The organism is Methylohalomonas lacus (assembly GCF_024808875.1).
GTDB classification, from domain to species: domain Bacteria; phylum Pseudomonadota; class Gammaproteobacteria; order Methylohalomonadales; family Methylohalomonadaceae; genus Methylohalomonas; species Methylohalomonas lacus.
The window spans coordinates 1-83355 of the sequence record NZ_JANUCT010000014.1 but is presented as its reverse complement, the minus strand read 5'-3'; the positions used below and the strand labels follow the sequence as shown (position 1 = coordinate 83355).

General features: G+C 60.7%; 82 protein-coding genes and 1 other RNA gene. 37 read left to right on the top strand and 46 right to left on the bottom strand.

Going from position 1 to position 83355, the window contains the following annotated elements; all coding sequences use genetic code 11:
• Positions 1–255 precede the first annotated feature (255 nt).
• Positions 256–891: a carbonic anhydrase gene (locus J2T55_RS10205; RefSeq protein ID WP_259056057.1), complete on the bottom strand. Its 636-nt coding sequence runs from the start codon at positions 889–891 to the stop codon at positions 256–258.
• A gap of 56 nt (positions 892–947) precedes the next feature.
• Positions 948–1850: a phosphoribosylaminoimidazolesuccinocarboxamide synthase gene (locus J2T55_RS10200; RefSeq protein ID WP_259056048.1), complete on the bottom strand. Its 903-nt coding sequence runs from the start codon at positions 1848–1850 to the stop codon at positions 948–950.
• Positions 1851–2002: 152 nt separating this feature from the next.
• Here J2T55_RS10200 and J2T55_RS10195 point away from each other — a divergent pair, with 152 nt between their 5' ends.
• Both J2T55_RS10195 and speD read left to right on the top strand, forming a co-directional pair.
• Positions 2003–2428 carry a VOC family protein gene (locus tag J2T55_RS10195; RefSeq protein ID WP_259056043.1) on the top strand — a complete coding sequence of 142 codons (426 nt, stop codon included), beginning with the start codon at positions 2003–2005 and terminating at the stop codon, positions 2426–2428.
• A gap of 30 nt (positions 2429–2458) precedes the next feature.
• On the top strand, positions 2459–3292 hold the full coding sequence (gene speD, locus J2T55_RS10190; protein ID WP_407660077.1) for an adenosylmethionine decarboxylase: 834 nt from the start codon (positions 2459–2461) through the stop codon (positions 3290–3292).
• A 1-nt stretch (position 3293) separates the two neighbouring features.
• On the opposite strand, the gene J2T55_RS10185 is transcribed toward speD, so the two are convergent.
• Together J2T55_RS10185 and J2T55_RS10180 are read right to left on the bottom strand one after the other, a co-directional pair.
• Positions 3294–4172, bottom strand: coding sequence for an alpha/beta fold hydrolase (locus J2T55_RS10185; protein WP_259056040.1), 879 nt, complete (start codon positions 4170–4172; stop codon positions 3294–3296).
• Between the two features lie 2 nt (positions 4173–4174).
• Positions 4175–5083 (bottom strand): autotransporter outer membrane beta-barrel domain-containing protein, encoded by a 909-nt coding sequence (locus J2T55_RS10180; protein WP_259056038.1) that lies wholly within the window; start codon positions 5081–5083, stop codon positions 4175–4177.
• 460 nt (positions 5084–5543) lie between these two features.
• Here J2T55_RS10180 and J2T55_RS10175 point away from each other — a divergent pair, with 460 nt between their 5' ends.
• Positions 5544–6218 carry a FecR family protein gene (locus J2T55_RS10175; RefSeq protein ID WP_259056037.1) on the top strand — a complete coding sequence of 225 codons (675 nt, stop codon included), beginning with the start codon at positions 5544–5546 and terminating at the stop codon, positions 6216–6218.
• Between the two features lie 153 nt (positions 6219–6371).
• Positions 6372–7568, top strand: coding sequence for a glycosyltransferase (locus J2T55_RS10170; protein WP_259056036.1), 1197 nt, complete (start codon positions 6372–6374; stop codon positions 7566–7568).
• A gap of 63 nt (positions 7569–7631) precedes the next feature.
• Here the strand turns inward: J2T55_RS10170 and J2T55_RS10165 are convergent, their stop codons facing one another.
• Complete coding sequence (locus tag J2T55_RS10165; RefSeq protein WP_259056034.1) at positions 7632–8555, bottom strand: autotransporter outer membrane beta-barrel domain-containing protein; 924 nt, start codon at positions 8553–8555, stop codon at positions 7632–7634.
• A 581-nt stretch (positions 8556–9136) separates the two neighbouring features.
• On the opposite strand from J2T55_RS10165, the gene J2T55_RS10160 reads away from it, so the two are divergent.
• The 3 genes from J2T55_RS10160 to J2T55_RS10150 all read left to right on the top strand — a co-directional run bounded on the left by J2T55_RS10160 (position 9137) and on the right by J2T55_RS10150 (position 13047).
• On the top strand, positions 9137–9628 hold the full coding sequence (locus J2T55_RS10160; RefSeq protein WP_259056033.1) for a gluconate 2-dehydrogenase subunit 3 family protein: 492 nt from the start codon (positions 9137–9139) through the stop codon (positions 9626–9628).
• The gene (locus J2T55_RS10155; protein ID WP_259056032.1) at positions 9621–11294 is read left to right on the top strand and encodes a GMC family oxidoreductase; all 1674 of its coding nucleotides are present in this window, start codon (positions 9621–9623) and stop codon (positions 11292–11294) included. Before J2T55_RS10160 ends, J2T55_RS10155 begins: the two co-directional genes overlap by 8 nt.
• 736 nt (positions 11295–12030) lie before the next feature.
• Positions 12031–13047 carry an IS110 family transposase gene (locus J2T55_RS10150; protein ID WP_259056030.1) on the top strand — a complete coding sequence of 339 codons (1017 nt, stop codon included), beginning with the start codon at positions 12031–12033 and terminating at the stop codon, positions 13045–13047.
• A 280-nt stretch (positions 13048–13327) separates the two neighbouring features.
• On the opposite strand, the gene J2T55_RS10145 is transcribed toward J2T55_RS10150, so the two are convergent.
• From J2T55_RS10145 to J2T55_RS10125, 5 genes are all read right to left on the bottom strand, one after another.
• Entirely contained in the window at positions 13328–15016 is a 1689-nt protein-coding gene (locus tag J2T55_RS10145) for a glutamine--tRNA ligase/YqeY domain fusion protein (RefSeq protein WP_259056029.1), read from the bottom strand.
• A gap of 181 nt (positions 15017–15197) precedes the next feature.
• A complete protein-coding gene (locus J2T55_RS10140) occupies positions 15198–16424 on the bottom strand; it encodes an FAD-dependent monooxygenase (protein WP_259056028.1) in 1227 nt (408 codons plus the stop codon).
• A 2-nt stretch (positions 16425–16426) separates the two neighbouring features.
• Entirely contained in the window at positions 16427–17629 is a 1203-nt protein-coding gene (gene ubiH / locus J2T55_RS10135; RefSeq protein WP_259056027.1) for a 2-octaprenyl-6-methoxyphenyl hydroxylase, read from the bottom strand.
• A gap of 13 nt (positions 17630–17642) precedes the next feature.
• The gene (pepP, locus tag J2T55_RS10130; RefSeq protein ID WP_259056026.1) at positions 17643–18968 is read right to left on the bottom strand and encodes a Xaa-Pro aminopeptidase; all 1326 of its coding nucleotides are present in this window, start codon (positions 18966–18968) and stop codon (positions 17643–17645) included.
• Positions 18969–19508, bottom strand: a complete 540-nt coding sequence (locus J2T55_RS10125) for a UPF0149 family protein (protein ID WP_259056024.1) — start codon at positions 19506–19508, stop codon at positions 18969–18971. It lies immediately after the preceding gene.
• Between the two features lie 256 nt (positions 19509–19764).
• On the opposite strand from J2T55_RS10125, the gene J2T55_RS10120 reads away from it, so the two are divergent.
• From J2T55_RS10120 to J2T55_RS10105, 4 genes are all read left to right on the top strand, one after another.
• The gene (locus J2T55_RS10120) at positions 19765–19989 is read left to right on the top strand and encodes a TIGR02449 family protein (protein WP_259056023.1); all 225 of its coding nucleotides are present in this window, start codon (positions 19765–19767) and stop codon (positions 19987–19989) included.
• Entirely contained in the window at positions 19986–20288 is a 303-nt protein-coding gene (locus J2T55_RS10115; RefSeq protein WP_259056022.1) for a cell division protein ZapA, read from the top strand. The genes J2T55_RS10120 and J2T55_RS10115 overlap by 4 nt, the downstream gene beginning before the upstream one ends.
• Before the next feature lie 55 nt (positions 20289–20343).
• Positions 20344–20527: non-coding RNA, 6S RNA (ssrS, locus tag J2T55_RS10110), on the top strand.
• A 146-nt stretch (positions 20528–20673) separates the two neighbouring features.
• Entirely contained in the window at positions 20674–21132 is a 459-nt protein-coding gene (locus J2T55_RS10105) for an EVE domain-containing protein (protein WP_259056021.1), read from the top strand.
• A gap of 46 nt (positions 21133–21178) precedes the next feature.
• Here the strand turns inward: J2T55_RS10105 and J2T55_RS10100 are convergent, their stop codons facing one another.
• The 3 genes from J2T55_RS10100 to J2T55_RS10090 are packed head-to-tail and all read right to left on the bottom strand — an operon-like array spanning position 21179 to position 23951.
• The gene (locus J2T55_RS10100) at positions 21179–21886 is read right to left on the bottom strand and encodes an MBL fold metallo-hydrolase (RefSeq protein WP_259056020.1); all 708 of its coding nucleotides are present in this window, start codon (positions 21884–21886) and stop codon (positions 21179–21181) included.
• A complete protein-coding gene (locus J2T55_RS10095; protein WP_259056017.1) occupies positions 21883–22731 on the bottom strand; it encodes a sulfite exporter TauE/SafE family protein in 849 nt (282 codons plus the stop codon). Before J2T55_RS10095 ends, J2T55_RS10100 begins: the two co-directional genes overlap by 4 nt.
• Positions 22728–23951 (bottom strand): NAD(P)/FAD-dependent oxidoreductase, encoded by a 1224-nt coding sequence (locus J2T55_RS10090; protein ID WP_259056016.1) that lies wholly within the window; start codon positions 23949–23951, stop codon positions 22728–22730. Before J2T55_RS10090 ends, J2T55_RS10095 begins: the two co-directional genes overlap by 4 nt.
• 83 nt (positions 23952–24034) lie before the next feature.
• Here J2T55_RS10090 and J2T55_RS10085 point away from each other — a divergent pair, with 83 nt between their 5' ends.
• Both J2T55_RS10085 and J2T55_RS10080 read left to right on the top strand, forming a co-directional pair.
• Complete coding sequence (locus J2T55_RS10085) at positions 24035–24457, top strand: YeeE/YedE family protein (protein ID WP_259056015.1); 423 nt, start codon at positions 24035–24037, stop codon at positions 24455–24457.
• Positions 24457–24873: a DUF6691 family protein gene (locus tag J2T55_RS10080; RefSeq protein WP_259056013.1), complete on the top strand. Its 417-nt coding sequence runs from the start codon at positions 24457–24459 to the stop codon at positions 24871–24873. The genes J2T55_RS10085 and J2T55_RS10080 overlap by 1 nt, the downstream gene beginning before the upstream one ends.
• Positions 24874–24877: 4 nt before the next feature.
• On the opposite strand, the gene J2T55_RS10075 is transcribed toward J2T55_RS10080, so the two are convergent.
• Entirely contained in the window at positions 24878–25192 is a 315-nt protein-coding gene (locus J2T55_RS10075) for a metal-sensing transcriptional repressor (protein WP_259056012.1), read from the bottom strand.
• Positions 25193–25322: 130 nt separating this feature from the next.
• On the bottom strand, positions 25323–26849 hold the full coding sequence (ilvA, locus tag J2T55_RS10070; RefSeq protein ID WP_407660075.1) for a threonine ammonia-lyase, biosynthetic: 1527 nt from the start codon (positions 26847–26849) through the stop codon (positions 25323–25325).
• A gap of 39 nt (positions 26850–26888) precedes the next feature.
• Between ilvA and rpiA the strand changes: the two genes are divergently transcribed.
• The 3 genes from rpiA to dtd all read left to right on the top strand — a co-directional run bounded on the left by rpiA (position 26889) and on the right by dtd (position 28328).
• A complete protein-coding gene (gene rpiA, locus J2T55_RS10065; RefSeq protein WP_259056011.1) occupies positions 26889–27542 on the top strand; it encodes a ribose-5-phosphate isomerase RpiA in 654 nt (217 codons plus the stop codon).
• 161 nt (positions 27543–27703) lie between these two features.
• Positions 27704–27859, top strand: a complete 156-nt coding sequence (locus J2T55_RS10060; protein ID WP_259056010.1) for a hypothetical protein — start codon at positions 27704–27706, stop codon at positions 27857–27859.
• Between the two features lie 19 nt (positions 27860–27878).
• Positions 27879–28328, top strand: a complete 450-nt coding sequence (dtd, locus tag J2T55_RS10055) for a D-aminoacyl-tRNA deacylase (RefSeq protein WP_259056008.1) — start codon at positions 27879–27881, stop codon at positions 28326–28328.
• Positions 28329–28455: 127 nt separating this feature from the next.
• Here dtd and hemF read toward each other — a convergent pair whose 3' ends face one another.
• Positions 28456–29391 (bottom strand): oxygen-dependent coproporphyrinogen oxidase, encoded by a 936-nt coding sequence (gene hemF / locus J2T55_RS10050; protein WP_259056006.1) that lies wholly within the window; start codon positions 29389–29391, stop codon positions 28456–28458.
• A 137-nt stretch (positions 29392–29528) separates the two neighbouring features.
• Here hemF and hisB point away from each other — a divergent pair, with 137 nt between their 5' ends.
• Positions 29529–30122, top strand: a complete 594-nt coding sequence (gene hisB / locus J2T55_RS10045) for an imidazoleglycerol-phosphate dehydratase HisB (protein WP_259056005.1) — start codon at positions 29529–29531, stop codon at positions 30120–30122.
• A 114-nt stretch (positions 30123–30236) separates the two neighbouring features.
• Positions 30237–30869: an imidazole glycerol phosphate synthase subunit HisH gene (hisH, locus tag J2T55_RS10040; RefSeq protein ID WP_259056004.1), complete on the top strand. Its 633-nt coding sequence runs from the start codon at positions 30237–30239 to the stop codon at positions 30867–30869.
• A gap of 18 nt (positions 30870–30887) precedes the next feature.
• Here the strand turns inward: hisH and J2T55_RS10035 are convergent, their stop codons facing one another.
• The 15 genes from J2T55_RS10035 to cutA form a co-directional block, all read right to left on the bottom strand.
• Positions 30888–31238 carry a DUF427 domain-containing protein gene (locus J2T55_RS10035; RefSeq protein ID WP_259056003.1) on the bottom strand — a complete coding sequence of 117 codons (351 nt, stop codon included), beginning with the start codon at positions 31236–31238 and terminating at the stop codon, positions 30888–30890.
• 38 nt (positions 31239–31276) lie between these two features.
• Positions 31277–32248, bottom strand: coding sequence for a hypothetical protein (locus tag J2T55_RS10030; protein ID WP_259056002.1), 972 nt, complete (start codon positions 32246–32248; stop codon positions 31277–31279).
• 47 nt (positions 32249–32295) lie between these two features.
• Positions 32296–33909, bottom strand: a complete 1614-nt coding sequence (locus J2T55_RS10025) for a bifunctional aminoglycoside phosphotransferase/ATP-binding protein (RefSeq protein WP_259056000.1) — start codon at positions 33907–33909, stop codon at positions 32296–32298.
• 43 nt (positions 33910–33952) lie between these two features.
• Entirely contained in the window at positions 33953–35239 is a 1287-nt protein-coding gene (gene purD, locus J2T55_RS10020; RefSeq protein ID WP_259055999.1) for a phosphoribosylamine--glycine ligase, read from the bottom strand.
• A 231-nt stretch (positions 35240–35470) separates the two neighbouring features.
• Entirely contained in the window at positions 35471–37039 is a 1569-nt protein-coding gene (purH, locus tag J2T55_RS10015; protein ID WP_259055998.1) for a bifunctional phosphoribosylaminoimidazolecarboxamide formyltransferase/IMP cyclohydrolase, read from the bottom strand.
• A 63-nt stretch (positions 37040–37102) separates the two neighbouring features.
• Positions 37103–37384, bottom strand: coding sequence for a DNA-binding transcriptional regulator Fis (gene fis / locus J2T55_RS10010; protein ID WP_259055997.1), 282 nt, complete (start codon positions 37382–37384; stop codon positions 37103–37105).
• Entirely contained in the window at positions 37381–38412 is a 1032-nt protein-coding gene (gene dusB, locus J2T55_RS10005) for a tRNA dihydrouridine synthase DusB (RefSeq protein ID WP_259056071.1), read from the bottom strand. The genes fis and dusB overlap by 4 nt, the downstream gene beginning before the upstream one ends.
• Before the next feature lie 346 nt (positions 38413–38758).
• Positions 38759–39553, bottom strand: a complete 795-nt coding sequence (locus J2T55_RS10000; protein WP_259055995.1) for a DUF3426 domain-containing protein — start codon at positions 39551–39553, stop codon at positions 38759–38761.
• Positions 39554–39574: 21 nt separating this feature from the next.
• The gene (locus J2T55_RS09995) at positions 39575–40432 is read right to left on the bottom strand and encodes a 50S ribosomal protein L11 methyltransferase (protein ID WP_259055994.1); all 858 of its coding nucleotides are present in this window, start codon (positions 40430–40432) and stop codon (positions 39575–39577) included.
• A 15-nt stretch (positions 40433–40447) separates the two neighbouring features.
• Positions 40448–41791, bottom strand: a complete 1344-nt coding sequence (accC, locus tag J2T55_RS09990) for an acetyl-CoA carboxylase biotin carboxylase subunit (RefSeq protein ID WP_259055993.1) — start codon at positions 41789–41791, stop codon at positions 40448–40450.
• A gap of 63 nt (positions 41792–41854) precedes the next feature.
• A complete protein-coding gene (gene accB / locus J2T55_RS09985) occupies positions 41855–42319 on the bottom strand; it encodes an acetyl-CoA carboxylase biotin carboxyl carrier protein (protein WP_259055992.1) in 465 nt (154 codons plus the stop codon).
• A gap of 57 nt (positions 42320–42376) precedes the next feature.
• On the bottom strand, positions 42377–42826 hold the full coding sequence (gene aroQ / locus J2T55_RS09980; RefSeq protein WP_259055991.1) for a type II 3-dehydroquinate dehydratase: 450 nt from the start codon (positions 42824–42826) through the stop codon (positions 42377–42379).
• A gap of 143 nt (positions 42827–42969) precedes the next feature.
• Positions 42970–43554: a TlpA family protein disulfide reductase gene (locus J2T55_RS09975; RefSeq protein WP_259055990.1), complete on the bottom strand. Its 585-nt coding sequence runs from the start codon at positions 43552–43554 to the stop codon at positions 42970–42972.
• Entirely contained in the window at positions 43551–45458 is a 1908-nt protein-coding gene (gene dsbD, locus J2T55_RS09970) for a protein-disulfide reductase DsbD (RefSeq protein ID WP_259055989.1), read from the bottom strand. The genes J2T55_RS09975 and dsbD overlap by 4 nt, the downstream gene beginning before the upstream one ends.
• A 6-nt stretch (positions 45459–45464) precedes the next feature.
• Complete coding sequence (gene cutA, locus J2T55_RS09965; RefSeq protein WP_259055988.1) at positions 45465–45815, bottom strand: divalent-cation tolerance protein CutA; 351 nt, start codon at positions 45813–45815, stop codon at positions 45465–45467.
• Positions 45816–45985: 170 nt separating this feature from the next.
• Here cutA and J2T55_RS09960 point away from each other — a divergent pair, with 170 nt between their 5' ends.
• The 3 genes from J2T55_RS09960 (at position 45986) to groL (ending at position 48550) form a co-directional block, all read left to right on the top strand.
• On the top strand, positions 45986–46477 hold the full coding sequence (locus J2T55_RS09960; RefSeq protein WP_259055987.1) for an FxsA family protein: 492 nt from the start codon (positions 45986–45988) through the stop codon (positions 46475–46477).
• A gap of 85 nt (positions 46478–46562) precedes the next feature.
• Positions 46563–46853, top strand: a complete 291-nt coding sequence (gene groES / locus J2T55_RS09955) for a co-chaperone GroES (protein WP_259055986.1) — start codon at positions 46563–46565, stop codon at positions 46851–46853.
• A gap of 44 nt (positions 46854–46897) precedes the next feature.
• Positions 46898–48550, top strand: coding sequence for a chaperonin GroEL (groL, locus tag J2T55_RS09950; protein WP_259055985.1), 1653 nt, complete (start codon positions 46898–46900; stop codon positions 48548–48550).
• A 105-nt stretch (positions 48551–48655) separates the two neighbouring features.
• Here the strand turns inward: groL and J2T55_RS09945 are convergent, their stop codons facing one another.
• On the bottom strand, positions 48656–49420 hold the full coding sequence (locus J2T55_RS09945) for a Type 1 glutamine amidotransferase-like domain-containing protein (protein ID WP_259055984.1): 765 nt from the start codon (positions 49418–49420) through the stop codon (positions 48656–48658).
• A 156-nt stretch (positions 49421–49576) separates the two neighbouring features.
• On the opposite strand from J2T55_RS09945, the gene J2T55_RS09940 reads away from it, so the two are divergent.
• Complete coding sequence (locus J2T55_RS09940; RefSeq protein WP_259055983.1) at positions 49577–50419, top strand: class I SAM-dependent methyltransferase; 843 nt, start codon at positions 49577–49579, stop codon at positions 50417–50419.
• 6 nt (positions 50420–50425) lie between these two features.
• Here J2T55_RS09940 and J2T55_RS09935 read toward each other — a convergent pair whose 3' ends face one another.
• Complete coding sequence (locus J2T55_RS09935; protein WP_259055981.1) at positions 50426–50944, bottom strand: SixA phosphatase family protein; 519 nt, start codon at positions 50942–50944, stop codon at positions 50426–50428.
• Positions 50945–51030: 86 nt separating this feature from the next.
• Here J2T55_RS09935 and ppx point away from each other — a divergent pair, with 86 nt between their 5' ends.
• A complete protein-coding gene (gene ppx / locus J2T55_RS09930) occupies positions 51031–52533 on the top strand; it encodes an exopolyphosphatase (protein ID WP_259055979.1) in 1503 nt (500 codons plus the stop codon).
• Positions 52534–52778: 245 nt separating this feature from the next.
• On the opposite strand, the gene ppk1 is transcribed toward ppx, so the two are convergent.
• From ppk1 to phoB, 4 genes are all read right to left on the bottom strand, one after another.
• Complete coding sequence (gene ppk1, locus J2T55_RS09925; RefSeq protein WP_259055978.1) at positions 52779–54848, bottom strand: polyphosphate kinase 1; 2070 nt, start codon at positions 54846–54848, stop codon at positions 52779–52781.
• 53 nt (positions 54849–54901) lie between these two features.
• Positions 54902–55627, bottom strand: a complete 726-nt coding sequence (phoU, locus tag J2T55_RS09920; protein WP_259055975.1) for a phosphate signaling complex protein PhoU — start codon at positions 55625–55627, stop codon at positions 54902–54904.
• Between the two features lie 248 nt (positions 55628–55875).
• The gene (gene phoR, locus J2T55_RS09915) at positions 55876–57192 is read right to left on the bottom strand and encodes a phosphate regulon sensor histidine kinase PhoR (protein WP_259055974.1); all 1317 of its coding nucleotides are present in this window, start codon (positions 57190–57192) and stop codon (positions 55876–55878) included.
• Between the two features lie 8 nt (positions 57193–57200).
• A complete protein-coding gene (phoB, locus tag J2T55_RS09910; RefSeq protein ID WP_259056069.1) occupies positions 57201–57887 on the bottom strand; it encodes a phosphate regulon transcriptional regulator PhoB in 687 nt (228 codons plus the stop codon).
• Positions 57888–58182: 295 nt separating this feature from the next.
• Here phoB and J2T55_RS09905 point away from each other — a divergent pair, with 295 nt between their 5' ends.
• Together J2T55_RS09905 and J2T55_RS09900 are read left to right on the top strand one after the other, a co-directional pair.
• Complete coding sequence (locus tag J2T55_RS09905) at positions 58183–59508, top strand: porin (protein ID WP_259055973.1); 1326 nt, start codon at positions 58183–58185, stop codon at positions 59506–59508.
• Positions 59509–59714: 206 nt separating this feature from the next.
• Positions 59715–59978, top strand: a complete 264-nt coding sequence (locus tag J2T55_RS09900; protein WP_259055972.1) for a ComEA family DNA-binding protein — start codon at positions 59715–59717, stop codon at positions 59976–59978.
• Between the two features lie 152 nt (positions 59979–60130).
• Here J2T55_RS09900 and pstB read toward each other — a convergent pair whose 3' ends face one another.
• From pstB to J2T55_RS09880, 4 genes are all read right to left on the bottom strand, one after another.
• On the bottom strand, positions 60131–60946 hold the full coding sequence (gene pstB, locus J2T55_RS09895; RefSeq protein ID WP_259055971.1) for a phosphate ABC transporter ATP-binding protein PstB: 816 nt from the start codon (positions 60944–60946) through the stop codon (positions 60131–60133).
• Between the two features lie 142 nt (positions 60947–61088).
• Positions 61089–62252, bottom strand: coding sequence for a phosphate ABC transporter permease PstA (pstA, locus tag J2T55_RS09890; protein ID WP_259055970.1), 1164 nt, complete (start codon positions 62250–62252; stop codon positions 61089–61091).
• 20 nt (positions 62253–62272) lie between these two features.
• Complete coding sequence (gene pstC / locus J2T55_RS09885) at positions 62273–63508, bottom strand: phosphate ABC transporter permease subunit PstC (protein WP_259055969.1); 1236 nt, start codon at positions 63506–63508, stop codon at positions 62273–62275.
• Positions 63509–63730: 222 nt separating this feature from the next.
• Positions 63731–64753 (bottom strand): PstS family phosphate ABC transporter substrate-binding protein, encoded by a 1023-nt coding sequence (locus J2T55_RS09880; RefSeq protein ID WP_259055968.1) that lies wholly within the window; start codon positions 64751–64753, stop codon positions 63731–63733.
• Positions 64754–65150: 397 nt separating this feature from the next.
• Here J2T55_RS09880 and leuS point away from each other — a divergent pair, with 397 nt between their 5' ends.
• From leuS to J2T55_RS09840, 8 genes are all read left to right on the top strand, one after another.
• Positions 65151–67736, top strand: coding sequence for a leucine--tRNA ligase (leuS, locus tag J2T55_RS09875; protein ID WP_259055967.1), 2586 nt, complete (start codon positions 65151–65153; stop codon positions 67734–67736).
• Complete coding sequence (locus J2T55_RS09870) at positions 67733–68269, top strand: LPS-assembly lipoprotein LptE (protein ID WP_259055966.1); 537 nt, start codon at positions 67733–67735, stop codon at positions 68267–68269. Before leuS ends, J2T55_RS09870 begins: the two co-directional genes overlap by 4 nt.
• 11 nt (positions 68270–68280) lie before the next feature.
• Positions 68281–69306 carry a DNA polymerase III subunit delta gene (holA, locus tag J2T55_RS09865; RefSeq protein WP_259055965.1) on the top strand — a complete coding sequence of 342 codons (1026 nt, stop codon included), beginning with the start codon at positions 68281–68283 and terminating at the stop codon, positions 69304–69306.
• 13 nt (positions 69307–69319) lie between these two features.
• Complete coding sequence (locus J2T55_RS09860; protein ID WP_259055958.1) at positions 69320–70576, top strand: glutamate-5-semialdehyde dehydrogenase; 1257 nt, start codon at positions 69320–69322, stop codon at positions 70574–70576.
• A gap of 102 nt (positions 70577–70678) precedes the next feature.
• Positions 70679–71347 carry a nicotinate-nucleotide adenylyltransferase gene (nadD, locus tag J2T55_RS09855; RefSeq protein WP_259055948.1) on the top strand — a complete coding sequence of 223 codons (669 nt, stop codon included), beginning with the start codon at positions 70679–70681 and terminating at the stop codon, positions 71345–71347.
• An 11-nt stretch (positions 71348–71358) separates the two neighbouring features.
• Positions 71359–71709 carry a ribosome silencing factor gene (rsfS, locus tag J2T55_RS09850; RefSeq protein WP_259055947.1) on the top strand — a complete coding sequence of 117 codons (351 nt, stop codon included), beginning with the start codon at positions 71359–71361 and terminating at the stop codon, positions 71707–71709.
• A 13-nt stretch (positions 71710–71722) separates the two neighbouring features.
• Complete coding sequence (gene rlmH / locus J2T55_RS09845) at positions 71723–72193, top strand: 23S rRNA (pseudouridine(1915)-N(3))-methyltransferase RlmH (protein ID WP_259055946.1); 471 nt, start codon at positions 71723–71725, stop codon at positions 72191–72193.
• A gap of 81 nt (positions 72194–72274) precedes the next feature.
• Positions 72275–72862: a Maf family protein gene (locus J2T55_RS09840; protein ID WP_259055945.1), complete on the top strand. Its 588-nt coding sequence runs from the start codon at positions 72275–72277 to the stop codon at positions 72860–72862.
• A 282-nt stretch (positions 72863–73144) separates the two neighbouring features.
• Here the strand turns inward: J2T55_RS09840 and J2T55_RS09835 are convergent, their stop codons facing one another.
• The 5 genes from J2T55_RS09835 to J2T55_RS09815 all read right to left on the bottom strand — a co-directional run bounded on the left by J2T55_RS09835 (position 73145) and on the right by J2T55_RS09815 (position 78953).
• Positions 73145–74224: a calcium/sodium antiporter gene (locus tag J2T55_RS09835; protein WP_259055944.1), complete on the bottom strand. Its 1080-nt coding sequence runs from the start codon at positions 74222–74224 to the stop codon at positions 73145–73147.
• 88 nt (positions 74225–74312) lie between these two features.
• Positions 74313–74708: a hypothetical protein gene (locus J2T55_RS09830; RefSeq protein WP_259055942.1), complete on the bottom strand. Its 396-nt coding sequence runs from the start codon at positions 74706–74708 to the stop codon at positions 74313–74315.
• Positions 74709–74751: 43 nt separating this feature from the next.
• The gene (locus J2T55_RS09825; protein WP_259055941.1) at positions 74752–75222 is read right to left on the bottom strand and encodes a hypothetical protein; all 471 of its coding nucleotides are present in this window, start codon (positions 75220–75222) and stop codon (positions 74752–74754) included.
• Positions 75223–75363: 141 nt separating this feature from the next.
• Positions 75364–77400: a sodium-translocating pyrophosphatase gene (locus J2T55_RS09820; protein WP_259055939.1), complete on the bottom strand. Its 2037-nt coding sequence runs from the start codon at positions 77398–77400 to the stop codon at positions 75364–75366.
• Positions 77401–77687: 287 nt separating this feature from the next.
• Positions 77688–78953, bottom strand: a complete 1266-nt coding sequence (locus J2T55_RS09815; protein WP_259055937.1) for a 6-phosphofructokinase — start codon at positions 78951–78953, stop codon at positions 77688–77690.
• A gap of 212 nt (positions 78954–79165) precedes the next feature.
• On the opposite strand from J2T55_RS09815, the gene J2T55_RS09810 reads away from it, so the two are divergent.
• The 4 genes from J2T55_RS09810 (at position 79166) to J2T55_RS09795 (ending at position 82930) form a co-directional block, all read left to right on the top strand.
• Entirely contained in the window at positions 79166–80623 is a 1458-nt protein-coding gene (locus J2T55_RS09810) for a beta-barrel assembly-enhancing protease (RefSeq protein WP_259055936.1), read from the top strand.
• A 139-nt stretch (positions 80624–80762) separates the two neighbouring features.
• Positions 80763–81641: a CPBP family intramembrane glutamic endopeptidase gene (locus J2T55_RS09805; protein WP_259055935.1), complete on the top strand. Its 879-nt coding sequence runs from the start codon at positions 80763–80765 to the stop codon at positions 81639–81641.
• Positions 81642–81817: 176 nt separating this feature from the next.
• Positions 81818–82207, top strand: coding sequence for a DUF3775 domain-containing protein (locus J2T55_RS09800; protein ID WP_259055933.1), 390 nt, complete (start codon positions 81818–81820; stop codon positions 82205–82207).
• 159 nt (positions 82208–82366) lie between these two features.
• The gene (locus J2T55_RS09795; RefSeq protein WP_259055931.1) at positions 82367–82930 is read left to right on the top strand and encodes a DUF2062 domain-containing protein; all 564 of its coding nucleotides are present in this window, start codon (positions 82367–82369) and stop codon (positions 82928–82930) included.
• Positions 82931–83355: the final 425 nt, after the last annotated feature.

Genomic DNA, 83355 nt, shown 5'->3' with positions numbered 1-83355 from the left:
CCAGGGCATCGGTCGCTTCTCCTGTTAAACCTATGCCGCAAAGTGTTACCCATGTCCCCGGTTCGTTCTGTAACCTATGTCTCCGGTTCGTACCCCCATCCGTACCTTCCCCCATCAAGGGGGAAGGAAAAAGGTGGCGCTGCGCGCTGTCAGCTGACGCGCTCTCGCAATGGCGAGCCTTGCCAATCACGAATCACCAATAACCACTCACCAGCTTTCCCGTATTCGCGTTCATTTGCGGTTTCAATTGACCGATTACTCACTCAATGGCTTGTAGGCGCCATCAACCTGACGCTCGAACAGTTCACCCTGTTCGAAATCGAAATACCAGCCGTTGAGTATCAGCCGCCCGGCCTCGACGGCTTCGCGCACAAACGGAAAGCCCATCAGGTTTTCCAGTGACACGCCGACGGCGGCACGCTCGCACTGCTGGCACTGGCTATCAAGATCCGCGTCCGCGCTTTCCTGTTTGACGATGTCACGCGCAGGTTTCATGGCACTCATCCATGGATCGATGAAGCCGTGCGTCCGGTTGGAATGACTGCCTTCCATCAACGCGCGAATGCCGCCGCACTTGCTGTGGCCCATGACGATGATGTGCGGTACCTGCAGGTGCTTGACGGAAAATTCGATCGCCGCCGAGGTACCGTGGGTCTTGCCGTCGTCGACAAACGGCGGCACGACGTTGGCGACGTTGCGCACCACGAAGATGTCGCCGGGCGTGGCATCGGTGATCAACGCCGGATCGACGCGCGAATCGCTGCAGGCGATAACCAGCGCCTTCGGCGACTGGCCCTGCGCCACCAGTTGCTGGTAGATCTCGGGCCTTTCGATGAAGTGCTGTTGGCGAAAACGGCGAAAACCTTGAATAAGCGTATCGAGTTCGGGCATGGGTTTGCAGATCCTCTTGTTATTTCCCGTTGTCTAAAAATCGATCGCGGCCGCGTTCAGCCTCGCTCTCCGGTCAGGCGGGTTTCCGCCTCACGGTACTTGGCCGCGGTCTTGTCGATAATCTCGGTGGGCAGTCTCGGCGCCGGCGGCTTCTTGTCCCAGTCCAGGCTTTCCAGGTAGTCGCGCACGAACTGCTTGTCGAAACTCGGCGGGCTGCTACCGACCTGGTACTCATCCGCCGGCCAGAAGCGCGACGAGTCGGGCGTCAGCACCTCGTCGATCAGAATGAGCTCACCGTCGTCGTCGAGACCGAATTCGAGCTTGGTATCGGCGATGATGATGCCGCGCTCGGCAGCGTAGGCGGCGGCCTCGCTGTAGATGGCCAGCGTCTGCTCGCGGATGCGTTCGGCGAGTTCCTTGCCGATGCGGTCGGCCATCTGCTCGAAGCTGATGTTCTCGTCATGGTCGCCGACCTCGGCCTTTGTTGCCGGCGTGAAGATCGGTTCCGGCAGCTGCTCGGCCTGGCGCAGACCCGCCGGCAGCGGAATGCCGCAGATACGGCCGCTGCCCTGATAGTCCTTCCAGCCGGAGCCGATGATGTAACCACGGGCCACCGCCTCGACCGGCAGTGCCTGGCAGCGCCGGACGACCACGCTGCGGCCTTCCAGCGGCGCGCGCTCGGCGGCGTCCGGAACGACGTCGGCCAGCGGGATGTCGGCGAGGTGGTTGCGGATGCGGCCGGCGGTGCGCGCGAACCAGAAATTCGCCACCCGGTTCAGCACCCGGCCCTTGTCAGGGATCGGATCCGGCAGGATGACGTCGAAGGCGGACAGACGGTCGCTGGTGACGATCAGCAGGTGGTCGTCACCGACGGCGTAGATGTCGCGCACCTTGCCCTGGCTGAGCAGCGGCAGGTCGCGGATTTCCGAGCGATAGAGTGGGCGATCGGGGCTGTGCATGGTCTGGCTCACGTTGACAGCGGGCTATTCTCCCACAGCTAGAAGCAAGCGGCTATGGCCGCCGGCCGCGCCGCAGCGCGGCCAAAAAGGCTTTTCATGGGGGGCGCATTAAGATAGGCTGCCGCGTTCTCAACAGCCGGGGACCGGTCAACGTGTCGGAACAGTCACCTCAATCGGAATCCAGACGGCCCGAATCGACGCTGGGGCTGCATCACGTCGCCCTGAATGTCCGCGATCTGGAAACCTGCGAGCGCTTCTATGTCGAACTGCTCGGCATGGCGGTGGAGTGGCGGCCGGACGCCGACAATGTCTACCTGTGCTCCGGCAATGACAATCTTGCCCTGCACCGGCTGCCGGACGGTCATGTGCCGGACGGCGTGCAGCGGCTCGACCATATCGGCTTCATACTAAAGACGCCGGATGCGACCGATGCGTGGTATGAATTCCTGACAAGTCACGACGTGCCGATGAAAACGGCGCCGCGCACGCATCGCGACGGTGCCCGCAGTTTCTATTGTGAAGACCCGGAAGGGAACGTAGTACAGATGATCTACCATCCTCCGCTCGCTGATGGTTAGCGGGTCGGTTCAACAGGAGGGGATGTGACCATGGCGAATGATATGAGCAAGAAAAACGTCCAGCTGCACGGCTTCAATAACCTGACGAAGTCGCTGAGTTTCAATATCTACGACGTCGCCTACGCGCAGACGGAGTCGCAGCTGAACGAGTACATGGATTACATCGACGAGGCCTACAATGCCGAGCGCCTGACCAAGATCCTCAAGGACGTAGCCAACATCATCGGCGCCAACATCCTCAACATCGCCCAGACCGACTACGATCCGCTCGGTGCCAGCGTCACCATCCTGATTTCCGAGGAAATGCCGGCGCTGGAGGGCGTGACCAACGCCGAATCGCCCGGCCCGAACCCGGAAGCGGTGGTCGCGCACATGGACAAGAGCCACCTGACCGTGCACACCTATCCGGAAAACGATCCGCGTCTGGGTATCAGCACGTTCCGCGCCGACATCGACGTCAGCACCTGCGGCAAGATCTCGCCGCTGAAGGCATTGAACTTCCTGATTCACAGCTTCGAATCGGACATTGTCATCATGGACTACCGCATCCGCGGCTTCACCCGTGACACCACCGGCAAGAAGCACTACATCGATCACGAAATCAGCTCGATCCAGAACTTCCTCGAGACCGAGACCAAGCAGCGCTTCCAGTGCGTGGACGTCAACATCTACGAGGAAAAGCTGTTCCACACCAAGATGATGCTGAAGAGCTTCGAGCTGGACGACTACCTGTTCGGCCTCGATGCCGACTCACTGAACCTGAACGAGCGCCTCAACATCGAGTCGCGGCTGAAGCACGAGATGCAGGAAATCTTCTACGGCCGCAACATCGAGGACGCGATGTTCAGTCCCGGCAATCGCTGAATCAGCCGCCTGCGGCAGCCACACAGCCGGCCGTATCCGCACGAAACGCCAGCGTACAGACGTGCCGCGCCCAGATGGCCGGCCAGTCGTCGTGATCGGCGTCGTCGAACACCAGCAATTCGACCGGCGTCGCCGGCGGCAGGCCACGCACGAACCCGGCCACCAGCGCCGGCGGCAGGGTATCGTCGTCACCTCCGGCGAGGTGCAGCTGGCGCACATCGGCCAGCCGGTCGCGCACGTCGGCCGGGTTCAGCGAGTCATCCAGCGGCGTATCGCCGTGATGCCGCGTCCAGGCGGCGTGATCGAGATTGCCCGCCACCGTCACCAGCCAGTCGACATCGTCACGCCGCGCCGCGAGCAGCGTCGCGATCGTACCGCCGCCGGAAAAGCCCACCAGTGTCAGACTGGCCGCGCCGCTATCGGCCCTGAGCTGGTCGACCGCAGTATTCATGGCCGCGACAACTGCCGGTGCGTAGCGCGCCGTGGTCCAGTAACGCGACTCGCAGCTGTCCGGCAGGGGCTGCACAAACTGGCAGGGACGGGCGAGGTAGGCGACCGTGGCAGCCGGATCGGCGACCGCCATCTGCAGCGCCACCGGGTCACGTGGTGTGGGATCGTTCGAGACGCGGCGGCGACTGACAAAGGCGCGACCGTCGCCCTCAATGTAGACGGTCAGGTTCCTCGAGCCGGCGCTGAAGCCGCGCCGGAAGCCGAACAGTTCGAATTCACCCGCTGCGATCCTTTGTTCACTGAATCCCGCGTCTGTTGCCAGCGTACGTGCCGGCGCCACCGGATCATGCAGGAAACCGGTCGACTGGCAGCTGGCCACTAGTACAGCGGTCAGCAGCAGCGCCAGTTGCCGGGGCAATATACCGGTCAATATCAGAACTGCAGCCGGGCAATGAACGTCAGCGTGTGACTGTCGAAATTGTCACGGCTGGTGCTGCCGCTGTATTCGACCACACCACTAAAGCCGTTATTGCCAAAGTAGCGGAAGCCGCCCGACAAACGCCACTCGTCGTCGTCACCGCTGGGCCGCGGCTGGCCGGCGGCAACCACCGGTGTCTCGTTCTCGAAGTCGTACTGGTAGTAAACGCTGGCGAACGGCTCGATGGCGTGAACGCTGTAAGCGACCTCGCCGCCGATCTGGACCTGGCCGAACTCGCTGCGGTTCGACGCCACCGTCTGGCCGCCGTTGCCGCGCTCGCTGAAGCCGTCGCGGTCGTCCTCGCTGTAGATGAGACCGGCGCGACCCAGCAGCATGAAGTTGCCATACTGGTGAAACTTGTTCACGTTGGCGGCGACGAACCAACGATCCGAGTCGGTATCGGAAACGATGCGGTTGCCGTCGATCGGGTTGGTGCGGCTCTGGTCGATGTTCATGTTCGAGTAGCCGAGCGCGCCGTCGACGCTGATGGTGTCGGTCAGCAGGTAGGCCACGTACGGCGCGATCGTGTAGCCCTCGGTTTGGTAGCCGCCGTTGTTGAAGCGCGTGTCGATATTGCTGTCGTCGTAGCCCAGCGACACACCGGCGACCAGCTTGTCCGAAAACGTGTAGTCGGCACCGAGGAGAAAGCTGTCGATGGTACCCTTGTAGGCCGTCGACGCCAGGTCATTGCTGGAGCGGGTGCGGGCATAGCTGAGCCACGGCGACCAGTTATCGAAGCCGTCACCGGCGGCACGGCCAGTCATATCGTCACCGGTATTGGCGGCGATGCCACCGCCACCACGACGGTTGCCGAAGAAACGATTCTGGATCACGCCCGAGAAACGGTAGAGAAAGTCGCTCATGTGAACACGCTGGAATTCGTTTTGCAGGACTTCACTTGCAGTATTTATAGCACTGCAAGACTCCTCTGGTTCCGTGGCAACAGATGCGAGGAGTTCTTCTTCCGTTGCAAACTCTATTGGTTCACCTGCAAAGTTACAAAACTGATCACCATCGCAAAAATAATCCTCCCCTTTAACAAGGTTTGGGCCCGCCAACTCACATCCTTCTGCCGACTGCCCCAAAGCGGATTGAGAAATCAATAAACTGCAAATCCCCACCACGGCGAGCTGTTGCAGCCCGCGATACCCCATAGTCTCCATTACAGCCCCCGGTTTTATTGAACCATTCTGTGACCGGCGCACCCCTGACTTGCCGGTTCTGTTCTAGACTATTAGTCTAGCGATAGTAGCAGGGGGCGGCAAACGGGGGCATTCGGCCATTCTGCGCGCCTGCCATTTCTAACCTTGAGCGGGGACGATTATGCGACACGGCAAGACATTGGCACCAATATGGATCATTTTTCTCTGGTTTTTCGGGCTCAGCGCGGCGCTGGCCAGTGTCGGCGAGGTAGCCAAACTGGACGGCTACGCCAAGGCCCAGCGTGGTGACGAGCCGGCACGCCGGCTGAGCGAAGGCGACCCGGTCTTCGAGGCCGACACCGTCAGTACCGGGCGCAAGGGCAAAATCGAGATTCGTTTTCGCGACGACACCGTCTTCAACCTGGGGCCCGACTCGAGTTTCGAGGTCGAATCCTACGACTACAGCGCCGGGGAAGAGGAAGCGGGCTTCACCGCCCGCGTCGTCAAGGGCGCCTTCCGCTTCGTTACCGGCCTGGTCGGCAAGAGCAAACCCGAGGGCTTCAAGGTCAAAACCTCGGTGGCCACCATCGGCATCCGTGGTACCCAGGTTGTCGGCGAGGCCGACGCCAGCTCGGCGACCGTGATCCTGCTGGCCGAGGAGGATGGCAGCGTCGGTGCCATCAACGTATCGAACGAATTCGGCGCCGTAGACATCGACCAGGCCGAGTACGGCACTGAAGTGCCGGACGAGTTCAGCCCGCCGTCACCGCCGCGGCGCATGCAGGTGAATACGCTGCAGAACATCACCCGTTCATTGCAGAGTCTCCAGCGTATGCCAAGGCCGCAAATGCGCTGATATTCATTCACCGCATCAATGAAAGCCCCGCTTGAGCGGGGCTTTTTATTGGTTTTAATTGATAAGCAGCATGAGAAATGCCGGCTTTTATGAAAACCGCGATGCAGACAGTGTTAACCGGGCGTTCATTTTGGCTACAAAGGCAGAAGGAATATGGCGCGAATACTGATTGCCTGGGAACTCGGTGGCGGTTTCGGTCACATCCTGCGCTACAAGACGCTGATCACGCACCTGCTGGACCAGGGTCACCGGGTCTGCTTTGCTGCCCGCGATCTGGCCAGCGTCCGGCAGGTCCTGGCGGAACAACGCCTCACTCTGGTGCAGGCACCGATATCATTGCGAAACTCCGGCCCGGTCGCCGAGCCGATCGAAAACTACGCATATATCCTGCACAACACCGGCTTCAACGATCCATGCGGTCTGTCGGCTCGCCTCCAGGCCTGGCAATTCATATACAACAGTGTGCAGCCCGATCTGGTTATCTTCGATCACTGCCCCACCGGCCTGCTGGCCGCCCGGCACTACAGCTTTGCCACCCTGCAATGTGGTAACGGCTTCACCACTCCGCCGGAGATTAGCCCTTTCCCGGCACTGCGCGAATCAGCCGCGGGACCGAAAGCGTTACTAAAGTTCGAACAGCGCGTGCTGGCGAACGCGAACGAGGCCCTGAAAGCCTGTGGTGCTGACAGGCTGGACAGGCTTCAGGACCTGCTCCGTACAGATCGTACACTGCTGCTGACGCTGGAAGCGCTCGACCGCTACGGCGATCGTGAGCGCGGCGAGTATATCGGACCCGTGTTCGCCGATCATCACGGCAAACCAGTCAACTGGTCCGTCGGCAGACAACCCAGGGTCTTCGGCTATCTGAAAAACACGAAGAGCCTGCCGACCCTCGTAGCCACCATGAAGAACCAGCCAGCAAAGACCGTGATCTACGCACCGGAAGTCGGCCAGAAAGATAAAGACCGGTTCGGCGGCGGCGGGATCCGGTTCATCGACACCCCGGCCAGCCTGCCGGCCAGCATCCGTGACTGCCGCTTTGTCATCAACAACGGCAACCTGGGCACCGTACTCATGGCGCTACTGACCGGCGTGCCGTTACTGCTACTGCCAGACACGCTGGAGCAGTATCTGAATGCCCGCTGCGTGGAAAAACTGGGGGCCGCGCTGATTGCCGGCAAACAGAGCGACCCGGGGACGATCAGCAATCATGTACAAAGACTGCTGGAGGACGATTCCTACATGAAACAGGCGCGCCGCTTCGCCAGCGAGCACCGGGATTTCGAGCCCGGTCAGCCGACGCTATGCCTGATCGAGGCCGTCGATGGCTTGCTGCAGACACGCTCATAAAATCAGACAAACAGGCCCAGCACCATACTCTGATGATGCTGGGCACCTAGTCGATTAACAGCGTCAGAACTGGTAACGACCGATCAGGTTGATGCCATGGCTATCGTAATGATCACGACCCAGGATGGTATTGTATTCAATGACACCCGATACGCCATTGTTGGCAAAGAACCGCAGTCCGGTCGCCAACCTGAATTCATCATCATCATCTGTGCGCCGTGCCTGATTGGGATTCAGCCTAGTGCTGTCACCATCCTCGAACGCATACTGGTAATGCAGGCTGGCGTACGGCTCGACGGCCTTCTCGACATAGGCAATCTCGCCGCCAAAGGTGAGTTGGCCATATTCAATATTGCGACTGGCGACAGTTTGGGAGCTGATGCCGCCAGTTTCCGTAAAGCCATCCTGATCCTCTTCACTGTAGATCACGCCGGCCGTGCCGCTGAACAGCCAGTTGCGATACTGGTGATTGGCATTGAGGTTGCTCATGACGAACCAGCGCGAGGCGTCGGTGTCGCCGCGGACGATGGCGCCGCCGGGCTCGGTGCGGAACTGGTCGATGCTGAGATCCGAATAACCGAACGCCACATCGACGCTGACATTGTCGGTAAGCAGATAAGCCGCGTACGGTGCGACGGTCAGGCCCTCGACTTCCATCTCGCCGAGGTTGAAGGCTGTGGTGACGTCGTTGTTCTCGTAGCCGCCGCTGATACCGAAGATCAACCGATCGGAGTAGGTATAATCGATACCGAACAGTACATTGTCCTGGGTGGCATCATAGCGGGTTGACGACAGTTCGTTGTCGGCACTGGTCCGGCCGTAGCTGACCCACGGGGACCAGCCGCCCCAGTCGGCCATGCCGTCACCTGCCGCGCGGCCGGCCATATCGGACTGACCGCGCGCGGCAACGCCACCGCCGCCAAAGAAGCCGCCACGGATGCGATTCTGCAGTGCCTGCCCCATGCGATGAAAATACTCGGTCATCATCAGTCGGGTGATTTCCTCGCCTATAATCGCGGACCCGGAATTGAACTGAGAGCACAACCCGTCGGCATTCAGTTCATCGGGTGACACAGGACCATCGGAAGTCATGAAGGCTGAGTCATATCCACCGTTAACCTGGAAGACTTGGAAATCTCCATTGCCGTATCCATTATCGATATAATCGCCATATCCACCATTGAAAATCGGGCCCGTCTCTCCGGTAAAATAGGCATCTCCTTCCAGGCAAGAGTCGGAGTATTGCTCTTCGGCCGGTGCTGGTGGTGCCAATCCTGCAAAAACATTAGCTGTGTACCCTGAACAAGCTAATGCTACAAAAAAACCGTACAACGGCTTCAGTTGCCTACCCTGTGACATAAATCCCCCTGAACATATTGTTTGTGGTGGCGCAAAAAGGCCTTATGCTTTTGCTTTCCCTTGCATGCATACTAGCCACAAACGTGGCAACCTGCAAAATGGGACAGGCGCCAGCCGGCCCCAAGGGCCGGCATGACATGAATGCGGCTCTTGCCTGGCCGGAACAGCCATTTGCACTGAAACCTGAATGTAACCAATCCGATAGCCCAATGCCGTTCACGCGTCGCACGCTGCTGAAACTGATACCGCTGACCCTGTTGATCCAGTGGCCCTGGCGTGGCGCGTTCGCAGCGACGGGGTTCAAGACCACACTGGCGGTATTCCTCGACACGCTCATGCCGGCCGACGAAACGCCGGCGGCGAGCGAACTCGGCATCGACCAGGCGCTGCTGGAACGTGCCGCGGCCGACGACCGTTACGAGCGCCTGATCCGCAACGGTTGCGGCCTGCTCGACCGGGTATCACAGCGCGCCTACGCTCGTGACTTCAGCGAACTGGATGAGGCGCAGCGCATTCGCATCGTCGAATTCTTCGAGCGTCAGGGACCGCGCACCCTGGCGCGTGCCTTCTTCCGCAGCGTGCGTGACGACCTGTTCGAACTCTACTACAGCCAGCCGCAGAGCTGGCCGGGGCTGGGCATGGATCGGCCGCCACAGCCGGCCGGCTACATGGACTACCAGCGGCCGCCCGGACATGGCTGACGCGGACTACGACGTCATTGTCATCGGCTCCGGTGCCGGCGGCGGCGCCTGCCTGTGGGCGCTGGCGCAACAGAACGCTCGCGTGCTGCTGCTGGAAGCCGGGCCGGCCTACGACTACCGCGAGGACTACCGGCTGGATCAGGCGGACTGGGAGACCGAGGGTTTCCCCGCCAAAGTACCGACCGAAGCGCGCCAAACCTACGCCGAATTTCAGCGCCTGGAAAGCCGCTGGGACGGCATCCGCTCGCACAGCGATCAGCGCGGCCTGTTCGTGACCAAAGAGCGCCGCCAGCCCTACGCCTACCATCACGTCGTCGGCCTGGGCGGCTCCACGCTGCACTTTACTGGTGAGGCGCACCGCCTTAACCCGCAGGCCATGCGGATGCAGACGCGCTTCAGCGTGGCCGCTGACTGGCCATTCGGCTACGACCAACTCGAGCCGTATTACATCAAAGCGGAAAAGCTGATCGGCGTGGCGGGCCCGGCGCAGGAGCGTCGTTGTCCGCGCAGCGCCCCCTATCCGTTGCCTGCGCATACACTGAACTATTCGAGCCGGAAAATTCGCCAGGGCTGCAGCGATCTGGATCTCAACCTGCTACCCAATTCTCTGGCCATACTGTCGCAGCCCCATGATGGCCGGCCGGGCTGCAATTACTGCAATAACTGCACCCGCGGCTGCCCGCGCGCCGACAAGGGCAGCGTCGATGTCACCTTCATCCGTCGGGCGCGGCAACGGGACAACTGCGAAATCCGCACCGGTGCCACCGTCATCGACATCGAGACAACGGCCGACGATCGCATTGCCGGTGTCTTATACAGGGATGCCGACGGCCGGACCCGGCGCGTCAATGGCCGTGCGGTCGTGGTTGCCTGCGGTGCGGTAGAAACACCGCGGTTGCTGATGAACTGCTCCAGTGCCGGCGGCCGGGGCCTGGCCAACGAGTCCGGCCAGCTGGGCCGCAACTTCATGGAAACGATTTCCTGGCTGGCCAGCGGCCTGCACCCGGAAAACCTCGGCAGTCATCGCGGTATTCCGGCCGATGCCATCTGCTGGGATTTCAATACGCCGGACGCCATCGACGGCGTGATCGGCGGCTGCCGTTTCAACTCGTCGGTTGGCGAGGCCGGACTGGTCGGGCCGATCAGTTATGCCAAACGCGTGGTTGGTGGCTGGGGTCACGCGCACAAGCAACGCATGCGCGAGACATTCGGTCGCATACTCTCGATCGGGGCGATCGGCGAGAGTCTGCCGAACCCGGGCTCCTACATCGATCTGGATCCGGATGCCAGGGATGCCAACGGGCTGGCCAAGGCACGCATCCACAGTTTTCTCGATGACATGGCCCTGCAGCGACTGATTTTCATGGCCAACAAGTGCCGTGACATTCTCAACGCGAGCGGCGTCGAGTCGATCGTGGAAGAGTATGGCACCTATGACTACTTCAGTTCCACGCACGTATTCGGTACCGCGCGCATGGGCCATAATCCGGATACCTCGGTGGTCAACGAATACGGCCGCAGCCATCGCTGGAAGAACCTGTTCATTGCCGATGCCAGCGTATTCCCCAGCTCCGGCGGCGGCGAGGCGCCGTCACTGACCATCCAGGCGCTGGCACTACGCACCGCCGATAACATTGTCCGGCAGCTGGCTGACAAAACCCTCTAGGACGCCCTGTTGGTGATTCGTGATTGGCTGAAGCCGACGCCTACAGGAGTAACGAAACCGCAAATGAACGCGAATGAACGCAAATTGCCTGGTATGGATGCGGGAGCGGATTAATCTCCGCGATACATTGGGTGATTGGTGATTGGCAAAACCACCTATTTTGGGAGCGCATCAACCAACAGCGCGTAGCGCACCTGTCCCTTCCCCCTTGATGGGAAAGGCAAGAGCCTGTCCCAGCATGCAGTAAGCCAGGAATGGGGGTGAGTTAAACATCCTCGATAATCCAATCACCCCGTAGCCGACCTCCTTATTCAGCCCGTGGTCGGGCCTCCCCTACGGGTTAATTGGTAACTGGTGAATCGTGATTAACAGGATCTGATATCAGTGGGGGCGGATTGAAATCAGCAAACCCTCTGGCGCCTGTTTCATCGATTGCAATCGGCGCCACAGTCAATGAATTCCGGCTCGCGCTACGCGCGGCCGGAATGACGAAAATCAGGCAACCGCAATGAACAAAACCGCGTCATATAAAAGGACATACCTTCTATTGGAAGGTAGGCTGGGGGTGGGGAGAGAGGCGACCCGTCAATCGTCGCGAACGACCCGGAATGCAACCGCCTCTCTGCCCCTGGCCGTCCCTGTTGAGCTCCGTTACAGCGGGTAAAGCCTGAAGCTTCTTTGACGCATATGACCGAGCCTGCCAGGGACCTCCCCAACCTGACCTGGAGGATAACGTATGTCGGAACAAACAGGCGAGCGGGTACTGCAATCCGTCGGCGTGGATGTTGCCAAGCACGAGGTGGTGGTGGGTGAACGCGATGACCGCGGCCGGGTGCGTACCCGCACCCTGGCCAATGGCCGGTCGGCCCTGGAGGCCTACATGGCAGCGCTGGCACAGAGCGGGTTTACCGGACCGGTCGTGGTGGAATCGACCGGCTTTTGGCACTGGCCAACGGTGTTTGCCGCGCAGGCGGCCGGAGTGGACGCCCATCTGATTAATCCACTGATGCCCGCCAAGCACCGCAAGGGTGACGTCCGGTTGTGCAAGACCGACCCGGCTGATGCCGCGCTGCTGGCGCATATGGGCGTGACCGAGCCGAACCTGCCGAAGCCGTGCCGGCTGAGCCGCACGCAGGTGCGGCTGCGGCAGTTGCTGAACCTGCAGAAACAGCTGGAGCGCCTGATTCAGAGCCAGCAGGCAGTGCTGCGGGCGCACCGGGAGGCGGCTGAACTGGCCGGGGTCGCCCCGGCGGCGGCGCTTACCGAACTGCAGGCGCAGCTGACCGGACTGCGGCAGCAACGGCACTCGGTCCAGGCGGAAATCCAGCGCTGTGCCGAAACGATGGCGGAACCGCAACGGGTGACGGCCGTGGCCGGCCTGCCGGGCGTATCAACCGCGCTGGCCCGGGTGCTGACCGGGCTGCTCGACCCGGCGGCGCCGTCGGCCAACAGCTGGGTGGCGTTCGTTGGCCTGGATGTCAGCGTGCATCGCAGTGGCCAGAAGGTCGGCCGCAGCCGGCTGACCAAGCGCGGCCACAGCTTCATGCGCAAGCGTCTGTTCCAGGCGGCTTGGGGCGCGATGATCCACAGCCCGGTGGTGCGACGCTATTACGAACGATTGCGACAGCTCGGACGCAGCTATGTCGAAGCGTTGTTGATCATCGCGCGCAAACTGGTGCGCGGTGCCTATGCACTGGTGCAAAACCCGGAGCAACCGGTCGATGAACAACGATTGTTTGCAGTGAAAACTTGACTTCGCCTTTTAGCGGGCATTCCGGAAGCCGCATGGCGGCTATCCGGAATCGTCTTGTTTGATTCCGCGCCACGAACTATAAACCGTTATTGCGAGGAGCAATGCGACAAAGCAATCGCGCCGAGGTTGCCGCGGCGCTGGCGCGCCTCGCAACGACGGGTTCGGTTAACCCTCGGCCCGAGGCCTGCGGCAGCGCGTAGCGCACTTTCCTGATTTGCGTTATTCGCGTTCATTTGCGGTTCCTGATCCGGCAGAACCGGACTACTGCAGGATAAAGAACTCAACCCTTGTTTGCCTTCGCCCAGCTGTCGCGCAGGGTGACGATGCGGTTGAATACCGGGTGCTCGCGCGCGTGATCCTTGCGATCGGCACAAAAGTAACCCAGCCGTTCGAACTGGTAGCGCTTTTCCGCCGGCGCCAGCGCCAGCGCCGGTTCCAGCAATGCCTTGTCCATCACCACGCAGGCATCCGGGTTGATGAAGCTTTTCCAGTCGCGTTCCTTATCCGCTTCCGGTTTCGGCACGGTAAACAGGCGATCGTAAAGACGCACCTCGGCCGGTACGGCATGTTCGGCCGATACCCAGTGGATGGTGCCCTTGACCTTGCGTCCGTCCGGAGCATCGCCGCCACGTGTCGCCGGATCGTAGCTGCAGCGCAGCTCGACAACCTCGCCATTGTCATCCTTGATGACGTCGGTGCAGGTGATGAAGTAGGCATAGCGCAGGCGCACCTCGCGGCCCGGACCGAGGCGGAAGAACTTCTTCGGCGGGTCTTCCATGAAGTCGTCGCGCTCGATGTAGATCTCGCGACCGAACGGCACCTGGCGCCGGCCCTGTGATTCGTCGTACGGGTGGTTGACCGCCTCGAGGGTCTCGCTTTCGTCTTCCGGATAGTTCTCGATGACCACCTTGAGCGGGTTCAGCACCGCCATGGCCCGCGGCGCGGTGCGATCGAGATCCTCGCGCGTGCAGGTTTCCAGCACCGCCATGTCGATGCGGGTGTCGTTCTTGGTCATGCCGATGCGTTCGCAGAAGTCGCGGATCGCCGCCGGCGTGAAACCGCGCCGGCGCATGCCGATGATCGTCGGCATGCGCGGATCGTCCCAACCGGCTACGTGGCCCTCGGTAACCAGTTCGTTGAGCTTGCGCTTGCTGGTGATCGTGTAGTCGAGATTCAGACGCGCGAACTCGGTCTGCTCGGGTCGACTCGGCACCGGCAGCTGTTCCAGGAACCAGTCGTACAGCGCCCGGTGATCCTCGAACTCCAGCGTGCACAGCGAATGCGTTACGCCCTCGATGGCATCCGACAGGCAGTGCGTATAGTCGTACATCGGGTAGATGCACCACTTGTCGTCGGTACGATGATGCGGCTTGTGCTTGATCCGGTAGATGGCCGGATCGCGCATGTTGATGTTCGGCGACGCCATGTCGATCTTTGCCCGCAGCACATGCTCGCCCTCGGCGAACTCGCCGGCGCGCATGCGCCGGAACAGATCGAGGTTTTCCTCGACCGGGCGATCGCGGTAAGGGCTGTCCCTGCCCGGCTCGGACAGGGTGCCGCGATATTCGCGGATCTGCTCGGCTGTCAGGCTGTCGACGTAGGCCTTGCCGTCCCTGATCAGAATCTCGGCGTACTCGTACAGCTGGTCGAAGTAGTCCGAGGCGAAAAACAGCCGGTCTTCCCAGTCAAAACCGAGCCAGTGCACGTCTTCCTGGATCGATTCGGTATACTCGACGCTTTCCTTGTCCGGGTTGGTGTCGTCGAAGCGCAGGTTGCACTTGCCACCGTAGTCCTCAGCCAGGCCGAAGTTGAGGCAGATCGACTTGGCGTGGCCGACGTGCAGGTAGCCGTTCGGCTCCGGCGGGAAACGGGTATGCACGCGGCCGTCATTCTTGCCGGCGGCGAGATCGCGGTCGACGATCTGGCGGATGAAATTGCTGGGCGCCTTGGCCCTGGATTCGTCGTTCATTCGGCTGGTGCGTCGTGATTGATGGCTTTTGGTTATGTGACTGCTAATCGGTGAAAAACGACCGGGTGTAGCGACCGGAGCGGGGGCGTATTTATAAAGAATTTTCACCGCATTGGCCAGAGCGTAGATTCTACCGCATACACTGGCTCAATCCCTGTTGCCGGTAGCCATTACTCACCGGTCACGGTTTTCCCGTTACTATCCTCGGCAGATCACCGGCCCGGCCCATGGCGTGGCGTATCAGCAGTTTCTTCAGCGGCCCGCTATGATCCGTCAGCCGCAGTCCCAGCCCGCGCAGCGCCCGCAGCGGCCATTCGTCGCGGCGGAACAGTCGATACAGCCCGTCCAGGGCCTGCTGCATGATGCGGTTCTCGCTCATGCGCCAGCGCGCGTAACGCCGCAGTCGGCGCGCGTGTCCCGGATCGCGGCTTTCGCCGGCGGCGTCTGCGGCCAGAACCTCGGCCAGGCAGGCGGCGTCCAGCCAGCCCAGGTTGGCACCCTGGCCGGCCAGCGGGTGGATGCTGTGGGCGGCATCGCCGACCAGCGCGAAGCGTTCACCGACGTAGCGATCCGCCTCGGCCTGCAGCAATGGGAAGGCGCCGCGCCGGCCAACCGCCGTTACCGTCCCCAGGCGCCGCTCGAAGGCTGTAGCCAGGGTCTCGGCAAATGCCGCCTCGTCCATGGCCAGCAGTTCGTCGGCGCGCGCCGCCGGTGTCGACCAGACAATGCCGCACTGGTGGCTGTCGGCCAGCGGCAGGAACGCCAGCACGCTGTCGCCGAGAAAACGTTGCCGCGCGATCTGTTCATGCGGCTGTTCGCAGGTCACCACCGCGGCCAGCGCCTTCTGCGGATACGGCTGTTCGTGATAGCTGATGCCGGCGAGCAGGCGTGAACGCGACTGGCGGCCGTCGGCACCGACCGCCAGGCGTGCCGTCAGCGAGTCACCGTTGTCCAGGCCGAGCCGGATGCACTGCAGCTCGGCCTGCAGGCGCTCGACGCCGGCCGGACGCTGCCAGCCGAGTCCGGCGTCGCGTCCCAGAACCGCCTCCAGCGCCGCCTGCAGTACCGGGCTTTCGATGATGTAACCCAGCGCCGGCTCGCCGACGTCGCGGTCGTCGAAGGCGATCGCGCCGTAGGCATCCCAGGCCTGCATGCCGTGAAACGTGCTGATGCGTTCCGGTGGCAGCGCCGCCCAGACGCCGACCTGTTCGAGGATGGCGCGCGATGCTGGGGTGACCGCCAGCGCACGCGGATCCGGCGCGTCGCTGACCGGTTGTGGCTCGCGCGCCTCGATCAGCGTGACCGCGAAACCGGCCTGGCGCAGCAACAGGGCCAGCACGCCGCCGGCGAGGCCGGCGCCGATGACAGCCACGTCGGTATCGAAACCCGGACTCGTCGACGCTGCCATGGTCACGACCCGAAACGCTGGTTGATGCCCGCCGTGCGGCGGGCGAAGAATCTTTTCGCCGCCGGCGACAGATCGAGCGCCAGCATGGCCAGCGAGCGCGCCGGGCCGATGACCGGGTGCGGCCGGTAGAACAGCCAGGCGAGGCTGTCGGTCAGGCGCACGACGCGTTTCTGGATCGGCCGGCGTTCGCGCAGGTAGTTCGTCAGCCGCTCGGCAGCACCGGGATCACCGCTATCATCCTGCAAGCGTGCCGCAAGCGCGGCGGCATCGTGCAGGCCGAGGTTGAACCCCTGCGCGGCGTTCGGGTGCACGGTATGGACGCTGTTGCCGAGCAGCAGCACGCGGCCGTCACGCTGGCGTTCGCTCTCGATCAACCGCAGCGGGTAGGCCTGGCGCGGCCCGGCCTCGGTGAAGCGGCCGAGCCGGCGGCCGCAGCGATCCGTCAGGAACTCGATGTAGTCGCTATCGGCCAGCGCCTGTACGCGATCGGCGTCGGCGCTGGCGACGCAGCAGACGCTGACCAGGCGGCCGTCGGCCAGCGGCAGCAGGGCGCACGGGCCGCTGTCGGTGAAACGCTCCCAGGCGGTGTCGGCGTGCGGCTGCTCGCCGCGGACGCTGCTGACGATGGCGGTCTGGCCGTAGTCTTTGGTACGGGTGCCGATGCCGCACAGCTCGCGCACCCGTGACTGGCTGCCGTCGGCGCCGACCAGCAGATGGGCGCGCAGCTGGCGCTCACCGGTGTCACCCGCGTCAATACGCACGCTCACGCCGGCGGCGTCCTGTTCCAGCGCGGTCAGCCGCGCCGGGCAGAGGAAGTCGATGTTGGCCGCTGACTGCAGGCGGTCCAGCAAGGCGCGGCCCAGCCGCGCTGCAGGCACCACCTGGCCGAGCGCATCGGTATTCAGCAGATCGGCATCGAGGCGCACACTGCCAAAGTGGCCGCGGTGGCTGACGTGGATGTGGCGAATCGGGTTGCTGTGCACGGCCAGTGCCGGCCATACGCCGATGCGTTCCAGCACCTGCTGCGAGGCCAGTGACAGCGCCAGGCCGCGGCCATCGGCGCGGTCATCTGCCGGCGGCGGCGACGCCTCGATCACCGCCACGCGCTGGGCCGAGCCGGCCAGCGCGCAGGCGAGGCTGGCGCCGACCGCGCCGGCGCCGGCGATCAGGACATCGTAGTCAACGGCGGTCCGTGGGGCGGTCATCGCAGGGCACGGCTCAGGCCGCTTGCGCCGCGGCCATCAGCGACTCGATGGCATCGGGATCCTTGGGCGCGGCGGCAGTGATGACCTCGTGGCCATCCTTCGTCACCAGCACATCGTCCTCGATGCGGATACCGATGTTGTGCCAGCGCCGTGGCAGGCCCGGGATATCGGCCTTAAGGTACAGGCCAGGCTCGACGGTCATGACCATGCCCGGCTCCAGCAGGCGCCACTGGCTGTCGACCTTGTAATCGCCGACGTCGTGCACATCCATGCCCAGCCAGTGACCGGTACGGTGCATGTAATACGGGCTATAGGCCTGTTGCTTGACCAGCTCAGTCACCTTGCCCTCAAGAATGCCGAGTTCGACCAGTCCTTTGGTGAGCACCTTCACCGCCGCCTCGTGCGGGTCGTTCCAGTGATTGCCCGGCTTGACCTTTTTGATAGCGGCGGCCTGCGCCTCGAGCACAATGTTGTAGACCTCGCGCTGGGCGTCGCTGTAGTGGCCGTTGATCGGGAAGGTGCGGGTGATGTCGCTGGCGTAGCAGCCGTATTCACAGCCAGCATCGATCAACACCAGGTCGCCGTCGGCCAGGGTGGCACTGTTTTCGATGTAGTGCAGGATACAGCCATTGGCGCCGCCGCCGACGATCGACGGGTACGCCGGCGCGCGCGCGCCGTGGCGCATGAACTCGTGGGTGAGTTCGGCTTCCAGCTGGTACTCGGTCATGCCCGGCTGGCAGGCACGCATGGCCCGCTCGTGGGCGCCGGCGGAAATGCTCGCGGCCTGGCGCATCAGTTTGATCTCGGCAGCGCTCTTGTACAGGCGCATCTCGTGCAGGTAATGCTGCAGGCTGACGAACTCGGCCGGTGCGGTAACGCCGGTGCGCACGCGTTCGCGCACCAGGTTCAGCCACTTGACCACGCGCTGGTCGAACGCCGCGTCCATGCCCATGGTGTAAAAGATGCGTTCGCGGTTTTCCAGCAGGCCCGGCAGAATGTCGTCGAGATCATCGAACGGAAAGGCGTCGTCGGCGCCGTAAATCTCGCAGGCACCCTCGAGTCCCGCGCGGTAGCCGTCCCATTGCTCGCGTTGCGGGTCGCGCTCGCGGCAGAACAGCACGTATTCTCCCTGCGGCCGGTCCGGTATGAGTACCGCCACGGCTTCCGGTTCCGGGAAGCCGGTCAGGTAATAGAAGTCACTGTCGGGACGGTAGGGATACTCGACATCGCGATTGCGCACGCGCACCGGTGCCGACGGCAGAATGGCGATCGCACCGGTATTCATGAGATCCATGAGCCGCTTGCGGCGGCGCTGGTATTCTTTCTGATCGCTGTTCATCTAATGCAGACTCGGTTGTCCCTGGCTCGGGGTGCGCATCGGTTTGAGTTCCTGGAACACGGTCATGGCGCCCACGCGTACGAATTCGACAAGCTCCAGCAAGGCAAACTCCTCGCCCTGCTCCAGTTCAACGCGCGCCCGGCTGATGCGTTCTATGTCTTCGACCAGCTCGCGGCAGTCGCCACTGAGCCCCGCCTCGGTCAGGCCGCCGTTACCGAGACCGAACAGAAAACCGCGACACCAGGCCGCCAGAGCATCGGCGCGCACCGCCAGGGTCGCTTCCTCCGACGGCAGCATGGGCTCAAAGGTGAACTCCGTTGACGCCAGGTCCTCGCCACTGGCGTCGCTGATACGCCGCAGTGTTGCCTCGGCTTCCTCGCCCTCGGCACCCAGACACTCGCGCCAACTGCGACTGTCCGGTTCGGCGCTGGTGCACAGCTGGGCGCAGATGAAGCCATGGCACTCGGACGGGCCAATCGGCGCACCCAGCCGGTTCAGCAGGTCCTCGAGCTCAGCGTAATTCTTGCTGGTTGATGTCATGGTTTATATTAATTAAAGGCTCTGATGGCGGCCAAGTCAGGCGCGCGCGGGTATTGTCGGGACAGGTCATGCTGATGCAATGCTAGCGCATTATGCTTGTCGGTAACACCGCTGCCGGCGTAGCCTGGATCGGCCTGCTGTTGACCGCATATTGCCACCATTCTATATTGACGAAACCGTGCTTGCTGGCGGTCATGATTGATGGTGGCAAACAACCGCCCAATGCAACGATTGATGAGCCGCGCGAACCTGTACCATGGATAATAACAACGGCAATCAAATGGACCTGGCCAGCCTTGAGGCGCAGGTCGACAAGCTGATCAGCACAGTCAATGAACTGCAGACTGAAAATTCGGCGTTGCGTAACCAGCAGGAATCGCTGATGTCGGAACGGGCCGCACTGATAGAAAAAACCGAACAGGCCCGCACCCGGATTGAATCGATGATCGCCCGCTTGCGTGCCATGGAGTCCCGCTCATGAGTGAAGCCAAGCCCGTCAGTGTCACCATCATGGACAAGGAATACCTGATTGCCTGCGAGGAAGGCGAGAAGGAACAGTTGCATGCGGCCGTCAAGATGCTGAACCAGAAATGCACCGAGGTGCGTAACAGCGGCAGCGTTATCGGTACGGAACGAATCGCGGTCATGGCTGCCTTACACATGGCGCACGAATTAATCGACCACGAGAATCGGAATAAGGACTATACTTCAAAGGTGGATGACGATGTGCGGCGCCTGCGCCAGAAAATTGAAGAAGCGCTGAACCGCGCGCCGGCCTGAAGCAGACAGCCATTCGCAGCGAAATGACAAGGCGGCAAAACGATTTAATTATGGGTATCTTCTGCGGTGTACGTTATCTGGGCTAGAGAAGCTTGAGCCTATGCTGTACTATGCCGGGAACTAACCGTGGGGTTGTTGAGCATGTCCACCTTCGAGTGGAAAGCCTGATACCCCACCCGCTGTTCCCACTTGAACCTTCGGTTCAAGGCACCGGCCCGCAGCGGCATTGCGGTTGATACCCTCCCTAATTTTTCCTGTAACGCATCAATCGTCCCTGAACAGAACACCACCGGCTGATCAAAGCGCCAAGTTCAGCCGTGCCAGCAACTTTAATTTTGTTTTTCTTTTACCAGTCACTAATCACCAATTAACCAGTTAACTCACCATGAACTACTGGCTGATGAAATCCGAACCGTCGACTTTCAGTATCGATGATCTGAAATCGCGGCCGAACAAGACCGAACCGTGGGATGGCGTGCGTAACTACCAGGCGCGCAATTTCATGCGCGATGACATGCGCAAGGGCGACCTGGTGTTTTTCTATCATTCCAACTGTGCCGAGCCCGGCATCGTCGGAATAGCGACCGTCGCTTCCGAAGCCTATCCCGATCCGACCGCGTTCGATCCGGAAGACAGCCACTACGATCCGAAAAGCGACCCGGACAAGCCGCGCTGGTTTTTGGTCGACGTCAAGTTCAAGCGCACGTTCAAGCGTACGATTACCCTGCAGGAGCTCAAGGAACATCAGGCACTCGCCGACATGAAACTGGTGCAAAAGGGCAACCGCCTGTCGATCATGCCGGTTACCAAACAGCAGTGGGATTACATCCTCGCCCTCGAATAAACAGGCCGTTACCCGCCAGACAAGGTATACAGTCAGCCTTAGGCCGTTATGATGCCTGCCTGATGTTGCCGCACGCGAGATTGGCCGGGATGGCCTCATCCATGAGTTTAGGATCCGGCAGATTCAGCTTGTTCATGATGTCCACATACTCGGCTTCACTCTTGCCCGCCAGGCGCGTATTGAAGCGTTTCTCCTCACCGATACTCGAGGCCGTCCAGCCCTTGTAGTCATGCGCCGGATACACCAGTGTCTCGTCGTTCAGCGTGAAGAGCTTGTTCACAATCGAATCATATGACTTGTGCGGATCGCCGCCCTGGAAGTCGGTTCTGCCGCTGCCACGAATCAGCAATACATCGCCGGTAAATACCATGGTCGGGCCGCCGTCTTCGATCAAAAAGCTGAATGACTCATTGGTATGCCCCGGTGTATAGATCGCGCGCAGCTTGATGCCGTCCGCATCGATAATCTCGTCCTCGTCCACGTATACCGATACACAATCTGCCTTGCTGTATTTGCCCATGTAGGTCTGGCAGCCGGTCTGCTCGCGCAGATCGCCCAGCGCAGTCACATGATCGGCGTGAGTGTGCGTATCAATCGCGCGCACCAGCTTCAGATCCAGTTGCTCGATTATGGTCAGATAGGTGTCGGCAAGCTCCTTGACCGGATCGATGATCAGGCCCTCGCGCCCATGTCCCGAGGCCATAATGTAGGTATAGGTACTCGAGGTATGGTCATAAACCTGTCTGAAAATCATGTCATCACTCCCGTGGGCATTACCGCCCACTGTTGCATCAATAGATAAGTCGCTACCGCGATCATCACCAGCGCGAACAACTGTTGCAGACGCGGACCGGCGAGTCGGTGCGCAACAGCGCGGCCGAGTCCCATGCCAATCAGGCCGCCAATGAGAAACAGGCCGCCAACAAACCAGTCCAGCGGCCGATCGCCAGCCAGCGCCGACGCCGTGCCGCTTAGGCCTACCAGGGTGATGACAAGCAAGGATGTCGCCACGGCCCGATGTATACTCATCTCGGTAACCAGCATCAGCGCCGGTACGATGACAAAACCGCCACCAACCCCGAACAGGCCCGACAACAGACCGGCCAGCACTCCCATCAACGCCAGCACCAGTCCGCAGGGTGCTGTCAGTCGTAGCCGGCCGTCATGACTGTAATGGCACACAGTGCCGGTATCATTCAGCCCCACATGCTCGAAATCGGCACGCACGACGCTGGCTTGTTCGGGATGACGCAGGGCGTTAGCCAGCATGCGCAGTGCCACGATCATCATCAGTACGGCAAATCCGATCAGCAGCCACCGATCCGACACCTGATCACCGAGTAAAATGCCGGCCGGCGCCGCCACTATGCCGGCCGCCGAAAATATCATCGCCGCACGCAACTCCAGCAGTCGATGGCGCCAGGCCATCAATGCACCGAACAGCGCTGTCAACGCCACCACCGCGAGCGATAGCGTAATTGCACTTTTCGGCGCCACATCCAGGCCGTAGATCAGTAACGGTACTGCCAGGATCGAGCCGCCGCCGCCGGTCAACCCCAGCGCCAGTCCGACGATGATGCCCAGCAGTATCGCCATCATTCCGGCTGTCTGGCCTTATGGGGTATATCCATTTCATAGCCCTTCAGCATGTAGTCCCAGTACAGCGGCGGCAGACCGTAGCGTTTCAACAGCCACATGCTGTAGCGCTCGCGATACGGGTCCACGGGAAAACTCGGTGTGACTTCACCACCGTAGCGAAACTCGGCCAGAATGACCGACCGATAGCTGGTCACCAGGGGACAGGAACTGTAGCCGTCGTAGACGCAGTGGCGATCAGGGCCATCTATGGCGGCGATGAGATTATTGACCACCACCGGCGCCTGCTTGCGCACCGCAGCCGCCGTTTTCGAGTTCGGCGTACCGGCGACGTCGCCCAGGCCGTAGATGTTTTCGTAGTGGTTGTGCCGCAGGGTCGCCTGATCGACATCAACCCAGCCGGCCTCATTGGCGAGCGGGCTGGTTTTGATGAAATCCGGCGCGCTCTGCGGTGGCGTGACATGCAACATGTCAAACGCGCGTGTGACGTGCGTCGTATTGCCGTCACCGTCCTTGACTGCGAATGTGGCCTGCTTGTTCGGCCCGTCGACGGCGACCAGGTCATTGCCATAGTCGACCTGTATGCCATAACGGTCGACAACCCGCTGCAACGGCGGCACAAACTCGGGCACGCCAAACAGGGCGGCACCCTGCAGGCAGAAATGGACGGCCGCGTTTTCAAGCATGCCGCGTTGGCGCCAGTGATCACAGGCGAGGTACATTATTTTCTGCGGTGCACCGGCACACTTGATTGGCATCGCCGGCTGCGTAAACAGGGCCGTACCGCCGCTGAACTGCTGCAGGCACTCCCAGGTATAGGCTGCGTACTCCGACAGATAATTGCTGCAGACGCCGTTGTGCCCCAGCGTCTGTTCCAGTCCGTCGATGTTGTGCCAGTCCAGCTGCAGGCCCGGGCACACGACCAGGTGCTCATAGCCCAGCTGGCGGCCATCCGCCAGCAGCACTCGGTTGCGGGCAGGTTCGATTTCACGGGCGGCTGTCTGAATCCAGGTTACCCCGGGCGGTATGCAATCCCTTTCAGGGCGGCGCGTCTTGTTTACATCGTAGGCGCCGCCCCCGACCAGGGTGAAAGCCGGCTGGTAATAGTGACTGTCGGCGGGCTCGACAATAACAATATCGAGCGCGGGACGTTTACGTGCAAGACTGGCAGCGACGGTAATGCCCGCGGCACCACCGCCGATAATGACGATCTGGTGTTGCATGTCTGGTTTTTCACCTCGTTTTTATATACCCTATGGGGTACCGTATTAAACACGTGACTGGAATGCAAGTGGATTAAGCGATTATGACGGAATTCACACCCCTGTCCGCAGTCGCCGGCGGTTTGCTGATCGGCCTGGCGGCAACCGCACTGCTGCTGTTCAACGGCCGCATCGCCGGCATCAGTGGCCTGTTTCATGGCCTGCTGCACCGCGATCGGCAGCCCTGGCAGATACTGTTCCTCGCCGGGCTGGTAGTCGGCGCCGGCAGCTTCCACCACCTGTTCGGCAGCGACATCCCGCAACGGGCCGACTTTCCCCTGGTTGCCTTGCTCGGCGCCGGATTCCTGGTCGGCCTGGGCACCCGTCTCGGCAGCGGCTGCACCAGCGGCCATGGCGTCTGCGGTATCGGCCGCCGCTCCGCGCGCTCTGTGGTCGCCACGGCCATTTTTATGGTCACGGCAGTGCTGGCGACGGCCGTCAGCCGTCACTGGCTGGGACTGTACTGATGCTGCGCAATCTGAGCGCCCTGCTGGCAGGCGTCGTTTTCGGCATCGGCCTGGCGCTGTCGGGCATGGTCTACCCGCTCAAGGTACTGGCGTTTCTCGATGTCAGTGCGGCCTGGGACCCGAGCCTGGCGCTGGTCATGCTCGGCGCAGTGGCCGTGACGCTGCCGGCGTTTGCGCTGGTCCTGAAACGACACCAGCCGCTGCTGGCGACGCGCTTTTATCTGCCACGGACAACCGATCTGGATGCGCGCCTGATCACCGGCGCGGCGTTGTTCGGTATCGGCTGGGGTATCGGCGGTTACTGTCCGGGACCAGCGCTGGCGGCGCTCGGCATTCACTGGCAGGAAGGACTGCCGTTCCTGGCTGCCGTGGCCGCCGGCGGCCTCGTGGCCGACCGCTTGGGCGCACGACACTGAACGTTCAGCCGTACTTGGATAACAACTGGGTCGCGTAGTTAAGGCGTTCGCGGGCGGTTGCCGCATCCAGGTGCTGACAGGCGAGTTCGCGTTCCATCACGCAGGACAGCATATTGTAGAACGCCCGGTCCAGCGCCTTGCGCGCCGCCGCCATCTGCTGGGCGACTTTCTCGCACTCGGCATCGGTCTCGATCATCGCCTGGATACCGCGAATCTGCCCTTCGGTCCGCTTCAGACGCGCCAGCAGGGCTGCCTTGTTCTTTTCCCAATCGGCGTCCCAGTCCTCGGGACTGGAGAGATTGTCTTTCGCCGTAGCCATAACCCGTACCCGTGATTGCTATACCCGTACCAGTATAACAAGGGCATCCAAACATGTCGCCGGGCGACTGCCTCGTGCCGGCTAAAGGTACGCAACGCCGGCCTATCGGGGCACGGCGCTGCTGACGCAATCAGGCCAGAAACATCCGGTAGGCCGGGTTATCGGTTTCGTCCCAGTAGAGGATATCGAGCCGGTCGACGAACGCCTGGAACTGGTCGCGTTCGTGCGGCGGTACCTGGACACCGACCAGCACACGCGCGTAGGCGGCACCGTGATTGCGGTAGTGGAACAGGCTGATGTTCCAGCCCTCGTTCATCTGCGACAGGAAATGCAGCAGCGCTCCGGAGCGCTCGGGAAACTCGAACCGGTAGAGCAGCTCGTTTTCGGCCTGCGGCGCATGGCCGCCGACCATGTGGCGGACGTGCATCTTGGCCAGTTCATTGCGACTCAGATCCTGGACGGCAAAGCCTTTTTCGCTCAGGGCGGCGACCAGCTTGTCTTTCTCGGCGACGCCATGGCGCAGCTGGATGCCGGCAAAGACATGTGCCTGCTGGTGATCGGCGTAGCGGTAGTTGAATTCGGTGATCTGGCGCGCCCCGATCGCCTGGCAGAACTGCAGGAAGCTGCCCGGTCGTTCCGGGATCGTAGTCGCGATCAGCGCCTCGCGATGCTCGCCGAGTTCCGCCAGCTCGGCGATGTGGCGCAGGCGATCGAAATTGACGTTGGCGCCGGAAAACACGGCGACCAGCTCCTGGTTATGCGCGTCCTCGCGTTCGACGTACTGCTTCAGGCCGGCCAGCGCCAGTGCACCGGCAGGCTCGGCGATCGAGCGCGTGTCCTCGAATATATCCTTCACCGCCGCACAAATCTCGTCGGTATCGACCAGCAGGATGTCGTCGACCAGTTCGCGCGCAATACGGAACGGCTCCTCGCCGGCCTGGCGCACGGCGGCACCATCAGCGAAGATGCCGATGCGGTCCAGGCGCACACGCTCGCCAGCCTGCAGTGCCGCATGCATGCTGGGTGCCTCGTCCGGCTCGACGCCGACGATACGCACCTCCGGCCGCGTCGCCTTGACATGCGCGGCGATGCCGGCGATCAGGCCGCCACCGCCGACCGGTACGAATATCACGTCGGGCCGGCTGTGGTGCTGGTTGAGGATCTCGACACCGACGGTGGCCTGGCCGGCGATGGTCAGCGGATGATCATACGGCGGAATGTAGCTGCGGCCTTCCTTGTTCGCGAGCTCCATGGCGTGTTCAAACGCTTCGTCGTAGTTATTGCCGTGCAGCAGGGCGTTGCCGCCGAGCCGCCGCACCGCCTCGATCTTGATATCCGGCGTGGTCTTCGGCATGACGATCACCGCGTCGATGCCAAGCCGCTGTGACGCCAGCGCCACACCCTGGGCATGATTGCCGGCCGAGGCCGCGATCACGCCACGCTCGCGTTCAGCCAGCGACAGCGAGGCGATGAGGTTGTAGGCACCGCGCAGCTTATAGGAGAAAACCGGTTGCTGATCCTCGCGCTTCAGCCAGACATGGTTGGCGAGTCGCTTGGACAGCGCCGGGGCATAATCCAGCGCGGTCTCGCGGGCGACGTCGTAAACGCGGCCGCGCGCTTCCTCAATCAGGGCTTTGTATTCGTCGAACATCCGCATAAGATAACATTAATAAGCCACGCATCTGAGCTTCACAGCATGTCGCAGGAACAGCAAAAACGCGCCGCCGCCGAGGCCGCTCTGAAATATATCGAGGAAGGTTCAATTGTCGGCGTCGGCACCGGCAGCACCGTCAACCTGTTCATCGACGCACTGGCCGGCATCCGCCACCTGGTTGAGGGTGCCGTCGCCAGTTCACAGGCGACCGAGGAGCGTCTGCGCAGCCACAATATTCCGGTGGTGGATCTGAACAGCGTCGCCGGTTTGCCGATCTACATCGATGGCGCCGACGAGGCCACCGAACACCGCCACCTGACCAAGGGCGGCGGCGGTGCCCTGACGCGCGAGAAAATCGTCGCGGCCGCCAGCGAGCAATTCGTTTGCATCATCGATGAGTCCAAGCTCGTTGGCACGCTGGGTGGGTTCCCCGTTCCCGTCGAGGTCATTCCCATGGCCCAGAGCTACGTCGGCCGGCAGATCGTCAAGCTCGGGGGTCAGCCGGTTCTGCGCGATGGTTTCAAGACCGACAACGGCAATATCATTATCGACATTCGCAATCTGCCCATTCCGGATCCGATCGCGCTGGAACAACAGCTGAACGCGATTGCCGGGGTGGTTTGCAACGGCCTGTTTGCGGCCCGGCCGGCCGATGTGTTGCTGGTCGCCGACAGCAACGGCGCGCGAACGCTGTAAAATGTACTGGATAGATGTTAGCCGGTTTCTGTAAGATTACGTTTTATCAATAAAAAATAAACGCAAGTCAGGTTAGCGCCGATTAGGCACAGCGGGGCATGAAACCTGCATGGTTTAGCTGTTGGGCTCAGTCACACAGATTCTGCTTCGGGGGAGAAGTCATGCCAGATTGGCTTTTTTACACGCTGTACGGGGGCGCACTGGGCGTCCTGATTCTGCATTTCACCGGCTGGCTGGAACGCCACGACATGCCCTGGCTGATGTATGTCGCCGTCCTCTGTGTCTTCTCGGCGGTTGCCGGCGAGGCCATTCTCTAGTCCCGGTAACCGCAAGACGATGATCGGCCTGCTGCAACGCGTCAGCCGGGCCAGCGTCACGGTCGATGACACGATCATCGCCGCCATCGGTAACGGCCTGCTGGTATTCATCGGCATCGAGCCGGACGACAGCGAACGCCATGCCGAACGGCTGCTGGAACGCCTCTACAGCTACCGCGTATTCAGCGACAGCGCCGGCCGCATGAACCGCAGCCTCAACGACACCGGCGGCGATCTGCTGCTGGTACCGCAATTCACCCTTGCCGCCGACACCCGCAGCGGTACCCGGCCGGGCTTTTCCACCGCGGCGACACCGGCCGAGGGCGAACGCCTGTTCAATCACCTGCTCGACCACGCCCGGCACAAAGCCGATGCCTACGGCACCGAAGTCGCCGCCGGCCGCTTCGGCGCCGACATGCAGGTCAGCCTGGTCAATGACGGCCCGGTGACGTTCTGGCTGCAGACGTGAACGTTTCGTATCTCGTATCTCGTATCTCGTATCTCGTATCTCGTTATTCAACGAGACTTTGCCACCAGATCTAACCTGTCTAGCCCAACCTACCCCACGAGATACGCGCGAAGCGCCTGCGCTCACGCTACGCCTCGCCCAGCCAGTCCCGCGGCCGGAGAAAATCCTCGTACAGTTCGGCTTCCGGCGTGCCCGGTTCCGGCTGCCAGTCATAGTCCCAGCGCACCAGCGGCGGCAGCGACATCAGGATGGACTCGGTGCGACCACCGGACTGCAGGCCGAACAGCGTGCCGCGATCGTAGACCAGGTTGAACTCGACATAGCGGCCGCGCCGGTAGAGCTGGAACTGGCGCTGGGCGTCGCCGTAGGGCGTGTCCCGGCGGCGCTCGACGATCGGCCGGTAGGCCGGCAGGTAACTGTCGCCGATGACACGCAGGAATTCAAAACAGCGCGCAAAGCCCCAGTCGTTCAGATCATCGAAGAACAGGCCGCCGATACCGCGCGGCTCGTCCCGATGCTTGATATAAAAGTACTCGTCACACCATTGCTTGTAGTGTGGATAGACATCGTCACCGAAGGGCGCGCAGGCCGTGGCGGCGACCCGGTGCCAGTGGCGCGCGTCCTCGGCAAAACCGTAGTAGGGCGTCAGGTCATAACCGCCGCCGAACCACCACACCGGCTCGGCATCGGCGCGCGTGGCATTGAAAAAACGCACGTTCATGTGCGAGGTCGGCACGTAGGGATTGCGCGGGTGCATGACCAGCGACACACCCATGGCCTCGAAGCCACGCCCGGCCAGTTCCGGCCGCCGGGCACTGGCCGAGGCCGGCAGCGACTCGCCGCGGACCCGGGAGAAATTGACGCCGCCCTTTTCAAACACGTCGCCGTCGCTGAGCACGCGGCTGATCCCACCGCCGCCCTCCGGGCGTTGCCACTCATCGCGTCGGGTTGTCGCCGCCGGATCGAGCACGGCCAGTTCGTCACAGATCTGCGCCTGCAGCGCGAGTAGGTAGTCATGCACCGCGGTACTGTCGACGCGGTCGTCAGGGCAGTCAGAAGTCATGTTTATCGGGCTTGTTGTTTTACGATGGCAGTCAAAAGGTTATGCTATAGCGCCTGTTTCAGTGGCGACGGTCGTATTATGCCGCCCGCGCGGTCCCTGAAACAGGAAAAACTGGCACTGAACCATTACGGGATCTCATGGCAAACCGGCAAGTCACACTGGAGCGGAACACGAAGGAAACCCAGATTCGGGTCAGCATCGACCTGGACGGCGGCGGGCAATCGCAACTCGATACCGGCGTACCGTTCCTCGATCACATGCTCGACCAGATCGCCCGCCATGGCCTGATCGATATCGACATCAAGGCGGTCGGCGACCTCGAGATCGATGCCCACCACACGGTCGAGGACGTCGGCATCACGCTCGGCCAGGCGATCACCAAGGCGCTCGGCGACAAGAAGGGTATCCGCCGCTACGGCCACGCCTACGTGCCGCTGGACGAGGCGCTGTCGCGCGTCGTGGTCGACTGCTCAGGCCGGCCGGGACTCGAGTACCACGCTGAATATCCGCGCGCGCGTATCGGTGACTTCGACGTCGATCTGATTCGCGAATTCTTCCAGGGCCTGGTCAATCACGCCCTGCTGACGCTGCATATCGACAACATACGCGGCCGCAATGCGCACCACATCAGCGAGACGATCTTCAAGGCTTTCGGCCGCGCGCTGCGCTCAGCGGTGGAAGTGGATCCGCGCATGGCCGGCGAAATGCCGTCGACTAAGGGCAGTCTCTAACGGCGCGGGATCTGATCGCGGTCCGGGCATCTGTGCGGGTGCCTGGCCGTGCGTCCGGACGCCGTGATCGATTACCGACATCCTGATAAACCGCAACCATCATCAGCAAACAGCATGTCTACCGTCGCAGTCCTCGATTACGGCACCAGCAACCTGCGCTCCGTGGCAAAGGCGCTGGAACATGTCGCCGGGAAAAACAGACGCATCGTCGTCACCGATGACGCGCAGGCGATTCGCCGTGCCGAACGGCTGGTATTTCCCGGCCAGGGCGCCATCGGCCAGTGCATGCAGCGCCTGCGCGAGACCGGCCTCGACGATATCGTGCGCGAGATGCTCGGCACCAAGCCGTTCCTCGGTATCTGCCTCGGCCTGCAGAGCCTGCTGAGCGACAGCGAGGAAGACGGCGGCCAGCAGGGTCTCGGCCTGATCCCCGGTCACGTCCGGCACTTCCCGGCAGCGCCGGCCGGCAGTCACATGAAAATCCCGCACATGGGCTGGAACCGGGTTCGGCAGCAGCAGGCGCATCCGCTCTGGGACGGCATCGACGACGGCGCGCGGTTCTATTTCGTCCACAGCTACTACGTCATGCCCGATGATGCCGACACCATTGCCGGCAGCTGCGACTACATTACCGAATTCGCCGCCGCGGTCGCCTGGAACAACCTCTTCGCCACGCAGTTTCACCCGGAGAAGAGCCAGAAGGACGGTCTGCGACTGCTGCAGAACTTCCTCGACTGGAACGACTGAACAAACCGTCAGTGCAACTCAGCGTTCAGTGATCCGCAGTTCAACCCGTTGCGGATCAAACGCCAGTCGATTCCGGATCTTCGCCACGGCAGGCAGCGGCTGTTCGTAGCTCCAGGCGACATCCTCGATACACTTGCCATCCAGCGTCAGGGCATAGTAGCTGGCGTCGCCCTTGTACGGGCAGTGCGTGCGGGTCGTCGAACGGCACAGCCGATCCATGGCGACATCGGCACGGGCGATGTAGTAACGCGGCGGATAACCGCTTTCCCGCAGTTCCAGCACGTTGCACGTGTCCGCCACGATCGTGTCACCGGCAAGTACCTGTATGCGGGCGCTGATCGCATGCAGGCGGATATGTTCGTCACCCATCGGTCCGCCTCAATGCAATCGAAGCTGCCGCTGTCAGCTCACGCTTGCAACCGGGACAGCTTCTGCGCCAGCTCCGCCGCGGTTTTGACCGCCGGGTGCAGATCGCCGTTGGTCTTGTGCTCGATCAGCGGCTGTACGCTGAAACCGATATCGACGCCGTGCCGCCGGCCGGCCTCGAGAATGCGCTCGGCGAACTCCAGGTTCATGTCCACCGATTCGGCCAGACGCTGACGCTGCTTTTCCAGACCCTGGAACCGCGACGCGCAATCAAGGCTATCCTTGCGCAGCAGACCGGCATAAAACTGCTGGTTCTTGAGGCCGAAGATGGCCACTCCGACGTTGTATTCCAGTTGGCCGAGGTCGAGTCCCTGCGCCTCAAAGGTCCGTGCCAGACGGCCGATGAAGTCGACCATTTGATCGCACTCGTCCAGGAACTGCCCCATGACTCGCAGACGGCCACCGGCTGCCTGGAACTTGCGCGCGATAATGTCCGGTTCGTTTGCACGCAGGTGGATACCGATAACCCCAAGCGTGAAATCACAGCCACTGTCCGGACCGCTGAGATAGGCGAGCAGGTCGGGCACACTGGCCTGGTAGGTGATGCCGGCGCCCGGGTTGCTGCTCGGCTTGCCGACGATGACCACGTCGTGAATGCCGTCCGCCTGTAGCGACTGGAACGTCGGCGCCTGTTCATGTGGCGGCTGATAAACACCGACGCGATGCGGAACCAGAAAGCCTTCAAAATCCGTCAGCTGCTGTTTCAGGAAGCGGCTGTATTCGAACGTGCCGAAGCGCTGCAGCGGCACGTTGCCGCGCAGACTGCGTGATTCGTACGGATCGATGTCGGAATGATGAAAGCCGACGATCGGCAGTTCCTGCTCCCGATAGTAGCGCACAACATCGAGGCCATCCTCGATATGGCCGTCCACGATTTGTGGTTCCTGGTCGGGGATACGACGCTGTACTTTCTTGAAAGGCGGCGGGTTTTCGATAAATATTCTTGGGCTCACTGCGACTCCCGTGCTTTATTAGTATTCGGCCAGACTAACAGAATCGGTCAATGGCCGCCGCCACGGGTCCCCGCCCCGTCAGTCAGCCCCAGACGTTCGCCTAGCGCCTTCGAATCGAGGCGCGCACACGTATCCAGCGCCACGACATGGGTGGTTTCCGAATCGCTGAAAGGCTGGCGGTTCGAGAGTTGTTGCTCGAGCACGGCAAGATCGGCTTCCGAGGCATCGCTGTCCTGTTCGGCACGCGCCTGCACACGCTGGCGCAAAACCGCCGCCGGCGCCTGACAATCGAGTATGCGAAACGGCACATTGAGCTCCGCCGCCAGCGCCTGGAATTGCTGCCGTTGGTCACGTTGCAGGAACGTGGCATCGACGATCGCCGCCCGACCGGAAGCGATGATCGCCCGCGCGCAATCGGCCAGGCGCGCATAGGTCCGTGCGGTGCTGGCCGGATCGTACACGCCCTGGCCAATGCCGCTGTCCGTATGCGCGTCGGCAGCCAGCCCCTGCAACCGCTTGCGCTCGACGTCGGAACGGACCCGCAGCGCACCGGCCAGTGGAATCAGCGCGTCGCTAATCGTCGTCTTGCCGGAACCGGACAGACCATGGGTAATAACGAGCGGTGGTCGGGCAGGCGCATTGCTGTCCTGGCCGCCGTAACGCTGGGCCAGTTGCACGTGATCATGAATGCGCTGTGCCAGCGCGGTATCGCCAGCGCCATCACGCAGTCGCAGATAAGCGATCTTGGCACGCACCAGTGATCTATAGACCTGAAACAGCGGCAACAGCCGCAAACCGGCGTAGTCGCCACCGGCTTCCAGGTAAGCATTGAGAAACACCCGCGCGCTGGCGTGGTGACCGCGCATGTCCAGATCCATGAGCAGAAATGCGATTTCACTCTGCACGTCGATCCAGCGCAGCTCGGGATTGAACTCGATACAGTCGAACACCTGTATCGATCCGTCCAGCCAGATCATGTTGGTCACGTGCATGTCGCCATGGCATTCACGTACCCGGCCGGCCTCGCGCCGTGCCTCGATCGTATCGCGCTGCTGTTCGAGCTGTGCCCGGGTCCAGGATTCCAGCGGCTTGAGTTCGGCGGTCAGATCCAGATCTGGCAGCGGTTCGTTGAGCACATCGAAATTATCCAGGCACTGCTGCCGTACCTGGTCGAAACGACCGTAAGCGTCAGCCGCCGAAACGGCATCGGCACGGTCGTGGAACGCGGCCACGCTGGTCGCCAGTTGCCGGAATGCCTGCGCGTCGACGCGGTCCTCGGCCAGTGCATTCTCCAGTTCCGCGCTGCGCGGGAACTGGCGCATCTGCACGCAGTACTCGATCGCCGGTGTCTCATTCAGTACCGGCGCATCGACACTGCCGCCAACGGCCACGACATCGAGATACAACTCCGGCGCGAGCCGCCGGTTCAGGCGTATCTCCTCAGTGCAATAATGCTGACGCTTGTCCAGCGAGGTGAAATCGACAAAGCCCAGATCGACCGGCTTCTTGAATTTGTAGGCGTAGTCGCCGGTCAGCAGGAGGATCGAGATGTGCGTTTCGATAACCTCGAAATGTTGCACGGCATGGGAAAAACAGTCGGCTTGCTGCAGCGCTTTGACGATCTGCTTCAGACGTTGGATTTCGGCTTGTTCGGTGGACATTATATCGCCTGGATGAAAACCTGCATCAGCCGACAGCTGCTGTTCAATCCGGTTCGCGGCCGATGGCGCGATGACCGATATCATGCCGACAGAACACGCCGTTCCAGCTGATCTGCTCGACCGCGGCGTAGGCTCGCTGCCGGGCAGCGGCAATATCCTCGCCGAGGGCGGTCACGCAAAGCACGCGACCGCCGGCAGTGACGACCGTATCGTCCTGCAATGCGGTGCCGGCGTGAAAGACCTTCACGTCCGCGCCGAAATCATTATCCAGACCGCTGATAATATCGCCCTTGGCCACGTCGCCGGGATAGCCGCCGGCCGCCAGCACCACACCCAGTGCCGGGCGTGGATCCCACACCAGTTCCGCGCCGGGCAGATCGCCGGCACACGCCTGCTGACACAGGTCGACCAGGTCGGATTGCAGGCGCATGAGGATCGGCTGGGTTTCCGGATCACCGAAGCGGCAGTTGAACTCCAGCACCTTGGGCGTGCCGTCGGCGAGGATCATCACGCCGGCGTAGAGAAAACCGCGATAATGAATGCCCTCGGCGGCCAGGCCACTCAGCGTCGGCCGGATGACCTCGTCGAGAATGCGATCGTGTGTCGCGCCGGTTACCACCGGCGCCGGCGAATACGCCCCCATGCCGCCGGTGTTCGGTCCGGTGTCGCCGTCGTCGCGCGCCTTGTGATCCTGGGAACTGGCCAGCGGCACGCACTGCTCGCCGTTGGCAATAACAATAAAGCTGGCTTCCTCGCCCTGCAGGAATTCCTCGATGACAACACGGTGGCCGGCGTCGCCGTACTTGTTAGCGGCCAGCATATCGCGTACCGCCGCTTCGGCCTGGGTGTGATCCTCGGCGATGATGACGCCCTTGCCCGAGGCCAGACCGTCGGCCTTGATCACTACCGGCATGGCGTGGCTATTTAGGTAGTCCAGCGCCGGCTCGAGATCGGTGAAAGTTTTATAGACGGCGGTGGGAATGCCGTGACGTTGCAGGAATGCCTTGGCGAAGGCTTTCGAACCCTCAAGCTGCGCGGCGGCCTGTGTCGGACCGAAGCAGGCCAGACCTGCCTTCTCAAAGGTATCGACAATGCCGGCGACCAGCGGTGCTTCCGGCCCGACGATGGTCAGATCGATCGCTTCGCTGCGTGCAAACGCCAGCAGGCCGTCGATATTGGTCGCCGCCAGCGGCAGATTCTGCACGCGCGCCTCGCCCGCGGTGCCGGCGTTGCCCGGTGCCACGTAGACCTGGTCGACGTACGCGGATTGCGCCGCCTTCCAGGCCAGCGCGTGTTCACGGCCGCCGCCGCCGATGATCAATACTTTCATTCAATATCGTCCGCAAATGAGATCAATGCCTGAAACCCTTAAACCGCAAATGAACGCGAATTAACGCAAACAAAAAGATACAAGCGTTATTAAGTCACCTTTTATATGAAAAACAAAATACTTGTGACTTTACTGAACCAACCAATAGCGAAATTTCTTGATCTCCAAGAGAATCCAGCCTTAAACCGTCAGTATTCGCGTTTATTGGCGTTCATTCGCGGTCCAACACAATCAATGCCTGAAATGCCGCATGCCGGTGAATACCATGGCAATGCCATGCTCGTTTGCGGCGGCGATGACCTCGTCGTCGCGCATCGAACCGCCGGGCTGGATGACGGCGCTGATGCCGGCCTCGGCGGCGGCGTCGATGCCGTCGCGGAACGGGAAGAAGGCATCCGAGGCCATCACCGACCCCGGCACTTCGATGCCGGCGTCGCCTGCCTTGATACCAGCCAGTTTGGCGCTGTAAATACGGCTCATCTGACCGGCGCCGACGCCGACGGTGAAGTTGTCCCGCGCGTAGACGATGGCATTCGACTTGACGTACTTGACCACGCGCCAGGCGAAGAACAGGTCGCGGATTTCCGCGTCCGACGGCGCCCGCTCGGTAACAATGTCCAGATCGTTGATCGCCACCATGCCGCTGTCATTGTCCTGCACCAGCAGCCCGCCACTAACGCGCTTGTAATCGAGTTGCTGTAATTGTTCCGCCGCTGCCGTACCGACACTCAATACGCGGATAGCCTGCTTGTCGTGCAATACCTTGAGCGCCGCTTCGCTGACAGCCGGCGCGACAATCACCTCGACGAACTGCCGATCGAGGATGGCGGCGGCCGTATCGGCGTCGAGCTCACGATTGCAGGCGATGATACCGCCGAACGCCGAGGTCGGATCGGTGGTGTAGGCGCGCTCATAGGCCGTGACCAGCGTCTCCGCCACCGCCACGCCACAGGGATTGGCATGCTTGACGATCACGCAGGCCGGTTCGTCGAACGCCTGTACGCACTGCAATGCGGCATCGGTGTCGGCGATGTTGTTGTACGACAGTGCCTTGCCCTGGTGCTGTTGGGCCGCCGCGATCGTACCCGCCGGCGCATTGGGGTCGGCATAGAAGGCGGCGCGTTGATGCGGATTCTCGCCGTAGCGCATGTCCTGCAGCTTGTGGAACTGGCGCGTGTAGGTGAGACCAAACGGCTCGCGTTCGCCGCCGTCGAAGCTGACCGCACCGAGATGATTGCTGACCGCGGCATCGTAGGCGGCGGTATGGGCAAACGTCTTGCGCGCCAGGTGATAACGCGTCGCGTCCGTCAGCCGGTTGTCGTTGTGGCGCAGTTCATCCAGTACGCGGGTGTAATCGTCATTATCGACAATCACGCCGACGTGGGCGTGGTTCTTGGCAGCGGCGCGCAGCATGGCCGGACCGCCGATGTCGATGTTCTCGATCGCCTCACTCAGGGAGCAGTCCGGTCGGGCGACGGTCTGTTCGAACGGGTAGAGGTTGATGACCAGCAGATCGATGGGTTCAATGCCGTGCTCGGCCATGACGGCATCGTCCTGACCGCGGCGACCGAGCAAACCGCCGTGGATCTTCGGATGCAGGGTCTTCACGCGGCCATCCATGATCTCCGGAAAGCCGGTCACATCCGAAACTTCAGTCACCTCGAGACCGGCCTCGCGCAACAGCCGCGCCGTACCGCCGGTGGACAGCAACGCGATGCCCAGCTGGCTGAGCTGGCGGCAGAAATCCTCGATACCGGTTTTATCGGAAACGCTGATAAGGGCGCGGCGGACGCTGGTCACTCACTGTTCTCCCGGGTTGTTTGCTGGTCTGGCGTGAATGCGCTGACGCGCATGGGCGAGCCGTTATTCCAGATCGTATTTTTTCAGGCGGCTGCGCAGCGTACCGCGGTTCATGCCGAGCAGTTCGGCGGCCTTGGTGATATTGCCGCGCGTGTGCTGCATGACCGCCTCGAACAGCGGTTTTTCCACCTGCGAAATCACCAGCTCGTAAAGGTCACTGGCATCGTGGCCATCCAGGTCGGCGAAGTAGGCATCCAGCGACCGGCGCACCGATTCGCTCAGGCAGGTTACATCCTCGGCATGTTCGGTTGTCGTCAATTGCTTGGATTGCCGTGCCTGGCTCATGCCGCCTGTCTCCGTTCGTTGCCTGATGAATGGGCCGCAACGTCTGCGGCAAAGTAATCGGCCACCAGCCGCCGCTGGACGGCGGCGCTTTCGGCCTGGTTGACGCCGGCGCGTAACGCCATCGCGGCGTCGCCGGCGTGGCTCTGGCAGTACCAGGCGACATGCTTGCGCGCCACACGCACGCCCGTGTACTCGCCGTAAAATTCGTAAAGATTGTCCAGGTGCCACAGCAAAACACGGGCCACTTCGTCGTCAGTGGGGCCCGCTGCCTGCTTGCCGGTGGCGAGGTACTCGCGGATCGCGCGGAACAGCCACGGATTGCCCTGCGCACCGCGGCCGATCATCAGGCCATCGACGCCAGTGTCAGCGAGTACCTGTGCGGCCCGCGCCGGCGCGTCGATATCGCCATTGGCAATCACGGGTATCGTGACCGCTGCCTTGACCGCGCCCACGGTAACGTATTCGGCCGTGCCCCTGTAACCGCAGGCACGGGTACGCCCGTGTACGGTCAATGCCTGGATGCCACTGGCCTCGGCCATGCGTGCGACGGTGACCGCGTTGATGCTGTGCTTGTCCCAGCCGGTACGGATTTTCAGCGTCACCGGCACGCTGACGGCACGGACCACTGCCTCGAGTATGCGCCCCACCAGCGCCTCGTCGCGCAGCAGCGCGGAACCGGCCATGACATTGCAGACCTTCTTGGCCGGACAGCCCATGTTGATGTCGATGATCTCGGCGCCGTTATCAACATTGAAGCGCGCACTGTCAGCGAGCATGGCCGGATCGGCACCGGCGATCTGTACCGCACGCGGACCGGGTTCACCAGTATGATCGCGACGCAGCCGGCTCTTGCGGGTATCGCGCAAGCGCGGGTCGGCACTGACCATTTCCGAAACCGCCATGCCGGCACCGAGCTCGCGACACAGCTGCCGGAACGGCCGATCCGTCACGCCCGCCATCGGCGCCAGAATCAGATTATTCGGCAGCCGGATCGAACCAATTCGCAGACTGACAGGTTCGCCATGCATCGTTGCTGTGGTCACTGGTTTTCAAGAATGATTGAAGTCCGACCGCGGTGTTGTTGTTATCACCGCTCCGCAGTCGGCTGCGGCTCCCCAAAAAGCGCCGCGACAGTTCGTCCCGACAGCGATCGACTCAATGGCCGGGTCGCCTTGCAGGCAATCCGGGACCCGTTCGGGAAGGGCTGAAAATCATACCGGGGATCAGGCGTCGATGAAAGCCGATGCAGGCGGAATTCAGTCACATGATGCAGGCATTGACCGTGGGTCAAGATAATTCACATGTGAATACCGACGCTTAGTTCACAAACCTGAGCAGATTGTTAAAGGCAGCGGTGACAGCCGCCCTCAGCGACTAAAGGAAACCGAACTCGAAACTGACCGCACCCGCGGCCGGGCCACTGAGTTCCAGCACCAGGTGAACCGGCGTGTTTGAGGGCATACCGGTACTGACCGGCAGGCTGCTGTCGAGATAATCCTCGGGCGCGAACTCGCGATAGGCCAGCGGTTGACCCTCGGTGTCGAACAGTGCCAGCTGCAGACGCGGGTAGGGCTGGCGCCGACCGGCGTGGTGGGCGATGGTGGCGTTGACCAGCAACGCATCTTGGTAGACCGGATGCACGCGCACATCGCGATTGAGCAATTCGAATTCCGACAACAGGCGCTGGCGATAGACCTGGCAATCGATGCGCGCGCAGAGTTCCTGCGCCCATGGCAACAACTGCGGAAAACGTTCATAAAGCATATCGCGGTAAAACCATGCCGCCTGCGCCAGGGCAACGGCGACCAGCAGCACGGCAATAACCAGCCAGCGCCCGCGATGCCGTGGCCGGTGCGTGACCTCCTCTTCCAGCCAGTCCGGTTGCACTTCGCGCAGCGGCGTCTGGTTATCGAAATCCGCAGCCGGCCGGCCAGGGTCGCTGTCCTGTGCCCGCGCCGCATCACCGCGCAGCGGTTCGCCGGCCGCCTGTGCAGTAACGCCGGCGGCTTCCTCTGAACGCAGCGGCGCCGGTTGCGGCGTATCGGTCAACCGGCTGACTGCATCGAACGCCTCGCCGCAGGCACCGCAGCGAACCCGGCCGGCAGCGGCACTAAGCTGCGTGGCGCGCACGCGGAACTGGGTCTGGCAGGTGGGGCAGCGAGTATACATCAGCGCGCCGTCATACCCGCTTCAGTCGGCATCGTGGTGCCGCCGGCCCACCAGTAGGGCCCAGTCGCCCTCAAGGCGGGGCGTTTCGAACTCGAACCAGCCGGCGTAGGCATCGCGACAACGCTCGACCTGGTCGTGCATGATGCCCGACAGGACAATGCGGCCACCCGGCTCAACCAGATCGGCGAGCCGTGGCGCCAGCGCCAGCAATGGCCGCAGCAGGATATTGGCGAGCACGAGTTCGGCCCGCTGCCGGGTCAGCTCGGCCGGCGAGACCAGAATCACCTGGTCCGGCACACCGTTCTCCATGGCATTGTCGCCGGTGGCGGTCAGCGACAACGGGTCGATGTCGGTGGCGACAATACGGCCGGCGCCGAGGCGGGCAGCGGCAATCGCCAGCACGCCGGTGCCACAGCCATAGTCGATAACGCTGGTCGGCAGTTCGTCGGCGTGGTCGATCAACCAGCCGAGGCAGAGTCGCGTGGTCGGGTGCTGGCCGGTACCAAACGCCTGGCCCGGATCGATGCGCAGGTACAGGCGCACTTCGGTCGGCGGTTCGCACCAGCCGGGACCGATCCAGACACCATGGCCGAGATCCTGTGGCGACCAGCTGGCCCGGCTGACCGCCAGCCAGTCCTCATCGGCGACTTGCTCCAGCTGCCAGTGGCAATCGCCCACCGACGCCAGCAGAGTGGTTAGATGATCCAGCGTTTGCCCGGCCGGGAACAGTGCCTGCAGCAGTTGCCGCCCGGGCGGCGGCTCGGGGAAGCTGACGCTGGCCGGTTCGGCCAAATCGAGCAATGCGGCCACCTGTTCGGCGGCGTCAAGGCCACAATCCAGGGTCAGTTGCTGCCAGGCAACGTCGGGTGTCGCGCTCATGATGTCATCACACGATCAGCGTAGACCGAATTTGTGTTCCAGGTAATGAATATCGGTACCGCCACGGATGAACGCGGCGTCTTCGACCAGCTTCTGGTGCAGCGGGATGTTGGTCTTGATGCCGTCGATCACCACTTCGGCCAGCGCCTGGCGCAAGCGTGCCAGGGCCAGCTCACGCGTCTCGGCACAGGCGATGAGCTTGCCGATCATCGAGTCATAGTACGGCGGCACGGTGTAGCCCTGATAGATGTGCGTATCGATACGAATACCGGGGCCGCCGGCCGGATGATAATGCTTGATCGTACCCGGGCAGGGCGCGAACGTTTCCGGGTCCTCGGCATTCAGGCGGCATTCGATCGCGTGACCGCGCATGACGATATCGCTCTGCTTGTAGGTCAGCTTCTCGCCAGCGGCAATACGCAGCTGTTCCTTGACGATATCGACGCCGCTGACCATCTCGGTGACCGGATGCTCGACCTGAACGCGGGTATTCATCTCGATGAAGAAGAACTCGCCGTTTTCATACAGGAACTCGAAGGTGCCGGCACCGCGATAGTTGATGCGCTTGCAGGCCTCGATACAGCGTTCGCCGATCTTCTTGCGTTCCTTGTCAGTCAGGCCGGGCGCCGGACATTCCTCGATCACCTTCTGGTTGCGGCGCTGCATAGAGCAGTCACGCTCGCCGAGATGAATGATGTTGCCGTGAGTATCGGCCAGCACCTGGATCTCGATGTGACGCGGGTGTTCGAGATACTTCTCCATGTACACGGCGCTGTTGCCGAACGCCTGTTGCGCCTCGTTCTTGGTCAGCGAAATCGCGTTCAGCAGGCTGGCCTCGGCATGAATGACGCGCATGCCGCGACCGCCACCGCCGCCGGAAGCCTTGATCATGACCGGGTAACCGATCTCACGGGCAATGCGGATATTCTCGTCGGGATCCTCGCCCAACGGCCCATCCGAGCCCGGCACACAGGGCACGCCCGCCTCTTTCATCGCCTTGATGGCCGAGACCTTGTCGCCCATCAGCCGGATCGTTTCGGCACGCGGGCCAATAAAGACAAAACCGCTTTCCTCGACGCGCTCGGCAAAGTCGGCATTTTCCGACAGGAAGCCGTAGCCCGGATGGATGGCGACCGCGTCGGTTACTTCGGCGGCGCTGATCACTGCCGGAATACTCAGGTAACTTTCGGTTGATGACGCCGGGCCAATACACACCGACTCATCCGCCAGCAGCACATGCTTCTGATCGCGATCCGCCTGTGAATAAACCGCCACGGTCCTAATGCCCAGTTCGCGGCAGCTGCGCAGTATGCGCAGGGCAATTTCGCCGCGGTTGGCAATCACAACTTTATCGAACATAGTCAGATTCAGGTTTGTTAACGGCCGGGCCCGGAGACTGCCCGCCGTTCGCTCATGTTTAAGTTAGCTGGCCGGCTTGATGACGAACATCGGCTGACCGTACTCAACCGGCTCGCCGTTCTCGACCAGAACCTTCGACACGGTGCCGTTAATCTCGCACTCGATCTGGTTCATAATCTTCATCGCCTCGATGATACAGATCACTTCACCGGCGGCGACCGGCTGGCCGACATCGACAAAGGCGGGACTGCCCGGCGACGGGCTGCTATAAAACGTGCCGACCATCGGCGCGTTTATAATGTGGCCTTCCTCGACCGGCGCGGCGGATTCGGTCTCCGCTGCCGCGGGTGCTGCTGGTGCCGCCGGCGCCTCCTGCTGTGCCGGCGCGTGGTAGTAGCCCACCGGCGCCGGCTGACTGCTGCCCTGGCGACTGATGCGCACGCTCTCCTCGCCCTCGTGGATCTCGATTTCAGCGATCCCCGATTCTTCCAGCAATTCGATCAGTTTTTTGACCTTGCGTATATCCATAGCCTTACCCGGATTATGTTCTGTTGTTGTAATCGTTTTTCGGCAGCCCGGCTGACACTACCCGCTGGTATCTTCGAGCCGCTGGATGGCTGCTGTCAGAGCCAGTTCATACCCCTGCGCGCCCAATCCGCTGACCACGGCCACGGCGATATCCGACAGGTAGGAGTGGCGGCGAAACGCCTCGCGGGCAAAGACATTCGACAAGTGTACCTCGATGAACGGAATCGCGACCGCGAGCAGTGCATCGCGCAGCGCGATGCTGGTATGCGTGAAGGCGCCGGGATTAAAGAGAATGAAGCCGACGCCTTCCTTGCGCGCGGCCTGGATGTGATCGATCAGATCACTTTCGGCGTTGCTCTGAAAACAGTCCAGTGTATGGCCACTGTCCGTGGCCGCCTGACGCAGACGGCGATTGATGTCATCCAGCGTATCGTGGCCGTAGACCTCCGGCTCGCGTTCGCCGAGCATGTTTAGATTGGGTCCGTGCAGGACGAGGATGCGTGCCATATTTGTGCGTCGTTGTGCCGTCTGGTACCGCCCGGGGCAGCGTTCAGCAGCCCCTGGAGTCGCCAGTACTTGTCATTTATTGATGGTTGCCCACAAGTGCCGGCATGTTAGCAGACTTTATCAACAGGTTCGACGGGGCATATTCATCCCGAGGCACCCACCAGCTTACTAATAACAGTGTCGGCTTCCTCCAGGGGCAGGCGGCCGCGGTGGACGTGGACAACCTTGCCGTCGCGGTCGACGAAGGCGGTATACGGCAGCGCGCCGATGCGGTTGCCGTAGGCCTTGGCGGCGTCGATGGCTGCCTGTTCGCCGATCAATACCGGATAGTTCATATCGTAGCGCGCCATGAACTCGCTTACCGGCGCCTGTTCGTCGATGGCAACGCCAATAAACGTGACGCCCTGATCGCGGTATTTTTCCTGCAGTTCGACGAACTCCGGCACCTCCTCCTTGCACGGCTGGCACCAGGTCGCCCAGAAGTTAATCGCCAGGATGTCGCCGTCCCAGTCGCTGATCGCGCGTTGTTCGCCGGCCATGCCGGGCAGCGAGAATGTCGGCCGCCGTTGACCGATGATGCTTTCGTGATCCGGTGCCGCGTCCGCCGACTGCGACGCCGGCGCGGGGTCGTCAGCCGTGCCGTCACTAGTCTGCTGTAGCCAGTAACCGCCAGCGGCAGCGCTGGCCGTGATAATAACGGCCAACAGGGTCAATAACAGATTATTCATGATTGGGGCATTCTACCGATATGTTCGACAAAGTCCTCGGCGTCGATGAAACCGACCAGCCGTAGCGGCCGCACCTCCTCGCCGTCACTGAAAAACAGCATAGCCGGCGGCCCGAACAGCTCGTAGTGCTGCAGCAGTTCGCGGTCCGCCGCGTCGTTGGCGGTGACGTCCGCCTTGAGCACGACGAAGTCCGCCAGCGCCCGGTGCACAGCCGGGTCGCGGAAGGTGTATTCCTCCAGCTCCTGGCAGACCACGCACCAGTCGGCATAGAAATCCAGCATCACCGGCCGACCCTCGAGCGCAGCATCGCGCAGTTCGCTGCGCACATCGGCAACCGTCTTGACCATTGTGAACGGCAATTCGCCGCCGGCCGCGGCGGTGTCTGTCGCTGACGCCGGCGCCGACTGGCTCAACAGTCGCGAGTCGGCCAGCGGCCGCAGCGGGTCCTTACCACCGCTGACGGCCCCGATGATAAGGATCAGGCCGTAGAACAGTAAGACCAGGCCGAGTCCCTTCCATAACCGGCGCCAGCGGGCATCGGCGCCGAGACTGTCGAGCGCACCCATGTAGACCGCGGTCACGATCAGCAATCCGGCCCACAGCATCAGGCTGACACCGCCCGGCAGGATGCGCTCCAGGAACCAGACGGCCACGCCCAGCATGACGACACCGAAGATCCTTTTGATGGTTTCCATCCAGGCGCCGGCCGCCGGCAGCAGGCTGCCGGCCGAAGTGCCGATGACCAGCAACGGCACGCCAAAGCCGAGCCCCATGGCAAACAGCGCCATGCCACCGAGCAGCGCGTCGCCGGTCTGGCTGATGTAAAGCAGCGCACCGGCCAGCGGCGGTGCCACACAGGGACCGACGATGATCGCGGAGACCGCGCCCATGCCGGCGGCACCGAGCAGACTGCCGCCGCGGCGGCTGCCGACGGAGTGCAGCCGCGATTGCCAGGCTGCTGGCAGCTGCAGTTCGTAGAAGCCGAACATCGACAACGCCAGCAGCACGAACACGCCGGCAAAAGCCAGCAGCACCGCGGGATTCTGCGACGCCGCCTGCAGGTTGAAATGGAACGACCCGGCGATGACACCGAGCACGGCATAGGTCAGGGCCATGGCCAGCACGTAAGCCAGCGACAGCAGCAGGCCGCTGCCGGCGCTGATCGACCTGCCGCCATGACCCCCGTGACCGGCTTGGCCAACGATCAGGCCGGACAGGATCGGGATCATCGGGAACACGCACGGAGTCAGCGACAGCAGCAGGCCGAAACCGAAGAATGCGACAATGCTGGCCAGCAGACCACCGCTGGTCAGGCGCTCAGTGATCGTATCCTGGGCTGACGCGGGTGCGCGGTCTGCGCCGTCCTCCGCCGTCGGCTCAGCATCGTCCACTGCTGAATCCGCTACGTCCGGGCTGGCCACGGCCGCCAGCGCCAGCGGCACATTTTTGGTCTGTGGCGGGTAACACACCGAGTCTTTCTTGCAGCCCTGGTAGCGTACTTCGAGGTCGAACTGGCCGGGGTCGGCGGCGGCGCGCGTAAGTGCGGCGCTGATCGTCACCGCGTCGTAGTGAACCTCGACGTCGCCGAATGTCGGGTCGGACTCGATCTGCCCGTCCGGAATCCGCAGCTCACCGACACTGATCGCGTCAGTCGCTGCCGTGACGGCGAACTTGTCGTGGTAGAGATAGTAACCGTCGGCGATTTCCCAGCTCAGTTCCAGCCGCGCCGGGTTGCTCTCGTCAACACTGAGGCGGAAGGCGTCGTCCGGGTCGAGGATATCATCGCCGCCGCCGGCGCCGCTGAACAGTCCGCCGACCCGCTCGGCCAGCGAATTCTCGCCGGCCCCGGCCAGCGGCGCGACCAGCAGCGCCAGCCATAACAAGTGACTGAATAAAGGCTTCATGCGCGGCTACTTGTCGCTGCTGACGGCGGTCTGGCTGATCCAGCCGAGATACTCGGTCAGGCCACCGACGATGGGCACGGCGACGATCTCGGGCACTTCGTAGGGGTGCTGCTCCTTGATGATGGCTTCCACCGCCGAGTAGCTGGCGGCAGCGGTCTTGATCAGGAGCAGGTGTTCATCCTCATGTTCGACGCGGCCTTTCCAGCGGAAGACCGAATACATCTGTGGCAACACCTGCACGCACGAGGCGACGCCCTTTTCAACGAGCTCATTGGCGACCTTTTTGGCCGTGATACTGCCAGGCGTGGTTGTCATTACCAGTAAGTAGTCTGAATTCTCGGTCGTTAGCTGGGTCATAGAACTCTCTTGCTACAATGAATATTACACGATCGTCCCTGACCGGCCTTGAAAACGATATTTTAACCCGCATATCAATGTTCAAGACATAAGCTTGTGGTTGTTTTCGTACAATCCCGCGCCATTCATTCCAAAATTTACGCCCTTGTGACCACTTCCGGAGCGAATAGATGCACCCGTCCGTCCTCCTGCTACTGATTTTCATCGTTGTCCCGCTGGTGGAAATCGGTCTGTTCATCCAGATCGGCGGTGTTATCGGCGCGCTGCCGACCATCGGCCTGATCATTCTGACCGCCGTCATCGGCGTCACCCTGATCCGCCTGCAGGGTGTCACGACCCTGACCCGAATCCGTGACAAGCTGAACCGTGACGAGATCCCGGCCACCGACATGGTCGAGGGCCTGATGCTGCTGGTGGCCGCCGTGCTGCTGCTGACGCCGGGCTTTTTCACCGATGCCGCCGGGTTCCTGCTGCTGGTGCCAGCGCTGCGCCGGCCGCTGGCGGTCCGCCTGCTGTATCACCTGGCCCGCCGCCACCGCCGCGGCGGCAACAGCCGCACCACCGTCATCATCAACGGTGAGGTGGTTGATACCGACGCTGGCAGCGGCCAGGGCAATGAATATCCCGGGTTGAAAGGCCGCGACAGGGAAAACTATAATTAGCACTCAAAAGCACTGAGTGCTAACAAATTTCAGAATCGGCGCCCCCGGCGTCATCCAAACTACGGACAAAAATGGGAGATTTTTCATGAATATACGTCCACTTCATGACCGCATTATCATCAAACGCTTCGAAGAAGAACGCACCAGTGCCGGCGGTATCGTGATCCCGGACAGTGCCGCCGAGAAGCCCATCAAGGGTGAAGTCATCGCCGTGGGCAATGGCAAGGTGCTCGACAATGGCGAAACCCGCGCCCTCGACGTCAAGAAGGGCGACAAGGTGCTGTTCGGCAAGTATTCCGGTACCGAGGTCAAGGTCGGCGCGGACGACTACCTGGTGCTGCGCGAAGAAGACGTCATGGCCATCATCGAAGACTGAACAACACGAAACCGCGACATATAGAAATCAGGAGTTAATTAGTCATGAGTGCAAAAGAAATTAAATTCAGTGACGATGCGCGCCAGCGTATCCTGCAGGGTGTCAACACCCTCGCCAACGCCGTCAAGGTGACGCTCGGCCCGCGCGGCCGTAACGTGGTTCTGGACAAGAGCTTCGGTTCGCCGACGGTGACCAAGGACGGCGTGTCCGTGGCCAAGGAAATCGAGCTGAAAGACAAGTTCGAGAACATGGGTGCGCAGATGGTGAAAGAGGTCGCTTCCAAGACCTCCGACGTCGCCGGTGACGGCACGACCACCGCCACCGTGCTGGCCCAGTCGATGTTTGCCGAAGGCATGAAGACGGTCGCCGCCGGCATGAGCCCGATGGAAGTCAAGCGCGGCATGGACAAGGCCGTTCGCGAAGCTGTCGCAGAACTGAAGAAGCTGTCGAAGCCGTGCGAAGACTCCAAGGGCATTGCCCAGGTCGGCACGATCTCGGCCAATTCCGACCACGATGTCGGCAACATCATCGCCGACGCGATGGACAAAGTAGGCAAGGAAGGCGTGATCACGGTCGAGGAAGGCTCGGGTCTGGATAACGAGCTGGAAGTGGTCGAGGGCATGCAGTTCGACCGCGGCTACCTGTCGCCGTATTTCATCAACAACCAGCAGTCCATGAGCGTCGAGCTGGATGACCCCTACATCCTGATGGTCGACAAGAAGATCTCGAACATTCGTGATCTGCTGCCGATCCTCGAATCCGTCGCCAAGTCCAGCAAGCCGCTGATGATCATTGCCGAGGACATCGAGGGTGAGGCGCTGGCGACGCTGGTGGTCAACAACCTGCGCGGTATCGTCAAGGTCGCCGCCGTCAAGGCGCCGGGCTTTGGTGACCGTCGCAAGGCCATGCTGCAGGACATCGCCGTGCTCACCGGCGGTAACGTCATTTCCGAGGAAGTCGGTCTGACGCTGGAGAAGGCCCAGCTTGAGGATCTCGGCCAAGCCAAGAAGGTGCAGATCAGCAAGGACGACACGACCATTATCGACGGTGCCGGCAACAACCAGCACATCGAGGAACGCGTCGGCCAGATCCGCAAGCAGATCGAGGAATCGACCTCGGACTACGACAAGGAGAAGCTGCAGGAGCGCGTTGCCAAGCTGTCCGGCGGCGTTGCGGTGATCAAGGTGGGTGCCGCGACCGAGTTCGAGATGAAGGAGAAGAAGGCACGCGTCGAGGACGCCCTGCACGCCACGCGTGCGGCGGTGGAAGAAGGCGTCGTACCGGGTGGCGGTGTCGCCCTGATCCGCGTGTTGACTGCCATTGAAAAACTCAAGGGCGACAACGAGGAACAGACGGCCGGTATCAGCATCGTCCGCCGCGCCATCGAGGAGCCGCTGCGCCAGATCGTGCAGAATGCCGGTGGCGAACCGTCGGTGGTCGTCAACCAGGTCCGTGAAGCCAAGGACTCGCAGGGTTACGACGCCTCGACCGGCGAGATGGGCGACATGCTGAAGCTCGGCATCATCGACCCGACCAAGGTTACGCGTACCGCGTTGCAGAACGCCGTATCCATTGCCGGTCTGATGATCACGACCGAGGCGATGATCGCCGAACTGCCGAAGGAAGAAGGCGAAGGCGCCGGTGCCCCCGATATGGGCGGCATGGGTGGTATGGGTGGCATGGGCGGCATGATGTAAATGCCGGCCTGACGCCCGTTCAGCCTTCAGGCTGCAAGCAAAAGCCCCGCCTCCGTGCGGGGCTTTTTTTATTTTACGTTTCTCGTCACTCGAACAGTCAATGCCTTATAGCCGCTGCCGCTTGTCCAGAAAAGTTGTCAGCGGCTGCCAGTCCCGGCTCAGTTTTTCCTTGTAGTAGTGACCTGCCGACCAGCAGATGCGATAGGCATGTGCACCGCGCTTGCTGGTCAGTGCGCGGTAACGGTCATTATCGATCTCGATCGCCGCACAGTTATCCAGCGCCACGGCGACACCCGGGGTACGCCGCATCATCATCTTGAGCGCGGGCGCGCGATTGGCCTCGGCATCGTAATGCGGACAGCACAGGGCGTTGACGAAGTGCAGGCCTTGCACGCGAATCAACGCGGCTTCATCGGGGTTGCTGTAAAAGCGCGAGTCACTGTTGCCATACCGAAACCAGCAGATGGCACCGGCACTCAAGCCCGCCTGTATAGCACCGCGCCGGCGTGCCTGGTCGAGATAACGGTCAACGCCGAGGCTGCGCCACAGCTTCATCATGCGCAGCGTGTTGCCGCCGCCGACATAGATGATATCCGCGTCGAGGATTTTCTCCCGTATACGCTTCCTGGCCGGGCGGTCCTGGTAGAGCAATAGCATATCGATCCGGCAGCCCAGTTCATCACCGTACTGCCGGCGAAAAGCCTCGCAGTAATCGCTGTCATCGAGACTGGCGGTGGGTATAAACAGGGCGCGCGGCCGGCGCTTGCCGGTAGCCCGGACGACGGCTTCATCGATCGCTGTCGTCTGCGCTCGCTGCCGGCCGCTGGCGCGTAGCCGGCCACCACCGATGGATATGATTCGTCTATTCACATTCGATCCTGTCATCTTTGTTCAATGGCCTGTTACCCGATTGTTACAGAACGCAGACCAGAAAAGCCTTCCGCTGCTGAACAGGGTATAATCCGTCGATACTCACAAACCCATTCTAATGCCAAGCTATACTAGCAGCCGCAAGGAGTCCGGTGAATGTCGTCCAAGAACAAAGACAAGAGCAAGAATAAAAAGCAGAACAAGCCCACAATGGCGGAACAGGCCGATCGCCACGTACTGTACGAAGAATCCGTACAATGCGTCGAGGCCGAGATCGATTTTGTCGATGCAACCTTTACCGAGTTACGCGGCCGTACCGCCAAACAGCTGCGCGAGGACTTCTGCGGTACCGCCAACACCTCCTGTGAGTGGGTGCGCCGAAGGAATACCAACCATGCCGTCGGTGTCGATCTCGACACCGAGGTGCTGGAATGGGGCCGTAAGCACAAGGTCGGCGAACTGAAGCCGGCCCAGGCCAAGCGCATCGAGCTACGCAATGAGGACGTGCTCGAGGTCGAGACGGGCGTCATGGACATCGTCCTGGCGATGAACTTCAGCTACTGGCTGTTCGAGGATCGCCCTGTATTGCGCAACTATTTCGAGCGCGTCCGGGCCACACTCGCCGATGACGGCATCCTGTTTCTCGACGCCTTTGGTGGCTACGAGGCACCGCGGGTCCTCAAGGAGCGCACCAAGTTCAAGAATCATACCTATATCTGGGAACAGGCCTACTTCAATCCGATCAATAACCACATGCGCTGTCATATTCATTTCAAGATGAAAGACGGCTCGAAACTGGAGAAGGCTTTCAGCTACGAATGGCGGCTGTGGAGCCTGCCGGAGATCCGCGAGCTACTTCTCGAGGCCGGTTTCAGCAAGGCGACCGTCTACTGGCAGGGCGAGGACGAGGAAACCGAGGAAGGCGACGGCGAGTTTTACCCGGCCGAGGAAGGTGACGCTGACGCTGGCTGGCTGGCCTATATCGTCGCGGAGAAGTAACCGCCTTCAGTCCTCGAGATCCCTGGGTCTTTGCAAATGTCGCAACTGGCAGCTGCCCCGGGGCAGCTGCCAGTCAGCACACTCAAGCACGGCGACTGCCGCCGTGGTCATCAGTTTGCCGCCAGCGGTCAGTGGCAGGCGACCGCTGACCAGATACTCCAGCAAATCATCCAGCGCCGGATTATGCCCAACCAGCAACAGGCAGCTCGAGTCGCCCGCATGTCGCGCAAGGACGGCGCACAGATCTTCGCGGCCGGCCTCATAAATCGCCTCGTCATGGACAATGGCTTCCTGACCCAAACCGCTGTTTTCAGCAATCAGCTTCGCGGTGTCTGCCGCGCGTCTGGCCGGCGAGCTGATCAAGCGTTGCGGTAACAGCTTCTGAGTATGCAACCACTTCGCCATACGCGGAACATCCTTGCTGCCACGATCGTTCAGCGGCCGATCAAAGTCCCTGGAGACACCGCTGTTCCAGTCGGACTTGCCATGGCGCATAATAATCAGTGTTTTCGTATGTGCGGTCATCAGTATATCCCCAACAGTGTGGATCGCAGTTTACTCCGTAGCTGTTTCCACGTAATCTCGTCGTCGCCTGCAACCAGCCGATAACTATGACAAGCAACAGCGAATCGCCGTTTTTTGCCGCCGTCGATCTGGGCTCGAACAGCTTTCATATGGTCGTCGCCAAGTATGCAGACGGACGTGTCCAGATCGTCGACCGCATGAAGGAAATGGTGCGCCTTGCTGACGGCCTCGACGAACAGCGTAACCTCGATGACGCGACAGTCGAGCGTACCATCGCCTGCCTGGAACGTTTCGGCCAGCGCATCAGCGAAATGCCGAGCCGTCACGTACGCGCGGTCGGTACCAACACCCTGCGCCAGGCGCGCAACAGCGCCGCTTTTCTCAGCCGGGCACGGCATGCGCTTGGTCATCGTATCGAAATCATTGCCGGCCGCGAAGAGGCGCGCTTAATCTATCTGGGGGTTGCCCATACGGTCTTCAAGGAAGGTGAGCAACGACTGGTGGTGGACATCGGCGGCGGCAGTACCGAAGTCATCATTGGCCGTGACTTCCAGCCGCAACTGACCGAAAGCCTGTACATGGGCTGTGTCAGCATGACCCACCAGTTTTTTGCAGATGGCAAGATTAACGCCAAACGCATGCGCAAGGCGATCCTGTTTGCACGCCAGGAACTGGAAGCCATAGAGACACCCTATCGACGTACTGGCTGGGAATCGGCGATCGGTGCTTCCGGGACAATCCTCAGTATCAACAAGGTTCTCAATGCCCAGGGCTGGACCCAGGGCGGCATCACGCCGGCGGGACTGGAGCAATTGCGCGAGGTACTCGTCAGGGCCGGGGAAATTGACAATATCAAGCTTGATGGCCTGTCGAGCAACCGCAAACCCGTGTTCGCCGGCGGCGTTGCCGTGTTGAGCGCCCTGTTCGAGGCACTCGGTATCGGCGAGATGGCGGTGTCCGATGGGGCCCTGCGCGAGGGACTGTTGCATGAATTGATCGGCCGCGATCAGCAGCGGGATGTGCGTGAACAAACAGTCGCTGATCTACAGCAGCGTTACAGCGTTGATATCGAACATGCTACACGTATTGAACAAACCGCCCGCTATTGTCTCGAGAAAATCAACGAGTCCAGCAGTGACAGTGCTGACCACCATGAACAATCCCTGCTATCGTGGGCCGCACGTCTCCATGAGATAGGTCAGGCCATCGCCCATAGCGGCTACCAGAAACACGGCGCCTATCTCGTTCACAACTCCGATCTACCCGGCTTCTCACGCCAGGAGCAGCATTACGTCGCCACGCTGATCCGCAATCACCGGCGCAAAATCAGCAGCTCGGATTTCGATAACCTGCCCGATAATGGCACCGACCGCATCCTGCTTTTATGCATCCTGTTGCGTCTAGCCATCGTACTGAATCGCAGCCGCACCTCTGCCGAATTGCCGTCCTTTCAGCTGACGGTCAATGACAGGAACATCGAAATTGTCTTTCCCGACGGCTGGCTGGAAGCTCACCCGCTGACCGGTGCCGACCTGGAGACTGAGGCCGGTTACCTGCAGGCGGCAGGCTATGCGCTGACCTTTAGGTGATTGGTGATTGAAAAAGTGTCACCGCCATCGTTTTAACCAGTGAACCACATCCGTAGGAGGCCCGACCTCGGGCCGAATAGAAAACCGATTATGCCGTGATATCTAAACCTTTACTTCGCGGCGGAGTCGCCGCTCCTACATTCTATATCCCCTTGATGGGGAAGGTACAAAGTTCGCTTCGCGCTATTGGTTGATGCGCTCGCACGAAAACCTGATCTTGCCAATCACTAATCACCAGTCACCAATCAACCACAGTAATGATCCAGCAGTGTCTGCTGGGCCGAACGCGGCTTCTGGTTGCCCTGGCGGACACGCCTGTAACTCCCGTCAGACTGCAGAATCCAAGCATTGATATTGTCAGACAGATAGGCATGGAGACTGAAATTGATGATCTGATCGCGCGGGCGCTTTTCCTCGATCGGGAAACAGGTTTCCACCCGGCGAAACAGGTTGCGCTCCATCCAGTCGGCACTGGAGCAGTACAACAGTTCATCACCGGCATGATAGAAATAAAACACCCGCGTATGTTCCAGGAAACGGCCGACAATGGAACGCACGTGTATGTTTTCCGAAACGCCGGGCACACCGGGACGCAGACAGCAGATGCCGCGAATGATCAAATCGATCTTGACACCAGCCATTGAGGCCTCGTAAAGGGCCTGAATAATCTGCTGGTCGGTCAGCGCGTTCATCTTCGCTATAACGCGTGCCTCACGACCGGCCTCGGCTTCCTGGGCCTCGCGCTTGATCAATTCAAGCATTTGCTTGTGCAGGGTGAAAGGCGACTGCAACAGTTTCTTCAACTTGCTGGCGCGTCCGAGCCCGGTGAGCTGATGGAACAGCTTGTTCACATCCTCGCCAATCACCTGGTCGCAGCTGAGCAAACCGTAGTCACTGTAAATTCTGGCGGTACGGGCGTGATAATTGCCGGTACCCAGGTGCACATAGCGCCGTAACTTGCGCCCCTCGCGCCTGATTACCAGGATCATCTTGGCGTGGGTCTTGTACCCGACCACACCATAAACCACATGCGCACCGACTTCCTGCAGGTCACTGGCCAGTTCTATATTCGCCTGCTCATCGAAGCGGGCCCGCAGCTCGATAACAACGGTCACTTCCTTGCCGGCGCGCGCGGCATCCTTGAGTGCCTCTACCAACGCAGAATCATCGCCTGTTCTATAGAGTGTCTGCTTGATGGACAATACATTGGTATCCGCTGCAGCCTGACGAACGAAATCGATAATTGGCGCGAACGATTGAAATGGATGATGCAGCAGGATATCGCCATTGCGCAAGGTATCAAAAATATTGCTGCTTTTGGACAACCGTGGCGGCAGCTCCGGGGTGAAGCTGGGATATATAAGGTCGGCGCGATCCACCAGCTCCGGTATCTGCAGCAAACGACTGAGATTAACCGGGCCGTTCACCTGATACAGATCGTCCTCGCCCAGGTGGAACTGCTGGAGTAAAAACTGACTGACATCCGTCGGACAGTTGTCGGCCACTTCCAGACGCACCGCATCGCTGAATCGGCGTGACGGCAGCTCACCCTCCAGCGCCCGCAGCAGATTGTCGACTTCTTCCTCGTCAACGAACAGGTCGCTGTTACGTGTTACACGAAACTGGTAACAGCCTGTCGGTTTCATGCCGGGAAAAAGATCAGCGACGTTGGCATGAATGATCGACGACAACAGTATGAAGTCATGTGGGCCGCCACTATGCTCCGAAGGTGCGTGTACCAGTCGCGGCAGCGAACGCGGCGCCTGAACGATGGCCAGACCGCTTTCACGGCCAAAGGCATCCTTGCCTTCCAGCGATACAATGAAATAGAGATTCTTGTTCAGGACCCGCGGAAACGGATGCGCAGGATCGAGGCCGATAGGGCTCAGAACCGGCAGCACTTCCTGGCGAAAGTAGCGTCGTATCCAACGCGACATGGCTGCATTCCATTCACTACGGCGCAGCAACCGGATTTGCTCTTCCTTCAATGCAGGAATAAGCGTGTCATTCAATACCTGATACTGCTCATCAACCAGCTCATGGGCCGTCTGGCTGATACGCTTGAGGATTTCGTGGGGCGTCATGTTGTCAGGACCGGCCTGTACCGATCCGTATTTGACCTGTTGGTGTACCCCCGCGGCGCGAATCTCGAAGAATTCATCGAGATTCGTACTGGAGATGCAGAGAAAGCGTAGACGCTCCAGCAATGGCACCGACTCGTCCTTGGCTTGTTCGAGCACTCGCCGATTGAATTCGAGCAGGCTCAACTCGCGGTTGATATAGAGTTCGGGCTGCTTGAGATTAACTGCTTCCATCAACAATCACTTGTTACGAGTCGAATATAGTCATGACATGGTACAGTCTGCCATCAGGACTTTGAATCGGAATTTACCTCGCGGGCCATCTCTTCCAGACTGATATGACGAACATCCTTGCCCTCAACAAAATAAATCACGTACTCGCAAATATTACGGGCATGGTCGCCGACTCTTTCCAGCGAGCGTGCACACCAGATGGCATCAATGACCGAGGTTATGCTGCGCGGGTCCTCGATCATATAGGTAATCATCTGGCGCAGTAGGGCAGCATATTGATCATCGGATTCCGGTTCACGTCCGGCGACTTCCAGCGCGGCTCTTGAATCCATGCGGGCAAACGCATCCAGCGCACCGCGCAGCATCTTGCAGACGTGATTACCCATCGAATTAATGCCGATATAGTAGGACTTTGGTCCTTGTTTCTGCGACAGATCAATTGCCATCTTGGCAATCTTTTGCGCCTCATCGCCAACGCGTTCCAGATCAGTAATAGTTTTGCTAACCGCCAGAACCAGCCGCAGGTCGCCCGCCGCCGGCTGCCGACGCGCAAGGATCTTGGTGCAGTCCTCATCAATCGATACTTCCATGGAATTGATGCGGTATTCAGTCTCGAGCACACCTTCTGCAAGTTCCAGATCGCTATCTACCAGAGATTTCAATGCATTGAGAAGCTGCTGTTCAACCAAACCACCCATTTCCAGCACACGTGTACGTATATTTTCCAGATCCTTGTCAAAAGCCTTGGAGATATGCGGCGTCACGCTGTTGTTACTCATATGATTGAATCTCTCGAAATTGTTTACGGCAGCCGGTGGCCGATTAAGCCTGTCCGACCACATATTCATTATAGATCAGTTGGGGCTTTACGGAACGGGCAAGTCCATGCTGACCACAAGCCCGTATATATGCCATATCCTGCAGCAGCCATACTGCATTCGACTATCGTCCGCGCCAGTGTATTGAACCTTTATGACACACGGGTTACGTCATCCGGGACGATCCGGCTGTCAACCTGTACCGGCAATCACTGACTGGTTGCCGTGTCGTCGGATTTGCGCACTAGCAGGTCCGGCGGAAAATCACACCGGAATATGCTCCCTTTGCCCAGTTCACTTTCAATGTTCAGCAGGCCATGATGGCGCTGCATGATATGTTTCACAATAGCCAGACCCAGGCCCGTTCCGCCGCTTTCGCGCGAGCGGCCTCTGTCCACACGATAAAAACGTTCGGTCAGCCGCGGTATATGCTCCGGCGCGATGCCGTCGCCGGTATCGCTGACTTTCATGTGTGCACCCTTGTCATCCTCATACCAGCGAATCCGGATAATGCCCTTGGCAGGCGTATACAAAACAGCATTAACAACCAGGTTGGAGAATGCACTATAGAGTTCCTTGTGACTACCGCGAACAAGCAATTCGTGATCGATATCAAGGGCAAACATGTGATTCTTTTCACCGCTCAGCGCCGTTGCCTCCTTGTAGATACTTGTCAATATATCGGCGACTGCCACGGGTTCCTGCGGTTGCTTATTGCTGCGGCTTTCCAGTGTCGACAGCATCAACAGATCTTCAATCAGGGTCTGCATACGGCTGGTCTGTTGCCGCATTTGCCTGATCTGAGGTTGTAGATCGGCCGCGCTGGAGTCCAAATCGCCTTCCAGTGATTCCAGGTAACCGGCAATGACGGTTAATGGAGTGCGCAATTCATGCGATGCATTGGCGATAAAATCGCGGCGCATCTGGTTGATTTGCTGAATCTGGGTAACATCGCGGGCAACCAGCAGACGCAGGTTGTCACCATACGGTATCACGCGGTACTCGATTTGCAGCTTGTCATCTTCCGGGGAAGGCAATGTGACACCACTCGTATCCCCGCTTTGCCCCTGTTCCTTGAGGTACTTTATGAGCTTCGGATGACGAATCAGGTTGGCAAGTCGCTGACCACTGTCCTGTGGCCAGTGGATACCAAGATAGTTGACTGCGGCCTGGTTGGCCCACTCGATCTGATCGTCCTGGTTCAGGATCATGATGGCATCGGGCAATGCCGAGGTGGCTTCCTGAAAGCGCTTGAGGAACTGGCCGAGTTTGTCCTCGCGCTGACGATGGTGACGGCGCAGCGACTCGATCTCGGCGAGTATCCTGTCAGGATAACCGGTCAGCTGCGGTGCGGGCTCGTCACTGTGACGATGCAGCCATTCAAACAATCTGCGATTATTGCGTACCAGCAGGTAACAGTAGATCGCCAAGCCGGTGGCCAGCCCCAGCGCCGGATGTCCGAACACTAAACCAATCAGTATCCCGGCGGCAATCAACCCGGCGAGACGCCATATATCCTCTTCCATAGGACAGATTATTGGGGTGAGAAGCGGTAACCGACACTGCGGACCGTCTGGATATAATTGTCAAACTGGTAAGGCGCCAGGGTCTTGCGCAAACGGCGGATATGCACGTCCACAGTCCGCTCCTCGACATAGATATTCTGGCCCCAGACCTGGTCGAGCAGTTGGGTTCGGCTGTAGACCCGTTCCGGGTGAGTGATGAAAAACTGCAGCAGGCGAAACTCGGTCGGACTGATCTCGATCGGCTGACCATTCGCGGTCACCCGGTAGGTCTCCGGGTCCAGCATCAGGCCGTTGACCTCGATAGAGCCTTCGTCACCGGCCTGGGTCGTGCGCCTGAGCACCGCCTTGATACGCGACAGCAGCTCCTTGGTGGAAAACGGCTTGGTGACATAGTCATCGGCGCCGGTATCCAGCCCCTTGATCTTGTCGCCCTCGCCGCCACGCGCCGTCAGCATGATAATCGGGATATCGCGGGTATCCGGGTCGTTGCGGATACGCCGAGCGTAGTCGATACCACTGACGCCGGGCAGCATCCAGTCGAGCAGGATAAGGTCCGGCTTGTTTCTGCCCATCAATGAACGGGCCTCGTCCACATCCGCGGCCTCATCAAAGCTGAACCCCTCCTTGACCAGGGTGTAGCCCAGCATCTCGCGAATAGCGGATTCGTCCTCGATGATGAGGATTTTCGACTTCATGGTGTCGTTGTTTGCTTCCAGCATGGGCGCTATTTAACAACGTCCATATTACAACTATATGACGGTCATGATAAGCCAGCTCTCCTGCAGACCCCGGAAAACCGGCTCCCGCAGAGTGTCACGGAATCGTCATATTTTCTTAACCCAGCCGTCACGAGGCTTTCATTGGTGTGAAACAGTCGCTGATTAAATTGCGACAGCGTTGTTAAGTCGCAACACGCTTGCGGGTCCTTACAGATGGGGAGGGCCACGTAGGCCACGCAAGTTTCACCACTAACATGTTAGGAGATACATCGTGACCCGTACCAAATTGAATGTACTGTGCGGATCGGCACTGCTGGGCGGACTGTCTCTACTCACCGTGCCGGCTCATGCTGATGAAGCAACCATGGAGATCCTCGAGATTCTGCGTTCCAAGGGGGACATCAGTCAGGAGAAATACGAGGAACTGAAAGCCAAGTCCGAGAAAGCGGATAGCGAAAAAGTCAAAATCACCACCAAGGAAAAATTTGCTGTCAAATCAGCCGATGGTAACTGGGAGTGGGGTATCGGTGGTCGTATCATGGCCGACTACGCCATCTATGATAACGATACGGACAGCTCCGGCATGGAAGTGCCCGGTCTCAGCGATGGCCATGAGCTTCGCCGTGCCCGTCTGAACATGAGCGGCAAGTTCTATGATGTCTGGGGCATGAAGCTGCAGGTCGATTTTGCCGGCGGTGCTGAAATCAAGGACGCCTACATTGACTACAGCGGCTTTGAAAACTTCAAGGTCAAGGTCGGCAACTTCAAGGAACCGTTCAGCCTGGAAGAGCTGACCAGTTCCAAGTACATCACCTTCATGCAACGCTCCACGCCGGTCAATGCATTTGCACCCAGCCGTAATCTGGGTATCGCCGGCTACACCAGTTTCGCCGACCAGGTGACACTTTCCGGCGGCGTATTCGGTGATGGTATTGAAAGCGGCAGCGGCGACGACGGCACCAGTTATGGTGTGACCGGCCGTGTCACATTCTCGCCGATCCACGAAGCAGGCCGGGTTGTCCATCTGGGCGCCGCTGTATCCCAGCGCAATACCAATTCGAACAATACGGTGCGCTTCCGTGACCGTTTCGAGACCCACGTGTCGGGCACCCGCCTAGTCGATACCGCTGACTTGACGAACACCGATGATGTCACGCGTTACGGCCTGGAAGCCGCCGGTGTCTGGGACCGCTTATCGCTGCAGGGTGAATACATCATGGCCGACGTCAATCGCGACAATGGCTTTGAAGACGCTGATTTCGATGGCTTTTACCTGACCGGCTCGTTCTTCCTGACCGACGACCATCGTCCCTACGACTTCGGGCCGGGTGACTTCGACAAGGTCTCGCCGAGCACCACGGTCGGCAAGGGTGGCATCGGTGCCTGGGAAGTTGCTGCGCGTTACAGCAGCCTGGACCTGAATGACGGTGCCTTGAATGGTGGCAAGCAGGACCTGTTAACGGTCGGCCTGAACTGGTATGCGACCAAGAACATCCGTTTCATGGCCAACTACAACCAGGTCCTGGATCTCAAGGGCGGTGCCTTTGACGGTGCCGAACCGGCCGCTTTCCAGGCTCGTGCCCAGGTCTTCTGGTAAAACGGTTATTTAAAGAAGTTATTGTTTCCTCCCCTCTTGAAACCCCGCTCCGGCGGGGTTTTTTTTCGTCTCACTTATCTATCTCCCACAAACAGGGTACTGAAAAATACACCATTCAGAGGATGTTCCTTGTGAACTGACACGTTATGCTCAGCGGTTCCAGAGGTTCATGAATGAACCCGTCAACATCAACATGGAGGTGTCTAATGAAGACTCTACTGCGTTCCTGCCTCGTCGGCCTGCTGGCCCTGCCCCTGCTGGCCATGGCTGCCGACAGCATCAATATCAACACCGCCAGCGCGGAAGAGCTGGCGCAGATGAACGGCGTCGGCGAAGCCCGGGCCGCGGCCATCATCGAATACCGTGATGAGAAAGGGAAGTTTACCTCGGTCGAGGAACTCACCGAGGTCAGCGGCATCGGCGATGCGACGCTGGAAAAGAATCGTGACCTGCTCACTGCCGGTGAATAGGGTTCACACCTGAGCGGGCAAGTCCCGTTTGTTCATTGGCCGCCTGCGGGCGGCCTTTTTGTTTGCCGCGGCAGGACTTTTAACGAATCAGGAAACCGGACGTGTAGCGTAGGACGGCTGGCCTGATCATGTGGGGCAGAACGGAGTGCCACTCAGCCGTAACGGCCGGTGGCGTAGTCCTCGGTACGTTTTTCACGCGGGTTGGTAAACAGGGTATTGGTGTCGTTGTATTCGACCAGTTCACCCATGTACATGAACGCCGTATAGTCGGCCACGCGCGCGGCCTGCTGCAGATTATGCGTGACGATGGCGATAGTATAGTTATCGCGCAACTCGGTGATCAGATCCTCGATCTTGGCGGTGGCGATCGGATCCAGCGCCGAAGCCGGCTCATCCATGAGGATCAGTTCCGGGCCCACGGCTATCGCCCGGGCGATACACAGGCGCTGCTGCTGGCCACCGGACAGGGCGGTGCCAGGCGTATCCAGGCGGTCGGCAACCTCGTCCCAGAGGCCGGCGCGGCGCAGGGAGCGCTCGACCAGGTCGTCCATCTCGCGACGACCATTGACCAGACCGTGAATGCGCGGCGCGTAGGCGATGTTCTCGTAAATACTCTTCGGGAACGGGTTCGGATGCTGGAAGACCATGCCGATGCGCGAACGCAGCAACACGACATCCAGGGACGGGTCGTTGATATCCTGGCCGTCCACCTCGACGCCGCCTTCGATGCGCACGTTATCCACCAGGTCGTTCATGCGGTTGAAGCAACGCAACAGCGTTGACTTGCCGCAGCCCGAGGGCCCGATGAAGGCCGTAACGCGGTTTTGCAGAATGTCGATGTCGACATCGAACAGTACCTGGGTATCACCGTACCAGAGCTTTAGCCCTCGCGTACGGGCCTTGATGGGCTGGGCCTTGTCTGCCTGCAGCTGTTCCTCGGTCTTGGCGGTCGTCTGTGTCTGGAGCATGCCTGGTTTTAGCCCTGGTTCGGCCTCAATGGTCCGGCTTTCTGATGTCTGTGCGTTCATGTTCTAGGTTACCCTATGTCAACTTGCGGGTACATTGCGTAGCGGTAGATTCGATTCGGTTTCATATCGCCCGTTACATCCCTCACCAGCGCCGGGTAAAGCGGTTGCGCAAGTAGACCGCTGTCGCGTTCATGGTAATCATCGCGGTCAACAGGACCATGATGCCGAGCGCAGTACGCGATACGTAGGAGCGTTCCGGCTCGCCCGCCCAGGTATAGATCTGGGCCGGCAGCACGGTTGCGGCATCGGTGAAGGTCTCCGGCGCATTCGGAATATAGGCGACCATGCCGATGATCAGCAACGGCGCGGTTTCGCCGATGGCCACCGCCATGCCGATGATTGTGCCGGTCAGGACGCCGGGCATGGCCAGCGGCAGGACATGATCCTTGACCATCTGCCAGCGCGAGGCGCCCATGGCTAGTGCGCCCTGGCGAATCGAGTCGGGTACCGCGCGTAACGCCGCGCGCGCACTGATGATGATGAGTGGCAGGGTCATGATGCCCATGGTCAGGCCGCCGGCCAGCACGGTCGACCGTGGCACACCGAAGAAATTGATGAACACTGCCAGACCCAGCAGACCGAAGATGATCGACGGCACTGCGGCCAGGTTATTGATATTCACCTCGATCAACTGCGTCAGCTTGTTCTCAGGCGCGAATTCCTCGAGATACACCGCCGTCATCACGCCGAGCGGAAAAGCGAACAGGAAGGTCAGGATCATGACGTAGATGGAACCCACCAGGCTCGCCCAGAGGCCGGCCATTTCCGGCAGCTTGGAATCGCCGGTGGTAAAGAAGCCGGTGTTGAAGGCGAGCCGCAGATTGCCTGCCGCCACCATCCGATCCGCCAGCGCCTGTTCTTCCTCGCTCAGTTTGTTGTATTGCCCCTTGAGGTACTGATCGACGCCATCCGTGGCCAGGGCCCAGGTTTGTTCAGTGGTACCCATGAGTTCCGGATTGTCGCGCATGCGCTTGGGCACGATGCGCAGCCAGCCGCGACTGACCAGTTCGTAATAGTCTTCCTGGATACCGGCACTGGGAAAATCCGCCGACTCCTCATTGTATACATACGTGATGCGGACCTCGGCCTGCTGCAACGCCGGCAGGGCCTTGACGATGATATCCGTAAAAAACACGAGCAGAAAAACCAGGGCCGTTGCCAGACCCGTGATGCAATACCCCTTGAACCGGCGCTCAGCACGGTAGCGTTTCTTCATTCGTGCTTCGAAGGCTGAATCAAATTCCATGATGAACTCGCGAATCCAGGCTACACGTAACGCGCGCGCATGCGGCGAATCATGACCGAGGAAATGTAATTGAAGGTCAGGGTGATGATGAACAGCATCAGTCCCAGGGCAAAGGCTGACTGCGTGGCCGGGGTATCGAAGGCCAGGTCGCCGGTCAGTGTCGCCGCGATCTGGACGGTGATCGTGGTCATGCCCTCAAGCGGATTCCAGCTCATATTCGGACTCTGGCCCGCCGCCATGGTGACGATCATGGTCTCACCTAGGGCCCGGGACACGCCCAGCAGAAAAGCCGCGACAATACCCGGGGCGGCGGACGGTATCACGACGTTCTTGACGGTCTCGGCGCGGGTCATGCCCAACGCATAGGAGCCCTGGCGCAGCTTGTCCGGCACCGAGTTGAGGACGTCGTCCGTCAGCGAGGAAATGAACGGCACGATCATGATGCCCATGACCAAACCGGGCGCCAATGCGTTGGTAAACGACGGGTTCAGGCCCATGGCCTGACCCACCTCGATGACGAGAGGACTCACGGTCAAGGCGGCGAAGAAACCGTAGACGACCGTCGGAATGCCGGCCAGCACCTCGAGCACCGGCTTGGCAACGGCGCGTATCTTCGGCGGCGCATATTCGGCCATATAGATGGCTGACAGCAAGCCAATCGGCAGCGCCACCAGCATGGCAATCGTTGCGATCACCAGCGTACCGGTAAATAGCGGCAGCGCGCCGAACTTGGAACGCGATTCGCCCGTAGCCTCACCGACACTGAAATCGGCGGTCGGACTCCAGTTGGTGCCGGTTAGAAACTCCCAGATACTGATCTGCTGGAAGAAGCGAATCGACTCGAACAGCACCGACAGCACGATACCGATGGTGGTGGCGATCGACACCAACGCGGCGGCCAGCAGGAACCAGCGAATGGCGCGATCGATGATATTGCGCGCGCGCAGCGCCGGGCTGATCGAGCGCATGCCATACCAGGCACCGGCGGCGGCCGTCAGCAGGCCGGCAATAACGATGTCACCCTGTGCCGGTGCAGCCAGGTTGAACAGGTGCATGAATGTAGCGATTGCGCCCACGGCCAGACCCGGCAGAATGGCCATCAGCGCGGCATACCAGCCATACTGGCCGGGCCGGGAGTGCATGCGCACGCCACCGGACTCGGTGGCCAGCGCCTGTTTGCGTGCGACCCAGAAAGCAATCATTGCCAGCAGTGAGAGCCCGGCGGCAATGCTCAGTATCGTCTGCCCTGTGTCCATACTGCTCAGTATCTTTCCGGTTTGAAGTCTTGTGTCGGCGTGCGCCAGTCAACTGGACAGCGCACTGCCTTGTAGTGCCCGGCAGGCGGCATTTACATCACCTGCCCGACCTTGAATTCTTCATGATCCTGCAAATAAAAACCATGGCCGGCCGTCTCTGCATGTGACCGGCCATGGTTCGGTTCCTGATTATACAAACAACTTATCCTGTCAGCAGTCTGCTCAGGATTCCAGATCGCTCATCTTCAGCTTTTCACGCTCGGCGACGCTCTTCTGGACCTTCTCGAGCATGCTCTCCGGCAGATTAATCAGGCCGATACGCTTGAGCAGGCCGCGTTGGCCGATCATCTTGTCGCTCATGAACATCTCGACATACTCGTCCATGCCCGACACCTTGTCGGCGTGGCTGTTCTTGATATAAAAGAACAGGCTGCGCGCAACCGGGTAATCACCCGAGGAGATATTCTCCGGGGTCGGCTCGACACCGTCGATGGTGGCGGCCTGCAGTTTGTCAGCATTTTCCTCCAGGAAGCTGTAGCCGAACACGCCCAGGGCATCGCGGTTGCGGGTGATGCGCTGAACGATCAGGTTGTCGTTCTCGCCGGAATCGACCCAGGGGCCATCCTGACGCACGTTGGTATAAGCTTCACCGTCGTAGCCTTCCATATCCTCGGAGGCGGCTTCCATGACCAGTTCCTCGAATGCATCACGGGTACCGGAGGTGGCCGGCGGGCCGAGGATGATGATTTCCTTGTTCGGCAGTTCGCTGTTGATGTCGCTCCACTTCTTGTACGGATTCGGCACCAGCTCGCCGTTCTGCGGCACCTTTTCGGCGACCGCGAGGAATAATTCTTCGCGCGTCAGCGCCAGTGGCTCGTTGTCGATGTGATGGGCAACGACGATACCGTCATAACCGATGATCGCCTCGGTGATATTCTTGACGCCGTTGTCCATGCAGGTTTTCAGCTCGCTGGGCTTGATGCGGCGCGAGGCGTTGGTGATGTCCGGCGTATCCATGCCGTCACCGGCACAGAACAGCTTCAGGCCGCCACCCGAACCGGTCGATTCGATCACCGGGGTGGAGTAATCGGTGGTTGCACCGAATTCCTCGGTCACGTAACTGGCAAACGGATACACCGTGCTGGAACCGACGATGCGAATCGTGTCACGGGCTTCGGCGGCGTTGACGTTGAGTACCATTGCCACCGGCAAGGCAACCAACAGACCTATCATTGTTCGTTTCATTGAAACGCTCTCCTTAATCTCTTCAGGTAATCTCTAAAGTGGCTACGTCAATAGTCATAAGGACTCCGGGTCCTGACTGGTGAGGTACGTTACCGGAGAAGTGTTACTGTTTTATGTAAATGCCGCCGCATCGCACAATCTTTTTCAACTGCCTGATTTGCATGTATATAAATTCGTTTTTGCCCTGTTTTCAGGGACAAATTTTACGTCGGAAATATGACCGTTTGGTTACACCGGCCGCAAAACCCTGATTCCATGGATCGCTCCGCCCACGGCCGGGTGCGCGGTCCGGGCGTGTTGCCAGTCATGCGACCTGCCCGCCGTGACTTCACGGCCCAAGCCCGTCTGCGGTATCCTTGACCGCTTTCCATCCCGGCAAGCCATTTAAAGAATCCGCATGCAAGAACGCTACGACCCTGCCCCGATCGAGGCCGCAGTCCAGCGGCGCTGGAACGAAACGAACGCTTTCGCCGCGCGCGAGGAAGGCGGCGAGAAGTTCTACTGCCTGTCGATGTTCCCGTACCCCAGCGGCCGCCTGCACATGGGCCACGTGCGCAACTACACCATCGGCGACGTGATCACGCGCTACCAGCGCATGCAGGGCCGCAACGTCCTGCAGCCGATGGGCTGGGACGCGTTCGGGCTGCCGGCCGAGAACGCTGCCATGGCCAACGGCGTACCGCCAGCGCAGTGGACCTGGGACAACATCGACTACATGCGCGGCCAGCTCAAGGCACTGGGCTTCGCCATCGACTGGGAGCGCGAGCTGGCCACCTGTGAGCCGGACTACTACAAGTGGAACCAGTGGCTGTTCCTGCGGCTGCTGGAACGGGGCCTGATCTACAAGCATACCGGCACGGTGAACTGGGACCCGGTCGACCAGACCGTGCTCGCCAACGAGCAGGTCATCGACGGCCGCGGCTGGCGCACCGGCGCCGAGGTCGAGAAGCGCGAGATCCCGATGTACTACATGGCGATCACGCGCTACGCCGACGAGCTGCTCGATGGCCTGGAACAACTCGACGGCTGGCCGGACAGCGTCAAGACCATGCAGGCCAACTGGATCGGCCGCAGCGCGGGCGTGGAAGTCTGGTTCCCCTACTGCGACGGCGACGGCGCGCTGAAAACCTTCACCACCCGCGCCGATACATTGATGGGCGCGACCTATGTCGCCGTGGCCGCCGAGCACCCCCTGGCCGAACAGGCGGCACGGGGCAATCCCGAAATCGCAAAATTCGTCGAGCAGTGCCGCCGCAGCTCGGTGATGGAGGCGGATCTGGCCACCCAGGAAAAGCAGGGCATGGCCACCGGCCTGTACGTGAAGCATCCGTTGACCGGTGAAGAGCTGCCGGTGTGGATCGCCAACTACGTACTGATGACCTACGGCGAGGGCGCGGTGATGGCTGTGCCGGCGCACGACGAGCGCGACTTCGACTTCGCGCAGCAGTACGGGCTGCCAATCAAACCGGTGATCAAACCCGCCGACGGCGAACTGGAAACGCCACTCCGCGAAGCGTTCACCGACCACGGTGTCACCTTCGACTCGGGCGAATTCTCCGGGCTCGAATTCCAGGCCGCGGTCGATGCCATCGCCCAGGCGCTGGAAGCCCGCAAACTCGGTCACAAGCGCACCAACTACCGGCTGCGCGATTGGGGCATCTCGCGCCAGCGCTACTGGGGCTGCCCGATCCCGATCATCCACTGCGACGACTGCGGCGACGTGCCGGTGCCCGACGATCAGCTGCCGGTAACGCTGCCCGCGGACCTGGTGCCGGACGGCAGCGGCAATCCGCTGGCGAAGACACCCGAATTCTACCAGTGCATCTGCCCGCGCTGCGGCCGGGACGCGCGGCGCGAGTCGGACACCATGGACACCTTCGTTGACTCGTCCTGGTACTACCTGCGCTATTGCTCGAAGGACAATAACGAGGCCATGGTCGACGCCCGCGCCGATTACTGGATGCCGGTCGACCAGTACATCGGCGGCATTGAACACGCGATTCTGCACCTGCTGTATTCGCGCTTCTGGACCAGGGTCATGCGCGATCTCGGCCATATCCACGTCGATGAGCCATTCACGCACCTGCTCACCCAGGGCATGGTGCTGAACGAGATCTTCTACCGCAAAACCGACAGCGGCCGGCTCGAGTACTTCAATCCGAACGACGTCGAGGTTAAAAGCGACGACAAGGGCCAGCGCCTGTCGGCGACGCTCATCAGCGACGGTACGCCAGTGGAGTCAGCCGGCATCGGCACCATGTCGAAGTCGAAGAACAACGGCGTCGACCCGCAAAGCCTGATCGAGCACTACGGTGCCGACACCGTGCGCCTGTTCACGATGTTCGCCGCGCCGCCGGAACAGACGCTGGAATGGTCGGACGCCGGCGTCGACGGTGCCCACCGCTTCCTCAAGCGGCTGTGGAAACTGGCCAGCGATCACATCGGCCAGGGCCCGGCGCCGGCGCTGGATGTCACCAGCCTGGACGACGATCAACACGCGCTGCGCCACAAGATTCACACCACGATCAGCAAGGTCAGCGACGACATCGGCCGCCGCTATACCTTTAACACCGCCATCGCCGCGGTCATGGAGCTGATCAACGCGTTGGCGAAACTGAATACGGACAGCGACGGCGGCCGCGCCGTCATGCAGGAGGGCCTGGAAGCCGCCGTGCTGCTGCTGGCGCCGATCGTGCCGCATGTCACTGATGTGCTGTGGCGCGAGCTGGGGCACGACGCGGCGATCATCGACACGGCCTGGCCGCGGGCCGACGCAGCCGCCATGGTCCGCGACAGCGTCGAGGTGGTGGTCCAAGTGAACGGCAAGCTGCGCGGCCGCATCACGGTCGCCGCCGACACGGACAAGGAAACGCTGGAAGCCGCCGCCCGTGCGGATGATAATGTGCAGAAATTCCTCGCCGGCAAGGAGATCAGGAAAGTGATCGTCGTGCCGGGCAAACTGGTAAACATCGTCGCGCCATGACAAATATAAAATCCCTTGCATTCCTGCTTCTAATCACCAGCCTGCTCGTCAGCGGCTGCGGTTTTCACCTGCGCGGCGCCGACAGCGTCGGCATTCCCGCAGAGCGCCTTTTCCTCGACACCAGCGGCAGCGGCAATACCGGCCGCGAGGTCGAGCAGCAGCTGAAGCTCACCGACGTCGAACTGACCAAATCGGCCAGCGAAGCCGACTACATCCTGCGCGTGAACAACGAGGATTTCCGCCGTGAAGTCCTGTCGGTCTCGCCGCGCACCGGCAAGGTCGAGGAATACGAACTCATCCTCAGCGTGGCGGTGTCGGTGGCCACCGGCGATGGCCAGTCGCTGCTCGATGATGAACGTGTCAGCAGCAGCCGCGACTACGTCTTTGACGAGGAAGCGGTGATCGCCACCGGCGACGAGCAGCAGCTGATCCGCGATGAGCTCACTCGGCTCATCGCCGGCCAGGCCCTGCTGCGTGCCCGCGCCGTCATCGAGAACCACCAGGAAGGCGCCGCCGACAGCGACAGCCAGTAAACCGCGCGATCATGCGCCTCAAGGCCGAACAACTCAGCGCCCATCTCAGGAAAGGGCTCGCCCCGGTCTATCTCGTCAGCGGCGACGAGCCGCTGCAGCACATGGAAACCTGCGACGCGATCCGCGCCGCCGCGCGCGCCCAGGGGTTCAACGAACGCCAGGTCCTTGAGGTCGAACGCGGTTTCAACTGGGACAGCCTGGCGCAGGAAGCCGCGGCATTATCGCTGTTCGCCGAGCAGCGTCTGATCGAACTGCGCATGGGCAGCGGTCCGGGCACCGAGGGCGGCAAGGTGCTGGCCGAATACTGCAGCCAGCCGCCGGCCGACACCATCCTGCTCGTCAGCAGCGCCCGGATCGACAACCGCAGCCAGCAGAGCAAGTGGTTCAAGGCGATCGACCAGGCCGGCGTAACGATCAGCGTCTGGCCGGTCGACATGGCGCAGCTGCCGCGCTGGATCAGCCAGCGCTGCCGCGACCGCGGCCTGAACATCGACAATGACGCCGCCGAACTGATCGCGCAGAAGGTCGAGGGCAACCTGCTCGCCGCCGCCCAGGAAATCGAGAAACTGCGCCTGCTGACCGACGACAACGCCCGCGTCGACGTCGAGGCGGTGGTCGCGGCGGTCGCCGACAGCGCCCGCTACGACGCCTTTGCCCTCATCAACAGCGCCTACAACGGCGACCTGCCACGTGCATTGCGTATGCTCTACGGCCTGCGCGCCGAGGGCATCGAGGCGATCGCCATCTACGGCGCGCTGATGTGGCAGCTGCGCCGCACCTGCACGCTCGCCCATGCCCGCACCAGCGGCCAGTCTGAGGCCGCGCTGTTCAAGCAGTACCGTATATTCGACAAGCAGCAGGGCCCATTCAAGCAGATCTTCCGGCGCCACTCGGCGACCGAACTCGACCGCCTGCTGCACGCCGGCGGCCGCATCGACGCCCAGCTCAAGGGCTACGCCGGCGGCGACCCGTGGCAGTCGCTCGGCTGGCTTTTGGCCCGGCTGGCCGGGTATGATTCGCTGCCTTCAATGCAATGATTTGACCGACACCATGGATATCAGCAGCACCATGCAGGACATCGGCCGCCGCGCCCGCGCCGCCGCGCGGCTGATGGCGCGCGCCGAGGCCGGCGTCAAGAACAACGCCCTGGAAGCGATCGCCACAGCGATCGAGACCGGGGCCGACGCGCTGATCGCCGCCAACCAGCAGGACCTGGAAGCCGGCCGCCAGTCCGGCCTCGACGCCGCGCTGCTCGACCGGCTGGAACTGACCGCCGCGCGCATCGACGCCATGGCCCGGGGCCTGCGCGAGGTTGCCGCGCTGCCCGACCCGATCGGCCAGATCAGCGACCTGAACTACCAGCCCAGCGGCATCCAGGTCGGCCACATGCGCGTGCCGCTCGGCGTCGTCGGCATCATCTACGAATCGCGGCCGAACGTGACCGCCGACGCGGCGGGGCTGTGCCTGAAATCCGGCAACGCTGCAGTATTGCGCGGCGGCTCCGAGGCGATTCATTCAAACCAGGCGATCGCGCGCTGTATCCGCGCGGGCCTGGCCGCCGCGGATCTGCCGGCCGACGCGGTGCAGGTGCTGGAAACCACCGATCGCGCCGCGGTCGGCGCCATGATCACCATGCCCGAGTACATCGACGTCATCGTGCCGCGCGGCGGCAAGGGGCTTATCGAGCGCATAAGCGCCGACGCCCGCGTGCCGGTGATCAAGCACCTCGATGGCCTCTGCCACGTCTACATCGACGATGGTGCCGATATCGACAAGGCGATCCGCATCGCCCACAACGCCAAGACCCAGCGTCTGGGTACCTGTAACACCATGGAGTCGCTGCTGGTCGCCGACGGCATCGCCGCGCAGGTGCTGCCGCAGCTCGCGCCGCTGCTCGGCGACGCCGGTATCGAGATACGCGGCTGCGCGCGTTCGCGCGAAATACTGCCGGACATCGCCGCCGCCACCGAGGAGGACTATCGCACCGAATTCCTCGGCCCGGTGCTGTCGCTGAAGATCGTCGCCGGCCTCGATGAGGCAATCGAGCACATCGAGACGCACGGCTCACACCATACCGATGCCATCGTTACCGAGGACTTCAGCCATGCACGGCGTTTCCTGCGTGAGGTCGACTCCAGTTCGGTCATGGTCAATGCCTCGACGCGCTTTGCCGACGGTTTCGAGTACGGTCTCGGCGCCGAGATCGGCATCAGCACGGACAAGTTTCACGCCCGCGGCCCGGTCGGGCTCGAGGGCCTGACCTCGCTGAAATACATCGTCCTCGGTGATGGACACGTACGCACGTAAACGTGCGCGTTATTCGTCGTTCGTATCTCGTATCTCGATGCGACCCGCCGATAGCAGAATCCCGTACTCCGCGAGATACGAGCGACGAGCGACGAGATACGCATGAGCAAGCCCATCGGCATCCTCGGTGGTACGTTCGACCCGGTGCATATTGGTCATCTGCGCATGGCGCTGGAACTGCTGGCGGCCCTGGAACTGTCAGAGGTCCGTTTCATACCGGTACATACGCACCCGTTCGGCAAGACGCCGGTCGCCACGCCGGAACAGCGCGCCGAAATGCTGCGGCTGGCGCTGGCCGATTTGCCGCAGTGCAAAGTCGACACGCGCGAGTTGCAACGTGCAAATGTGTCCTATACTGTAGAGACATTGGCGTCGTTGCATGCGGAGGTTGAAGAAACGCCCTTATGCCTGTTTCTCGGTCTGGACGCATTCCGGCAGCTTGATGGCTGGCATCGCTGGCAGGAATTGCTTGATTACTGTCACCTCGTGGTGGTGGATCGCCCGGACATGAGCCCGTCTACAGCCGACCTCCAGACCGCCAGCACCAGTCCAACGATTCAAACTCTCCTGTCGCAACACGCAGTCGATTCACCCGGAGCCCTGCATGAGCAGCGTGCCGGCTGCGTTCTTTTTCAGTCCATACCGACACTGGACATCAGTGCGACACAGTTGCGCAATTCACTGAAGCACGAGCAAACCATACGTTTTCTGGTGCCCGACGCGGTACTGGATTACATCCATCAACATCAACTCTATACCCGCAACGCATGACTCATAATGAAATGCTTACTTCCACGATAGTCACAGCACTGGATGATATGAAGGCGATCGATGTCCAGGTACTGGATGTCAGCGAAATCACGTCCTTCACCGACACCATGATCATCGCCAGTGGCCGCTCCGACGTGCAGGTCAAGGCGCTCGCCAATGGTGTGGTTGCAGCGGTGAAGGAACAGGGCATTCAGCCCATCGGCGTCGAGGGTGTACCGAGTGAATGGATCCTGGTCGATCTGGGTGATGCCGTGGCGCATATCATGCATCCGACCGCGCGGGCCTATTACCAGCTCGAGAAACTGTGGTCCGGTGACTTGAGCATGCCCGAAGACAGCATCCAGGAATCGGCCCGGCACTGAAGTCGCGGCGACGATGCGCCTGTTGCTGCTCGCCGTTGGCAATCGCCAGCCGGAATGGGTGAATGACGGTTATCGTGAATACGAACGCCGCTTCCCGCCGCATCTCACTCTGAAACTGCAGGAAATCAGTGCGCCGCGCCGTGGCAAGAGCCGTGACGCCGAGCAGGTCAGGGAGGAAGAAGGCGAACGTCTGCTCAAAGCCATACCGGAAGGCGCCTATGTCATCGCCCTGGACGAACGCGGTCAGTCCGTCACAACACGTGTATTGTCCGGCAAGCTGGCCGACTGGCTGCAGGTCGGTCGCGACGTGGTACTGATGATCGGTGGCGCCGACGGCCTGGCCGACGGCTGCCTGCAACGCGCCGACTGGCGCTGGTCACTGTCGGCGCTGACATTGCCCCACGGCCTGACACGTATCATGGTTGCAGAGCAACTGTACCGCGCCAACAGCCTGCTGGAAGGGCATCCTTACCATCGTGCGTAAATCGTATCTCGTGAAGCGTATCTCGATAATTTATTATTTACGAGTAATCCGCGAGATACGAGATACGAGCGACTAGATACGATGCTTTACCTTGCCTCCAAATCCCCGCGCCGGCGCGAACTGCTCGATCAGATCGGCGTGACGTACGAAACCCTGTCCGTCGATATGGACGAAACGTGGCAGGGCGATCCGGCGCGTATTCACGTTCCCGAACTGGCCCTGAAGAAAGCGCGCGCCGCACGCGAACAGCTGGGCGAGGTGAACGACAAACCGATCCTCGCCGCCGACACGGAAGTGTTTCTTGACGATCAGCCACTCGGCAAACCGACTGATGAAGACGAAGCACTGGCCATGCTGATGCGGCTATCAGGACGCACGCACGACGTCTACTGTGCGGTGGTATTGCTCACGCATATAGAGTCCGTGGAACTCAGTCTCAGCCGGGTCAGCTTCAGACCACTCACGGAAACCGAATGCCGGGCCTTTATTGCCAGCGGCGAATCGCTGGACAAGGCTGGCGGCTACGGCATCCAGGGCCGGGCGGCGGCGTTCATCAACCGTCTCGAAGGCAGCTACTCGGCGGTAATGGGCTTGCCGCTGTTCGAAACGGCGCGCTTGCTGGAGCAGGCCGGCATCGATGTTCTATCGAATCATATAGACCGCGAATAAACGCGAATGAACGCAAATCATTATTTATTACGCCTGGAACAACATGTGAAAGCTCATGATCGGCGTTAAGAAGAATAGTTGTCGTCGTCATTCCGGCCGAAGAGCCGGAATCCATAGCCAACCAGTCAATATGTAGTATTGGGAGAACAATTATTGCGATTCACGCACCGGTTTATGCATATCCAGTTCTCCGTTCCGCTTTTTCGTCATACATTAATTCTTCATGCAGCATGAATGGCAAGTCATTTGCGCGTATTCGCGTTCATTCGCGGTGACCATCATTTATTCCATTCTCGCCCGCCAGGCCGTTACCACCAGTGTTATCACCGTTAGCGGTATAACGAAGGCCAGCATGGCGTTTTCAAAGCCATGCAGCCAGCCGTGGCCACTTACGGTCATGATAAGATAGGCGGTATAGGCGATGTAGTAGGCGAAGAACAGGCCGCCTTCCCAGCGCGCTATAAGATGCCCGGAGAAGAAAATCGGCAGGCAGGCAACCGCCACCGCCAGCATGACCGGAATATCGAACTGCAGGGCGGCGCTCGAGACATTGATGCCGTCGGGGGCGACGATCGCGGCCAGGCCGAGCACCGCCAGGATATTGAAAATGTTGCTGCCGACGATATTGCCGACGGCGATATCGCGTTCGCCCTTGATACTGGCGATCACCGAGGTCGCAACTTCCGGCAGCGAAGTACCGGCGGCGACGATCGTCAGGCCGATGACGAGTTCGCTGATGCCAAAGGCACGGGCGAGGGTTATGGCGCCATCGACCAGCCAGTTGGCACCCAGAACCAGCAGCGCCAGACCGATGATAATAGCCGTGATATTGATAAGTTGCGCACCAATGCCTTTCGCCGGATGGCCGTACTCCTGAGCATACTCGGCTTCGACCATCGCCACGTCGCGGCGACCCTTGATAATCGCGAATGCGGTGTAGGCAATGATACCGGCAAACAGCAACACGCCGTTGGCGCGGCTGATGCTGCCATCCAGTGCCAGTAACAGCAGCAGTATCGACACACCGATCATGATCGGCACATCGATGCGAATAAGCTGCTGGGAAACAAACAGCGGAGCAATGATCGCCGCCAAACCGAGAATGAACAGCACATTGAAAATGTTACTGCCGACAACGTTACCGATGGCAATATCCGCCCCGGCCTGGCCGCTGAGTGCCGACTGAACGCTGACCGCCATTTCCGGCGCGCTGGTACCAAACGCCACCACCGTCAAACCGATCACCAGCGGCGCAATACCAAGGCTGGCAGCCAGTCGCGACGCGCCGCGCACCAGCACCTCGGCACCGGCAACCAGCAGCAACAGACCCAACACGAAAAACAGCAGAACCGAAGCGCTCATGGAAACAATCATCCAGTAAAGATAGAGCGGATCATGATACAAGAACCTGCCGGCACATAATCAGCTGCAACCATACAGCTTTAGAGAACTAGCGCTGCGACTGGCGCAGACAAAAGCCCAGATAGTGATCCAGGGCCTGGATGTAAATGCTGCGCCAGTCGGGTGTGCCATCTTCGGTAACCGGCCAGACATAGCGACGCTGCAACCAGGTCATCTCGTAATGGCGTGCGCACTTGGCCACCTGGGTCGGGCGCGGCTCGGGCAGGGGATCGGTATTGGCCGAACGGATAAAGTAATCGCGAATAACCAGCGGGTAGGCTTTGGCCAGCTGCGGCCGGTTGTCCTCGACCAGGGCCTGGACGTCATCGCGTTGCGCAAATGCCCGTGCCGCCTCATCGAGCTGTTCGAAATCGACGGCCGGCAAATCGGCGCCCATCGCCAGCCCCAGGGCACCGAACACGACAGCTTGTCGATAGCAGTTCATGCTCCTTAAAGTCTAGCACGACACTGCCTTTCTGCCGCGGGGCTCAGGCGTTATTGTTGCGCAGCAGCAGCCTCGGCAGACCCATGACCAGCATCAGGCGACTGGTCTGCTGGATCAGTTCCAGGCACAGCCGCGGATTATCATAACCTTCCGCCGGGCCGAGTTTCTGCAGTAGTTCATTCAATGCCGGCGCCGTGTGCCCGGGTACCGTCAGCGAGGTCCCATCGTCAAGCACGACGATATCGGCCCCGGCGTCGTGTTCTATGGCGGCAAGTGCGCTGTAGCCCGCGGCCAGCTGGCGTTTTAATGCCTGCAGCGCCGTCGTGCGCAGGTGGTGGAAATAGGCTTCCATGTTGATGATGCCGGTGATCACCTGATTGGGATCCTCGCTGGCAAATACGTGGCTGCCAATGCTTTGGCCAACCTCGCGGGCCAGATCGACACCGGCGCCTTCTTCGACAAACAGCCTATAACTCGGCTGCGCCAGCTGTTCCTTGAGTTCACTGCTCTGCATGTTCAACTCCCGTACAAATGGTCATCCATGCATTAGAACAGATAACCGCCAACAGATTCACGCGCGGCAATAAAAAACCGGCTGCCCGCCCTGACCCGCCAAAGGCGAACAGCCGGCAGTCGGCTCCCCTAAGCCGTCAACTCAAAGCAGTGGCACCAGCAACAGCGCGATGATGTTGATGATCTTGATCAGCGGGTTGATTGCCGGGCCGGCAGTGTCCTTGTAGGGATCGCCGACCGTATCGCCGGTCACCGCGGCCTTGTGCGCCTCGGATCCCTTGCCGCCGTGATTGCCGTCCTCGATGTACTTTTTCGCATTGTCCCAGGCACCGCCGCCGGCGGTCATCGAGATGGCGACGAACAGGCCGGTAACAATGGTGCCGATTAATAGGCCACCGAGCGCCCGCGTGCCGGCATCGCCGCCCATCAGCCAGTTCATCAGCACCACCAGAACGATAGGCACCAGCACCGGCAACAGCGACGGGATCACCATTTCCTTGATTGCCGCCTTGGTCAGCATATCGACTGCACGCGAATAGTCCGGTTTCGCCGTACGCTCCATGATGCCGCCGATCTCGCGGAACTGGCGCCGCACCTCGCCGACCACGGCACCGGCGGCGCGACCGACGGCATCCATGGCCAATGCGCCGAACAGATACGGTACCAGGCCACCGATGAACAGGCCGATGATCACGGCCGGGTCGTCAAGCGAGAACTCGACCAGCTTGCCGGCCGCCTTGAGGTTGTGGGTGTAGTCGGCGAACAGCACCAGCGCGGCCAGGCCGGCCGAGCCGATGGCGTAGCCCTTGGTCACCGCCTTGGTCGTGTTGCCGACCGCATCGAGCGGATCGGTGACATCGCGGATGCTCGAATCGAGTTCCGCCATCTCGGCGATGCCGCCGGCGTTGTCGGTGATCGGACCGAACGCGTCGAGGGCGACGATCATGCCGGTCATCGACAGCATGGCGGTGGCGGCAATGGCGATGCCGTACAGACCGGCCAGCTCGTGGGCGCCGTAGATCGACAGGCATACCGCGATGACCGGCAGCGCCGTCGATTTCATCGACACACCGAGACCGGCGATGATGTTGGTGGCATGGCCGAACTCGGATGCCGCGGCGATGCGCCGCACGGGACCGAACTCGGTGGCGGTGTAATACTCGGTGATGACGACCATCGCCGCGGTCAGTAACAGGCCAATCAGCGCCGAGTAGAACAGATTGACGCCATCGGCACCCATCATCATCACGGTGATCGGGTAAAACGCGATCGCCGCCAGAACGCCGGATATGATCACACCCTTGTACAGCGCGCCCATGATCTTGCCGCCTTCCTTCGTCTTGACGAAGAACGTGCCGATGATTGAGGCAATAATCGAGGCGCCGCCAAGCGCCAGCGGGTAGAGCACGCCGTTGGGACCGAGTTCGCTCACCATCAGATGGCCCAGCAGCATGGTCGCGATCACGGTCACGGCGTAGGTCTCGAACAGGTCGGCTGCCATGCCGGCGCAGTCGCCGACATTGTCGCCGACATTGTCGGCGATCACCGCCGGGTTGCGCGGGTCGTCCTCGGGAATGCCGGCCTCGACCTTGCCGACCAGGTCGGCACCGACGTCGGCGCCCTTGGTAAAGATGCCGCCACCCAATCGCGCGAAGATGGAAATCAGCGAACCGCCGAAGGCCAGACCGACCAGCGCATGCAGCGCTTTCTCCTCACCGATAATCGGCAGGATGATGGCGTAGTAGCCGGCAACGCCGAGCAGCCCGAGGCCGACGACCAGCATGCCGGTGATGGCACCGCCGCGGAACGCGACCTGCATGGCCGCATTGATGCCGTGACTCGCCGCCTGCGCCGTACGCACGTTGGCGCGCACCGAGATATGCATGCCGATATAGCCGGCAAGCGCGGAAAATACCGCGCCGATCAGGAAACCGATACCGGTCGCCCAACCGAGCACGATAGTGAGCAGAATGAAAAGAATGACACCGACGATGGCAACCGTCGTGTACTGACGATTCAGATACGCCGCTGCACCCTGCTGAATGGCCGCGGCGATTTCGCGCATGCGATCGTTACCCTCCGGCTGGGCCAGTACCCAGCGTACCGACCAGGCCCCGTAAACGATCGCCAATGCACCGCACAGAATGGCAAAACCCAAAGCAGTAAAGACAGTCAACATGACGCAACACTCCCAGGCGTTATTATTAGAACTCATGACCAAGACCCGCCCCTGGCCGGGGCAGGCCCTGACATGCGTTATTGCTCTGTACCGGCCCGGACAGGCCGGCCGGCCGCGTCATGATTCATTGTTATTCTGGCTACGACTTGAAACGCGGCCATGGCTGATTGATGTTGTTGCGCCCGCCACTTCTAGCGACGACCCGGCAACAACATTCCCCTAATAATAGTCCGGCAAATAAAATATGCCACCATTACCCGGCCGTCAGTCTGGATGCTGCGCTGCGTTCAGATATCGAAGTCGGTCTTGAGCTTCTTCTTCACCGCCACGTTTTTCAATGTGACGTAGTCGGGTAGGCCGTTTTTATAAGGCGGATAGTCCTCGCCCTTGATCAACGGTGCCAGATAGCGGCGCGCCTGGGCGGTGATGCCGAAACCGTCGCGCGTTATGAACCGCTTCGGCAGTGTCTTCTCGTGATTGGCAACGCGACTGAGATTGGCCTTGCCGAGCTTCCAGCGATACGGCTTGTCCGAGCTGCGTTCGATCGTCACCATCACCGCGTTGTCACCCTTGATGGCATACTCGACCGCCGCCTTGCCGACGGCATAGGCCTGATCGGCGTCGGTTTTCGAGGCGATATGCCGGGCCGAGCGTTGCAGGTAGTCGGCTACCGCCCAGTGATACTTGTAACCGAGCTTGTCCTTGACCATCTGGGCGATGAACGGGCCGACACCGCCAAGCTGCGAATGGCCGAAGGCGTCTTTCGTGCCGGCCTCGGCGAGGAACGAACCGTCCGGGTTACGCGTACCCTCGGAGACAACCACCACGCAGTAGTCGTATTTCTCGACCGTCTGCCTGACCTTCTTAAGGAATGCCTCCTGGTCGAAGGTGACTTCCGGCAGCAAGATAACGTGCGGCGGATCGCCGGGATTCTCGCCGGCCAGTCCGGCGGCGGCGGCGATCCAGCCGGCGTGCCGGCCCATGACCTCGAGGATGAATACCTTGGTTGACGTGCGTGACATCGACTTCACGTCCAGCGCCGCCTCGCGGGTGGACACGGCCACGTATTTCGCCACCGAACCGAAACCGGGGCAGGTGTCGGTCAGCGGCAGGTCGTTGTCGACGGTCTTCGGCACGTGGATGGCCTGTACCGGGTAGCCCATTTTCTTCGACAACTGCGACACCTTGTGGCAGGTGTCGGCCGAATCGCCGCCGCCATTATAGAAAAAGTAGCCGATGTCGTGCGCCTGGAAGACCTCGATCAGGCGCTCATACTGGGCGCGGTTCTCTTCCAGGCTCTTGAGCTTGTAGCGACACGAGCCGAAGGCGCCGCCGGGCGTGTGCCGCAGCGCAGCAACGGCCTTTGCCGACTCACGGCTGGTATCGATAAGATCCTCGGTGAGCGCGCCGATGATACCATTGCGGCCGGCGTAGACGCGGCCGATCCGGTCCTTGTGCTTGCGCGCGGTCTCGATGACGCCGGCGGCGGAAGCGTTAATGACGGCGGTGACCCCGCCGGACTGGGCATAGAAGGCATTCTTCGGTTTGGCCATGGTTGCTGAGTAATCCCCGTTCAGTCTTTTAATGTAACGTTCATACTGGTATCTGCATCAGTCACATTATTATGCTAGCTCTGGACGGCCATGATAAGCCACGGCGGCGAATTCATGATTTGGCCCGCGCAAGCAGGTCAGCGGCTGAACTCGGCCGCCTGTACAGGTCAAAATACCGGCCCGTTTCTTAAATTCCGGATTCCAACACCATCATGCGCATTTCCAGTCTGCTCACCGCCATTGGCCTGGCGCTGCTGCTCAGCCCGCCACCGACCTACGCGGACGTCAGCAACCTGGATCTGCCGGATTTCGGCGACTCGGCGGGCAGCATCATATCGCCGCAGATGGAGCAGCGCATTGGCGAGGCGTTCATGCGCAGCGTGCGCAAGAACGCCACCATCTACGACGACCCGGAAGTCGAGGCGTATATCCAGTCGCTCGGCTACCGGCTGGTCTCCAACAGCGACGACACCTCGCAGTCGTACACGTTCTTCGTCGTCAAGGACGAGATGATCAACGCCTTTGCCGCGCCCGGCGGCATCATCGGCATCAACAGCGGCGTTATCATCAATGCCCGGACCGAAAGCGAACTCGCCGGCGTGGTCGCGCACGAAATCGCGCACATCACCCAGCGCCACCTGGCGCGCATGTTCGAGGTGCAACAGAACATGAGCATGCCGATGCTGGCCTCGATGATCGGCTCGATCCTGCTGACCATCATCAATCCCGCCGCCGGCCAGGCCGCGCTTACCGCGGTGGCCGGGGCCCAGGCCCAGTACGGTATCAACTTCACCCGCGCCAACGAACAGGAAGCCGACCGCATCGGCATGAAGATCCTGGCGCGCTCGGACTTCGATCCAGGCGGCATGGCCGGCTTCTTCGAACGGCTGCAGCGTTCCTCGCGTTACTACAAGGGCAACGCGCCGGAATTCCTGCGCACCCATCCATTGACCAGTAACCGCATTGCCGAGGCGCGCGCGCGCGCCGAGGAATACCCGCCAATCGTGCCGGATGAAACCGAGTCATTCGAGCTGATCCGCATGAAGATACTTGCCAACAGCGGCAAAAACGCACGCGAAGCAGTCAGCCGGCTCAAGGAAATACTCGACGACGCCGAAAATAAGCAAATCATACCGGCACGTTACGGTTACGCCGTCGCCCTGACCAATGCGCGCCAGTTCGACAAGGCGCAGCAACAAATCGACATACTGCTGCAACACGACGATGAAAAACCGGCCTTCCTGCTGGCCGCGGCGCGCCTGCAGGCCGAGCAGCAGAACTATGGCGAGGCACTGGCCATCTACGAACGCATGCAGCAGCTTTATCCCGACTACCGGCCGCTGGTACTGGCGCGCGCGGATACGCTGCTCGATGCCGGCCAACCCGCCGAGGCACGCGGTGTACTGCGCCAGTACGGGCGCTCCAATCCGACCGATCATCAATACTATGAACTGCTGTCGCAGGCCGAATCCCAGGCCGGTAACAAGATCGAGGGCGACATCGCCCAGGCCGAGTACCTGTATCTGATCGGCGACACCTCGCTCGCCATCGAGCGCCTGAAACATACCCAGCGCCAGCCGGGCATCAATTATTACCAGCAACAGCGCATCGACGCCCGTCTGAACCAGTACCAGGAAGAACTGGAGCTCAGGCGTGAGTTGCAGATATAGGGGCAGATACAGAACGTGACCGACGCCGCTGACCCGGTCATGGCCATGATCGGATTCTTTCCCGACGTGACGATTAATCGCTGTCGTAGCGATTACGAACCGTTACACTAGCGCGCCTATTTCCGTTATTTCGTCACGCATGAGCGCACGGCTGCTTTTCCAGATAGTGTTTTTTGTCGTACTCGTGGGCGCCGCGCTGGCCGCCGGTGCGCTGCTGGCCTATCCAGTCCATCTTTTACTGCCGATGGTCGAATTCAGCAGCGTCGCCGAACGCAGCAGCCTGCTCTGCGGTCTGGTCGCCAGCCTGCTGTATGTGCGCTGGACCATGCCGTTCAGCCTGGCCGCGATCGGCTACCGGCGACCGGCCACCGGTCTGCTGCCGGCGCTGGCGCAATCCTATGGCCTCGGCATGCTGGTCATGGCGGTGCCGGTACTGCTGCTGTCGCTGCTCGGGCTCAGCCACCTCGACCCGGATGCGTCCTTCACGCCGGCGTTTTTCCTGCAGGCCCTGCTGATCGGCCTGGTTGCCGGTTTCGGCGCCAGCATCATCGAGGAGACGCTGTTCCGCGGTGCGCTGTACAGTGGCCTGGAAAGGCGTACCAACCTGTTCTGGACCATCCTGCTCAGCAGCCTGCTGTATTCCGCCGTGCATTTTCTCGAGTACCCGTCCCCGGACGGTGACATCACCTGGCTCACCGGTCTGGCGCTGTTCCCCGAGGCCGTCGGGCAGATGTTCCGACCGGGCATACTGAGCCATTTTCTGACACTGTTTCTGCTCGGGGTACTACTGTGCCTGCTGCGCTGGCGCGACGGCCACGTCTGGCGCGCGTTCGGCCTGCATGCCGGCATTGTCATGGTCATCAAGCTGCACAGCGAGATCGCCGACAAGACAACCGGCACGGATTACGACTTTCTCGTCAACGTCTACAGCAGCCGGCTCGGCTGGCTGACCACCGTCTGGCTGTTGGTAATCCTCGCCGTTTACGGCTGGCATTGTTACCGGAAACCGGCCAACTGACGGCCCGGCATATGGGCCTGTGGCGGGAACTGGCAACCCGCCTGCTTTCAGCGCTGCTGCCAGCGCCCATAAACTACTGTTAACCATTTCCGGTACTTAATCCGGACCAACGCTTCCGCTTTGCGCTGTTGGTGCTATGTTTAGATCAGCACCCCGCTGATACAGAGCCTGGTAACATGTTGCACATCAACCCGGAAGTCGTCTGCGCCATTATCGAGAAGTGCCAGGAGTTTCATGCCAAGGAGGAAGTCTCGATTCCGCATGAAAACGAATGGGACGGCGGCGACGACTGGGCCATGCAGATGCTCGCCGACCACGCCGACGATTCCACCCTGTCCGAACTCAAGTACATCATCCAGGATCTCGATCCTAGCCACCAGGTGGAACTGGTCGCGCTGATCTGGCTCGGCCGCGGCGATTACGACGCCAGCGAGTGGCGCGATGCCATTCGCGACGCGCATGACAGCTGGAATTCCAGGACCGCCGAGTACGTTGTCGCAACACCTCAGGTCGCAGATTATTTACAGGAAGGGTTGTGGAGTCTGGGGTATGGATGTGGTGATTGACACATTGCCGACATGCTCCGAATCGGTCAAGCTACAACACGTCATCTCGGAGCGTTTATCCCAACCAACAGCATCGGCCAATAATATCGGCCAAAAACATCGATAATAATGTGCCATTCGATTTCCGATTAATTTAACAGACATGGCAACATAACCTGCATGGCTGGATTCATAAGACGCCAAAGGAACCGCAACCGGCAGCGATTCAAGAACTGGCAACGCAATCATCCGCGATTGAACTGGCTGCTTCACGCGGGCGGATGCCTGCACTGGGATCGCGAAAGTGTTGCCCGCGGCATCGCTGTGGGTCTGTTCGTCGGCCTGACACCCACAGTCGGCATTCAGACCGTATTCATGCTGGTTGGCTGCATGCTGCTGCGCGGTTATTTCCCCGCGGCGTTCGCCATTTCCTGGATCAGCAATCCCTTCACCATGCTGCCATTGTACTGGCTGTTTAATGTTATCGGTGAGTTCATATTCGGTTATCTGCTCAAACCCGACATGTTCTTCAGCCCTTTGCTGGGCGATGCCGGCCGCGAGATATTACTTGGACTGCTGGGGAGTCTATTGATCGCGACACCGGCCGCAGTCGCCGGCTATTCAATAACACTGCACGTCTGGTCGTACCTGAGCCGGAAGCTGGAGCGCAAGCGCGCAGCCCGGCGGAGTGCACGGGCCAACAAGAAATTGAACGCGAGCGGTGCTGTAAATGGTGGAGCGTGACGATCATCGAGTTGGCTGCACCCATCTGGCTTGGCCGTGGTGACTACTCGATCGACAAATGGAAAGACGCTATGCGCCTGGCGTACTCGAACTGAAACTCGAGAACCGCCAAGTCGTGATTGTGACACTACTTATCGCGTATCACTTGCAGGAGGGACTATAGAGCCTTAGAGCATGGATATTTGTTGAATTGTTAGTATTAATACTTCAGGAAACTACTTAACAAATATGTCCAATAAAGAAGCAGCACATCAGCAAGTCAATGATATTTTCTTCACGAGAAACCTATAAAGAATATCACTTAACGAAATAGCTTATGCTGGAAAATATTGAGCTTCCCGATACATAGGTGACAGCGTATTCCGGAGACATGGGTTACACAATAAAGGCATTTGAGGGAGACCTCCGATGCCCTGGAAAGAGTG

Excerpts from the sequence above, each read along its gene's own strand:
- J2T55_RS10205 (WP_259056057.1), bottom strand. The coding sequence starts at position 891 with ATGCCCGAACTCGATACGCTTATTCAAGGTTTTCGCCGTTTTCGCCAA.
- J2T55_RS10200 (WP_259056048.1), bottom strand. The coding sequence starts at position 1,850 with ATGCACAGCCCCGATCGCCCACTCTATCGCTCGGAAATCCGCGACCTG.
- speD (WP_407660077.1), top strand. The coding sequence starts at position 2,459 with ATGGCGAATGATATGAGCAAGAAAAACGTCCAGCTGCACGGCTTCAAT.
- J2T55_RS10180 (WP_259056038.1), bottom strand. The coding sequence starts at position 5,083 with ATGAGCGACTTTCTCTACCGTTTCTCGGGCGTGATCCAGAATCGTTTC.
- J2T55_RS10175 (WP_259056037.1), top strand. The coding sequence starts at position 5,544 with ATGCGACACGGCAAGACATTGGCACCAATATGGATCATTTTTCTCTGG.
- J2T55_RS10170 (WP_259056036.1), top strand. The coding sequence starts at position 6,372 with ATGGCGCGAATACTGATTGCCTGGGAACTCGGTGGCGGTTTCGGTCAC.
- J2T55_RS10165 (WP_259056034.1), bottom strand. The coding sequence starts at position 8,555 with ATGATGACCGAGTATTTTCATCGCATGGGGCAGGCACTGCAGAATCGC.
- J2T55_RS10160 (WP_259056033.1), top strand. The coding sequence starts at position 9,137 with ATGCCGTTCACGCGTCGCACGCTGCTGAAACTGATACCGCTGACCCTG.
- J2T55_RS10155 (WP_259056032.1), top strand. The coding sequence starts at position 9,621 with ATGGCTGACGCGGACTACGACGTCATTGTCATCGGCTCCGGTGCCGGC.
- J2T55_RS10150 (WP_259056030.1), top strand. The coding sequence starts at position 12,031 with ATGTCGGAACAAACAGGCGAGCGGGTACTGCAATCCGTCGGCGTGGAT.
- J2T55_RS10145 (WP_259056029.1), bottom strand. The coding sequence starts at position 15,016 with ATGAACGACGAATCCAGGGCCAAGGCGCCCAGCAATTTCATCCGCCAG.
- J2T55_RS10140 (WP_259056028.1), bottom strand. The coding sequence starts at position 16,424 with ATGGCAGCGTCGACGAGTCCGGGTTTCGATACCGACGTGGCTGTCATC.
- ubiH (WP_259056027.1), bottom strand. The coding sequence starts at position 17,629 with ATGACCGCCCCACGGACCGCCGTTGACTACGATGTCCTGATCGCCGGC.
- pepP (WP_259056026.1), bottom strand. The coding sequence starts at position 18,968 with ATGAACAGCGATCAGAAAGAATACCAGCGCCGCCGCAAGCGGCTCATG.
- J2T55_RS10125 (WP_259056024.1), bottom strand. The coding sequence starts at position 19,508 with ATGACATCAACCAGCAAGAATTACGCTGAGCTCGAGGACCTGCTGAAC.
- J2T55_RS10120 (WP_259056023.1), top strand. The coding sequence starts at position 19,765 with ATGGATAATAACAACGGCAATCAAATGGACCTGGCCAGCCTTGAGGCG.
- J2T55_RS10115 (WP_259056022.1), top strand. The coding sequence starts at position 19,986 with ATGAGTGAAGCCAAGCCCGTCAGTGTCACCATCATGGACAAGGAATAC.
- J2T55_RS10105 (WP_259056021.1), top strand. The coding sequence starts at position 20,674 with ATGAACTACTGGCTGATGAAATCCGAACCGTCGACTTTCAGTATCGAT.
- J2T55_RS10100 (WP_259056020.1), bottom strand. The coding sequence starts at position 21,886 with ATGATTTTCAGACAGGTTTATGACCATACCTCGAGTACCTATACCTAC.
- J2T55_RS10095 (WP_259056017.1), bottom strand. The coding sequence starts at position 22,731 with ATGATGGCGATACTGCTGGGCATCATCGTCGGACTGGCGCTGGGGTTG.
- J2T55_RS10090 (WP_259056016.1), bottom strand. The coding sequence starts at position 23,951 with ATGCAACACCAGATCGTCATTATCGGCGGTGGTGCCGCGGGCATTACC.
- J2T55_RS10085 (WP_259056015.1), top strand. The coding sequence starts at position 24,035 with ATGACGGAATTCACACCCCTGTCCGCAGTCGCCGGCGGTTTGCTGATC.
- J2T55_RS10080 (WP_259056013.1), top strand. The coding sequence starts at position 24,457 with ATGCTGCGCAATCTGAGCGCCCTGCTGGCAGGCGTCGTTTTCGGCATC.
- J2T55_RS10075 (WP_259056012.1), bottom strand. The coding sequence starts at position 25,192 with ATGGCTACGGCGAAAGACAATCTCTCCAGTCCCGAGGACTGGGACGCC.
- ilvA (WP_407660075.1), bottom strand. The coding sequence starts at position 26,849 with ATGCGGATGTTCGACGAATACAAAGCCCTGATTGAGGAAGCGCGCGGC.
- rpiA (WP_259056011.1), top strand. The coding sequence starts at position 26,889 with ATGTCGCAGGAACAGCAAAAACGCGCCGCCGCCGAGGCCGCTCTGAAA.
- J2T55_RS10060 (WP_259056010.1), top strand. The coding sequence starts at position 27,704 with ATGCCAGATTGGCTTTTTTACACGCTGTACGGGGGCGCACTGGGCGTC.
- dtd (WP_259056008.1), top strand. The coding sequence starts at position 27,879 with ATGATCGGCCTGCTGCAACGCGTCAGCCGGGCCAGCGTCACGGTCGAT.
- hemF (WP_259056006.1), bottom strand. The coding sequence starts at position 29,391 with ATGACTTCTGACTGCCCTGACGACCGCGTCGACAGTACCGCGGTGCAT.
- hisB (WP_259056005.1), top strand. The coding sequence starts at position 29,529 with ATGGCAAACCGGCAAGTCACACTGGAGCGGAACACGAAGGAAACCCAG.
- hisH (WP_259056004.1), top strand. The coding sequence starts at position 30,237 with ATGTCTACCGTCGCAGTCCTCGATTACGGCACCAGCAACCTGCGCTCC.
- J2T55_RS10035 (WP_259056003.1), bottom strand. The coding sequence starts at position 31,238 with ATGGGTGACGAACATATCCGCCTGCATGCGATCAGCGCCCGCATACAG.
- J2T55_RS10025 (WP_259056000.1), bottom strand. The coding sequence starts at position 33,909 with ATGTCCACCGAACAAGCCGAAATCCAACGTCTGAAGCAGATCGTCAAA.
- purD (WP_259055999.1), bottom strand. The coding sequence starts at position 35,239 with ATGAAAGTATTGATCATCGGCGGCGGCGGCCGTGAACACGCGCTGGCC.
- fis (WP_259055997.1), bottom strand. The coding sequence starts at position 37,384 with ATGAGCCAGGCACGGCAATCCAAGCAATTGACGACAACCGAACATGCC.
- dusB (WP_259056071.1), bottom strand. The coding sequence starts at position 38,412 with ATGCATGGCGAACCTGTCAGTCTGCGAATTGGTTCGATCCGGCTGCCG.
- J2T55_RS10000 (WP_259055995.1), bottom strand. The coding sequence starts at position 39,553 with ATGTATACTCGCTGCCCCACCTGCCAGACCCAGTTCCGCGTGCGCGCC.
- J2T55_RS09995 (WP_259055994.1), bottom strand. The coding sequence starts at position 40,432 with ATGAGCGCGACACCCGACGTTGCCTGGCAGCAACTGACCCTGGATTGT.
- accC (WP_259055993.1), bottom strand. The coding sequence starts at position 41,791 with ATGTTCGATAAAGTTGTGATTGCCAACCGCGGCGAAATTGCCCTGCGC.
- accB (WP_259055992.1), bottom strand. The coding sequence starts at position 42,319 with ATGGATATACGCAAGGTCAAAAAACTGATCGAATTGCTGGAAGAATCG.
- aroQ (WP_259055991.1), bottom strand. The coding sequence starts at position 42,826 with ATGGCACGCATCCTCGTCCTGCACGGACCCAATCTAAACATGCTCGGC.
- J2T55_RS09975 (WP_259055990.1), bottom strand. The coding sequence starts at position 43,554 with ATGAATAATCTGTTATTGACCCTGTTGGCCGTTATTATCACGGCCAGC.
- dsbD (WP_259055989.1), bottom strand. The coding sequence starts at position 45,458 with ATGAAGCCTTTATTCAGTCACTTGTTATGGCTGGCGCTGCTGGTCGCG.
- cutA (WP_259055988.1), bottom strand. The coding sequence starts at position 45,815 with ATGACCCAGCTAACGACCGAGAATTCAGACTACTTACTGGTAATGACA.
- J2T55_RS09960 (WP_259055987.1), top strand. The coding sequence starts at position 45,986 with ATGCACCCGTCCGTCCTCCTGCTACTGATTTTCATCGTTGTCCCGCTG.
- groES (WP_259055986.1), top strand. The coding sequence starts at position 46,563 with ATGAATATACGTCCACTTCATGACCGCATTATCATCAAACGCTTCGAA.
- groL (WP_259055985.1), top strand. The coding sequence starts at position 46,898 with ATGAGTGCAAAAGAAATTAAATTCAGTGACGATGCGCGCCAGCGTATC.
- J2T55_RS09940 (WP_259055983.1), top strand. The coding sequence starts at position 49,577 with ATGTCGTCCAAGAACAAAGACAAGAGCAAGAATAAAAAGCAGAACAAG.
- J2T55_RS09935 (WP_259055981.1), bottom strand. The coding sequence starts at position 50,944 with ATGACCGCACATACGAAAACACTGATTATTATGCGCCATGGCAAGTCC.
- ppx (WP_259055979.1), top strand. The coding sequence starts at position 51,031 with ATGACAAGCAACAGCGAATCGCCGTTTTTTGCCGCCGTCGATCTGGGC.
- ppk1 (WP_259055978.1), bottom strand. The coding sequence starts at position 54,848 with ATGGAAGCAGTTAATCTCAAGCAGCCCGAACTCTATATCAACCGCGAG.
- phoU (WP_259055975.1), bottom strand. The coding sequence starts at position 55,627 with ATGAGTAACAACAGCGTGACGCCGCATATCTCCAAGGCTTTTGACAAG.
- phoR (WP_259055974.1), bottom strand. The coding sequence starts at position 57,192 with ATGGAAGAGGATATATGGCGTCTCGCCGGGTTGATTGCCGCCGGGATA.
- phoB (WP_259056069.1), bottom strand. The coding sequence starts at position 57,887 with ATGAAGTCGAAAATCCTCATCATCGAGGACGAATCCGCTATTCGCGAG.
- J2T55_RS09900 (WP_259055972.1), top strand. The coding sequence starts at position 59,715 with ATGAAGACTCTACTGCGTTCCTGCCTCGTCGGCCTGCTGGCCCTGCCC.
- pstB (WP_259055971.1), bottom strand. The coding sequence starts at position 60,946 with ATGCTCCAGACACAGACGACCGCCAAGACCGAGGAACAGCTGCAGGCA.
- pstA (WP_259055970.1), bottom strand. The coding sequence starts at position 62,252 with ATGGAATTTGATTCAGCCTTCGAAGCACGAATGAAGAAACGCTACCGT.
- pstC (WP_259055969.1), bottom strand. The coding sequence starts at position 63,508 with ATGGACACAGGGCAGACGATACTGAGCATTGCCGCCGGGCTCTCACTG.
- J2T55_RS09880 (WP_259055968.1), bottom strand. The coding sequence starts at position 64,753 with ATGAAACGAACAATGATAGGTCTGTTGGTTGCCTTGCCGGTGGCAATG.
- leuS (WP_259055967.1), top strand. The coding sequence starts at position 65,151 with ATGCAAGAACGCTACGACCCTGCCCCGATCGAGGCCGCAGTCCAGCGG.
- J2T55_RS09870 (WP_259055966.1), top strand. The coding sequence starts at position 67,733 with ATGACAAATATAAAATCCCTTGCATTCCTGCTTCTAATCACCAGCCTG.
- holA (WP_259055965.1), top strand. The coding sequence starts at position 68,281 with ATGCGCCTCAAGGCCGAACAACTCAGCGCCCATCTCAGGAAAGGGCTC.
- J2T55_RS09860 (WP_259055958.1), top strand. The coding sequence starts at position 69,320 with ATGGATATCAGCAGCACCATGCAGGACATCGGCCGCCGCGCCCGCGCC.
- nadD (WP_259055948.1), top strand. The coding sequence starts at position 70,679 with ATGAGCAAGCCCATCGGCATCCTCGGTGGTACGTTCGACCCGGTGCAT.
- rsfS (WP_259055947.1), top strand. The coding sequence starts at position 71,359 with ATGCTTACTTCCACGATAGTCACAGCACTGGATGATATGAAGGCGATC.
- rlmH (WP_259055946.1), top strand. The coding sequence starts at position 71,723 with ATGCGCCTGTTGCTGCTCGCCGTTGGCAATCGCCAGCCGGAATGGGTG.
- J2T55_RS09840 (WP_259055945.1), top strand. The coding sequence starts at position 72,275 with ATGCTTTACCTTGCCTCCAAATCCCCGCGCCGGCGCGAACTGCTCGAT.
- J2T55_RS09835 (WP_259055944.1), bottom strand. The coding sequence starts at position 74,224 with ATGAGCGCTTCGGTTCTGCTGTTTTTCGTGTTGGGTCTGTTGCTGCTG.
- J2T55_RS09830 (WP_259055942.1), bottom strand. The coding sequence starts at position 74,708 with ATGAACTGCTATCGACAAGCTGTCGTGTTCGGTGCCCTGGGGCTGGCG.
- J2T55_RS09825 (WP_259055941.1), bottom strand. The coding sequence starts at position 75,222 with ATGCAGAGCAGTGAACTCAAGGAACAGCTGGCGCAGCCGAGTTATAGG.
- J2T55_RS09820 (WP_259055939.1), bottom strand. The coding sequence starts at position 77,400 with ATGTTGACTGTCTTTACTGCTTTGGGTTTTGCCATTCTGTGCGGTGCA.
- J2T55_RS09815 (WP_259055937.1), bottom strand. The coding sequence starts at position 78,953 with ATGGCCAAACCGAAGAATGCCTTCTATGCCCAGTCCGGCGGGGTCACC.
- J2T55_RS09810 (WP_259055936.1), top strand. The coding sequence starts at position 79,166 with ATGCGCATTTCCAGTCTGCTCACCGCCATTGGCCTGGCGCTGCTGCTC.
- J2T55_RS09805 (WP_259055935.1), top strand. The coding sequence starts at position 80,763 with ATGAGCGCACGGCTGCTTTTCCAGATAGTGTTTTTTGTCGTACTCGTG.
- J2T55_RS09800 (WP_259055933.1), top strand. The coding sequence starts at position 81,818 with ATGTTGCACATCAACCCGGAAGTCGTCTGCGCCATTATCGAGAAGTGC.
- J2T55_RS09795 (WP_259055931.1), top strand. The coding sequence starts at position 82,367 with ATGGCTGGATTCATAAGACGCCAAAGGAACCGCAACCGGCAGCGATTC.